Genomic DNA, 113,406 nt, shown 5'->3' with positions numbered 1-113,406 from the left:
GGCCACGAAGAACACCGGCAGGACGGCCGTGCGCAGGGCGATGCTCACGAGCCGGTTGTCGCGGTACCAGGCCCGGATCCGGCGGGCGGCGACCGCCGACGTCGGCGAGCTCCCGAGCAGCCGCGGCAGCAGCCGGCCGGGGCCGATGCGGTGGCCTCCGCTGCTCGTCATCGGGGAGACCAGCACCCGCTCCAGCTGCCGGACCCACACCCGCCACAGCACGACGAGGAGCGCGAGCGCGAGCCCGAGGTGGGCGAGGGCCGCGGGCCACCGCCCGGTCGCGACGTCGAAGGGCAGGCCCCACGCCCAGCCGACCGGCGTCCACGACGCGACGACCGCCGCGCCCCGCGCGTCGAGGTCGCGCAGGTCCGGGCCCGACCCGCCCGCCGTGACGAGCACGTTGAGGACGAGCGGGAGGAGGGTGACGAGCGCGACGACCCCGGCCCCGAGGAGGCGCCCGGTCCGGCTCGTCATGACCCCGGCGAGCGTGCTCGTCACCGCGCGCGAGAGCAGGACCGCGGTGAGCGTCCCGAGCACCGCCGCGAGCAGGGCGGCCGGGAGGGCCGCGGGGTGCGCCGACCAGGCGATCACCTGCGCGAGCGCGAGGAGCGAGAGCAGGACCGCCGGGATGCCGGTGAAGGTCGCCGCCAGCACCCCCCGGGCGAGCTCGGGCGCCCGCACCGGCAGGACCGTGAAGCGCGCCGGGTCGAGGACGTTGTCGACACCGGTCGCGACGAGGCTGAGGACGAGCCAGGACAGCGTGGCCCCGGCGAAGAGCGGGACGGTGACCGCCGTGAGGGCGAGCGGGCGCGCGGCGAGCAGGGCGATCGACGGCCCGAGGACGCCGACCACGCCGAGCGCCACGAGGGCGCCGATGATCGACGAGACGAGGTGGATCGAGCTGCGGGACATGGCCGTCCACCACATCCGCAGCCGGAGCCGGACGACGAGGAGCGTCATCGGCCGGTCATCCGCCGAGCCAGGTCAGGCCGTCCTCCGAGACGTCACCGGCCCCGACGAGCTCGAGGAAGCGCTGGTGCAGCGAACCGGTGGTGGTGAGCGCGGCGACGGTGTCCTCGGCGAGCACCCGGCCGCCCGCGACGACCGCCACCCGGTCGCAGAGGCCCTCGACGAGCTCCATGACGTGGCTCGACATGACGACCGTGCCGCCGGTCGCGACGTAGCGCCGCAGGATGGTCCGGATGGCCTGCCCCGAGACGGGGTCGACGGCCTCGAACGGCTCGTCGAGCACGAGCAGCCGCGGCGCGTGGATGAGCGCCGCCGCGAGGCTGATCTTCTTGACCATGCCGGCGCTGTAGTCGGCGACGACCGTGTCGGCGTCGTCGGCGAGGTCGAGGACGGTGAGCAGCTCCTGGGCGCGGGGCCGGCTCACCTCCTGCGGCATCCGGCGCAGGTCGGCGACGTAGTGCAGGAGCTCACGGCCGCCGAGCTGCTCGAACAGCCGCAGCCCGTCGGGCGCGACCCCCATGACCGCCTTGGCGGCCGGCGGGTCGGCCCAGACGTCGTGGCCGAGGACCCGGGCGGTGCCGGCGGTCGGCCGCAGGAGACCGGTCGCCATCGACAGCGTCGTCGTCTTGCCGGCGCCGTTGGGCCCGACGAGCCCGTAGAGGCAGCCGCGGGGCACCGCGAGCGAGAGCCCGTGGACCACCCGTCGCCCCCGGAACTCCTTGACGAGGCCGACGAGCTCGAGCGCCGGCCCCTCCCCCGGGGCGTCAGTCACACACCGCCCCCGTGCTGGCGCTCTGCACCAGCCGGCGGTACTTGGCGAGCACCCCGCGGGTGTACTTCGGCTCCGGGTGGGTCACGCCCTCGGCGCGACGACGCTCCATCTCGGCGTCGTCGACGAGGAGGTCGAGCGTCGCGTGGGCGACGTCGAGGCGGATGCGGTCGCCGTCGCGCACGAACGCGACCGGGCCCTCGTCGACGGCCTCGGGCGCGACGTGGCCGACGCACAGGCCGGTCGTGCCGCCGCTGAAGCGGCCGTCGGTGAGCAGGAGCACGTCCTTGCCGAGCCCGGCGCCCTTGATCGCCCCGGTGACGGCGAGCATCTCGCGCATCCCCGGGCCGCCCTTGGGCCCCTCGTAGCGGATGACGACGACGTCGCCGGCGGTGAGCGCGCCCTGCTCGACGGCGTCCATCGCGGCGCGCTCGCCGTCGAAGACGCGGGCGGTGCCCTCGAAGACGTCGGAGTCGAAGCCGGCCGACTTGACGACCGCGCCCTCGGGGGCGAGCGAGCCCTTGAGGATGGTGAGGCCGCCGGTGCGGTGGATCGGCTCGCTCATCGCGCGCACGACGTGCCCGTCGGGGTCCGGCGGGCGGATGTCGGCGAGGTTCTCGGCGACGGTGCGTCCGGTGACGGTGAGGCAGTCGCCGTGCAGCAGACCGGCGTCCAGCAGCGCGCGCATGACGACGGGGACGCCGCCGACGCGGTCGATGTCGGTCATGACGAAGCGGCCGAAGGGCTTGACGTCGGCGAGGTGCGGCACCCGGGCGCCGATGCGCTGGAAGTCGTCGATCGTCAGGTCGACCTCGGCCTCGTGCGCGATGGCCAGCAGGTGCAGGACCGCGTTGGTCGAGCCGCCGAAGGCCATGACGACGGCGATGGCGTTCTCGAACGCCTCCTTGGTCATGATGTCGCGCGCGGTGATGCCGCGGCGCAGCAGCTCGACGACCGCCTCGCCGGACTTGCGGGCGAAGCCGTCGCGGCGGCGGTCGGTGGCCGGCGGGGCGGCCGAGCCGGGCAGCGACATCCCCATCGCCTCGGCGACGGAGGCCATCGTGTTGGCGGTGTACATGCCGCCGCAGGCACCCTCACCGGGGCAGATGGCGCGCTCGATGGCGTCGACGTCCTCGCGGCTCATCTTGCCCGCGAGGCACGCGCCGACCGCCTCGAAGGCGTCGATGATCGTCACGGTCTTCTCGGTGCCGTCGGACAGCTTGGCGATGCCGGGGAGGATCGAGCCCGCGTAGAGGAAGACCGAGGCGAGGTCGAGGCGCGCGGCGGCCATGAGCATCCCGGGCAGGGACTTGTCGCAGCCGGCGAGCAGGACCGAGCCGTCGAGGCGCTCGGCGCTCATGACGGTCTCGACCGAGTCGGCGATGATCTCGCGGCTGACGAGCGAGAAGTGCATCCCCTCGTGGCCCATCGAGATGCCGTCGGAGACCGAGATGGTGCCGAACTCGAGCGGGTAGCCCTGACCCGCGTGCACGCCGTCCTTGACCGCCTTGGCCAGCCGGTCGAGCGAGAGGTTGCACGGGGTGATCTCGTTCCACGAGCTCGCGACGCCGATCTGGGGCTTCGCGAAGTCGTCGTCGCCCATGCCGACGGCGCGCAGCATCCCTCGCGCGGCGGTCTTCTCGAGACCGTCCGTGACGTCGCGGCTGCGGGGCTTGATGTCGGGCGTCGTCGTCATGCCGGTCATCCTAGGTTCGCCGGCGGGGCCGCGCCCGGATGTCCCGCCGATCGACCCGGGGCGGTGCCCGTCGTGGGTTCGTCTAAAGTTTGTCGAAGGAAGTGCATCCACGGGCGGGGTCCCGGCGGAAGAGGGGGTGTCAGGTCACACACCCCTTCCGGAAGGACCCCGTCATGCGACGCACCCTCGCCGCCACCGCCGCCCTCTCCCTCGCGCTCGTCGTCAGCGCCTGTGGGTCGGACTCCGACACCGACGCGGGGGCGAGCGCCCCGGCCACCTCCTCGGCCGCGCCCACCTCCGCCTCGCCCAGCGCCTCGGAGTCGGCCGCCGCCTCCGCCGACATCGTCGACACCGCCGTCGCCGCGGGCGGCTTCACCACCCTCGCCACCGCGCTCGAGGCCGCCGGCCTCGTCGAGACCCTCAAGGGCGAGGGGCCGTACACGGTCTTCGCGCCGACCGACGAGGCGTTCACCGCGCTGCCCGCCGGCACCCTCGACGACCTGCTCGCCGACCCGAAGGGCGCCCTGACCGACGTCCTCACCTACCACGTCGTGCCGGGCAAGGTCATGGCCGCGGACGTCGCGACGATGGACGGCCAGGAGGTCGAGACCGTCAACGGCGAGAAGCTGACCGTCGGCGTCGACGGCGACACGGTCACGCTCACCGACACCTCCGGCGGCGAGGTCACCGTGACGCAGACCGACATCGAGGCCACGAACGGCGTCATCCACGTCATCGACGGCGTGCTCGTGCCCCAGGGCTGAGCCACCGGCACGGACGGGCCCCGGGTGCACCTGCACCCGGGGCCCGTCCGTGCGTACGGCGTCTGCTCGTCACAGGGCGAGCGTGCCGCGGGCGATGCTGTCGCCGGAGTGCTCGGGCTTGTCGTCGTAGCCCTCGCGGGAGATGTCGACGATGACGTAGCCCTGGTCGATGAGCGACTGGTCGATGGCGAAGCGCTGGTTGCCGTCGCCCGGCCGCAGGACGCCGACGGACACCATCCGCCGCAGGTCCTTGTTGATGAGCCAGACCTCGAGGTAGCCCGGGCCCGGGTCGAGCGCCGGCGTGTCGACGTCGAGGTCGAGGTGGCCGTCGACGCGGACGGCGCTCGCCGCCCCGAGGACCTGCTGGGTGTCGAGGGTGTCGAGCTTGGTCTGGCCCAGGACGACCGTCGAGGGCGTCGGCTGCGGCGCGGGGCTCTCGAGGGCGCGGACGCCGACCCCGCCGACGACGATGCCGGCGGCCGCGGCGGCGACGAGCCAGGCCCCGCCGAAGCGGCGGCGCCGCGTCGGGCCCGTGGGCGCCGGGGACCGGTCGACCGCGGCGGCGGAGGCGGGGGCGTCGTCCGGGACCTCGCCGTCGACGACGGTCAGCAGGGGCCGGCCGTCCTCGTCGCGGTCGATCTCGGCGGAGACCTTGTCCCAGAGGCCGACGGGGGCGTCGACGAGGTGGACCGGGTCGCGCAGCAGCTCGGACACGGCACGCAGGGCCGCGAGCTCGTGGGCGCAGCGGGGGCAGGAGTCGAGGTGGACCGAGACCTCGGCGGGCACGGGGTGACCGGTCGCGAGCAGCACGAGGTCGTCGTCCGGGTGGACGGCGTGGTCAGGCGTGGTCATCGGTCACCTCCTCCAGGTGGCGTCGCAGGGTCGTGAGTCCTCGGCGGATGTGGCTCTTGACGGTGCCGAGCGGGAGGCCGAGCCGTTGCGCGACCTCCTCATGGGTGAGTTCGTCGACGAGGGCCAGACGGATGGCACTGGCGCGAGGTTCACCGAGCCGGTCGAGCGCGTCGGCGAGCAGGAGGCGGGCGGCCAGGCGGTCCTCGGGCGGCGCCGCGTGCGCCTCCGGCAGGACCTCCCGCGCCGCGGCCTCCGCGTCGCGGGCCTGCCGGGCCCGCTGCGCGTGCACGTCGGCGACCTTGTGGCGGGTGATGCCGACGAGCCACCCCGGGACCGACCCGCGGGCCGGGTCGAGCGTGTGGCGGCCGCGCCACGCCGCGACGAACACCTGCTGGGTCACGTCCTCGGCGTCGTGGTGGTTGCCGAGCGAGCGGACGGCGAGGGTGTGCACGAGACCCGACCAGCGGGCCCAGGCCTCCTCGAGCGCCTCGCGCGACCCGGCCACGAGCCGGGCGGCGACGTCGTCGACCTGCGCCTCGGCCCCGGTCTCCGCGTCCACGCTCACCCCACCCACCCTAGGGCGTGCGACCCGGAGCGGAACCGACGGCGGCGCCGCGCCGGTCGTGGTGTCCTGTCCCACCACCACCGGCGCGACGCCCGTCGCGAGGGACACCTCAGAGGTCGAGGGGCCGCAGGACGAAGACGATCCCGTGGGCGATCTGCTTGTTGCCCTTGTTCACGTCGAAGGCACGGGGGTTGATGAACGGGTTGACGTCGTTGCGGTCCTGGTCCTTGAGCTCGATGAGCGGGATCCACTTGTTGCGGACGGCGACGGTGATCTTGCCGCCCTGCGCGGTGGTCAGCATCGCGCCGTTGGCCTTGACGGCGTCGCGCTTGGTGATCGTCGCGCCCGGCACCACGTGGTAGAGCAGGACCTGCTCGATGGCGTCGACGCCGACGGCCGCGACGAGCGCGTCGAAGGTCTTCTTCTCGGTCGAGGGCCAGCGCTTGGTCAGGTCGTAGGCGAGGACCTGGAAGGAGCGGTCGTCGGGGATGAAGGCGGTGACCGGGGTCGTGCCGTCGGTCAGCACCTTGACCGGGCTGTTCGGCTTCGCGGCGAGGACGGCGAGGACTGCCTCGGTGACGATGTCGTAGTCGTACCAGTTGCGGTCGAAGGTGTTGCCGTCGCTCGTGAGCACCGCCGCGAGGCTGCGGGTGCCCGTGGGCGTGGACGAGCCGGACGACGCGTTCGCGGGGGCGGCGGCGAAGGTGGTGGCACCGAGCGTGACGGCCACGGCGGCGGTGACGAGGCGACGGGTTCGCATGGAGGACCTCCTGGTCGAGGGTGGGCCGCCCCGGTGGCGACCCACCCCTGATTCCGCCGCTCCCCCGGGGACGGATGCACCGGGCGGCAGGATTTTTCTCCCGCCCGCCCGGTGCGTCCCTCAGGCGCTCGGGGCGCCGGCGGCGAGGGACTCCTCGTCGCGCGTCGCACCCTTCGCGTCGTCGTGCACCTGCAGCCGGCGCGGCCACCAGAACCGCTCGCCGAGGAGCACCGCGGCGGCCGGGACGAGGAGCGTGCGGACGACCAGCGTGTCGAGCAGGACGCCGACGCAGATGATGACGCCGAGCTGCGCGAGGACGACGAGCGGCAGCACGCCGAGCACCGCGAACACCGCCGCGAGCAGGATGCCCGCGCTCGTGATGACGCCACCGGTGGCGGCGAGGGCGCGGAGCATCCCCTCGCGCGGGCCGTGCCGCCGCGCCTCCTCGGAGGCGCGGGTCACGAGGAAGATGTTGTAGTCGACGCCGAGCGCGACGAGGAAGACGAAGGCCAGCAGCGGCACCCCCTCGTCCAGCCGCTCGAACCCGAGCACCTGCGTGAAGAGCACCCAGCTGATGCCGAGGCTCGCGAGGTAGGTGCCGACGACCGTCGCGACGAGCACGACGGGGGCGACGACGCTGCGCAGCAGCCCGCCGAGCGCGAGCAGCACGAGCCCGAGGATGAGCGGCAGGATGAGCGCGCGGTCGCGGGAGGAGGCGTCGGCCGTGTCGACGGCCTCGGCCTCGGTCCCGCCGACGTAGGTGTCCGGCTGGTCGGCGAGCGCCTCGCGCAGGGCGCGGACGTTGTCGCGGACCTCGTCGGAGCCGGGGTCGCCGGTGAGGACGGCGTCGACCTCGGCGATGCCGCCACCGCTGGCCGCGACCCGCGCGGACTCGACCCCGGGCACCTGCCCGACCCGCTGCGCGAGCGCCTCGCCGTCGCCGCGCGTCATGACGACGACGGGGTCGACGGAGCCGGCCGGGAAGGACTCGCCGTAGCGCTGCGAGGCGGTGATGGACTCGGGGGTGTCGAGGAACTGGTCGGCGCTCGAGAGGCCGGCCCTGACCTGGCTGATGCCGCCGGCGGCGACGGCGAGGCCGACGACGACGACCGCGACGACCGCGACCGGACGGCGGGCGACGGCGTCACCGACGCGGCGCCACGCCGAGTGCCCGTCGGCGAGACCGGTCTGGCCGACCTTGGGGACCTTCGGCCAGAAGATCCAGCGCCCGAAGACGACGAGCGCGGCGGGCAGGACGACGAGGACGAAGAACGCGGCGACGACGACACCGACCGCACAGGCGAGCCCGAGGCCACGCGTGGCGGGGAAGGCCGAGAGCAGGAGGGTGAGGAGGCCGAGGACGACCGTCGAGGCGCTCGAGAGCACGGCCTCGGTGGTGCGGCGCAGGGCGTGCGCCATCGCGGCACGACGGTCCTCGGTCGTGCGCAGCTCGTCGCGGTAGCGCGAGATGAGCAGCAGGGCGTAGTCGGTGCCGGCACCGAAGACGAGCACCGAGAGGATGCCGACGGTCGACTCGTCCCACGCGACGTCGAACAGCGCGAGGGTGTGCGTGGCGGCGACGGCCGCGAGCTGGTCGGCGACGCCGACGACGGTCAGCGGCACGAGCCAGAGGACCGGGCTGCGGTAGGTGAGGACGAGCAGCAGCGCGACGACGCTCGCGGTGGCGAGCAGCAGCCGGGTGTTGGCGCCGTCGAAGACGCCGGCGAGGTCGGCCTGGATGGCGGCGGGGCCGGTGACCTGGGCGGTCAGGCCGTCGGGCAGGTCGGCCTTCGCGGCCTCCCGGATCTGCGCGACGGTGTCGGCCGTCCGGGTGGCGTCACCCTCCTGCACCGGCACGACGACGACGGCGGCGGTGCCGTCCTCGCTGCGCTGGGCCGGGATGCCGGCGGCGCCGGGCAGGTCGCGGGCCTTGGCCTCGATCGCCTGCGTGTCGGCGTCGGTGAGCTTCCCGTCCCGGGCGAAGAGGACGACCGCGGCCGACCCCTGCTCCTCGGGCAGCTGCTGGCGCAGCGCGGCCGCCTCGCGGCTGTCGGAGTCGAGCGGCAGGGCGGTCAGCGTGCCGTCGGGCTTCTCGGCCTGGCCGACGGCGCCGACGACCGCGCCGGCGGCGAGGAGCGCGACGAGTGCCAGCAGGCCGGCGACCCACCGGCGGGTGACGAGGTCGGCGATGCGTCCCACGGGTCTTCCTCCAGTGCTCGGTGTCAGGGATTGCTACGATCGGAGCAACAGGTGATTCACCTAATTGCTAAGTTGGTGAGTGATATTACGGACCACGACCCCCAGGACGCAACTCGCGCCGTCACCGACCTCGTGCCGGCCTGGACCGGCTCGAGCACGCTCGACACGCTCCAGGAGCTGACCGACGTCGCGGCCCAGGTGCCCCACGAGGTCGCCCGCCGCGCGGGCTTCTCGACCTCCGAGCTGCACTCCCTGCGCCACCTCGCGATGGGCTCGATGGGCCCGGTCGACCTCGCCCGCGCCCTCGGCGTCACCTCCGCCGCCTCCTCGCAGGTCATCGACCGCCTCGTGGCCCGCGGGCACGCCGAGCGCCGCCGCCACCCCGACGACGGCCGCCGCACCGAGGTCGTCATCACCGAGTCCGGGCGCCGCGAGGCCGTCCGCCACCTCGCCCCGATGTTCGAGGGCCTCGCGCGCACCGACGCCGCGCTCAGCCCCGCCGAGCGCGAGGTCGTCGAGCGCTACCTGCGCGGCGCCATCGCCGCGATGCGCTCGCTCACCTGAGCCGGTCGGCGCGCGGCGCCGCTCCCCCGGCGCCACCCGTCGCTACGGTGGGCCGGTGCGGACGTCGGGGACCGTGGCCGAGGCCACCCGGAGGGACGCCGACGCGACCGCACGCCCGGGCCTGCGCCGCGACGTCGAGGGCCTGCGCACCGTCGCCGTCGGCCTCGTCCTCGCCTACCACCTCCTCGGCGGGCCCTCCGGGGGCTTCGTCGGGGTCGACGTCTTCTTCGTCGTCAGCGGCTTCGTCATCACCACGGGCCTGGTCCGCGAGGTCGAGGCCACCGGCCGCCTGTCGCTGCGCCGGTTCTACGCGCGCCGGGCCCGCCGCCTGCTGCCCGCCGCCGGCATCGTCCTCGGGCTGACGACGCTCGCCGCCTGGTTCCTCGCCCCGCGCACCGAGCGGATGGTCGTCGGCTCCGACGTGGCGGGGGCGGCGGGCTACGTCGTCAACTGGGTGTTCTCGGCCCGCTCGGTCGACTACCTCGCCGAGGACCTCGGCCCCTCCCCCGTCCTGCACTTCTGGTCGCTCTCGGTCGAGGAGCAGTTCTACCTCGTCTGGCCCCTGCTGCTCGTCGCGCTGCTGTGGGTCGGCACCCGCCGCGGGGTCCGGCCGGGCCGGCGGCACCTCGCGCTGGGCCTCGGCGGGCTCGTCGTCCTCCCGAGCCTCGCCCTGTCGCTCTGGTACACCGCCCGCGCCCCCGAGGAGGCCTTCTTCGTCACGCCGACCCGCCTGTGGGAGATGGGGGTCGGCGCCCTCGTCGCGCTCGGCGCGGGCCGCTGGTCGCGCCTGCGCCCGGCGGTGGCGGCCGTCGTGGGCTGGGCCGGTCTCGCGGTGCTCGGCGCCACCGCGGTCCTCGTCGGTGCAGGGACGGCCTGGCCCGGCTCCGCGGCCCTGGCGCCCGTGCTCGCCACGGCGGCCGTCGTCGTCGCGGGCTTCGCGGCCGGCCGGCGCGGCCCCGAGCGCCTCCTCGGCCTCGGGCCCGCCGTCCGCGTCGGGGCCCTCTCGTACTCGCTCTACCTCTGGCACTGGCCCCTGCTCGTGGTCTCCGGCTGGGTGGGGCTCGGCGACGGCCTCGGGGTGCGCGTCGGCGTCCTGGCCGCCACGGTGCTGCTCGCCCTCGCGTCCTTCCACCTCGTCGAGGACCCGGTCCGTCGCGGGGTGCTGGCCGGGCGCACGGGCGTGGCCCTCGCGACCGGCGCAACCATCACCGTGGTCGGGGTGGTCCTCGGTCTCGCCCTCGCGGCGGACGCCCACGCCGAGGCCTCGCGCCGGGGCGAGCGCACCGCCGCGCCGTTCCCCCCGGCCGTCCTCACCGTCCCGGCGGAGCTGACCGGCGCCGCGCCGCCCGCGCTCTACGACGCCCTCACGCCGTCCCCGGCCGGGGCGCCGCTCGACCTCGGCCCGCTCGAGGACCGCGGCTGCGACACCGTCCTCGCCTCGGCCGAGGTCTCCGAGTGCGTCGTCGGCGACCCCGACGGCGGGGTGGAGGTCGCGGTCGTCGGCGACTCCAAGGTGCTCCAGTGGGCCGCCGTCGTCGCCACCGTCGGCGAGCGCCGCGGGTGGCGGGTGCGGGTCCTCACGAAGAGCGCCTGTCCCCTGCTGGACCCGCGGGCCGAGGTGCCCCTCACCCACCGCACCTGCCGGCCGTGGCGGGCTGCCGTGCTCGACCGCCTGCGCCGCTCCACCCCGGACGTCGTCGTCACGACGACCCTCCTCGACCGCGTCGTCGTCGACGGGCGCCGCAGCCGGGCGGCCTACCGAGAGGCGCTCGCCGGGACCTGGCGCGACCTCGTCGCCCGCGGCGCGGTCGTCGTCGCGCTCTCGGACACCCCGCACCCCCCGGACGGGATGGACCCCGCCTACGAGTGCGTCGCCGACCACGAGGACGACCCGTCGGCCTGCACCTGGCCGCTGCGCCGCACCCCCTCCTCGAGCGCCCTGGAGCGCACCGCGCGCGAGATCGACGGTGCGGTGTTCGCCGACCTCGACCCGTGGGTGTGCCCCGGCGACCTCTGCCGGGCCACCTACCGCGGGGTCCTCACCTGGCGCCAGGGGTCGCACGTCACCGCCACCTACGCCGAGACGCTCACCGGCCCGGTCGAGGCGACGCTCGTCGACGCCCTGGCGCGCGCCCGGGCCGAGCTGCCCCGGTAGCGTCCGGGGCATGCGCGAGAACGCCCCCGGCCTCCCCCGGGCCGCCGCCCGGCTGCTCGACACCGCCCTCGACCGCACCGTCGCCCCCGGCTTCACGGCCCTCGGGCTCGCGGTGCGCCGGCGGCTGCCCGGCTGGCCCGCGGACCCCGCCGTGGGCGGCCTCGCCGGCCGGCACGTCGCCGTCACCGGCGCCACCTCCGGCCTCGGCCGGCGCACGGCCCTCGACCTCGCGGCCCTCGGGGCCACGGTCCACCTCGTCGTCCGCGACACCGAGCGGGGCGAGCGCGTGGCCGCGCAGGTCGCCGCGGCGGTCGGGCGGCCGGACGCCGCCCGCGTCTGGCGGTGCGACGTCTCCGACCTCGACTCCGTGCGCACCTTCGCGGGCCGCTTCGCCGCCGCCGACCTGCCGCTGCGCGGCCTCGTGCACAACGCCGGGGCCCTCCCGGCGGAGCGGACCGAGTCGCCGCAGGGCCACGAGCTGACCCTCGCCCTCCACGTCCTCGGCCCGGTCCTCATGACCGAGCTGCTCCTGCCGGTGCTCGAGCAGGACGCCGGCCGCGTCGTCCTCGTCACCTCCGGCGGGATGTACACGCAGCCGCTGCCCGTCGACGACCCCGAGTACACGACGGGGACCTACAGCGGCTCGGTGGCCTACGCCCGCAGCAAGCGCGGCCAGGTCGAGCTGCTGCCGGTGCTCACCGAGCGCTGGGCCCCGCGGGGTGTCACGGTCCACGCGACGCACCCGGGCTGGGCGCGCACGCCGGGGCTCGACGCCTCCCTGCCGACCTTCTCGAAGGCGCTGCGCCCCGTCCTGCGCTCGGACGCCGCGGGCAGCGACACGACCGTCTGGACGGTCGCGACCGAGCCGGCGCCGGAGCCGGGCCGGCTCTGGCACGACCGCCGCCCGCGCCCGACGAGCGTCCTGCCGTCGACGCGCACGACCCGCTCCGACCGCGTCCGCTACTGGACCGGCGTCGCCGGGGCGCTCGACCTGCGCCCCTGAGCGGGCGCGCGGCGCTCAGCCGCGGGCGACGTGGAAGCGCTCGAGCACGGCGTCGCCGAAGGCGAGGTCGGACCAGCGCCCGGCGTAGTGCAGCACCGCCAGCGCGCAGGTCGGGAAGCCCTCGGCCATCGCCCGGTGCCCCTCGGCGCTGCCCTCGCCGTCGGCGAGCAGCTCGGCCAGGGCCGGGATGCCGGGGGCGTGCCCGACGACCATGACGACGTCGGCGTCGTCGTCGGCCTCGTGGACGACGTCGAGCAGGGCCTCGGGCGACGCGTCGTAGATGCGCCGGTCGTGGTGCACGTCGGCCTCGGGGCAGCCCGCCTCCCAGACCAGCTCGCACGTCTGCCGGGTGCGCTCGGAGGTCGAGCACAGCACCTCGTCGATGCCGATGGCGTGCTCGTGCAGCCACCGGCCGGCGGCGCTCGCGTCGCGGCGGCCGCGGCCGGTCAGCTCCCGCTCGTGGTCGCCACCCGGGTTGCTCTCCTCCGTCTTGGCGTGCCGGAGCAGGACGAGGACGCGGTCTCGGGCGGCGCTGGTCATGCCCCGATCATGCACCCGACGGCCGCGCTGGTCATCCCCACCGGCCGCCGTGTGGGGTGGGCGACGGCGGGCGGCCTCAGGCCTGGCCGAGCCGCTCGAGGATGATCGCCCGGGCCGCGCCGGCGTCGGCCTGGCCCTTCATCTCGCGCATGACCTGCCCGATGAGCGCGCCGACCGCCTGGACCTTGCCGTCGCGGATCTTCGCGGCGACGTCGGGGTTGGCGGCGATGACCGCGTCGACGGCCGCCTCGAGCGCCCCGGTGTCCTGGACGAGCTCGAGCCCGCGGGCGTCGGCGACGGCCGTCGGGGTGCCCTCGCCGTCGAGGACGCCCTCCCACGCCTGGCGGGCCATCGAGTCGTTGAGGCGGCCGCTGGTGACCAGCCCCTCGAGCTCGACGACGTGCGCCGGGGTGACGCCGAGGCGGGCGGCGTAGGCCGGCACGTCCTCGCCCTCGGTGTTGGCGCGGCGCGCGATCTCGCCGGACCACCACTTGCGCGCGGCGGCCGGCGAGGCCCCCGCGGCGACGGTCTCCTCGACGAGCCCGACGAGCCCGGCGTTGAGGACGTCACGCATCTCGAGGTCGCTGTAGCCCCACGCGGTCTGCAGACGGCGACGGCGCTCGGCCGGCGGCTCGGGCAGCGTGGCCCGCAGCGCCTCGACGGTCTCGCGCGAGGGCGCGACCGGCACGAGGTCGGGCTCGGGGAAGTAGCGGTAGTCCTCGGCGTCGGACTTGATGCGGCCCGAGGTCGTGATGCCGGTGTCCTCGTGCCAGTGCCGCGTCTCCTGCGTGATGGAGCCGCCGTCGGTGAGCACGGCTGCGTGGCGCCCGATCTCGTAGCGCACGGCCCGCTCGACCGAGCGCAGCGAGTTGACGTTCTTGGTCTCGGTGCGCGTGCCGAAGGTGTCGCCGTCACGCGGCATGAGCGAGAGGTTGACGTCGCAGCGCATCGAGCCCTGCTCCATCTTCACGTCGGAGACGTCCATCGCCTTGAGCAGGTCGCGAAGCGTCGCGACGTACGCCTTGGCGACCTCGGGGGCCTTCTCGCGGGTGGCGACGATCGGCTTGGTGACGATCTCGATGAGGGGGATGCCCGCGCGGTTGTAGTCGACGAGGCTGTGCGTCGCGCCGTGGATGCGCCCGGTCGCGCCACCGACGTGGAGGGACTTGCCGGTGTCCTCCTCCATGTGCGCGCGCTCGATCTCGACGCGGAAGGTCGACCCGTCCTCGAGCTCGACGTCGAGGTGGCCGTCGAAGGCGATGGGCTCGTCGTACTGCGAGGTCTGGAAGTTCTTCGGCATGTCCGGGTAGAAGTAGTTCTTCCGGGCGAACCGGCACCACTCCGCGATGGAACAGTTGAGCGCCAGCCCGATCCGGATGGCCGACTCGACCGCGACCGCGTTGACGACAGGCAGGGCCCCCGGCAGGCCGAGGCACACCGGGCAGACCTGCGTGTTCGGCTCGGCGCCGAACTCGGTCGGGCAGCCGCAGAACATCTTCGTGTTCGTGCCGAGCTCGACGTGCACCTCGAGCCCCATGACGGGGTCGAAGGTCGCCAGCGCCTCGTCGAACGAGAGCGTGCGCTCACCGGTGGTCGTGCTCATCGGGACACCTCCGTCAGGTCGGGCGCGCGGTCCAGCAGGGGGCCGCCCCAGGCGGCGGCCAGGCGTGCCTCGAGGGCGGCGCCGACCGAGTACAGGCGGTCGTCGACCATCGCCGGCGCGAGCACCTGGAAACCGGCGGGGAGGCCGTCCTCGTCGGCGAGGCCGCTCGGCAGCGAGAGGCCCGGGATGCCGGCGAGGTTGGCCGGGATCGTCGCGATGTCGTTGAGGTACATGGACATCGGGTCGTCGAGCTTGTCGCCGAGGCGGAACGCGGTGGTCGGCGCGGTCGGCGTCACGAGGACGTCGGCGGTCTCGAAGGCGGCCGCGAAGTCGTTCGCGATGAGGCGGCGTACCTTCTGCGCGGAGCCGTAGTAGGCGTCGTAGTAGCCGCTCGAGAGCGCGTAGGTGCCGAGGATGATGCGGCGCTTGACCTCGTCGCCGAAGCCGGCGTCGCGGGTGGCGGCCATGACCTGCTCGGCGCTCGGGGCGTCGACGCCGTCCGGGGTGACGCGCATCCCGTAGCGCATCGCGTCGAACTTGGCGAGGTTGCTGCTCGCCTCGCTCGGGAGGATGAGGTAGTACGCGGCGAGCGCGTAGGTGAAGGACGGGCACGAGACCTCGACGACCTCGGCCCCGGCGTCGACGAGGTGCTGGACGGCCTCGTCGAAGCGGGCCTGCACGCCGGGCTGGAAGCCCTCGCCGGTCAGCTCGCGGACGATGCCGATGCGCATCCCGCTCACGTCGGCGCGGCGGGCGGCCTCGACGACGGCGGGCACCGGGGCGTCGACGGAGGTCGAGTCCATCGGGTCGTGACCGGCGATGACCTCGTGCAGGAGAGCCGAGTCCAGCACGGTGCGGCTGCACGGGCCGGCCTGGTCGAGCGAGGAGGCCAGGGCCACGAGGCCGTAGCGCGAGACGCCGCCGTACGTCGGCTTGGTGCCGACCGTGCCGGTGACGGCGGCCGGCTGGCGGATGGAGCCTCCGGTGTCGGTGCCGATGGCCAGCGGCGCCTGGAAGGAGGCGACGACCGAGGACGAGCCACCGCCGGAGCCGCCGGGGATGCGGTCGAGGTCCCACGGGTTGTGGCTCGGGCCGAAGGCGCTGTGCTCGGTCGAGGAGCCCATCGCGAACTCGTCCATGTTCGTCTTGCCGAGGATCGGCATGCCGGCCTCGCGCAGGCGGCGCACGACGGTCGCGTCGTACGGCGGCACCCAGCCCTCGAGGATGCGGCTGCCGCAGGTCGTCGGCAGGCCGCGCGTGGCCATGACGTCCTTGACGGCGATCGGCACGCCGGCGAGGGCGTGCAGGCCCTCCCCCGCGGCGCGGCGGCGGTCGACGTCGTCGGCGGCGGCGAGCGCGCCGTCCTCGTCGACGTGGAGGTAGGAGCGCACGACGCCGTCGACGGCGGTCGTGCGGTCGAGCAGGGCGCGGGTCACCTCGCGGGAGGAGACGGAGCCGGCGCCGAGGAGGTCGGCGAGCTCGGCGGCGGTCGCGCGGGTCAGGTCCGTGGTCACGCGGTCACTCACTCCTCGTCCAGGATGCGGGGCACGCTGAAGCGCTGCTGCTCGCTCTCGGGGGCGCCCGAGAGCGCCTCCTGCGGCGTCAGCGACGGCCGGACGACGTCCGGCCGGGTGACGTTGACGAGCGGCAGCGGGTGGCTCATCGGCTCGACGTCGGCGATCGGGGCCTGCTGCACCGTCGCGACGGACTCGAGGATGACGCCGAGCTCCCCGACCATCCGGTCGAGCTCGGCGTCCGAGAGGTCGATGCGGGCGAGCCCGGCGAGGTGGGCGACGTCGTCGCGGGTCAGGTCGGCCATGGCGGTCAGTCTATGGGTGGGGGCACTGCGACAATCTGCGGGTGCTCACCGACACGGCGTCGCTCCAGACGGTCCTCGACGTCGTCGGGGTCCTCGTCTTCGCGCTGTCCGGGGCCATCGTCGCCGTGCGCCGGGGGCTGGACCTCTTCGGCATCCTCGTGCTCGGCTGGGTCGCCGGCCTCGGCGGCGGGATCATCCGCGACCTCTTCCTCGGGATCACCCCACCGGTGGCGGTGAGCGACTGGCGGCTCCTCGCGGCGGCGGTGACGGCCGGGCTCGGGGTGTTCCTCCTGCACGGCACCTGGGAGCAGGCCTCCGCCGCGCGCCCGCACGCGCGCTGGCGGGTCTCGTACGCCGTCCGGATGCTCGACGCCGCCGGTCTGGCCGTCTTCGCGGTGAGCGGCGCCCTCGTCGCGCTCGACCGCTCGGCCGGGCCCTTCGCGGCCATCCTCATCGGCGGGATCACCGCCGTCGGGGGCGGCGTGCTGCGGGACGTCCTCGCCCGCCAGGTGCCCGAGGTGCTCCAGCGCGAGCTCTACGCGGTGCCGGCCCTCGTCGGGGCCGCGCTCGTCGTGCTGCTGCACCACGTCGGGGCGCTCTCGCCCCTCACCGCGTGGCTCTGCGTCGGACTGGTCTTCGCCATCCGCGTCGTGGCGGTCGCGCTCGACCTCAACGCGCCACGGGCGCTGCGCAGCACCCCGGTCGACTGACGCCGACGCTCAGGCGCGGGGGCCGGCGTCGACCGCCCCGAGCAGCGCCGCGGTGTCCTCGTCCGTCACGAGGTCGGGACGGCGCTCCACCCAGCCGCGCACCACCGCGAGCGCCTCGGGGAAGCCGGTCTCGGTGGGCCGCAGCGCCGCCACCGTCCGTCCGTCCTTGTCGACGAGGACCAGGGCCGCCGGACGGGGCCCGGTCGGACCGTGCGCGGACGGCCCGCGCAGCACGACCCGGCGCAGGTCCTGCAGCCCCGTCTCGCGCCGGCCGAACGCCGTCCGCCGGCTGACGGCCCACGGACCCACGCGGACCTCGGTGCGCCACAGCACGAGGAGCGACCCGGCCATGACGAGCAGGAGGACGAGGGAGACGGCCCAGCCCAGCGCGACGTAGCCCGACCAGCCCGAGCGGCCCAGCGGGACACCGGGGTCGCCCGCCCGGGCGGCGTCGAGCACGGCGACGAGGATGCCCGCGCAGAGCGGACCCATGAGCACCGTCCCCAGCAGGCGCAGCCCTCGCTGCACCCGCACCACCACCTCGCGCCCGCTGTCGTCCACCCCGGCACGGTAGCCCTCCCGACCCCGCGCCGGCCGCCCTCCGGTCGTCTAGGGTGACGCCCATGGTGGGGTCATCGGCCGGGAACGGCTACGGAGACGTCGACGCCCAGATCGAGGCCGCGCACGAGCGCGCGCAGCGGGCCGGCGTCTGGGCGCGCGAGATGGAGCAGCTGACCGGCCGGGGCACGGCCCTGCGCGGCGGCGTGAGCGTCGAGGTCGACCTCGGCGGCACCGTCGTCGGGCTCGGCATCAGCGACACCGCCGCCGGGCACGGCGGGCAGGCCGTCGCCCACGCCGTGCTCGAGGCGCACGCGCAGGCCCAGAGCGACCTGCGCCGGCGCACCGAGGAGTCCACCGCGGCCACCTGGGGCGCCGGGACGGCCACGACCGCGGCGGTGACGGACGAGGTGGAGCGGCTCACCCCGCGGGCCGAGCGCGACGATCCGGACCCCGGCCGCCGGCCGCAGGGAGGTGCCTGGTGAGCGGGTTCGACGACCTCAGCCGCATCGACGGCCTCGGCCAGTCGGAGCTCGACCGGCTCGCGGCCCGCGCGCGGACCGCCCTCGAGTGGCGCCGCACCGCCGAGCAGCAGCGTGCCGCCGGGGAACACGAGGGCGTGCGGGCCACGGTGAGCGGCACCGGCGCCCTCGTCGACCTGCGGATCGCGACCAGCGCCTGCGCCGACGGTGGCGACGCGCTGGCCGCCCGTGTGGGGGAAGCCATCTCGCGCGCCCGCGCCGAGGTCGCCCGGCACGTCGTGCGTTCCGCGGAGGACGCCTTCGGCGAGGACGCCTCCGAGGTCCGGACCGTCCGTGAGCAGTGGGAGGCCGGCGCCCTCCACCGGCCGGCCGTGCTGCACAACGGGACCGACGAGGGCGACCGCGCGCCACGCCGTCCGCCGACCCCGCCGCCGTCCGGCGGGGGGATGTGGTGAGCCGCTAGCCGACCGCGGTCCACCCGCGCGCGATCAGGCGCAGGACGTTGACCACGATGCTGCCGGCGGCGACGACGAGCAGCACGCTCATGAGCGACCAGAAGCCCCACCGCACCGCGAGGCCACCGGAGGAGCCGGGCGTCTCGGCCCGCATGGCGGACCACCAGTGGTTCTCCGCCAGCGGCCCGTAGCCGCCGGTCCCGTTCGGCAGGAACGGGACCCACCAGTTGCCGGCCTCCCGTGCGCGGAGCGCCTCGGTCACGACGGGCCGGACGATGAGCCACAGGGCGAGCGCCGCGATGCCGACCACCCCGATCCCCGCCAGCACGAGCAGAAGCCGCAGCCCCCAGGCCATCGGTCGTCCCTTCGGTCGAGTTTCCCGCTCCGACACCCGGTGGGGAGCGCTCCCCATCGTCTTCCGGGAGCGGTCCGCATATCGTACGGGCGGAGGGGTCGAGGGACCTCGGGAGGGACGGAACCACCGTGCAGTACGACGTGAACCCCACGGGCATCCAGCAGCACGCCGTGAGCCTGGCCGGGATCGAGGCCGACGTGCGCTCGTGCTCGACCGCCGCGGAGACCATGCTCGACGGGTCGGCGTTCGGGGTCATCAACCAGTTCCTCGCCTCGACGGTCGGGCTGTTCGCGGGAGCCGTCAACTCCGGCATCTCCGACGCCGCCGCCGACCTCGGCGAGACGGTGAGCATCCTGCGCACGCAGGTGACCAACTACCAGGACGACGACGCGAGCGCCGCCGGCAACGTGGCGGGGGCCGGCCGATGAGCGACCTCGTCGTCGCCCCGGGCGAGCGGTCCGCGACCTCCGGCGCCGGGCTCATCGACTCCGGCGTCTCGCTCTGCCAGGCCATCGGCGACCGCAGCTGGGTGGACGCCGCCCTCTCGGGCGTGGCGGTCGGGTTCGACGTCGTCGCGACGGTCAGCGACCCGCTCGGCAGCCTCTTCGCCGCGGGGATCGGGTGGATCATCGACCACCTCGACCCGATCAAGGGCTGGTTCGACGACCTCGCCGGCAACCCCGAGGAGGTCGGCGCCTTCGCCGGCACCTGGCTCAACGTCGCCAACAGCATCTCGGCGAGCAACACGACCTTCGTCATGGGCGCGAACCAGAAGCTCGAGGGCATGTCGGGCCCCAACATGGAGCGCTACCGGCAGCACGTCGACGAGATGTCGGACCGTCTCTCCTTCTACTCCGGTGCGGCGCGGGCGATGTCGATCGGCACCGAGGTCGCCGCGGTCATCGTCGGGTTCGTCCACGGCGTGCTGCGCGACGCGCTCTCGCAGATCGTCGGCGCGATCTGCAGCTACGTCACCGAGCTCGTCATCACCCTCGGCGCCGCGACCCCGCTGATCATCCACCAGGCGACGACCCGCGTCTCGGCGCTGGTCGCCGAGATCGGCCCGAAGATCACCGGGCTCAAGAACTCGGTCACCGACCTCGACAGCCTGATGCACGAGCTGCGGGACATCCTCAACGACATCCCCCGCTTCCTGGGCAACCGCTACTCCGTGCCGAACCACCCGAACCTGCGCTGGAGCAACGTCGTCAACGACCCGGCGCACCTGCTCAACGGGATGTCGGTGCGCGACGCGATGAACCTCGTCAACGTCAAGCCGCAGTACCGGCACCTGTTCGCCAACGACCCCGCCCTCTGGGAGAAGGTCGTGCGCGAGGCGTTCCGGAACGGGGTCCCGGGCAACGCGTCCGACGCGGGCAAGAACATCAACGAGGCCATCCAGAACCAGGTCGAGGGCCACCACTGACGGCCCCCGGCCCGGCGGCTCAGTCGGGCGAGCCGGTCTCGAGCAGGCGGGTGAACTGCCCCTCGTCGAGGATGGTGAGCCCGAGCTCGCGCGCCTTGTCCTCCTTGGTGCCGGCGTTGGCGCCGACGACGACGTAGTCGGTCTTCTTCGACACCGACCCGGACGCCTTGCCGCCCCGGCCGAGGATCGCCTCCTTGGCCTCGTCGCGCGAGTAGCCCTCGAGCGAGCCGGTGACGACGACGGTGAGGCCGGCGAGGGTCTGCTCGACCGACTCGTCACGCTCGTCCTCCATCCGCACGCCGTCGGCCGCCCACTGCTCGACGATGCGCCGGTGCCAGTCGGAGCCCTCGCCGTCGAACCACTCGCGGACCGCCTGCGCGATGACCGGGCCGACGCCCTCGACGCCGGCCAGCTCCTCGAGGCTCGCCTCGCGCACGCGCTCCATCGAGCCGAGGTGCTGGGCGAGCGCCCGGGCGGCCGTGGGCCCGACGTGACGGATCGAGAGGGCGACGAGGACGCGCCACAGCGGCTGGTCCTTGGCGGAGCCGAGGTTGTCGACGAGCCGCTGCCCGTTGGCCGACAGGACGCGCCCGTCGACGACCGCGTCCTCGGAGTCGGTCTTCTTCGCCGCGCGGGTGTAGAGCGGCACGCGGGCGACGTCGGCTGCGGTGAGGGAGAACACCATCGCCTCGCTGGGTCCGCCGAGATCGGGGTCGTCCAGGACTCCGGACTCCAGCAGGGCCACGGACCCCTCCCAGCCCAGGGCCTCGATGTCGAAGGCGCCCCGGCCGGCCAGCCCGGCCAGCCGCTCCCTCAGCTGCGAGGGGCAGCTCCGGGCGTTGGGACAGCGGATGTCCTTGTCGCCCTCCTTCTCCGGCGCCAGGGGCGTTCCGCAGGAAGGACACTCGGTCGGCATGACGAACTCGCGCTCGGTGCCGTCGCGCAGGTCGACGACCGGGCCGAGGATCTCGGGGATGACGTCGCCGGCCTTGCGCAGCACGACGGTGTCGCCGATGAGGACGCCCTTGCGCTGCACCTCCGTCGCGTTGTGCAGGGTCGCGCGCTCCACCGTGGACCCGGCGACGACGACCGGTTCCATGACGCCGAAGGGGGTGACGCGACCGGTCCGCCCGACGTTGACCTGGATGTCGAGGAGCCTCGTGTTCACCTCCTCGGGCGGGTACTTGAAGGCGATGGCCCAGCGCGGGGCGCGCGAGGTGGATCCGAGTCGGCGCTGCACCGAGATCTCGTCGATCTTCACGACGACCCCGTCGATCTCGTGCTCGACGTCGTGGCGGTGCTCGCCCGTGTGCGCGATGAAGGCGTTCACCTCCTCGATCGAGTCGACGACGCGGAAGTGGGTGGAGATCGGCAGGCCCCACGCCCCGAGCGCGGCGTAGGCCTCGCTCTGCCTCGTCAGGTCGAATCCCTCCCGCTTGCCGATGCCGTGGACGAGCATCCGGAGCTCACGGCTCGCCGTGACCCGGGGGTCCTTCTGCCGCAGGGACCCCGCCGCCGTGTTGCGCGGGTTGGCGTAGGGCGGCTTCCCCGCCTCGACGAGCTGGGCGTTGAGGTCACCGAAGGCCTCGAGGGGGAAGTAGACCTCGCCGCGCACCTCGACGAGGTCGGGCACCGGGTGCTCGGGGGTCGCCTCGAGCTCGGTCGGGATGCCCCGGACGGTGCGCACGTTGAGGGTGACGTCCTCGCCGGTGCGGCCGTCGCCGCGGGTCAGGGCACGGGTGAGGCGCCCCTTCTCGTAGAGCAGGTTGACCGCGAGCCCGTCGATCTTCAGCTCGCAGAGGTAGTGCAGCTCGGCCCCGCCCGCGTCACGCGCGACCCGCGCGCTCCACTCGAGCATCTCCTCGGTCGAGAACGCGTTGTCGAGGCTGAGCATCCGCTCGAGGTGGTCGACGGCCTGGAACTCCGTGGAGAAGACGGCGCCACCGACCTGCTGGGTGGGGCTCTCGGGCGTGCGCAGGGCGGGGTGCCCGTCCTCGATCTCGTTCAGCCGGCGCATGAGGGCGTCGTACTCGCCGTCGCTCACCGTCGGCGCGTCCTTGACGTGGTAGGCGAACTGGTGGCCGCGGGCCTCCTCGGCCAGGGACTCCCACTCGTGCCGCACGTCGTCGGGGACGGGGGCGGCGGGCTCCTGGGCGGCGGGGTCGGTCGGGGTCTCGCTCACCCCGCCATCCTGCCGCAGGGCACCGACGGTCGGCGGCGTGGTGGCGCGTTCGCCAGGGCGGAACGGCCCGGTCGTAGGACCTTCGGCCACTGTCGGATGGACGCGGGCCCCTCCTACGGTCCGTGCACCACTCCCCGAGTTGTCGAGGTGCCCATGCCGATCCGTCCGACCCGCACCGCCCTCGCCGTCGTGGCCCTCGCCCTCCTGGCGTCGGGCGCCTCGGTGTCCCCCGCCGCCGCCGCGACCCTCCCGCCGACCGCCCCCTCGGGCCTCGTGGCGACGACGGACCCGTCGATCGCGTGGTGGATCCACCTCACCTGGACGGACAACACCCCGGCGAGCAGCCCCGACAACGAGACGCGCTTCGAGATCGAGCGCTGCCTCGGGGCGACGTGCACCGACTTCGCGAACATCATGAGCTACGCGACACCCGGCTTCGACGTGGGCCGCTTCGACGACACCGCGGACAAGCCGGACGGCACGACCTGGTCCTACCGCGTCCGGGGGGTCAACGACGCGGGCGCCAGCGCCTGGACGCCGGTCGCCACCGGCACCACGGCGTGGCGCGCCCCGGCCGCCCCCACCACCCTCGCCGCCGCCTACGTCGGCGCCGACCGACGGGGCCTGAACGGCTCGAGCGTCGTCACGTGGTCGGACGCCGCCACCACCGAGGCCGGGTACGTCGTCGGCCGCTGCGACGCCGCCGACTGCGCCGCGACCACGGTGCGGGTGCCGCTGCCCGCCGACCGCACGTCGTACCGGGACGACACCGTCGTCGACGGCCGCGAGTACCTCTACGCCGTCACGGCGCTCGGTCGCAGCGGCCACGACAGCACGACGGGACCGCTGTCGCACACCGCCGGTCGCGGCCTCGCGGCCGCGACGTCGCTCGCGGCCCGGCGCGTGACGGCCGGTGTGCGGCTGACCTGGCGCAACCAGGCGCGCGGCCCGGTGCGCATCTGGCGCTGCGACACCGCCCTCTGCGTGGACGGCCTGACCGGCGCCTACCGCCCGGACGGACCGTGGACGCTGCGCACGACCGTGCCCGCCGGCGCCACCGCGTGGACCGACGTGTTCGTCCCCGCCGCGGCGACGCGCTACTCGTACCGCGTGCAGGTCGTCACGCCGAGCGCCGTCTCGGCGCCGGTCCACACGAGCCTCACGACGGGCTGACCGGGGCGGGTGGCGGCGCCACGGCCGGCTCGTCGTCGCGCCGGTCGGCGAGCACCGCCGCCACCCCGAGCGCCCCGGCGGCCAGCGACACCATCCCGAGACCGGTCTGGACGAGTGCCACGACCGGGTAGGGGCCCATCGCCCACATCCCGGAGAACCAGTAGCTCCCCGTGAGCGCCGCCTGGCACAGCCCGGAGAACAGGCCGAGGCCGAAGGCCAGCAGCGCCCAGGTCCGCCAGCGCCGCGCGGTCCGCAGCCGGAGCGTCAGCAGGAGGCCGACGCCCGGCGGGACGAGGTGGAGCAGGAGGAAGAGCCACGACAGCACGCTCCAGAACGAGAACCCCACACGTGCCCCTCCCGGACGGACCCCCCGTCCTCCTGCGACGGACCCTAGCGCGCGGCCTCGTCCCGTCGGGCGCGCTCGAGGAGCACGTCGCGCGTGACCTCGAGCTGCCCCAGGTGCTGCGCGAGCTCCTCGTGGACGTGGAGCAGGACCGCACCCTGGGTCGGGTAGGCGTGCGGGTCGTCGGCGGGCGGGGCGGCCGGCGGTGCGTCGAGCGTGGCGGCCCGCACGTCCTCGACGAGCTCGCGGCGGGCGCGCCCGAGCAGCGCCAGCGCCTCCTCCACCGTCCCCGTCGCCCGGAACTCGGCGTCCCGGTCGCGGGGCACGGGCCGGCCGCGGTTGACCGTCCTCCCCCACCGGGCCATGACGCCGGCCACGTGGGCGACGAGGGCGAAGGCGCTGTTGGAGCCGGGCAGCTCCTCCGGCCGGGCGCTGACGAGGTCGTCCCCGAGGTCCCGGCACAGCGCCTCGTACTGGTCGAGCAGGCCCGTGCAGGAGGCCAGCAGCTCGTCGGCGGCGGTCATCCGGCGAGGCTAGCCCGCCACCCCGCGGGGTCGTGGGAGGGCGGCGGTCGAGAACCGGTGCGCTCGCTCGTCATCCCGGTGACAGCCCCCCACGAGAGGATGCACCGTGCCCGAGTTCATCGTGATGTTCCCCGCCGACGACGAGGCCGCCTGGCTGGCCGCCACCCCGGAGCAGCGTCAGGCCACCTACGACACCGACGTCGAGTTCGTCGGACGGCTGCGGGCCGCCGGCGGCTCCGTGACCGGCGGCGCCGCCCTCGGCCCGAGCGCCGGGGTGGCGACGCTGCGCCGCGGCCCCGGGGAGGAGGCGCTCCTCACCGACGGGCCGTTCGCCGAGACGGTCGAGCAGCTGTCCGGCGTCTACGTCGTGCAGGCGCCGGACCGCGAGGCGGTCGTCGAGGCGGCCCGCGTGCTGCTGCGGGCCCACCCCGTCGTCGAGGTGCGCCCGGTCGACGAGGACTGACCCCGGCCTCCACCTCGACACGGTGGCACCCCGAGCGGCCGACCTCTGGCGCGGGCGCACCCCGCCGTATGAGGATGGGGGTCCGTCACCGACGCCGGACCCCCAGGAGCACCGATGACCAACCTCGCCACCAACCTCACGACGACCGCGTCCGAGCACCCCGACCAGGACGCGCTCCGGGTCAACGGGCAGGGCATCACGTACGGCCAGCTGCACGGCATGGCCGCCAAGGTCGCCGGGACGTTGCGCGAGAACGGCATCCAGCCCGGCGACCGGGTCGCCGTCATCCTGCCGAACGTGCCGGCCTTCCCCGTCGTCTACTGGGGCATCCTCCTCGCGGGCGGCATCGTCGTCCCGATGAACCCGCTCCTCAAGGCGGGCGAGATCGACTTCTTCTTCACGAACTCCGGGGCGAAGATCGCCTTCGTCTGGCCGGACTTCGTCGACGAGGCCACGAAGGGCGCGGCGAACAGCGGCACCCGGGTCGTCACGACCGGCCCGATGGGCCCGCAGGACTTCGAGGGCGGGGATCCGATCCCCGAGCCGACGCCCCGCGAGGACGTCGACACGGCGATCATCCTCTACACCTCGGGCACGACCGGCCGCCCCAAGGGCGCCGAGCTCATGCACAGCAACATCCACCTCAACGCGACCCGGTCGGCGCAGGTCATCCAGGAGATGACCTCCGACGACGTCGTCATGGGGTGCCTGCCGCTCTTCCACGTCTTCGGGCTCGTCGTCGGCCTCAACGCCGCGACGATCGCCGGCGCCTCCCTCGCCCTCATCCCCCGCTTCGACCCGCAGGCCGCGGTCGAGGTCATCGAGAAGGAGCGGGTGACGATCATGCAGGGCGTGCCGACGATGTACGCCGCGATCCTCAACCACCCGAGCTCGGACGGGATGGACGCCAGCAGCCTGCGCACCTGTGCCAGTGGCGGGTCCGCGATGCCGCTCGAGGTGATGAAGGCCTTCGAGGAGAAGTTCGGCTGCGTCATCCTCGAGGGCTACGGCCTGTCCGAGACCTCGCCGGTCGCCTCGTTCAACCTCATCGGCCGCGAGCGCAAGCCCGGGACCATCGGGGTCGCCATCCCCGGCTGCGAGATGCGCTGCGTCGACCTCGACGGCCACGAGGTCCCCGTCGGCGAGGTCGGCGAGATCGCGATCCGCGGCGACAACGTCATGAAGGGCTACTGGCAGAACCCGGACGCCACCGCCGAGGCCATCCCCGACGGGTGGTTCCGCACCGGCGACCTCGCGACGATGGACGACGAGGGCTACTTCACGATCGTCGACCGCAAGAAGGACATGATCCTGCGCGGCGGGATGAACGTGTACCCGCGCGAGGTCGAGGAGGTCGTCTACCAGCACCCGGACGTCCTCGAGGTCGCGGTCGTCGGGATGCCGGACGAGCTCCTCGGCGAGCAGGTCGGGGCGGCCGTCGCGCTGCGCGAGGGCTCGACCGCCACGCCGGAGGACATCATCGCCTTCACCAAGGAGCGGATCGCCGCCTACAAGTACCCCCGCAAGGTGTGGGTCGTCGACGCGCTGCCCAAGGGCCCGACCGGCAAGATCCTGCGCCGCGAGGTGCACGCGCCCGCCGGCTGAGCCGTGGCTCGACACCCCGAGGAGCCGCTCGCGGTCGTCCGGCACGAGGTCCGCACCGCCGACCTGTGGCGGGCGACCGGGGTCGGGCTCTGCCTCGTCTGGGGCGTCGTCCTGTGCCTGCTCGTCGGGTGGGTGGTGCGGCTGACGCTGCACCCCGCGGCGGGTGACCCGCCACCGGCCGTGCGCCTTCTGCTCGTCCCGGTCGCGCTCGTGTGCGCCGGGTCCGTTGTATGGGTCGCGGTGGCGGCGTGGCGGATCCACCACCGCCGCACGGCCGCGTGGGACGGGGTCGTCGTCGTCGGCGCCCTCGGGCTGGTCAGCGGCGTCGTCACGTCGACCCCCTGGGGCACCGTGGACGGCCCGGCGACGGGGCGAGGCAGCGAGTCGCTCGGGCTGGCCGTCCTCGGTCTGCTGTCGGTCGCGACCGGACTGCTCGCGCAGCGGTCCTGGCGGCGCGCGGCCGGCCGGCTCGAGGAGCTCCGCGGTGAGGGCTCAGACCCGGGCTGACCGCTCGCGCGCGCGGGTGACGACGGCCTCGGGCGAGCGAGGGTTGCGGTTGACGACCCACGCCGCGGCGAGGACGACGGTGAACCCGACGACCTGCCAGACCCCGAGCCGCTCGTGGAGGACGAGGACGCCGAGCAGGACCGAGACCACCGGGATGAGGTAGGTGATCGTCGAGCCGACGACCGGCCCGGCGCCGCGCACGACGTCGAACTGCAGCACGTAGGCGAAGCCGGTCCCGACGACGCCGAGCACGAGCACGCACGCGAGCGGCAGCCATCCCGGCACGTCACGCGCCGTGCCGTGCGCCCACAGCGCACCGAGCCCCTCGGGCCGGGTGAGCGCCCAGCCGAGCGCCGTCGGCGCCATGAGCGCGAGGCCGGTGAGCAGCGTGGCCGCGGGCATCGCGAGGCCGCCGAGGTCGGCGCCGGCGAGGAAGCGGCGGTTGTAGGTCCAGCCGACGCCGTAGCTGGCGCCGCCGGCGAGGGCCATCGCGAAGCCGACGAGGTCCGGCCCCTGCGTCGTCGTCCACGGCTGCATGATCGTCACGACGCCGACGAAGCCCACCCCGACGGCGACCAGCCGGCGGCCGGTGACGCGGGCCCCCGGCAGGATGGCCAGGGTCGCGAGCACGGTGGCGATCGGCGTCGCGGCGTTGCCGATGCCGGCGAGCGCCGACGAGATCCGCGTCTCGGACAGCGCGAACAGCGTGAACGGCAGGGTGGCGAGCAGGAACCCGCAGACGACCAGGTGCCCCCACACCCGCGCACCGCGGGGCAGCCGGCCGCCCCCGAGCGCCAGCAGCGCGGTGACGACCGCGGCGCCCGTGACGATCCGCAGCGCGGAGATCTGCACCGGCTCCAGCGTCTCGAGGCCGACCTTCATGAGGAGGAAGCTCGAGCCCCAGATGAGGACGAGGGCGACGAACTTGACCGGCCAGGCGACCCGGGGCTCGGCCATCACGACCCCGCCCCGTCGACGAGCCGGCGCGCGGTGTCGAGCGCCGCGCGCAGGACGTCGCGGGCGACGGCCGGGGTGCGGCCCCCGAGCCCGCACGCGGACGTCACCGTCAGGCCCTCGACCCCGGACGCGTCGAGGCCCGCACGCTCGAGGCCCTCGACGAGGGTGCGGTGCGCGGTCGTGTCCGGCGTCGAGCCGTCGGTGGCGAGCACGCCGGCGTACACGCCGACGCCGGCCTCGAGGGTCGCGGCGACGCTCTCCCAGCGGGCCGGCGAGGCCGCCGTGAGGTCGAGCGCGAGGGCGCCCGCCCCGGTCGAGCGCAGGAGCGGCAGGGGCGCGGCCGGGTGGCAGGAGTGGACGACGGTCGGGCCATCGTGGACGGCGAGGAGCTCGCGCAGGCCCGCGGCCACGGTCTGCGGGTCGACCGCGCGCACCCGGCCGTAGCCCGACGCCGTCGGGAGGGACCCCTCGAGGACGGCGGTCAGGGCCGGCTCGTCGACCTGGAGGACGACCTCGGCGCCGGGCACGAGGCGGCGGACGTCGGCGACGTGGCGGAGCATCCCCTCGGCGAGGGAGGCGCGCAGGTCGGCCGCGGCCCCGGGGTCGGTGACGACCCGCTCGCCGCGGTTCAGCTCGAGGGTGGCGGCGAGCGTCCACGGCCCGCAGACCTGGACCTTGAGCGGGCCGACCCAGCCGTCGTAGGCCTCGGCGAGCTCGTCGAGGTCCTCGCGCAGGAGCGAGGCCGTGCGGCCGGCGTCGCGGCCCGGGCGGTCGACGAGGCGCCAGCCGCTCGGCTGGAGGTCGACCGGCAGGTCGACGAGCATCCCGGCGGCGCGGCCGACCATGTCCGACCCCGGGCCGCGCGCGGGCGTCTCGGGCAGGTAGGGCAGCCCGATGCCGTCGCCGTCGACGAGGAGGTCGCGCACGGTACGGACCGCCTCGCGCGACGAGGCGCCCGGCCACGAGCCGATCCCGGTGGCGCGCACCGGCGCTGCGGTCATCACGACCACCGCCCGACGAGCGTCGCGACCGACACCGGCACCGGGGCGTCGCCGGTCCACGGCGCGGGCTCGGGGGCGCCGGCCACGGTCCGCAGCGGCACGACGCCGCACCAGGCGCCGCCGGTCTCCTCCTCCGGGGCGCTCGGCGCGCCGGAGCGCGCCTTGAGCAGCCAGCGCCCGTCGGTGATCGGCAGGGCCATCGCCAGGGTGGCGGCCTCCTCGCGCCGGGTCATCGGGCGGACCTCACCGGTGCGGCCGGGCAGCAGCCGGTCCGAGAGCGTGTCGAGGGCCCGCGAGCGCTCGGCGTCGGAGAGGGTGACGAGCTCGCCGTGCACGACGGCCGAGCGGTAGTTGGCCGAGGACTCGAAGGTCGTGTGGGCGACGACGAGCCCGTCGACCGACACGACGGTCAGGGCGGCCGGGGCCCCCGCGGCGACCCGGCGCAGCGCCCCCGCACCGGTCGAGCCGTGCAGGAGGATGCGGTCGCCGTCGCGCGCGAAGAGCATCGGGACGACCCACGGCCGCCCGTCGACGACCGTCGACAGGGTCCCGGCGAGCACCTCGTCGAGGAGCGCGTCGAGCGCCGCCCGCTCGGTGCTGCCACGCTCGGCGTGGCGCGCGAGCCGCTCGGGCGTGCGGTCGGCGGGCACGAGACCGGCATAGCCGGCGCCGGGGCACTCCCCCGCGGAGACGACCCGCACGGTCGACGCCGGGTGGCGGCGCAGGGCGTCGTCGACCCGCGTCGGGCGGGGCATGAACCCACCGCCGCAGTTCGGGCACACGCGGTCGAGGTGCTCGGCGCAGCCGGCGCAGAACGTGCACTCGAACGAGCAGACGACCGCCCCCACGGCGTCGGCGGGCAGGTCGGTGTCGCAGCACTCGCACGACGGGCGCATCTCCAGGGTCACGGGACCATCCTGCCAACACCACTGGACCACCCGGAAGGACCACGACCGGCCAGATCGGCAGGACCGGTATGGTGCGGCGCGTGGCCCGCTCCCCCCGCGCCGTCGACGTGCCCCTGGCCCTCGACGACTCCCCCGCCCCGCTGCGCCACCGGGTGGCCGACGCCGTCGTCGGGGCGCTGCGCACCGGCCGGCTGCGCCCGGGCGACACCCTGCCCTCCACCCGCACCCTCGCGGCCTCGCTCGGGGTCTCGCGCGGTCCGGTCGTCGCGGCGTACGACGAGCTGGCGGCCGCCGGCTTCCTCGTCTCACGGGCGGGGTCCGGGGCGGTCGTCGCCGACGGGGCCGACGCGGCGGCGCGCGCCGGGGCCGCCACGCACGTCCCCGAGCCGGGCCGGGGTCGCCCGAGCCTCCCGGCCCCGCCCGCCGCGGGCCCGCGCTTCGACCTGCGCCCCGGGCGGCCCGACACCTCGCTGCTCGACCGGTCCGCGTGGCGGCGGGCCTGGCGGGCCGTCGGTGACGCCCTGCCGGGCGACGACGCGGGCGAGGTCCCGCGCCACACCCGCCTGCGCGGCGTCCTCGCCGACCACCTGCGCCGCAGCCGGGGCGTCGTCGTCGACCCCGACGACCTCTTCGTCGTGCCCGGCGTCGGTGGGTCGCTCCGGGCCCTGCCCGAGGCCTTCGGGCTCGTCGGCCGCACGGTGGCCCTCGAGGACCCCGGCTACGTCGAGGCGTGGACGGCGTTCGGCGCCGAGGGCGTGCGCACCCACCCCGTCCCGGTCGACGCCGACGGCCTCGACCCGGCCCTGGTGCCCTCGGACGCGCGCGCGGTCTACGTCACGCCGTCGCACCAGTACCCGCTGGGGGCGCGGATGCCGGTGGCCCGCCGGGCGGCCCTGCTCGACTGGGCCCGCACGACCGGCGGCCTCGTCGTCGAGGACGACTACGACGGCGAGTTCCGCTACGACGTCTCGCCGCTGCCGGCGCTGCGCTCGCTCCCCGGCGCCGAGGACCACGTCGCCTACGTCGGCACCGCCTCCAAGCTCCTCGCCCCCTCGCTGCGCGTCGCGTGGGTCGCGGTCCCCCGGCACCTGCGTGACCCGTTCCGCGTCGCGGTCGAGTCGCGCGGTCTCGTCGTCAACGAGGCGACCGGTCTCGCCCTCGCCGAGCTCGTCACCTCGGGCGCGCTCGCGGCGCACCACGCGCGGGCCAGCCGGACGTACGCGGCCCGGCGGGGCGCGCTCGTGGCGGCCGTCGCCGAGCGGATGCCCGGAGCCGTCCTCGAGGGCGTCGACGCGGGGCTGCACGTCGTCCTGCGGCTCCCGGACGGCACCGACGACCACGAGGTCGCCCGGCGGTGCGCGGACCTCGGGGTCGAGGTGAGCCCGCTGTCGGCGTACGCCGTCGAGTCCGACGTGCGCGGGCTCGTCGTCTGCTACGCCGGGCTCCCGGAGACCGCGGCCGCCGCCGCCGTCGCGCTGCTGGCCGAGGGCGTCGTCGGCTGACGGGTTCGCCTGCGGCCGAACCCGTCCCACCGGTAGCGTGACCGGGTCCGTACCAGGAGGGGAAGGCACCACCATGTCCCGCACGTCCAGCGCAGCAGCCGTCGTCGCGGCGGTCGCCGTCGCGCTCACCATCGGCCCGGCCGCGCCCGCGGGTGCCGTCACCGGCACGTGGAAGAACTGCACGAGCGTCAACAAGAAGTACCCGCACGGCGTCGGCAAGGCGAAGGCGAGGGACCGCACCTCCGGGAAGCCGGTCACGACCTTCCGCAAGAGCGACTCGCTCTACGCCCAGGCCATGCGCGCCAACAAGGGTCTCGACCGCGACAAGGACGGCATCGCCTGCGAGAAGCGCTGAGCGACACCGCCCCACGACGACGCCCCCGCCACCTCACGGTGACGGGGGCGTCGGTGCGCCGGCGGGTCAGAGCACGTCGTGGCCCGGGTGCGGCTCGCTCGGGATGGTCCCGAGGCGGCCGGCCTGGAAGTCCTCGAACGCCTGGATCAGCTCGTCGCGGGTGTTCATGACGAACGGTCCGTACGCCGCGACGGGCTCGCGGATCGGGCGCCCGCCGAGGATGTAGAGGTCGAGGCTCGGGCTGCGGCTCTCCTGGCTCTCGTCCGCGCCGACCTCGACGACGTCGCCGCCGCCGAGCACCGCGAGCTGGCCCATCCGCAGCGGCCGGCGGTCGGGGCCGACCGAACCCTTGCCGTTCAGCGCGTAGACCAGGGCGTTGTAGCCCGGGTTCCACGGCAGCCGCACCCGCGCACCCGGCGCCACCGTGACGTGCAGCGCGACGATCGGCGTGTGGGTGATGCCCGGCCCCTGGTGCCCGTCGAGCTCGCCGGCGATGACGCGCACGAGCGCCCCACCGTCCGGGCTCGAGAGCAGCGACACCTCGCCACCGCGGATGTCCTGGTAGCGCGGCGCCGACATCTTCTGGCTCGCGGGCAGGTTGACCCACAGCTGGAGGCCGTGGAACAGGCCGCCGCTCATGACGAGCTCCTCGGGCGGGACCTCGATGTGGAGCAGGCCGGAGCCGGCGGTCATCCACTGGGTGTCCCCGTTGGTGATGACGCCGCCGCCGCCCTGGCTGTCACGGTGCACGAACGAGCCGTCGATGATGTAGGTGACGGTCTCGAAGCCGCGGTGCGGGTGCCACGCGGTGCCCTTGGGCTCGCCCGGCGCGTACTCGACCTCACCCATCTGGTCCATGTGGATGAAGGGGTCGAGGGCGGCGAGGTCGACGCCGGCGAACGCGCGGCGGACCGGGAAGCCCTCGCCCTCGAAGCCCTGCGGGGCGGTCGTCACCGAGCGCACCGGGCGGGAGACCGCCGTCGGCAGCGGCTCGGAGACCCGGGGCAGGGTCAGGATGTTCTCGACGGTCACGGCCGGCATGTCACTCACGCTCCTCGTGGTCATCCTCCGGGGTGGAGGGTCACCGCGTCCAACAGTAGTTGACAGTTCAACTATTCCGCGACCCGGGGACGGGTGAGGACCGGGGCCCACGGGCTAGCCTGCAGGGCATGAGCCGCTCGGTGTCCGTCGTCCTCGGTGTCGTCCTCGTCCTCGTGGGGGTCCTCTGGATGCTCCAGGGGCTCGGCTACGTCAGCGGCAGCCCGATGACCGGGGTCACGCTCTGGGCGGTCGTCGGCCCGCTCGTCGCGTTCGCCGGTCTCGCGCTGGCCTTCCTCGGCGGGCGCCGGCGCGGCGACGGCTGACGCTCAGCCCGCGTGCCGCACGCAGGTGCGCGCCGTGGGCCGGGCCTCGAGGCGGCCGGCCGGGACCGGCTCGCCGCACACCTCGCAGACGCCGTAGGTGCCCGCGGCCACCCGCGCCAGCGCGGCGTCGAGCTCGGCGAGGTGCGTGCGCTGACCGTCGGTCAGGGCGCCCAGCTGTGAGCGCTCGTACGCGATGGTCTGGCCCTCGGGGTCGTGCTCGTCGTCGGCGTTGGAGTCCTGCGAGGCCGCGACGAGGCGTTCCATGTCGGCCTCCATCCCCGCGAGGCGCTCGAGGACGGCGGCCCGCTCGGCCGCCAGCCGCTGCCCGGGACCGGGCTCAGGCGGCACGCGAGGTCCCGGTGATCGTCGCGGACCCGACGACCCGGGGCCCGTCGTAGAGGACGACCGACTGCCCGGGCGCGACCCCGCGCAGCCGCCGGTCCAGCCGCACGCGCACGCCACCGTCCTCGACCCGCGCGGTCGCCGGCACCTCCTCGCCGTGCGCCCGCACCTGGGCGCCGACCGCGACCTCACCCTCGGGGGCCGGGCCGCACCAGCGCAGGTGCGCCCCGTCGACGACGTCGACGCCGAGCAGGTCGGCCGTGCCGACGAGCACCCGGTTGCGCGGCGCGTCGACCTCGACGACGTAGCGCGGGTCGCCGTCGAGGCGGGAGCGGTCGATGCCGAGCCCGCGCCGCTGGCCGACGGTGAAGCCGTGGGCGCCGGCGTGCTCGCCGACGACCTCGCCGCTCACGGCGTCGACGAGCTCACCGGGTCGCTCCCCCAGCCGGCGGCTCAGGAAGCCGCGGGTGTCGCCGTCCGGGATGAAGCAGATGTCGTGGCTGTCGGGCTTGCGCGCCACCGAGAAGCCGCGCTCGGCGGCCTCCTCGCGCACCTGCGGCTTGGTGAGGTCGCCGAGCGGGAAGAAGGCTCGCGCGAGCTGGTCGGCGTCGAGCACGCCGAGGACGTACGACTGGTCCTTGGCGGTGTCGACCGCCCGGTGCAGCTCGCGGCCGGTCGGACCCTCGACGACGCGCGCGTAGTGACCGGTCGCGACGGCGTCGAAGCCGAGGGCCAGCGCCTTGTCGAGCAGCCCGGCGAACTTGATCTTCTCGTTGCAGCGCAGGCACGGGTTGGGGGTGCGTCCGGCCGCGTACTCGGCGACGAAGTCCTCCACGACGTCGCGCTCGAAGCGGGCGGCGAGGTCCCAGACGTAGAAGGGGATGCCGAGCCGGTCCGCGACGCGGCGGGCGTCGCCCGCGTCCTCGATCGTGCAGCAGCCACGGGCGGACTCCCGCAGGGTCGCGGCCGAGCGCGAGAGGGCGAGGTGGACGCCGACGACCTCGTGGCCGGCGTCGAGCATCCGGGCGGCGGCGACCGCGGAGTCGACCCCGCCGGACATCGCGGCGACGACCCGCATCAGAGCAGGCCCCCGGCCCGCCGCGCGCGCTCGACGACGCCGGGCAGCGCGGCGAGGACGGCGTCGACGTCGGCGTCGGTCGAGGTGTGCCCGAGGGTCAGCCGCAGCGCGCCGCGGGCCTCGGTCTCGCCGTAACCCATCGCGAGCAGGACGTGGCTGGGCTGCGGCACGCCGGCCTGGCAGGCGGAGCCGGTGCTGCACTCGACTCCTGCGGCATCGAGGAGGTAGAGGAGCGAGTCGCCCTCGCAGCCGGGGACGAGGAGGTGCGCGTTGCCGGGCAGGCGTCCGTCGGCGTCGCCGGGGCGCCAGCAGCCGCTCACCGTGATGCCGAGGTCGAGCGCGAGGGCGCCCTCGACGAGCCGGTCGCGCAACGCCATGACCCGCTTGGCCTCGACGTCGCGGGTGGCGACGGCGTGGTCGAGCGCGACGGCGAAGGCGTGGACGGCCGGGGCGTCGAGCGTGCCGCTGCGCACCTGGCGCTCCTGGCCGCCGCCGTGCAGCTGCGGGACGAGGACGGCGTCGCGGCGCGCGAGCAGCGCCCCGACGCCGAGCGGCCCGCCGAGCTTGTGCGCGGTGACGGTCATGAGGTCCGCGCCGGAGTCGTCGAAGCGCACCGGCAGGTGGCCGACCGCCTGGACGGCGTCGGTGTGGAACGGGACGCCGTGGGCCCGGGCGGCCGCCGCGAGCGCCGCGACGGGCTGGACGGTGCCGACCTCGTTGTTCGCCCACATGGCCGACACCAGGGCGGTGTCGTCGGCGTGCTCGGCGAGGACCGCGGCGAGGTCGTCGGCGGAGAGGTGGCCGCACCGGTCGGGCTCGAGCCACGAGACCGTGGCGCCGCGCTGCTCGACGAGGTGCTCGACGGGGTCGAGGACGGCGTGGTGCTCGATGCCGCTCGCGACGATGCGCACCCGGCGCGGGTCGGCGTCGCGGCGCGCGGCCCAGGCGCCCTTGACGGCGAGGTTGTCGGCCTCGGTGCCCCCGGAGGTGAAGACGACCTCGGAGGGCCGGGCGCCGAGCGCGGCGGCGATCCGCTCGCGCGACTCCTCGACCGTCTTGCGGGCGGCGCGGCCCGAGGTGTGCAGCGACGACGCGTTGCCGACCCGGCTCGCCGACTCGACGAACGCCTCGACCGCGGCGGGCAGCATCGGCGTGGTCGCCGCGTGGTCGAGGTAGTGCGTCACGAGGGTCGAGTCTACGTTTCGGCCCCGTCCCGACCGGCCGCCGGGGACGGCAGAGGGGCGAGCGGATCGCTCGCCCCTCACCGGCCGCGCTCGCGCGCGACGAGACCGCCTCGTGAGCGGTGGTCCGGTCAGCCCTTGCGCTTCCTGACCTCGGTCGTGGCCTGCGGGAGGACCGCGAAGAGGTCGCCGACGACGCCGAAGTCGACGAGCTCGAAGATCGGCGCCTCCTCGTCCTTGTTGACGGCGACGATGGTCTTGGAGGTCTGCATGCCGGCGCGGTGCTGGATCGCACCCGAGATGCCCGCCGCGACGTACAGCTGCGGCGAGACCTGCTTGCCGGTCTGGCCGACCTGGTTGCTGTGCGGGTACCAGCCGGCGTCGACGGCCGCACGGCTCGCACCGACCGCGGCGCCGAGGCTGTCGGCGAACTCCTCGACCGGGTTGAAGTCGCCGCCGGTGCCACGGCCGCCGGAGACGACGATGGCCGCCTCGGTCAGCTCCGGGCGCCCGGTGGCCTTCTTCGGCTGCGAGTCGGTGATGCGGGCCGCCTTCGCGGCGTCGCTCACGGTGACGTCGACGGCCTCGATCGTGCCGGCCTCCGGGGCCGCCTCGATCGACGCCGAGTTCGGCTTGACGCAGATGATCGGGGTGCCGGTCGTGACCTTCGCGGTCACCGTGTACGAGCCGGCGAAGACCGACTGCGTCGTCTCCGGCGTGCCGTCCTCGCCCGCGCGCACGTCGACGGCGTCGGTGATCATCCCGGAGCCGGCCTTGATGGCCAGGCGAGCGGCGATCTCCTTGCCGGCGGCGTTGCTCGGGATGAGCACCGCTGCGGGAGAGGTCTTCTCGATGAGCTGCGCGAGGACCTCGGCCTGCGGGGCCACGAGGTAGGACGCGGCGTCGGCGTCGTCGACGACGTACACCTTGTGCGCGCCGTACTTCGCGTAGGTCTTCTGCGCGGCCTCGGCGCCGGGGCCGACGTGCACCGCGGAGGGCTCGCCGAGGCGGCGGGCGAGGGTCAGCAGCTCGGCGGTCGCCTTGCGCAGGCGCCCTCCGGCGTAGTCGGCGAGGACGAGTACTTCAGCCATGGGTCTGTGCTCCTGGTCTCGGGCGGCCGCGGTCAGAGGAACTTCTGGGCGCTGAGGAACTCGGCCAGCTTCGCGCCGCCCTCGCCCTCGTCGGTGACGATCTGCCCCTGCTCGCGCGGCGGGCGCTTGGCGAACGCGACGACCGAGGTCCACGCGGCACCGAGGCCCACGTCATCGGCGTCGACGCCGAGGTCGGCCAGCGACCACGTCTCGACCGGCTTCTTCTTGGCGGCCATGATCCCCTTGAAGGAGGGGTATCGCGGCTCGTTGATCTGGTCGGTGACCGAGACGAGCGCCGGCAGCGCGGCCTCGATGGTCTCGGAGGCGACGTCGCCGTCGCGGCGGATGGTGACGCGGCCCTCGCCGACGGTCAGCTCCGAGGCGTAGGTGACCTGCGGCAGGCCGAGGCGCTCGGCGAGCATCGCGGGGACGACGCCCATGACGCCGTCGGTCGAGGACATCCCGGTGAGGACGAGCTCGGGGCTGCCGTCGGTCGCCTTCTCGACGGCCTTCGCGAGCACGAGCGAGGTGCCGACGGCGTCGGAGCCGTGGATCGCGTCGTCCTGCACGTGGACGGCCTTGTGGGCACCCATCTGGAGGGCCTTCTTCAGCGCGTCGGCGGCGGCCGCGGGGCCGACCGTCACGACGGTGACCTCACCCTCGCCGGCGGCCTCGACGATCTTGAGGGCCTCCTCGACGGCGTACTCGTCGAGCTCGGAGAGCAGGCCGTCGACCGCGCGGTCGACGGTGTTGTCGGACTCCTGGAACGTCCGGTCGGACTGAGCGTCCGGGACGTGCTTGACGCAGACGACGATGTTCATCCGTCCCTCGTCCCTTCCTGTCGTGGGGGTCTCGCGCCCGGGGGTCCCCGGCGCGACAACGCCTCCCATCCTCTCAGCCGGTGAGCGCTCGTTCACCACCCGGTCGGCGTGACGGTCACCACCCCGTCGAGGGTCCGGCCGGCCGCCGCGCCAGGCCTTGCCGGCCATCCGGCGGCCGCGCCCGCGCCGAACCGGCCGCGAGAAACCTGCGACGGCGTTCAACGCGCGCCCCCCGGGCCCCGTATCCACCGGTACCAGCCCACGGACCGAAGGAGCTCCCCGTGCACCGCACCCGACTCGCCGCCGCCGGCGTCCTCACCGCCGCCCTCGCCCTGCCGATGGCCCCCGCCGCCACCGCGACCCTCCTGCACTCCCCCGACGCCGTCGGCCTCGCCGGCACGAAGACCCTCGTCTCGGTCGACCTCGACCGCCCGGGCTCGGCCCGCTCGCTCGGCGCCGTGACCGGACTGACGCAGGACACCCGCCTCGTCGGCCTCGACCACCGTCCGGCCGACGGCCGGCTCTACGCCGTCGGCGACCGCGGCGGCGTCTACACCGTCGCCGTCCCCGAGCGCCGCCTGCTCTTCACGAAGGCTCCCCGGGCGACGCTCGTCAACCGGCTGACGGTCGCCCTGGACGGCAAGCACTTCGGCGTCGACTTCAACCCGGCCGCCGACCGGCTGCGCGTCATCAGCGACACCGGCCAGAACCTGCGCCACGACGTCAACCCCGGCGGCACGACGATCGCCGACACCCCGCTCAACGTCACCGGGGCCACCACCGCCTCGACGGGGGTCACCGCCGCCGCGTACACCAACCCCGACACCGACGCCGCGACCGCGACGACGCTCTTCGACATCGACACCAAGGCCGACCAGGTGGTCGTCCAGTCGCCGGCCAACGCCGGCTCGCTGGCCCCGACCGGCTCGCTCGGCGTCGACGCGACGCGGGGCGGCATGGACATCGACCGGAGGAACCGCGCGTACGCCGCCCTCGAGGTCGACGGCAGGGCGGGCCTGTACCGCGTCGACCTGCTCACCGGGAAGGCCACCCGCGAGGGCTGGTTCCCGCGCGGCACGCAGGTGCTCGACCTCGCGGTCCCGACGGGTCGCTGACCGAGGCCCCTGATGCTCGTGCGCCGTCCCCGGACGCCCTCCTCGCTCACCGAGGAGGGCGTCCGGGAGGCGTACGCGGCGCACGGGGCCGAGCTGTACCGGTTCGCCCTGCGCGGCCTCGGCGACGGCGGCCTGGCGCAGGACGCCGTCCAGGAGACCTTCCTGCGCGCCTGGCGCGCCCGCGAGCGCTACGACCCGTCGGTCGCCGCGCTGCGCACCTGGCTCTTCGGCATCGCCCGGAACGTCGTCATCGACCTGCACCGGGTCCGCGAGGCCCGGCCGTGGCTGCGCGACCTGTCCGACCACGAGGGCCTCGAGCGCCACGCCCCCGCGACAGACGGCTGGGACGCGCTCCTGCACGGCTGGCTCGTCGAGGAGGCGCTCGGGCGCCTCGGCGAGGCGCACCGGCAGGCGCTGACCGAGACCCACCTCGCCGGCCGGCCGTACGGCGAGGTCGCGGCCGAGCTCGGCATCCCCGAGAGCACCCTGCGCAGCCGGGTCTTCTACGGTCTCAAGGCCCTGCGGGTCGCGATGGAGGAGATGGGAGTGGAGCGATGAGCACGCCGACCGACCACGAGGCGCTGCGGACCGCGCTCGGCCCGTACGTGCTGGGCGACCTCCCCGCCGACGAGGTCCCCGCGCTCGAGGCGCACCTCGACGGGTGCGCGGCGTGCACCGCCGAGCTCGCCGCGCTGACGCCCGTCGCGGCCGCGCTCGGCGGGCTGCGCGGGACCCGTCCGGCGCTCCCGCAGCCGCCTCCCGACCTCGCCGACCGGGTGGGCGCGGCGGTCGCCGCCGACGCCCGGCGCGGGGCCCCCGGGTCCGGGCTCGCCCGCCGGGCGGGCACGCTGCTCGTGGCGGCGGCGGTCGGGGCGGCGCTCACGCTCGGCGTGACGCGGCTGGTCACCGATCCCGCGGCGCCGGTCGTGCCGGTCGAGGCCGTCCCCGTCGCCGTCGGCGCCCCGGGGCTGGTCGCGAGCGCCGGGCTGGTCCCCCACACGTGGGGGGTCGAGGTCAAGCTGACCGCGAGCGGCTTCACGGCCGGCGACCGCTACCGGGTCGTCGTGCTCGGGCCGGACGGCGCCGCCTTCCCCGCCGGCGAGTTCGTCGGCACCGGCGAGCGGACGATGCGCTGCAACCTCAACTCGTCGGTGCTGCGGGAGCGCGCGAGCGGCTTCGAGGTCCTCGGCGACGACGGGCGCGTCCTGGTCCGCTCGGCCTTCCCCCGGGCCTGAGCACCGGAGCCAGGGCCCCGGACGACGACGCGGCCGCCCTGCGGTGCAGGGCGGCCGCGCACGTCACGGGGTCAGGCGCCCTCGAACGGGGCCGGGCCCTTGCCCTTCTCGACGAAGTGGCGCATCCCGATGGACTGGTCCTTCGTGGCGAACAGGCCGGCGAAGAGCACCCGCTCGATCTCGAGGCCGGTCTCGAGATCGACCTCGAGGCCACGGTCGATGGCCTCCTTCGCGGCGCGGATCGCGTAGGCCGGCCCGCCGACGTAGCGGGCGACGAGCGAGCGTGACGCCTCGTAGACCTCGGAGGCCGGGACGACCCGGTCGACGAGGCCGATGGCCAGCGCCTCCTGCGCGTCGACGAAGCGGCCGGAGAAGACGAGGTCCTTGGCCTTCGCCGGGCCGACGAGCCGGGCGAGGCGCTGCGTGCCGCCGGCGCCGGGGATGATGCCGAGGTTGATCTCGGGCTGGCCGAGCTTCGCGTCGTCGGCGGCCACGCGCCAGTCGCAGGCGAGCGCGACCTCGCAGCCGCCCCCGAGCGCGTAGCCGGTGATGGCGGCGACGGTCGGCTTCGGCAGGCCGGCGAGCGCCTTCGTGAAGTCCTGGAGCAGCGCGGAGTGGTCGACCATGTCGGTGTACGACATCGTCTCCATCTCCTTGATGTCGGCGCCCGCGGCGAAGACCTTCTCGCCGCCCCAGACGACGACCGCCGCGACGTCGCGCCGCTCGGCGGCCTCGCGGCACGCGGCGACGAGGCCGTGCTGGATCTCGGCGTTGAGCGCGTTCATCGGCGGCCGCTCGAGCCGGATGGTCCCGATGCCGTCCGCGACCTCGAGGCGGACGAGGTCGGTCACTGCCCGTCCTCGGTCGGCTGGCCGGTCTCGGGGTCGATGCCGAGGATGCGCTGGTGCCAGAGGTGGACCGCGGAGAGCACGACCTGGATGGAGACCTGGGTGAGCGTCGAGAGGTCGGCGCCCGGCGTGACGACGTGCTCGCCGGTGACGACGAGGGTCGTGCCCGCGATGCCGGTCTTCACGTGGTTCATGTGCAGGTTGAGCTCGTTGCACGTCTCGTGGAGCTTGAGGCGGTCGGCCGTCAGCTCGTCCTGGATCTGCCACTGGCCGAAGAGGCGCATGATCTCGACGTCGCCCTCGGTGCAGCGGACGAACAGCTGCTGGTCGTTGACCGTGAAGGCCACGTCCCCGTCGCCGTCGAGGTTCGGGGCGAGCCCGAGGTCGACGAGGACGTCGAGGACCCGGCCGCGCAGCGGGTGCTCGTTCGCGGGCGGCGGGAAGTTGGGCAGCGAGGTGGGGTCGGTCATGACCCCACCGTATCGACCGCTCCCCCACCGGCGACCGGCCCGGGTCCGGGGGCGGGCCACGGCGCCGAACCTCCCGGGACTCGCCCCGACCCCGGATCCGGTAGTACATTCGCCCCCAGACATATGTGATGGGTGGCCCCGAAGCCCCCTCGCCACGGATTCCACCACCCAGGAGCAGCGACGATGTCCGCGACCGACACCCCGGCCCGCCCGTACCCCGCCCACGACCCGGCCACCTACCGCCGCCTCCCGGCGAGCAGCCGCCCGGTCGACCCCGCCCGCGTGGAGTCCCTCCTCGCCGCCGAGTGGGAGCGGTTCGCGGCGAGCACCCCGGCGTCCGGCGAGCACAACACCCGCGCGGCCCGCACGCTGCCGCTCGGCGTCACCTCCTCCTTCCAGCACTGGGACCCCTACCCCGTCTCGGTGGCCTCCGCGCGCGGCGCGTGGCTGACCGACGTCGACGGCCGCCGGATGCTCGACCTGTCGATGGGCTTCGGCGCGATGCTCGTCGGCCACCTCAACCCGACCGTCGTCGAGCACGTCCAGCGCGCGCTGACCGACACCGGCACCCTCTTCGTCACCCCCTCCCCGCAGGCGACCGAGATGAGCGAGCGGTTCTGCGAGCGCTTCGGCCTCGACATGGTCCGCTTCACCAACTCCGGCACCGAGTCGCTGATGTACGCCATCCGCGCCGCGCGCGCCTTCACCGGGCGCAAGGCCGTCGTGAAGATCGAGGGCGGCTACCACGGCGGCTACGACGCCCTCCAGGTGTCGGTCAAGCCGGCGCTCGAGGACATCGGCCCGGCCGAGGCCCCCGTGCCCGAGGTGCCCTTCGACGTGGAGGCCGGCACCGTCCACGTCGTCCCCTACAACGACCTCGACCGCCTGCGCGCGATCCTCGCCGAGCACGGCCGCGAGATCGCCGTCATGGTCGTCGAGCCGGTCGTCGAGAACCTCTCGATCGTCGTGCCGGACGCCGGCTACCTCGCGGGCGTGCGCGAGCTGTGCGACGAGCACGGCGTCGTCCTGCTCTTCGACGAGGTGAAGACCGGCCTCACCGCGGGCTACGCGGGCGCCGCGCAGCGCCTCGGCGTCAAGCCCGACCTCATCACCCTCGCCAAGTCGATCGGCGGCGGCCTGCCGCTCGCCGCCTTCGGGGGTCGCCGCGACGTCATGGAGGTCGTCGTCGACGGCCGGATGGCCCACTTCGGCACCTACAACGGCAACCCGCTCGTCATGGCCGCCGCGAAGGCCGTCGACGAGATCTGCACCCCCGAGGCGCTGGCCGCCACCGAGGCGATCAACGTGCGGGCCCTGTCGCGCATCGACGACGTCATCGACACCTTCGAGCTGCCGGCCCACACCGTCGGCCTCGGGGTCAAGGGCTGCGTCACGTGGTCGACCGCGCCGGTGCGCACCTACCGCGACTACAAGGCGACGGACTTCGCGATGGCCGAGCTGTCGTGGCTGTGGGGCGTCAACCGCAACATCCTCACGCCCCCCGGTCTCGACGAGCAGTGGCTGGTGTCCCTCGCGCACACCGACGAGGACATGGACCTCCTCGTCGAGCACGTGCGGGAGCTCGCCGAGGCCCTGCGCGCCTGAGCCCGGACCCCGCCACCCCCGCGCGCCCGCCCGGCTAGGGTCCTGACGTGCCCACCCGCCCCGCCCCGCCCGGGCCCACGACCCGTGACCTGCCGCCGCCCCCCGGGGTGACGCTCGTCCCGGGCGGCGCCGACGTCGCCGTCTACGCGGGCCACGCCGAGGCCGTCGACGTGTGCCTCTTCGAGGCCGGCGACACCGCCGGCACGAGCGAGCGGCGGGTGGCGCTGCGCGAGCGGGCGCACGGGTGGTGGTTCGGCTTCGTGCCCGGCATGGGTCCCGGCACGCGGTACGGCTTGCGTGTCGACGGGCCGTGGGAGCCCGACCACGGGCTGCACCACAACCCGACCAAGCTCCTCCTCGACCCGTACGCCGGCGCCGTCGAGGGCGCGGTCGCGTGGGGCCCGGAGGTCTACGCCCACCGCGTCGACGAGCAGTGGCGCGGCGACCTCGAGCAGCGCTCGTCGCTCGACAGCCGCGGGCACGTGCCGCGCGGGGTCGTCGTCGACCACGCCTTCGACTGGGCGGGCGACGCCCCGCCGCTGCGCTCGCGCAGCGAGACGGTCGTCTACGAGGCGCACGTCCGCAACCAGACGATGCTCCTGCCGGGCGTGCCCGAGCACCTGCGGGGCACGTACGCCGGTCTCGCGCACCCGGCCTCGGTCGAGCACCTGCTCTCGCTCGGCGTGACGACCATCGAGCTGCTGCCCGTCCACGCCTTCACGCACGAGCCGCACCTCGTGCAGCGCGGGATGACCAACCACTGGGGCTACAACACCCTCGGCTTCATGGCGCCGCACGCGCGCTACGCCGCCGCGTCCGACCCGCAGGGCGTCGTCGACGAGGTCAAGGGCATGGTCAAGCTGCTCCACGCGGCGGGCCTCGAGGTCGTCCTCGACGTCGTCTACAACCACACCGCCGAGCAGAGCCGCTCCGGCGCGATGCTCTCGTGGCGCGGCCTGGACCAGCGCGCCTACTACCGGCTCGACGAGCGCGGGCGCGACATCGACGTCACCGGCTGCGGCAACACCCTCGACCTGCGCCACCCGGTCGTCTGCCGGATGGTCCTCGACAGCCTGCGGCACTGGGTGCAGACCTACCACGTCGACGGCTTCCGCTTCGACCTCGCCGTCGCCCTCGGCCGCGGGCGCGGCGACGACTACGACCCCGACCACCCCTTCCTCGTCGCCCTGCGCACCGACCCCGTGCTCTCCCGGGTCGTCCTGGTCGCCGAGCCGTGGGACCTCGGCATCCACGGCTGGCGCACCGGCCAGTTCCCGCCCCCGTTCCTCGAGTGGAACGACCGCTTCCGCGACGCCACCCGGCGCTTCTGGGTCGGCGACGTGCGCGCCCAGTCGCTCGGCGAGCGCGGCCACGACGCCCGCGAGCTCGCGACCCGGCTCTCCGGCTCGCGCGACCTGTTCGGGGCCCGCGACCGCGGCCCGACCGCGTCGGTCAACTTCGTCACCGCCCACGACGGGATGACCCTCGCCGACCTCGTCGCCTACGACCGCAAGCACAACGACGCCAACGGCGAGGACAACCGCGACGGCACCGACGGCAACGGCTCGTGGAACCACGGGGTCGAGGGCCCGACCGACGACGCCGCCGTCCTCGCCGCCCGCACCCGCGCTCTGCGCAACCTCCTCGCGACCCTCCTGCTCTCGCAGGGCGTCCCGATGATCACCGCCGGCGACGAGCTCGGCCGCAGCCAGGGCGGCAACAACAACCCGTACTGCCAGGACAACGAGGTCTCGTGGGTCGACTGGGAGCTCGCGCCGTGGCAGGCCGACCTCCTCGAGACCACCCGGCACCTGCTGGCCCTGCGCCGGCGGCTGCCGGTGCTGCGCCAGCGCACCTGGCTGACCGGCCGCGAGGTCGACGACGAGGGCACGCTCGACGTCGCCTGGTACGCCGCCGACGGCCGGCCGATGGGCGACCGCTGGCACGGCGAGGGCACCCGCGTCCTCCAGATGGCCCTCGCGCCGCCGGTCGACGGCAGCACCGCCGCGCTGCTCGTCGTCCACGGCGGGGGCGGGAGCGTCGAGGTCACGCTGCCGCCCGGCGCGCACCGGGTGCTCTTCGACAGCGAGTGGGAGCGGCCGCGCGGCGAGGAGGCGCCCCACGAGGGGACCGTCACCGTCACCGGGCCGTCGGTGCGCCTCTACGTCCCCGCCTGAGGACGCCGACACCTCACAGGCGCCGCTCAGCGTCGCCTCCCGGCGTGTCGCGGTGGCCGTCCTAGACTGGCGGGCAGTCCGCGAGTCACCGATCCGAGGAGACACCGAGCATGACCGCGACCGCACCCGCGCCGACCGGTTTCGAGCCGCTCGACCCGGCCATCCGCGAGCAGTACGACCGTGACGGCTTCGTCGTCATCAAGGGGGCCCTCCCGGAGGAGGACCGGGCGTACTTCGAGAACGCCGTCGACCGCATCTACGCGGAGGAGGAGGCCGCGGGCGAGCTGCGCCCGGACCGCTCCATCCACGTCATGGGCTGGCTGCACAAGGACCCGCGCTTCGCCGAGCTGCTGTCCTGGCCGACGACGTTCCCCTACATCTGGGGGACGATGGGCTGGAACATCTACACGCACCACAACCACATCGACGTCAACCCGCCGAAGGACGAGCCGCCCTTCTGGAACTGGCACCAGGACGGCTACCGCCAGAACTCGGACATCGACATGGACGTGCGTCCGATGTTCATGACGAAGATCTGCTACGCCCTGACCGACCTCTCCGAGCCGGGCTACGGCAACACGAAGGTCATCCCGGGCAGCCACAAGAGCAACACGCTCGAGGGCCGACCCGAGAAGCCGGGCGACCCGATCATCGAGCCGGAGGGCGCCGTCGAGGTGCTCCTCGAGCCGGGCGACGCGTTCATCTTCGACCGCCGCCTGTGGCACAGCCGCTCGATGAACAAGAGCGAGCGCATCCGCAAGCTGATGTTCATCGGCTACACCTACCGCTGGATCCGCCCGCTCGACGAGGCCGTCGCCGACCAGTCCTCCGAGTGGTTCCAGGGCCTCTCGCCGCTGCACCAGCAGCTGCTCGGCTACGGCCCCGACCACGCGTCGTTCTGGGGCATCAAGCAGAGCGGCTGGATCGACGACGAGATCCCGCTGCGCGCGGAGCTCAAGGAGCGCGGCCTGCTCGACCGGGCCATCCCGTTCCTGCGCTGACCGCGCCCCACGCGACGAGGCCCCCGGACCGAGCGGTCCGGGGGCCTCGTCGCGTGGGGCGTGCGTGCGGCGCGGCGGGTCAGGCCGTGGCGATCCACCCGGCACGCGCCACGCGCTGCACGAGGATGACGGTGAGCACCCCGACGACCACGCTCGCGAGGAAGACGAGCGGGTAGAGGCGCAGCCCACCGGCGGTGAGCACGAGGGCGATGATCATGAGGACGCCGACGACGAGCGCGGCGACCCGGAGGATGCGGGCCCAGCGGGTGGAGTCGGGGTCGCTGGCCGGGGCGGTGGCGAGGATGCCGGTGCAGACCTGGTGGACGAGCAGGGTGACGACGACGATCTCGACGGTCAGCGCCGTCAGCAGCAGCGTGCCGTAGCGCGGGGAGGCGAACAGCGGGGTGCCGAGGACCGCCCAGACGGGGATGCCGACCACGGCTGCCGCACGGGCGCGGACGAAGGCGGGGTGCACGCTCGCGGAGCCCGCGAGGCCGATGATCACCCACGCGTATCCGACGAGGTCGGGCAGGACGTCCCAGCCGGCGAGCGGCAGGTCGACGACGACGACGAGGAGACCCCAGGCGACCCACACGAAACGCTGCACGAGAGGAACCCTAGGGCGTGCCGGCCCGGGCAGCCCCGGGCGCCTCGCCCAGCGGCACCCCGGACCCGCCGACCGGTCGGTCCCGAGCGCCCGCGCCGGACATGTCCCCTCCCCGGCTTCCACGCACCCCGGGAGGTTTCCCTCCCACCCGGCACGCATGTCTCCCCAGGTCGAGACGATTCCCTCCACCCTGCGAGGTTTCCCTCCCACCCGACACGCATCTCCTCCCACGGCGCGGGGAGTCCGGGGCGGCACACCTTGGGCCGCCGTCGAGAGAAGGCAACACGCAGAGGGTGACGCCGTTCCCCCTGCGTGTTGCCTTCTCTCGGCGGACCAGGACGCCTCCTCGATGACAGGTTCGCCTCCTCACGGCGCAGGGGTCGCCTGCCGCGAGGGCATCGGGTAGACAGGCGCGCATGGTCGACGGTGCGGGACGGGCGGGGCAGGCGACGCGGGTGGCCGAGGGGATCGGGCGCGTCGCGCAGGCGGCGATCTACAGGGCGGGCTCGTTCGGGCGCCGCCCGGCGGTCCCGACCGACGGCACCCGCCTCGAGGAGGCCGCCGAGCGGGTGATGTCGCGCCGCGCCTTCGCCTACGTCGCCGGCTCGGCGGGCAGCGAGGCCGGCGCCAAGGCCAACCGCGCGGCCTTCGACCGGTGGCGCGTCGTCCCCCGGCTGCTCGTCGACACCTCCGAGCGCGACCTCTCGGTCGAGATCCTCGGCCGCCGGCACCCCACGCCGCTGCTCGTCTCCCCCGTCGGCGTCCTCTCCTCCGCCCACCCGGACGCCGACCTCGCCGTCGCCCGCGCCGCCCGGAGCGCCTGCGTCACACCGGTGCTCAGCACCCAGGCCTCCGTGCCGATGGAGACCGTGGCGCAGGAGCTCGACGGGAGCCCCTTCTGGTACCAGCTCTACTGGAGCCGCGACGACGACCTCGCCGCCTCCCTCGTCCACCGCGCCGAGGCCGCCGGCGCCGAGGCCCTCGTCGTCACCCTCGACACCGCCTACCTCGGATGGCGCCCACGCGACCTCGACCTCGGCCACCTCCCGTTCGCGCGCGGCGAGGGCATCGCGCAGTACACCTCGGACCCGGTCTTCGCGCGCCTCGTCGCCGAGCGCGTGACCGCCGCCGCCGCCGCAGCCAGCGACACGGACCACCCGGCCGAGCCCGCGCCCCGCCCCACCCCGACCGCCGTCCGCACGCTGCTCGCGATGAGCCGCAACCACCCCGGCGGCACCCGCGAGAACCTCCGCTCCCCCGTGCCGCGCGCCGCCGTCGAGACCTTCCTCGACGTCTTCTCGCGCCCCGCCCTCACCTGGGAGGACCTGCCCCGCCTGCGCGACCTCACGAGCCTGCCGGTGCTCCTCAAGGGCGTCCTGCACCCGGACGACGCCGCCCGCGCCCTCGACCTCGGCGTCGACGGCCTCTGGGTCAGCAACCACGGCGGCCGGCAGGTCGACCGCACGGTCGCAGCCCTCGACGCCCTGCCCGGCGTCGTCGCAGCCGTCCGCGAGCGCTCCCCCGGCACCCCGGTCCTCTTCGACAGCGGAGTGCGCACCGGCGTCGACGCGCTCGTCGCCCTCGCGCTCGGCGCCACCGCCGTCGGCATCGGGCGCCCGCACGTCTACGGCCTGGCCCTGGCCGGCGAGGACGGCGTGGGCGAGGTCCTGCGCAACATCGCCGCCGAGCTCGACCTCACCGCGGCGCTCACCGGGTGCCGCACGCTCGCCGACCTCACGCCCGACCTCCTCGTCCGCGCCCCGGCCGGATGACCGCCATCCGGTCGAGGGGCTGCGCACCACCCCTCGAGTGTGCAAGCGTTTCCGCACGCGGTCGCTACCCTGTGTCAGCGCCTCACCGTCGCCGCGCCCGACCCACCCCATGCCCGAAGGACGAGCACCGATGACCGACACCGTGCCCACGAGCTCCCTCGTCTCCGACGAGTCACCGTCGACCGACGCCCGCCGGATCGGCCCGGGGTTCCGCACGACCCACCCGCTCGCCAACGGTCCGGTCGTCCAGCCGGCGACGACGGTCGACGGCTTCGTCGAGACCTTCCTCGCCGAGCTCAACTACAGCCAGGGCACCCTGCTGTCGCAGTCGACGGTCAACGACCAGTACCTCGCGCTGGCCCGCACCGTGCGCCGCTACCTCATGGCCGACTGGCTCGAGACGGGCGCCCGCCGCCGCCAGGCGCAGCAGAAGACGGTCGGCTACCTCTCGGCCGAGTACCTCCTCGGCCGCCAGCTCGGCAACAACGTCCTCGCGACCAACCTCCAGGACATCGCCGAGGAGGCGATGCGCCGCTGCGGCATCGACATCGCGACGCTGCGCGCGCAGGAGGTCGAGCCCGGCCTCGGCAACGGTGGCCTCGGTCGCCTCGCCGCCTGCTTCGTCGACTCCCTCGCGACGATGGACGTGCCGTGCATCGGCTACGGCATCCGCTACGAGTACGGCATCTTCCGCCAGACCTTCGAGGGCGACCGCCAGGTCGAGCGGCCCGACTCGTGGCTCTCGCTCGGCAGCCCGTGGGAGTTCCCGCACCCCGAGCGCCAGGTGCTCGTGGGCTTCGGCGGCTCGACGGCGAAGACGACGGCCGAGGACGGCACCGAGCGCACGACGTGGACGCCCGACTGGAACGTCCTCGGGATGCCGTACCACTACATGGTCCCCGGCTTCCGCAACGGCGTCGTCAACACCCTGCGCCTGTGGAGCGCCCGCGCCACGCAGGCGTTCGACCTCCAGATCTTCAACTCCGGCGACTACGCCGAGGCCGTGCGCGCCCAGACCTTCGCCGAGAACATCTCGAAGGTCCTCTACCCCGAGGACTCGACGCCCCAGGGCAAGGAGCTGCGGCTGCAGCAGCAGTACTTCTTCGTGGCCTGCTCGCTGCACGACTACATCGACAACACCCTGCCGGCGGACTTCGACCTGCGTCGCCTCCCCGAGCGGATCATGTTCCAGCTCAACGACACCCACCCGGTCATCGCCATCCCCGAGCTGATGCGCATCCTCATCGACCGCAAGGGCTTCGACTGGGACGAGGCGTGGTCGATCACCCAGAAGTGCTTCGCCTACACCTGCCACACGCTGCTGCCCGAGGCCCTCGAGGTCTGGTCGGTCGACCTCCTCGGCCGCCTCCTGCCCCGCCACCTCGAGATCATCTACCGGATCAACGAGGAGTTCCTCGAGGAGGTCCGCGCGGCCTTCCCCGGCGACGAGATGCGGGTGCGCCGGATGTCGGTCATCGCCGAGCACCCCGAGCGCTCGGTCCGGATGGCCTACCTCGCGACGGTCGCGGGCTCGAAGGTCAACGGCGTCGCCGAGCTGCACAGCCAGCTGCTGCGCGACAAGGTGCTCCCCGACTTCAGCGAGCTGTGGCCCGAGAAGTTCACCAACGTCACGAACGGCATCACCCCGCGGCGCTTCGTGCGGCTGGCCAACCGCCGCCTCTCGGAGCTGCTCAACGACACGATCGGCGAGGGCTGGGTCACCGACCTCGACCGCCTCCGCGAGCTCGAGCCCTACGCCGACGACGCGTCCTTCCGCGCCGAGTTCCGCCGGGTCAAGCAGGCCAACAAGGAGCGCCTCTACGACCTGCTCAAGGTCCGCGACGGCCTCGAGCTGCCGCGCGACACGATGCTCGACGTCATGGTCAAGCGCCTGCACGAGTACAAGCGCCAGACCCTCAAGCTGCTCCACATCGTCTCGCTCTACGACGACGTCGTCTCGGGCCGCGTGAGCGCCGACGAGGTCGTCCCGCGCACCTTCGTCTTCGGTGCCAAGGCGGCCCCCGGCTACCACATGGCGAAGGAGATCATCTTCCTCATCAACGCCGTCGCCGACGTCGTCAACACCGACCCGGCGGTCGCCGGCCGGCTCTCGGTCGCCTTCCCCGCGAACTACAACGTCACCCTCGCCGAGAAGCTCATCCCGGCCGCCGACCTCTCCGAGCAGATCTCGCTCGCGGGCAAGGAGGCCTCGGGCACGGGCAACATGAAGTTCGCGCTCAACGGCGCGCTGACCATCGGCACCGACGACGGCGCGAACGTCGAGATCCGTCGGCTCGTCGGCGACGACCACTTCTTCCTCTTCGGGATGACCGAGCCCGAGGTCGAGCGGCTGCGGCCGGGGTACTCCCCCTCGAGCTACTACGAGCAGAACCCGCGACTGCGCAGCACGATCGACCTCCTCGCGAGCGGCCGCTTCACCGGCGGCGACCGCCAGGCCGTCGCCCCGGTCATCGACAACCTGCTCCACCAGGACGCCTTCATGGCCCTCGCGGACTTCCAGCCCTACCTCGACGCCCAGGAGCGGGTCGACGCCGCGTACCGCGACGAGGACGCGTGGTCGCGCTCGGCCATCCTCAACGTCGCCCGCTCGGGGTTCTTCTCCTCCGACCGCTCGATGCGCGACTACCTCGAGCGCATCTGGCGCGCCTGACCAGCACGCGGACGGGCGGGTGGCGCGGCCAGCGTCACCCGCCCCCGTCCGTGTAGGTTCGGTGGGGTGAGTGATGCCCTCCGCACCGCCCCGCCCCAGGACCCGATCGGCCGCATCCCGGTCCAGGACGTCCGACCCGTCGTCGACCACGGCTCGCGCCCCGCGAAGGCCGTCGTCGGTGAGGAGCTCGAGGTCTCCGCGACCGTGTTCCGCGAGGGGCACGACGCGGTCAACGCGACCGTCGTGCTCACCGACCCCGACGGTGTCGAGCGCCTCCTGCCGATGACGTGCACGAACGAGGGGCTCAACACGTGGGTCGCCCGCGTGACCCCCGACCGCACCGGCTGGTGGTCCTACCGCGTCGAGGGGTGGTCCGACCCCTACGGCACGTGGGAGCACGACGCGACGATCAAGGTCGCGGCCGACGTCGACACCGAGCTGATGCTCGAGGAGGGCGCTCTCGTCCTCGAGCGGGCCCTCGACGAGGTCGAGCGCACCGCCGAGCAGGAGAAGGTCCTCGTCGACGCCATCCGGACGCTGCGCGACGCCGCGCGCCCGGACCTCGTGCGCCTCAAGGCCGGCACCGACGCCGCCGTCGAGCGCGAGCTGGCCGACCGCCCGCTGCGCGACATGGTCTCGCCCTCGGCCGAGCACGCCCTGCTCGTCGAGCGCGAGCGCGCCCTCTACGGCGCCTGGTACGAGCTCTTCCCCCGCAGCGAGGGCGCCCGCTACGACGCGGCGGACCACCGCTGGGTCACCGGCACCCTGCGCACCGCCGCCGAGCGGCTGCCGGCCATCGCCGCGATGAAGTTCGACGTCGTCTACCTCACCCCGATCCACCCGATCGGCCAGGCCGCGAAGAAGGGCCCGAACAACACCCTCGACGCGCGCCCCGAGGACCCGGGCAGCCCCTACGCGATCGGCTCCCCCGACGGCGGCCACGACGCCATCCACCCCGACCTCGGGACCTTCGCCGACTTCGACGCGTTCGTCGCCGAGGCCGAGCGGCTCGGGATGGAGGTCGCGATGGACCTCGCCCTCCAGTGCTCCCCCGACCACCCGTGGGTCGAGGCGCACCCGGAGTGGTTCACGACGCGGGCCGACGGCACGATCGCCTACGCCGAGAACCCGCCGAAGAAGTACCAGGACATCTACCCGCTGAACTTCGACAACGACCCGGCGGGCATCTACGCCGAGGTGCGTCGCGTCGTCCAGGTCTGGATCGACCACGGCGTCAAGATCTTCCGCGTCGACAACCCGCACACCAAGCCGGTCGAGTTCTGGCAGTGGATCATCGCCGACGTCGCACAGGACCACCCCGAGGTCATCTGGCTCGCCGAGGCCTTCACGAAGCCCGCGATGATGCACACGCTCGCCAAGGTCGGCTTCCAGCAGAGCTACACGTACTACACGTGGCGCAGCACCGCGCCCGAGCTGCGCGAGTACCTCCAGGAGCTCGCCGGGGAGTCGGCCGACTACATGAGGCCCTCGTTCTGGCCGACGACCCACGACATCCTCACGCCGTACATGCAGTTCGGCGGCCCCGCGGCCTGGAAGGTGCGCAGCGCCCTCGCCGCGACCCTCGTGCCGACCTACGGCATCTACGCCGGCTACGAGCTGATGGAGCACGTGGCCCGCCCGGGCGCCGAGGAGCAGATCGACAACGAGAAGTACGAGTTCAAGGACCGCGGCTGGGCCGACTACGAGCCCGGCGGCCCGAAGGAGGGCCGCTCGCTCGCCGGCTGGCTGACGATGCTCAACGAGGTGCGCCGGGCCCACCCCGCGCTGCACCGGCTGCGCAACATCGAGTTCCACCACGTCGACGACGAGAACTTCCTCGCCTTCTCCAAGCGCCGCGTCCTCGACGACGGCACCGAGGACGTCGTCCTCGTCGTCGCCAACCTCGACCCGCACTCGACGCGGGCGAGCACCCTGCGCCTCGACATGCCGGCGCTCGGCCTCCAGGCGGGCGACTCCTTCGAGGCCCACGACATCGTGACCGGCGAGACCTGGACGTGGCAGCGTGATGTCTACGTGCGTCTCGGCCCGGAGGTCGAACCCTGTCACGTGATCGAGCTGAGGAGGCCCTGGTGAGCGCGATCCCCGGCATGGGGCACAGCACCCCCGGCCTCGGCATGAACCAGCCGGGCCTGCGGCACGACCCCGAGTGGTTCCGGACGGCCGTCTTCTACGAGGTCCTCGTGCGCGCCTTCGGCGACTCGACGGGCTCCGGCGAGGGCGACTTCAAGGGCATCATCAACCGGCTGGACTACCTCCAGTGGCTCGGCATCGACTGCCTCTGGCTGCCGCCGTTCTACGCCAGCCCGCTGCGCGACGGCGGGTACGACATCTCCGACTACACGCAGGTGCTGCCCGAGTTCGGCACGCTCCCGGAGTTCCGCGAGCTCATCACGCAGGCGCACGCCCGCGGCATCCGCATCGTCACCGACCTCGTGATGAACCACACGAGCGACCAGCACCCCTGGTTCCAGGCCTCGCGCAGCGACCCGGACGGCCCCTACGGCGACTTCTACGTCTGGTCCGACACCGACGACCGCTACACCGACGCGCGGATCATCTTCATCGACACCGAGACGTCCAACTGGACCTTCGACCCGATCCGCCGGCAGTTCTTCTGGCACCGGTTCTTCAGCCACCAGCCGGACCTCAACTTCGAGAACCCGGCGGTCCACGAGGCGATCTTCGACGCGGTCCGGTTCTGGATGGACATGGGCATCGACGGCTTCCGCCTCGACGCCGTCCCGTACCTCTACGAGGAGGAGGGGCACAACGGCGAGAACCACCCGAAGACGCACGACTTCCTCGCCTCGCTGCGCCGGATGGTCGACACCGAGTACCCGGGCCGCATCCTCCTCGCCGAGGCCAACCAGTCGCCGAGCGACGTCGTCGACTACTTCGGCACCGAGGACTCCCCCGAGTGCCAGATGTGCTTCCACTTCCCCGTCATGCCGATGCTCTACTACGCGCTGCGCGAGGAGAAGGCGGCGCCGATCATCGACGTCCTCGCCGACACGCCCGCCATCCCGGCCGGCACCCAGTGGGGCACGTTCCTGCGCAACCACGACGAGCTGACCCTCGAGATGGTGACGCCGGAGCAGCGCGCCGCGATGTACGGCTGGTACGCCCCGGACCCCCGGATGCGCGCCAACGTCGGCATCCGGCGCCGGCTCTCGCCGCTGCTCGACAACAGCCGCCCGGAGATCGAGCTGATCCACGCGCTGCTGCTCTCGCTGCCCGGCTCGCCGTGCCTCTACTACGGCGACGAGATCGGGATGGGCGACAACATCTGGCTCGACGACCGCGACGCCGTGCGCACCCCGATGCAGTGGACCCCCGACCGCAACGCCGGCTTCTCGACCGCCGACCCGGGCAAGCTCTACCTGCCCGTCGTGCAGTCGCTCGTGCACCACTACAACCACGTCAACGTCGAGGCGCAGATGGCCTCGGGCTCCTCGCTCCTGCACTGGGTGCGCGGGATGCTCTCGGTCCGTCGCGAGCACCCGGTCTTCGGGCTCGGCGACTTCACGGTGTGCGACTCCTCGCACGACCGCGTCCTCGCCTACACCCGCGTCGACCGGCGGGACCGCGACGTCGAGGACCGCTCGGCCAAGGCCGTGCTCTGCATCAACAACCTGTCCTCGCGCCCGCAGGCCGCGACGGTGACGCTCCCCGAGGAGCTCGCCGGCTGGGAGACGCGGGACCTGTTCGGCGGCACCGGTTTCCCCGACGTCTCCGCCGACGGCACGCTCACCGTCACGCTCGGCTCGCGCGACTTCTTCTGGCTGGCGCTCGAACCGCCGCACGGGAGCGACCGTGGCTGAGATCCACACCGGCGCGAGCCTCACCCCCTCGAAGCAGGAGCTCGTCGAGGAGTGGATGGGCTCGCAGCGCTGGTACGCCGCGAAGGGCCGGCGCCCGCGCGTGCGCCGGCTCGCGGCGTGGCGGCTCGACGACCCGGCCGGCGAGGTGGGCATCGAGACGATGCTCGTCGTCGACGAGGCCGGCGACGAGCCGGTGGTCTACCAGGTCCCGCTCACCTACCGCGGCGAGCCGCTGGCGTCCGCGGACCACGCGCTCGTCGGCACCCTCGAGCACTCGGTGCTCGGCCGCCGCTGGGTCTACGACGCTCCGCACGACCCGGCGTACGCCACGCAGCTCCTCGAGCTCGTGCAGGGTCGGGTCCCGGCCGCCTCGTCCTCGGCGTCCGACGCCGTCGACGACTCGGTCTCCGGTGTGCCGCAGCCCAGCTGGACCTCGTCCGTCCGCGTGCGCTCCTCCCGCGTGCTGACCGGGGAGCAGTCGAACACCTCGGTCATCCTCGACACCGAGGACGAGGACGGCACCCACGTGCCGCTCATCGTCAAGGTCTTCCGGATGCTCTCCCCCGGCGACAACCCGGACGTCGTCCTCCAGGGCGCGCTCGTCGACGCCGGCTCTCGCCGCGTACCCGCCGTCGTCGGCTCGGTCACCGGTGCGTGGCCGCACCCCGGCCCCGAGGGCGACCGGCCCGCGCGGGGCCACCTCGCCTTCGCGCAGGAGTTCCTGCCCGGCGTCGAGGACGCCTGGCGCGTCGCGCTGCGCGCCGCCGAGGACGGCACCGACTTCACCGGGCCGGCCCGCGAGCTCGGCGAGGCCACGGCCGAGGTCCACCGCACCCTCGCCGGGGTGCTCGGCACCGAGCCGACCACCCCCGCGCAGGTCGACGCCATCCTCGCGAGCATGCGCTCGCGCTTCGACGCCGCCGTCGCGGCCGTGCCCGACCTCGCCGCCGAGGGGCCGGCCGTCGAGGCCGTCCTCGCCGCCGCCAAGTCCGCGGACTGGCCTGCGCTGCAGCGCATCCACGGCGACTACCACCTCGGCCAGGTCCTGCGCTCCCCCGAGCGCGGCTGGGTGCTCCTCGACTTCGAGGGCGAGCCCCTGCGACCGCTCGACGAGCGCGTGCTGCCCGACCAGTGGGTCCGCGACGTCGCCGGGATGCTCCGCAGCTTCGACTACGTCGGCGGCACCCTCGAGCGCATCGTCGGCCGCTCCGCCCGCACGTGGGTCACCGACGCCCAGGACGCCTTCCTCGACGGGTACGCCGCCGAGGCCGGCGAGGACCCCCGCCACCGGGCCGCGGTGCTCGCCGCCTTCGAGCTCGACAAGGCGCTCTACGAGGTGGTCTACGAGGCCCGCAACCGCCCCGAGTGGCTCGCGGTCCCCCGCGACGCCGTCACCCGGCTGACCGCCCGCTTCTCCCCCGCCAGCCCGCCGCAAGGAGATCTCTCGTGACCCCCATGCCCAGCCCCGAGGTCGGGGGCGCCATCACCGCCCTCGTCCAGGGCCGCCACCAGCAGCCGCACGACCTGCTCGGCCAGCACCTCGAGCCGACGGGCCTGCGCATCCGCGTGCTGCGACCCATGGCGCGGTCGGTGCGCGTGCGCTTCGAGGACGGCCAGGAGCTCGCGCTCAAGCACGAGGCAGAGGGCGTCTGGACGGCCGTGCGCGAGGGCGCGACGCGGACGATGGACTACCGCCTGCTCGTCGCGTGGGACGACGGCATCGAGCACGAGCAGGACGACCCCTACCGCTTCGCGCCGACGCTCGGCGAGGTCGACCTGCACCTCGTCGGCGAGGGCCGGCACGAGCAGCTGTGGACCGTCCTCGGCGCCCGGGTGCACTCCTACCCCGGCCCGATGGGCGACGTGCGCGGCACGTCGTTCGCGGTGTGGGCCCCCCGGGCCAAGGCCGTCCGCGTCGTCGGGGACTTCAACGGCTGGGACGGGCGGGTGCACCCGATGCGCCAGCTCGGCGGCAGCGGCGTCTGGGAGCTCTTCGTCCCCGGCGTCGGCGCGGGAGCCGTCTACAAGTACGAGATCCGGGGCGCCGACGACGTCGTGCGCGCCAAGGCCGACCCGATGGCCCGCCGCACCGAGTGCCCGCCGCGCACCGGCTCCGTCGTCGACGAGAGCAGCCACGCGTGGCAGGACGACGCGTGGATGGAGCAGCGCGCGGCCCGCAACCCGCACACCGGCCCGATGAGCGTCTACGAGGTCCACCTCGGCTCGTGGCGCCAGGGCCTGACCTACCGCGAGCTCGCCGAGCACCTCGTCAACTACGTCACCGACCTCGGCTTCACCCACGTCGAGCTGCTCCCCGTCATGGAGCACCCCTACGGCCCCTCGTGGGGCTACCAGGTGACCGGCTACTACGCGCCGACCGCGCGCTTCGGCGACCCCGACGACTTCAAGTACCTCGTCGACGCGCTGCACCGCGCCGGTGTCGGCGTCATCCTCGACTGGGTGCCCGGCCACTTCCCGCGCGACGAGTGGGCCCTGGCCCGCTTCGACGGCCTCCCCCTCTACGAGCACCCGGACCCCCGCCGCGGCGACCAGCCCGACTGGGGCACGCACGTGTTCGACTTCGGCCGGCTCGAGGTGCGCAACTTCCTCGTCGCCAACGCGGTCTACTGGCTCGAGGAGTTCCACGTCGACGGGCTGCGCGTCGACGCCGTCGCCTCGATGCTCTACCTCGACTACTCGCGCAAGGACGGCGAGTGGATCCCCAACGTCCATGGCGGCCGCGAGCACCTCGAGGCCATCGGGCTGCTCCAGGAGGCCAACGCCACCGCCTACAAGCGGGTACCGGGCATCGTCACCATCGCCGAGGAGTCGACGTCGTGGCCGGGCGTCACCCGCCCGACCTCGCAGGGCGGCCTGGGCTTCGGGCTCAAGTGGAACATGGGCTGGATGAACGACACCCTGCGCTACCTGCAGGAGCAGCCGGTCCACCGCCAGTACCACCACAACCTGCTGACCTTCTCGCTCATGTACGCCTTCAGCGAGAGCTTCGTCCTGCCGATCAGCCACGACGAGGTCGTCCACGGCAAGGGCTCGCTGCTGACGAAGATCCCCGGCGAGCGCCCCGAGCAGCTCGCGACGCTGCGCGCCTTCCTCGGCTACATGTGGAGCCACCCCGGCAAGCAGCTGCTCTTCATGGGCTCGGAGTTCGCGCAGCCGCAGGAGTGGGCCGACGGCCGCTCGCTCGAGTGGTGGCTGCTCGACCACGCCGCGCACCACCGCGTCCACGCGCTCGTCAAGCACCTCAACACCGTCTACCGCGAGCACCCGGCCCTCTGGGCGCTCGACGAGCAGTCGGCCGGCTTCCGCTGGCTCGACGCCGACGACAACACCGGCAACCTCCTCTCCTACCTGCGCCACGAGCGGGCCGACGGCACCGGCGACGTCGTCGTCACGGCCGTCAACTACAGCGGCGAGGACAAGGAGTGGGTGCGCCTGGGCGTGCCCCGCTCGGGCGACTGGGAGGTGGTCCTCGACACGAGCGGCTTCGACGAGGCCGGCTCCCCGAGCCAGGGCGGCGTGGTCCTGAGCGCCGAGCCGACCCCCTGGAACGACCAGCCCTGGTCGGTCACCGTGCGGGTCGCCCGCCTCTCGACCGTCTACCTCGCGCCGGTGCCCGGCACCGAGCGTCCGGCCGCCGTCCTCGACATCTGACGCGGCGAACGGCCCGGCGGGGGACAGGGTCCCGCCGGGCCGCCGCCGCAGCCCAACCGCTCAGATGAACAGCAGCTGCGCCCCCTCGGTCAGCTCGATGAAGTCGCTCGCCGAGATGACGCCCTCGACGCCCTCGTAGAGGTCGTCCTCGGTCACGTGGTTCATGTCGGCCGACATCCGGCAGGCCCACAGGTGCACCCCGGACGCCGTGAGCAGCTCGAGGAACTCCGGGACGTCCGGCACGTCGAGGTCGGCGATCTGCTTCTTCATCATCCTCGTCGCCGCGGCGGTGGCCCCGGGCAGGGCGCCGAGCATGTGGTGGATGCCGATCTCGCTGTGCCCGGGCGGGTGCATCGCGGTGTTGCCGACGAAGCTCAGCTTGAGGTGGGCCATCGTCGCCCGCGTGATGATGTCGAAGCCCCAGAACGTGAAGAACAGGTGCGTCTCGACGCCCTCGCCGACGGCGGCGTTGGCGAGGATGAGGCCCGGGTACGCCATGTCGAGGTTGCCCTTGGAGCAGATGATCGCGAGCCTGCGCCCGCTGCCGGAGTCGTCGTCGAACGAGGGGACGAGCGGCGTCGTGTCGGTGGCGGTCATGTCAGACACATCCCTTCGGCTTGGGCAGGCCCGAGACGTAGGCCATCTTCTTGGCGGGCTTGCCGGGGAAGAGGGCGAAGAGCTGCTTGACGGGCGTGCCGGTCTGCGTCGAGACCCGGCGCAGCGTGGCGGTCTCGCCCTGGACGGCGTAGTCCTCGCGCAGGAAGCGGATCAGCCTCCAGTGCTCGTCGTCGAGCCGCAGGCCGATGAGGGCGGCCAGCTCGGGGGCGAGGTCCTCGCTCCAGTCGTCGGGGCGGGCGAGGAAGCCCTCGTCGGTGACCTCGACCTCGTGGCCGGCGATCGTCGTGGTGGTCATCGTGGTGTGTCCTTTCCGGTCGGTGCGTCAGGGGGCGTCGGGGGCGTCAGGCGGGGTTCTTGCCGGCCATCGACATCTCGGCGGGCAGGCCGAGCGGGCGACCGGGCAGGAGGGCGTTCCAGTAGACGTGCCGGAACGCGAGCTTGCCGAGGTGGTTGGCGCGCGACTCCCCGAGCAGGCGGAGGGGGCCGACCCGCGGGAGGGGGAAGGTGCCGGTGAGGGGCTCGGTGTCGTAGTTGAAGTCCAGGAGCAGCGCCTTGCCGTGGCCGGACTCGACGAAGCAGTTCGCGTGGCCGTCGAAGGAGTGCGTCATCGGGCGGCCGGCGACGTGCTCGAGGAAGTTCTCGACGAAGACCTCGACCGAGAAGTGTGCGACCGAGCCGGCCTTGCTCGTCGGGATGTTGCTCGCGTCGCCGAGGGCGAAGACGTCGTCGTGCCCCGTGGCGAGGAAGGTGTGCTTGTCGACCGGCACGTAGCCCAGCTCGTCGCCCAGGCCCGACGCGGCGACGAAGTCCGCCCCCTTGTTGAGCGGCACGGTCACGAGCTGGTCGTAGGCGACCTCGCGCTCGTCGTAGGAGACGAGGACCTTGCGCTCCTGGTCGATCCGCTCGACGAGGAAGTCCGGCTCGACGGTGATGCCCTTCTCCTCGAGCAGGCTCCCGAGGGTGCGGCTCGCGACCGGCTTGGTGAACGCGCCGTCGAGCGGGGTGACGAAGACGAGCTCGGTGCGCTCCCGCAGGCCGCGCCGGCGCAGCCAGTCGTCGGCGAGGAAGGTGAACTCCAGCGGCGCGACGGGGCACTTGATCGGCAGCTCGGTGATGTGCACGACGAGCCGTCCGCCGGCGAAGGTGTCGAGCTGGTCGTGCAGCGCGATCGCGCCCTCGTAGGTGTAGAACTCGCCGACCTCCCGGTGCCACTGGGGGCCGAGGGTGCCCTCGGTCTCCTCGGGGCGGGGCGAGGTCCCGGTGGCGATGACGAGCTGGTCCCAGGGCAGGACGCGGCCGTCCTCGAGGTGGACCTCGTGGGCCTCGGTGTCGACCCGCTCGACCGCGCCCAGGACGACGTCGACGCCGTCGTGGATGAGGGGCCGCCTGGTCCGGCGGACCTGCTCGGGGGTGGTGAGGCCGAAGGGGATGAACAGGTAGCCCGGCTGGTAGTCGTGGACGTCGTCGCGGTCGACGACGGTGATGCCCCAGCCGTCGGCCGGGAGCCGCTTGCGCAGCTTGTTGACGACCATCGTCCCGGCCGTCCCGGCCCCGAGGACCAGCAGGTGCTTCCGTGTTCCGCTCATGACTCAGTACTACTCGTGGTAGTAGTCGGATGTCTACCCCGTGGGGTATGTCCGGGTGTGATCTCGCGGACACCGTCACCTGTCGGCGGCGGACCCGTTCTGCGAGGATCGTCGCCATGACCTCCTCGCGCGCCGGACAGCCCGCCCAGCCCTCCGACCTCGTCGACGTCGCGGCGCTCGTCACGGCCTACTACACGCGCGAGCCCGACCCCGAGGACGTCGACCAGCAGGTCGCCTTCGGCACCTCCGGCCACCGCGGCTCGAGCCTGCGCACCTCGTTCAACGAGGCGCACATCCTCGCCACGACGCAGGCCATCTGCGACTACCGGCGCGAGCAGGGCTACGACGGACCGCTGTTCATGGGCCGCGACACGCACGGGCTGTCGGAGCCCGCGTGGTCGAGCGCGCTCGAGGTGCTCGCCGCCAACGACGTCACCGTGCTCGTCGACTCCGCCGACCGCTACACCCCGACCCCCGCGGTCTCGCACGCCATCCTCGTGGCCAACCGCGGCAAGGTCTCCGGTGTCGACGACATGCCTGCGGGCCGCGGCCTCGCCGACGGCATCGTCGTCACCCCGTCGCACAACCCGCCGAGCGACGGCGGCTTCAAGTACAACCCCCCGCACGGCGGCCCCGCCGACTCGGACGCGACCAAGGTCATCGCCGCGGCGGCCAACGCCTACCTGCGCGCCGGCCTCGAGGGGGTGCGGCGCATCCCCTTCGCGCGTGCCCGGGCGGCCGCGCGGTCACACGACTTCATGGGGCACTACGTCGACGACCTGCCGAACGTCCTCGACCTCGACGCCGTCCGCGAGGCCGGGGTGCGCATCGGCGCCGACCCGCTCGGTGGCGCGGCGGTCGACTACTGGGGCGCCATCGCCGAGCGCCACCGCCTCGACCTCACCGTCGTCAACCCGCTCGTCGACCCGACCTGGCGGTTCATGACGCTCGACTGGGACGGCAAGATCCGGATGGACTGCTCCTCCCCCTCGGCGATGGCCTCGCTCATCGAGCGGCGCGACGAGTACGACGTCGCGACGGGCAACGACGCCGACAGCGACCGGCACGGCATCGTCACCCCGGACGCCGGCCTCATGAACCCCAACCACTACCTCGCCGTCGCGATCCGCTACCTCTACGGCGGCGCGCGGCCGCAGTGGCGCGAGGACGGCTTCATCGGCAAGACCCTCGTGTCGAGCTCGATGATCGACCGGGTCGCGGTTGACCTCGGCCGGCGGCTCGTCGAGGTGCCGGTCGGCTTCAAGTGGTTCGTGCCCGGCCTGCTCGACGGCTCCGGCCCGTTCGGCGGCGAGGAGTCGGCGGGCGCCTCGTTCCTGCGCCACGACGGCTCGGTGTGGACGACCGACAAGGACGGCATCCTCCTCGCGCTGCTCGCCTCCGAGATCATCGCCCGCACCGGGCGGACCCCGAGCGAGCACTACGGCGACCTCGTCGCGCGCCACGGCGAGCCGGCCTACGCGCGCATCGACGCCCCCGCCGACCGGGCGCAGAAGGCCAAGCTCGCGGCCCTCTCCCCCGCCGACGTCGCCGCCGAGACCCTCGCCGGCGAGCCGATCACCGCCAAGCTGACCGAGGCCCCCGGCAACGGTGCGGCCATCGGCGGCCTCAAGGTCGTCACCGAGTCGGCGTGGTTCGCGGCCCGGCCGAGCGGCACCGAGGACGTCTACAAGATCTACGCCGAGTCCTTCCGCGGCCCCGACCACCTCGCCCAGGTCCAGGCCGAGGCCAAGGACGTTGTCTCCGCCGCCCTCGGCGGCTGATCCGCAGCCCCTCCAGCCCCACCACCCCGCACACCTCACCCGCCTCCACATGTCGGGGTGACTCTGGTGTGCCGGGGCGACCTCGCTGTGCCGGGGCGTCAGGGCACACCGGCAGGGCGGGATGACCCCGGCAGCGCAGGATCGGGGCGACCTCGCCGTGCCGAGGTGACTTCGCCGTGCCGGTGCGATCTCGCCGTGCCGCGATGGCCTCGCCGTGTCGGGGACACCTCGCCGGGCCGGGGCGTCAGGGCACACCGGCTGGGCGGGATGCGGACGGCGAGCTGAGGTCGGGGCGGCACGGTGGCCGACGAGCGCCGCAGGGACTAGCGGGCGTCGATCTTCGCCACGAGCTTGGTCAGCATCGTGACGTTGCGGCTCGTGCTGCTCGCCGGGCCGAGGATGCGCTCCCAGTCCCGCGTCACGAGACGGGAGTCCGTCGACCGCCCGTGCATCCGCCAGTGGACCTCGCTCCCCCGGACCACCAGCGTGTCGACCTCGTTCGACAGCCCCTCGAGCGCCGCCAGGTCACCGTCGGACGGCGCCGAGCGCAGGAACGTCACGAAGTGCGTGTCGCCCTCGCCGACCCCGAACGGCCGGTCCGCCAGCACCGCGCGCAGCTGCGCCGGCGTCCGCACGAACGTCGAGCACTCGAAGCCGTACTCGTCCTCGAGCGCGCCCTCCACCGCCCGCTCGACCGCCGCCCGCGACCCCGTCGCGTCGAGCACGACGTTGCCGCTGTTGACGTACGTCCACACGTCGTCGTACCCGAGGCCCTCGCACAGCGCGACGACCCGGCTCATCGCGACGCGGCGCCGCCCGACGTTGACGGCGCGCAGGAACCCGACCCGGGTGCTCACGACGCGAGCCGCACCTGCTCGTCGGAGAGCCAGAGCGCGATCAGCCCGGAGAAGTGCGCCTCGAAGCGCTCCCACTCCTGCGGCGGGTAGGTCTGCTGGACGGTGGAGGTGAGCATCCGCCGGAAGTCCTCGGAGCCGACCCACTCGAGCACCATCTCGGGGACGTGCCTGAGCGTGGTGTCGCAGAAGGCCCGGTAGCGCTCGGCCTCGAAGTGGTCGTCGGCGAGCGTCTGGTACGCCGCGAGCCGGCCCTGGTGGTCGAGCACCTCGTCGTCGGCGACGGCGAACCACGGCGCGGTGTCGATGTGCGGCCGCGGCGAGCGCCCCGTCACCGTGCAGAACGTCGTCCAGCGCAGCAGCGCCGTCATCGCCCACGGGAAGTAGTAGTGCAGCGAGGCCACCGCGACGTCCGGGCAGGCGTTCGCGTAGTCGATGGGGTGGACGACGCCGTCCTTGACGAGCATCTCGCAGGAGTTGAACTCCCACCGGAAGAACGCGTTGACGGTCTGGCTCACCGTGAGCACCTCGCGGCCGACCTCGTCGGAGAGGAAGTCGTGGACGACGGCGTAGCGCTCGTGCATCGGCTCCTCGGGACGGAACTTCATCGCCATCGTCTCGGGGCCGATGGTCAGCGTCCGGACGAAGTGCTCGTAGTCGGGCACCGACGCCTGCAGGTGCATGAGCATCTCGCCGGAGTCGTCGTACGCCCGGTGCAGGTCCTCGCGGTCGCGCACCTGCGACACCCCGCGCCAGCCGCCGCCGTCGAAGGGCTTCATGTAGAGCGGGTAGCCGAGCGAGTCGGCGATCTCGTCGAGGTCGAACGAGCGGTTGTACTTCGCCGAGGTGAAGGCCCACCGCGCGTTGTCGACGGGGTTCTTGTACGGGACGAGGACGGTCTCGGGCACGTTCATCCCGAGCCGCATGAGCGCGCAGTACGCCGAGTGCTTCTCCATCGACTGGAACGTGAACGGGCTGTTGAGCAGGTACACGTCGTCCATGAGCGCGGCCTTCTTCAGCCACTCGCGCGGGTGGTAGTACCAGTGCGCGAGCCGGTCGATGACGAGCTCGTGGCGCACCCGGTCGCGCAGGTTGAACGGCTCGATGGTCATCCGCTCGGTCGAGAGGGTGTGCTGCGTGCCGTCGGGCGCGGTGAGCACGCCCAGCCGGGCGGCGAGCGCCTCGAACGCGGTCGGCCAGTCCTGCTCGGCCCCGAGGAGGAGGCCGACGGGGTGGTCCATCGGGTCGGTCACGGGTGGTCCCTTCGTCAGGTGAAGCGGGGCAGGTGGTGGGCGAGCTGGCGGGACCACCACGGCCAGTCGTGGGCGCTGTCGTGGCCCCAGACGTCGAGCTCGTGGCGGATCCCCTTGCCGGACAGCACGTTCGCGAACTCCTGGGTGGCGGGCAGCGACCGGGTCGGCGAGACCTCGAAGGGCCCCTGCCCGACGACGAGGAGGATGGACACCCGCGAGCGCAGCCAGTCGAGGTGGTCGCCGCCGGCGTGCGCGAGGTACGCCGACGGGTTCGCGAAGTACGTCGCGTCGCCGACCTCGCCCCAGCCGTTCCACGTCGTCGGGTCGTAGTTGCCGGACAGGCCGATGGCGAGCGGCACGACGTCGGCGCGGGTGAGCGCCAGGTGCACCGCGTGGTAGGCGCCCATCGACGGCCCGACCGCCACGACCTCCTGCGAGCCACCGGTCTCGGACTGCACCCACGGCAGCACGGCCTCGCTCAGCCACGTCGTGTAGGCCCCCGCGCGCCGGGCCCGCTCCTCGGTCGGCAGCGAGGTGTCGGACCACGACCAGCCGTCGAGCGAGTCGACGCAGAAGAGGCTGACCCGGCCGGCGTCGACGAGCGGACGGACGGCGTCGAGCATCCCGTCGCCCTCGGCGTCGCGCGCCGCGCCGGCCTCCGAGGGGAAGAGGAGCACCGGACGCCCCCAGTGCCCGTACCGCACGACCTCGAGGTCGGCGTCGTGGCCGGGGACCCCGAGCCGGACGCTGCGCTGCTCCATGCGTCCCGACCCTAGCCGGGCCTCAGGCCGGCTCGCGCTCCGAGCACCAGAGCGTCCGCAGGACCTCGGTGAGCGTGGGGTCGAGGGCGTCGCGCCACGCGGTGTAGGAGTGCAGGTCGTCGACCTCGCGGTGGCGCACGTCGTGGCCCGCCCGGCGCAGGGCGGCAGCCATGTCGCGGTTGTTGGCGGCGTTCTCCTCGAGCGCGCCGCAGGTCATCCCGACGACGAGCGGGTGGTCGGTGTGCCGGGTGTCGAGGACGGCCTGGACGGCCCGCGAGATGCGTCCGAAGTACCGGAAGCCGCTCTCGGAGTCGTCGTGGCGGACCTGGAAGAAGGAGCCGGACTGCGCCACGACCCCGCCCACCCGGGGCGCCGCGGCCAGCGCGAGCAGGAGCGCGGTCAGGCCGCCGAGGCTGGCGCCGACGACGACGACGGGCGCCGACACGGGGTGCGTCGCGGCGATCCGGTCCAGCCCCGCCTCGGCGACGGTGCGCAGGTAGCCGGGCGAGCCGGAGTACCAGGCGTCCCGCAGGACCGGATGGGTCAGCGCGACCCGGTGCGGCGGCAGGACGCCGGCCGCGACGAGCGCCCCGGAGTAGCGCGTCATGCCGGCGAGCAGGTCGTACTCGGGTCCGTCGTGGACGAGGAGCAGCGGCGCCGGCTCGTCGTCGGCGAGCTGCTCGGGGGTCCACACGGTGACCGGCACGTCGTCGGCGGTCTCGCCCGCGACGGCCATCGGCGTGAGGCGTCCCGCGGCCACCGGGGCGTCGAGCCACCACGGCGGGGCGTACCCGGGCAGCTCCAGCACCGAGCGGTCCCCGAAGGCCGTCTGGACGCGCAGCGGGTTGCCGGGGTCGCAGACGACCTCGGTGGCCTCGCCGCGGTGCAGCGCCAGCCGGTACTCGATGCGCCCGAGCGCCGGCCGCGGCAGCACCAGCCGCCACCCGCCCGGCACCGCCGCGAACTCCCGGGGGCCGGGCACGGCGGGGTCGCAGTCGAGCGAGACCCCGGTCAGGGTGGCGTCGTCGGTGTCGAGGACGAGCTCGAGGGTCTCGTCGGTGACGACGTCGGACACCGTCAGAAGAGGGCGCTCATGAGCGCGGTGCGCCCCTTGCGGACCCGCTCGTCGTGCGCGCCGACGACGTCGAAGAGCCCGAGCAGGTGGGTGCGGGCGCGGTCGCGCTCGTCACCGGCGCTCGTGCGGACGAGGTCGACGAGGCGCGTGAAGGCGTCCTCGACGTGACCACCGAGGACGTCGAGGTCGGCGACGACGCAGGCGGCCTCGACGTCGGCCGGGTCCGCGGCGGCGGCGGCCCGCGCGGCGTTGAGGTCGACGCCCTGGGTGCGCTCCATGAGGCGCACCTGGGCGAGCCCGAGCCGCGCGTCCTCGTCGGAGGCGTCCGCGGCGATGGCCTGCTCGTACGCCTGCGCGGCGGCGGTGAGGTCGCCCCGCTCGATGGCCTCGTAGGCCGCCTCGTGCAGCGGCGAGACCGCCTCCTCCTCGTCGGCGTCGCCGCCGGGCACCGGGCCGAGGTCGACGCGGCCGGTGATGCCGTTCTGCACCGCCGCCTGGAGGAGCTGCTCGACGGCCTGGCCGACCTGCTGCTCGTCGGCGATGCCCGGGAACAGCGGCACGGGCTGGCCCTGGAGCAGCCCGAAGGTCGCCGGCACCGTCGGCTGGCCGAAGGCCTGCACGAGGAGCGGCTGGAAGGCCTGGAGCAGCTCGGGGTGCCCGCTGAGGTCGGCCGTGAGGACGAGGACGCGCCCCTCCTGCCGGGCGGCCACGGCCGCGACGGTGTCGATGAGCTGGCGCGTCTGCGGGTGGCTCGAGGACCAGAGGACGAGCAGCCCGGCGACGTTGACCGTGCGGGTCAGGGCCTGCTGGAGGGTCGCGGGGGTCACCTCGACGACGAGGCCGTCCGGGACGGCCCGCTGGGCGGGGGCGGCGGGCGCGGGCTGCCCGGGCACCGGCCCGGCGGACGCGCCGTCGCCGGCGGTCGCGGCGCCCGGCGTCGTCATCGCCGCCACGGCGGAGAGGTCGACGGCGCCCCGGGCGCCGGCGGGGTCGGGAGTCTGCGTCATGGTCGGATTCTCGCGCACCGCGGGCCGTCCTGCGGGACCGGGGTCAGCTGCCCTTCCCGGAGGAGAGGAGCTCGGTGGCGCCGATGGCGGACACCTCGCCCTCGGACGGGACGACGAGGACGAGCGGCTCGAGGCTCGTGAGGCGCACCGACCGGGTCACCTTCTTCTTCCCGACGAGGGAGGAGTAGCGCGAGGGCAGGACGAGCTCCTTGGCGCCCGAGCCGACGGTGATGGTGTCGGTGCGGCGCATCAGGCCGAAGGCGACGGCGCTGCCGTCGGCCAGCCGGAAGGCCACGGCGTCGTCGAGGTCGGGCTCGTGCTCCTGCTCGAGGCGGGCGAGCTTGCCGAGGGCCTTGGCCTGGACGGCCGCCGAGGCCTCGAGGGCCTGGCCGAAGGGGTCGTCGGTCGTCACGTCGGCGGGCGCCTTCTCGGGGGCCGGCCGGGCGAGGGCCGCGGCGTAGGCGTCGAAGGCCTTGGCGGGCGACATGACGAGCCCCTCGCCGTCCTCGGCGTCGACGAACGGCGCGCCGCCGCCCTCCGAGCCCAGGCTCGGCAGGCGCGAGCCCGCGAGCATCGGCACGGAGGACTCGATGCGGTAGGGCTCGGTCGGCTTGCGCGACACCATGACGTGGAGGGACTGGGTCGAGGTCGTCTCGTCGAGGGTCGTCGCGAGGATGGCCCGCGGCCACTCGCGACCCCGGGACTGCGCGAGCACGGTCGGCGCCGGCTGCTTGGCGAGGTCGGCCTCGGCGCTCGGCGCCGCGCCGCGGGCCGCGGTGGTGTCGGCGACCGTCAGGGCGTCGCCGGCGAGGACCTTCGCCCGGGCGTCGTGGCCCTTCTCGCCCTTGGTCGCGGCGTCGGCGGCCGCGGCGGCGAGGAGGCGGGTGGCGATGGCGGTGGCGCCGTCCTCGTCGAGCGGCGCCGTGGCGGCCTGCTCCGCGGGGGCGGGGTGCACGCCGACGAGCGCGTCGGTGGCACCGCAGCCGCTGCTCGCGAGGGCGAGGCCGACCGCGGCCGCCGCGAGGGCGGTCCGGCGGCGGGGCCGCAGCGTGGTCGGGATCCGGGTGGGGGTCATCGGGCGTCCTCCGGGGCGTCGGGGGCGTCGGCGGGGCGGGCGGCGGCCGGTTCGGGCGCCGGCGCGTCGGCCGACGGCGGGGCGGGCACGTCCGGGGCGGCGGCCGCCGGACGGCTCCGGCGCGGCCAGAGCGCGACGGCGCCGGCGGCGAGGAGGAAGAGGCCGACGAGCGCGGCGACGACGGACTCGACGAACCAGCGCTTGTCGACGACGGTGAGGGTGACCTGCTCGACCGAGCCGCCGGTGGCCGCGATGACGACGCTCTCGGGGGCGTCGGCCTGCTCGACGGTCAGCGAGACGGGCCCCTCGGCGTCGTCCTGCTGGCGCCAGAGGTCCGCGGTCCCGGTCTCGGCCGGCTCGCCGGTCCCCCGGCCGGCCGTCGTGAGGGCCCAGTCGCGGACCGAGACGCCGGTCACCTCGACGCGTCGGCCGTCACCGAGGACGGCGGAGGCGTCGGAGGGGTTGGCGCGGGCCATCCAGAGGGAGGCGCCGCGCGACGGGGTGGCGCTGACGCTGACGTCGGCGTCGACCCGGTTGAGGACGTCGGGGGTGATGACGACCGGGGCGCCCGGGCTGGGCTTCGTGGTGAACTCGGCGGTGCCACTGCCACCGAGGGCGGCGGCGAACCACACGCCGGTCGCCGTGAGGGCGAGCCCGACGAGGGCGGCGAGGGCGCCGGCCACCCGCGTGAGTGTCCTGAGCATCGAGAGGGTTCCTTCGGGTCCGGGGACGCCCCGCGCCGGGTCGGTCGGGCGTTGGGCGATCCCTCCACGATGACAAACGCCCGGGGGTCCCGACAAATCCCGTGCTCTCAGGGAAGGAAGTCGCGCGACCCCACCCGTACCTCCCGCAACAGGGAGAACAGGAGGTCGTGCTGCTCCTGCGAGAGGGTCCCGAGCCCGAAGTCGGCGGCCTCGAGGTCGCGCGTGACGGCCTCCATCGCCTCCCGCCCGGGGTCGGTGATGACGGCGAAGGCGCCGCGCCGGTCGGTCGGGTTCGGGACGCGCTCGACGAAGCCCTGCGCGACGAGCCGCTGGACGATGTTCGTCGCGCTCGTCGGGTGGACCATGAGCCGCTCGCCGACCTTGGACATCGAGAGCCGACCCTCGCGGCTGAAGGCCAGCAGGACGAGCGCCTCGTAGCGGGCGAAGGTCAGCCCGTGCCGCCCGGCGATGGCGTCGAAGCGCCCGAGGAGGAGCTGCTGGACGCGCATGACCGAGGTGGCGGTGGCCATCGACGTCGCCCGCGACCCCTCGCCCCACCGCGCCACCCACAGCTCCCGCGCCCGCTCGATCGGGTCGAACGGGAGGCGGACCGGCTCGCTCACCCCTCAACGCTAGCGAACGCGACACGCACGGGGTTCGCGCGTCCGGCCCCCGGGTCCCTACCGTGGTGGCCGTGACTGGCTCGAGAAGCGTGGCCTGGGACGCGTACGCCGCCGTCCTCTTCGACCTCGACGGCGTGCTGACGCCCACCGCCGAGGTGCACATGGCGGCCTGGGCGGAGATGTTCGGCGCCTTCCTCGGCGGGCTCGACACCTCGCGCCCGGGGTTCGAGGACGCCGACACCTCGCCGTACACCGACGCCGACTACTTCGCGCACGTCGACGGCAAGCCCCGCTACGAGGGCGTCGCCGACCTCCTCGCGGCGCGGGGCATCACCCTGCCGCAGGGCTCGCCCGAGGACCCCGCGTCCGCCGAGACCGTCTGCGGGCTGGGCAACCGCAAGAACGGCGCCTTCCGGACCGTCCTCGAGCGCGACGGCGTGCGCCCCTACCCCGGCTCCGTCGCCCTCCTGGACCACCTGCGCGACCTCGGCACGCCGCTGGCCGTCGTCTCGTCCTCGGCCAACGCCCCGGCCGTGCTCGCCGCCGCGGGCCTGACCGACCGCTTCGTCACCGTCGTCGACGGGCAGGTCGCGCGCGAGCTGGGCCTCGCGGGCAAGCCCGCGCCCGACACCTTCCTGCACGCCGCGCAGGTGTGCGGCGCCGAGCCGTCCACCGCCGTCGTCGTCGAGGACGCCGTCTCCGGCGTGCGGGCGGGCGCCGCGGGCCACGTCGGCCTCGTCGTCGGCGTCGACCGGGGCGCCGGGGCCGAGGCCCTCACCGCCGCCGGCGCCGACCTCGTCGTGCCCGACCTCGGCGAGCTCGCGTGAGGACCACCGCCACCGGCCCGGACCCCGTCGACCGGCTCCGGTTCCCCGCCGACCCCTGGCAGCTCGTCGAGTGCGCCCCCGACATGGACGACCTCGGCCTGACCGAGACCCTCTTCACCGTCGCCAACGGCTACCTCGGGATGCGCGGCAACCCCGAGGAGGGCCGCGAGGCGCACGAGCACGGCACGTTCGTCAACGGCTTCCACGAGACCTGGCCGATCCGGCACGCCGAGTCCGCGTACGGCTTCGCGCGGACCGGCCAGACGATCGTCAACGTCCCGGACGCCAAGCTCATGAAGCTCTACGTCGACGACGAGCCGCTCGTCGTCGGGGTGGCCGACCTCGAGCACTACGAGCGCGTGCTCGACTTCCGCGCGGGCCTGCTGCGCCGCTCGCTCGTCTGGCGCACGCCGTCGGGCAAGCGGGTGCGCGTCGACTCCACGCGCATGGTCTCGATGACCGAGCGCCACCTCGCGGTGCTCACCCTCGAGGTGACGATGCTCGAGGGCGACGCCCCGGTCGTCGTCTCGTCGCAGCTGCTCAACCGCCAGGACGGCGAGGACGAGTACCACGCACCGGCCCGCAGCCGCCTCACGACGAGCGACCCCCGCAAGGCCTCCGCCTTCGAGGGCCGCGTCCTCCTCCCTCGCCTCCACACGGCCACGGAAGACCGGCAGGTGCTCGGCCACCGCTGCGCGAGCTCGGGGATGACGGTGGCGGTCGCCGCCGACCACCGCGTCTCCATCGACGACCCCTACGAGGTCGTCGTGCGCGACGGCGACGACCTCACGAAGGCGGTCTACCGCGTCGAGGCGCGCGAGGGGCACACCATCCGCGTCGAGAAGCTCGTGGCGTACCACACCTCGAGCAGCCTGCCCGTGCCCGAGCTGCGCGACCGCTGCGAGCGCACCCTCGACCGCGCGGTGCGCCGCACGGTGCAGGACCACCACGCCGTGCAGCGCACGTGGTTCGACACCTTCTGGGCCGCGAGCGACGTCGAGGTCGACACCGCCGACGAGCACGCCGACGCCGTGCAGCAGGCGGTGCGCTTCAACCTCTTCTCCCTCGCGCAGGCCAGCGCCCGGGCCGACCGGATGGGCGTGCCCGCCAAGGGCGTGACCGGCTCGGGCTACGAGGGTCACTACTTCTGGGACAGCGAGATCTACGTCGCCCCCTTCCTCACCTACACCCAGCCGCAGACCGCCCGGAACCTCCTGCGCTTCCGCAGCCTCATGCTCCCGGCGGCGCGCGACCGGGCCCGCGAGATGTCGCAGCGCGGCGCGCTCTTCCCGTGGCGCACGATCAACGGCGAGGAGGCCTCGGCCTACTACGCGGCCGGCACCGCGCAGGTCCACATCGACGCCGACGTCGTCCACGCCCTGACGCAGTACCTCGCGGCCACGGACGACGTCGACTTCCTCGTCCGGCACGGCCTGCCGATCCTCGTCGAGACCGCCCGCCTCTACGCGGACCTCGGCTTCTGGCGCAGCAACGGCACCGACAGCTTCCACATCCACGGGGTGACCGGGCCGGACGAGTACACGACGGTCGTCAACAACAACCTCTTCACGAACGTCATGGCCCGCTCGACCCTCGAGCAGGCCGCGTCCGCGGCCGACCGCCTGCGCACCGAGCGACCCGAGGACTGGGCCCGGCTGGCCCACCGCCTGCGCGTGACCCCGGACGAGGTCGCCGAGTGGCGCCGCTGCGCCGCGGGGATGCACATCCCCTTCGACGAGGGCCTCGGGATCCACCCGCAGGACGACTTCTTCCTCGACCGCGAGGTCTGGGACCTCAGCCGTACGCCGGCGTCGCTGCGGCCGCTCCTCATGCACTACCACCCCCTCGTCATCTACCGCTTCCAGGTGCTCAAGCAGGCCGACGTCGTGCTGGCCCTCTACCTCCAGGGCGACCGCTTCACCCCCGAGCAGAAGCGCGCCGACTTCGAGTATTACGACCCCATCACCACCGGCGACTCCACGCTCTCGGCGGTCGTCCAGTCCGTCGTGGCGGCCGAGGTCGGCTACCACCAGGCGGCGCTGGAGTACTTCCACGACGCCCTCTACGTCGACCTCGCGAACCTCCACGACAACACCGTCGACGGCCTCCACATCGCCTCGGCCGGGGGCGTGTGGGCGACCCTCGTCGGCGGCTTCGGCGGGATGCGCGACCACGGTGGGCGCCTCTCGCTCGACCCGCGGCTGCCCGCGGCGTGGGGCTCGGTCGTCTTCCGGCTCACCTGGCGCGGCACACGGGTCGCGGTGCGGCTCACCGCGTCCGAGCTCGTGATGGAGGTCGAGGACGGCGCCGGCGAGGTGCCCGTGACCGTGCGCGGCGTCGACCACGTCGTGTCGGCGGGGGCGCCGACCGTGGTCGCCCTCGCCCACCAGGGTCCCCGGGTCGACGGCCTGCTGCCCAAGCGCCCGCAGACCGGCGGCACGCGCGCCGACGGCAGCCGGATCACCGCCGGCGTCCCCGACCCGATGCCCTTCGAGGTCGCCGAGGCGCCGGACGCCTGGACCGGCTGACGGCCGGGCGCAGGCCCTCAGGCGTCCCGGGTCGCCGCGACGAGCCGGTCGGCCGCCGCCCACGCGTCGGTCCGGCCGTCGACGACCTCGGCGGCGAGCGCGTCGAGGCGGTCCGCCCCGGCGACCCCGCCGACACGGGCCCGCAGCGCCTCGAGCGCGAGACCCTCGACCTCGCGCGCGGCCCGGGCGAGCCGGCGGTCGCGCAGCCCCGCCTCCCCGAGGTGTCGTCGGTGGTCCTCCACGGCCTCCACGAGGTCCCCGACGCCCTCCCCGGAGGTCGCGACCATCCTCACCACCGGTGGGCGCCACCCCGTCTCGCCCCGGTCGGCCATCTCGACCATGTGCCGCAGGTCGCGGGTGGTGCGCGACGCCCCCTCGCGGTCGGCCTTGTTGACCACGAGGACGTCACCCACCTCGAGGATGCCTGCCTTGGCCGCCTGGATGCCGTCGCCCATGCCCGGGGCCAGCAGCACGACCGTCGTGTCGGCCGTGCCCGCGACCTCGACCTCGCTCTGCCCCACCCCGACCGTCTCGAGGAGGACGACGTCGCAGCCGGCGGCGTCGAGGACGCGCAGGGCCTGCGGCGCCGCCCAGGACAGCCCGCCGAGGTGGCCGCGCGAGGCCATCGAGCGGATGAAGACCTCCGGGTCGGCGGCGTGCTCCGACATCCGGATGCGGTCGCCGAGCAGGGCACCCCCGGAGAACGGCGACGACGGGTCGACGGCGAGCACGCCGACGCGCCGTCCGCGGGCCCGGTGGGCGGCGACGAGCGCGTTCGTCGTCGTCGACTTGCCGACCCCGGGGGCGCCGGTCAGGCCGACGACGTGCGCGCGCCCCGCGTCGGGGGCGAGGGAGGCCATCACCTCGCGCAGGGCCGGGTGGGCGTCCTCGACGAGCGAGATGAGCCGGGCGACGGCGCGCGGGCTCCCCTCCCTCGCCGCGGAGACGAGGGAGGGGACGTCGACGTCGCGCGCCGCGGCCAGCGGGGTCAGCCCCGGGCCGGGACCTTGACGACGAGGGCGTCGCCCTGGCCGCCGCCACCGCAGAGGGCGGCCGCACCGACGCCGCCGCCGCGGCGCTTGAGCTCGAGCGCGAGGTGCAGCGTGATGCGCGCCCCGGACATCCCGATCGGGTGGCCGAGCGCGATGGCGCCGCCGTTGACGTTGACCTTGTCGGCGTCGAGGCCGAGCTCCTTGGTCGACGCGAGGCCGACGGCCGCGAAGGCCTCGTTGATCTCGACGAGGTCGAGGTCGGTGGGCGAGATGCCCTCTCGCGCACAGGCCTTCGCGATGGCGCGGGCCGGCTGGCTCTGGAGGCTCGAGTCCGGCCCGGCGACGACGCCGTGGGCGCCGATCTCGGCGAGCCACTCGAGACCGAGCTCTTCGGCCTTGGAGCGCTTCATGACGACGACGGCCGCGGCGCCGTCACTGATCTGCGACGCGGAGCCGGCGGTGATGGTGCCCTCCTTGCTGAAGGCGGGACGCAGGCCGCCGAGCGACTCGGTCGTCGTGTCGGGGCGGATGCCCTCGTCGCTCTTGAACTCGACCGGCTCGCCGCGGCGCTGCGGGATGCTCACGGTGACGACCTCGTCGTCGAAGAGGCCGTCCTTCCAGGCGCGGGCGGCGAGCTGGTGGCTGCGGGCGGAGAACTCGTCCTGCTGCTCGCGGGTGAAGGCGACGTCGCCGGTGTTCGCGGTCTCGGTGAGCAGGCCCATCGCCTGGTCGGTGAAGGCGTCCCAGAGGCCGTCCTGCGCCATGTGGTCGTGCAGGGTGACGTCGCCGTACTTGAAGCCGTCGCGGCTCTTCTCGAGCAGGTGCGGGGCGTTGGTCATCGACTCCTGGCCGCCGGCGACGACGACGTCGAACTCGCCCGCGCGGATCAGCTGGTCGGCCAGGGCGATGGCGTCGATGCCCGAGAGGCAGACCTTGTTGATGGTCAGCGCCGGGACGGTCATCGGGATGCCGGCCTTGCTCGCGGCCTGGCGGGCGGGGATCTGGCCCTCGCCGGCGGTGAGGACCTGGCCCATGATCACGTAGTCGACCCGGTCGGGCGCGACCCCGGCCTTCTCGAGGGCGCCCTTGATGGCGAAGCCGCCGAGGTCGGACCCGCTGAAGCCCTTGAGGGAGCCGCTCATCCGCCCCATCGGGGTGCGGGCGCCGGCGACGATGACGGTCGGGTCGGTGGACATGCGGGGGCCTCCGTGGTCGGGTCCGAGGGGATCCTCCCGATGCTAGTCGGCGCCTCGTGACGCTGCCGACCCCGTGGCACGGTGACGCTCACCACCGTGTCCCCGCGGCCCGCGCGGCCCCGACCTAGGCTGGTCGCATGACCGCCACCGAGCTCTTCACCGCCATCGACCACGTGGGTGTCGCCGTCCGGGACCTCGACGAGGCGGTCGCCTTCTACGAGCGCGCCTACGGGATGACGAAGCTGCACGAGGAGACCAACGAGGAGCAGGGCGTGCGCGAGGCGATGATGGGCGTCGGCGACTCCGGCTCCTGCATCCAGCTGCTCGCGCCGCTGTCGGAGGAGTCGACGATCGCGAAGTTCCTCGACCGCAGCGGCCCCGGCATCCAGCAGATGGCCTACCGCGTCGAGGACATCGACGCCGTGTGCGCGACCCTGCGCGAGCGAGGGCTGCGGCTGCTCTACGACACCCCCAAGCGCGGCACGAGCAACAGCCGCGTCAACTTCGTCCACCCCAAGGACGCGGGCGGCATCCTCGTCGAGCTCGTCGAGCCGGCGGCCGACGCCGCGCACTGACCGCTCAGGCGTCGGGGGCGCGCCCGGCGGCCGCGAGCACCGGCAGCAGCGGCAGGAGGACGAAGGCCGGGACGACGAGCCCGGAGTCGTTGACCGCGAACCCGACGACCCCGAGGACGACGGCGGCCCGCAGCAGCACGCCGCCGGGGGCGGGGACGCGCCACCCGGTGCGCCACGCGACGACGAGCAGGACGGTCGCCGCGGCCGCGATGGCGAGCAGCGGCGGCGACCCGAGGTTCGTGAGGTTCTGCGCGAGCTTGCGCCCGACGACGTCGTCCGCGCCGCCGTCGAGCACCGTCTGGACGAACTCGCCCAGGTGCGTGCGGGCCGCGGCGGGCCGCAGCCAGTCGAGCACCGCGAGCGCGAGCGTGAGGACGACGACCGCCGCCCCCGCGACGAGGACGCGGACGACGGTGAGCCGCAGGCCGGCCGCGACCGCGAGGACGAGCAGCCCGCCGAGGACGAGACCGGGTGGCCCGCCGAAGTCGGCGCCGTAGGAGGGGTGCCCCTCGAGCGCGGTCGCGAGGAGGAGCAGGAGCGCGGCGAGCCCCACGGCGACCCGCCGGCGCGGGTGCGCCCAGGCGCCGACGACGGCCATCACGGTGAGGACGGCGACGCCGTAGAGCGCGAAGCTCGTGTTGCCGAACCCGTAGAACCGCCCGCCGACGGTCGGGTTCTGCCCGAAGACCGACGACAGCTGCAGGCGCGACCCGGCGAGCACGTCACCCCCGAGGACGACCAGGGTCACCACCCCGACGACGAGCGCGACACCGAACCGGTGCCGTCGCCCGGCCGCGAGCGCGGCCCGGGTGACGAGCACGACGGCGGCGACGAGGGCCCCGGCGAAGGCCAGGCGCGGGCGGCCGGTCGACCACCACGGCACGACGTTGACGACGAAGGTCGCGACGGGGACCGACGCGACCGCCGTGCCGGCGGCCACGAGCCACTGCGGCGCCCGGTCGGTGCGCCCACCCGTGCGGCGACGGCGCAGCAGCACGCCGACGGCGGCCGCGCACCACACCACGAAGGCCGTGGCGAGCCAGCCCGTGACCTGCGGGCTCACCTCGCGGAGCGTCGCGGCCCGGACCTCGAACCCGTCGCGGGCGGCGACGCGCTCCGGCCCGGGCACGTCGTCGGCCTCGGCCGTGACGACCCGCCCGGTCAGCCCCGTGGCGTCGGCGCCGGACCACTGGAGGACCGACGCGGTGAGGTCCTGGAGCTGCACGAGGCCGGGCTGGCGCGTCGAGGGCGAGGTGAGGACGCCCGCGGGCGGCCCGGAGACGACGACCGCGCGGGGCCGGACCGGCGAGTCGCCGTCACCGACCCCCGCGACGACGAGGCGGGTCTGCGGGCTCTTCGAGCGCAGGACCCCCTCGACGAGCGCGTCGAGGCGGCGCAGGGCGGCCGTCCGGGCGTCGGGGTCGGCCGGCAGCGTCCCGGCGTCGACGAGGAGGACCGGGCACGACGGGGTGGCGGGGACGTCGCTGGCGTACGCGCCGACCCGGCCGTCCTCGCCGGCGGCCGCGAGCGCGGCGCCCGGGCCGACGGCCTCGACGCACCGGCCGGCGTCGGCCAGCCGCTGCGCGAGCGTGCCGGGGACCGCGCCGTACGAGGCGTCGCGGGCCGCGGTGACGTAGGCACCCCAGCCCGGCACCGCTCCGTCGACCGGAGCGGCCGGGGCCTCACAGGTGGCCGTCGGACCACCGGCCCGCCGCCCGGCCGAGAGCGTCAGCCACCCGTCGACCGCGCAGGCGCGCGAGTGCGGCCCGCGCACCGTCAGCGACGCGACGGCCCCCTCGGCCGCGACCCGCGAGAGCCACGGCGTGCGGGCCCCGTCGATGTCCGACCACGCGAGCCCGGGCGCCCCGACCACCACGACCGGGACGGGGTCGGCCGTCGTCGCGGCCAGGGCCGGATGCGCCGACCCGAGGACCACGCCGAGCACCGCGCACGCCGTCGCGACGAGCGCACCTACCACGGCGCGCAGGGGTCGACGGATGGGCGCGGGACACACACCGGAACGGTATCCCGCGCGGCCGCCCACCCGCTGCCGGCGCCGTGACCGGCGTCACGGGTGACTGCCGTCTCAGGCGGTACCGGCCCCGGTGACCGGCCAGTAGGTTCACCGGCAACCGCTGCCCAGCACCGAAGGAGCACGACCCCATGGACCAGATCCGCGAGGCCATCCTCTCCGGTGACCGCACCCCCGAGACCTACTCGGGGATCGCCGTCCCCAGCTCGTACCGCGCCGCCACCGTGCACAAGGACGAGGTCGACATGTTCGAGGGGCTCCCGACGAAGGAGAAGGACCCGCGCCGGTCCCTCCACGTCGAGGAGGTCCCCACCCCCGAGCTCGCGCCCGGCGAGGCGCTCGTCGCGGTGATGGCCAGCGCCATCAACTACAACACCGTCTGGACCTCGATCTTCGAGCCCGTCTCCACGTTCGGCTTCCTCGAGCGCTACGGCCGCACCTCGGAGTTCGCCAAGCGGCACGACCTGCCCTACCACGTCGTCGGCTCCGACCTCGCGGGCGTCGTCCTGCGCACCGGCCCCGGCGTCACCAAGTGGAAGCCGGGCACCGAGGTCGTCGCGCACTGCCTCTCGGTCGAGCTCGAGGACGCCGAGGGCCACGACGACACGATGATGGACCCGCAGCAGCGGATCTGGGGCTTCGAGACCAACTTCGGCGGTCTCGCCGAGCTCGCGATCGTCAAGGCCAACCAGCTGATGCCCAAGCCGGCACACCTGTCGTGGGAGGAGGCGGCCTCCCCCGGCCTCGTCAACTCGACGGCCTACCGCCAGCTCATCAGCAAGAACGGCGCCCACATGAAGCTCGGCGACCGCGTGCTCGTCTGGGGCGCGAGCGGCGGCCTCGGCTCGTACGCCACCCAGATGGCCCTCGCGGGCGGCGCCACCCCCATCTGCGTCGTCTCCTCCCCCGAGAAGGCCGACATCTGCCGGGCGATGGGCGCCGAGCTCATCATCGACCGCTCGGCCGAGGGCTACCGGTTCTGGAACGACGAGGGCACCGCGCAGGACCCCAAGGAGTGGCAGCGCCTGGGCAAGAAGATCCGTGAGCTGACCGGCGGGCACGACGTCGACATCGTCTTCGAGCACCCCGGCCGCGAGACCTTCGGCGCGAGCGTCTACGTCGCGCGCAAGGGCGGCACGATCATCACCTGCGCGTCGACGTCGGGCTACCTCCACGAGTACGACAACCGCTACCTGTGGATGAACCTCAAGAAGATCCTCTCCTCGCACTTCGCGAACTACCGCGAGGCCTGGGAGGCCAACGACCTCGTCGACCGCGGCATCGTCCACCCGACGCTCTCCAAGACCTACCGGCTCGAGGACGTCGGCCAGGCCGCGCTCGACGTCCACCGCAACGCCCACCAGGGCAAGGTCGGGGTGCTGACCCTCTCGCCCGAGGCCGGTCTCGGTGTCACCGACCCCGCGAAGCGCGCGCTCTTCGAGACCGAGATCAACCGGTTCCGGGACGCCTGAGCGACATCCCCCGGACCCTCCGCCCCCGGCCCGCACCCCGCACTAGGGTGTGGGCCGGAGGTGTCCGGTGAGGATGACGACGGTGTGGGGCCCGGTGTCCCGGTGGGGTGACTACCGGCGACGCCAGCGGCAGGTGCTCGAGCGGAGCAACCACATCGACCCCGAGGCGATCCCCGTCGACGGCGACCTCGCCTCGCTCCCGCCGGGGGCGCTCGACCCCGGCACCGCCGCGCTGCTGCGCTACGGGTCGGCCGGCCAGCCGCTCAACCGGCACTCGCCCTTCTACATCGGCTTCTTCGGTGCCACGGGGGCGCTGCTCGCCGTCGGGCTGTGGACCGGCCTCGGCCGCCTCGCGACGACGATCACCATCCTCCTCGTCGCGTTCTTCCTCGCCCTCGCGCTCGACCCCCTCGTCGGGCGGCTGTCGGAGCGGTGGCTGCCGCGGCCGCTCGCCGTCACGGCCGTCTTCGGCGGGCTGCTGCTCGTCATCGCCGCCATCGCCTCGCTCGTCCTGCCGACGGTCGTCGTCCAGGGATCGGCCCTGGCCGCGCGCACGCCCGAGTACGTCGGCGACCTCCTCGACGCCCGGTGGGCGCGCGACCTCGACCGGCACTACGACGTCATCGACCGCCTCCAGGGCGAGCTCGTCACCAAGCTGACCGACCAGTCCTTCGTCGAGGGCCTGCTCGGCGGCCTCCTCGGCGCCGGGCGGGCCGTCCTCAGCGGCACCTTCCAGGTGCTCACCGTCCTCGTGCTGACCCTCTACCTGCTCGTCTCGATGCCCCGCGTCAAGACCGCGGCCTACGCGCTCGTCCCGATGAGCCGGCGGCCGCGGGTCGTCGCGCTCTCGGAGGAGATCATGCGGCGGGTGGGGGCCTACGCCGGCGGGCAGGTGCTCATCGCGAGCCTCAACGCGCTCCTGTCGTACGTGATGCTGCGCATCGTCGGCGTGCCGTACCCCGCGGTGCTCGCGGTGACCGTCGGCCTGCTCGGGCTCATCCCGATGGTCGGCGCGACCCTCGGCGCCGCCATCGTCACCCTCGTCGCGTTCTTCGACGAGCCGCAGAAGGCGTTGGTCGTCGTCGTCTACTACGTCGTCTACCAGCAGGTCGAGAACTACGTCATCGCCCCGCGGGTCATGCAGCAGACGGTCTCGGTGCCCGGCACCGTCACCGTCGTCGCGGCCCTCGCCGGCGGGGCGCTGCTCGGCGTCCTCGGGGCGCTGCTCGCCATCCCCGTCGCCGCCGGCCTGCTGCTGCTCTACGAAGAGGTCCTCGTCCCGCGCCAGCGCGAGGCCTGAGGTCGGCTCAGGGCTGCGCGGCGTGCCGCGAGGCCCAGCAGCGGGTGTGCCAGTGCCGCCGCTCCTCGACGCCCCCGACGCCGGTCGCGGGCCACGCGACGACGTGCGCGGTGCCGACGGGGATGCCCTGGTGGCAGCCCGGGCAGCGGTACTCGCGGCTCGACGTCGCGCCGGTCAGCCGGCGGACGTGCCACGGCCGCCCGCGCCACTGCTCGGTCGCGACCTCGGTCGAGCCACCGAGCGGGCGGGACTCGAGGTCGCGGCGGCGACGGTTGGAGCGGGGCACGTCGACCAGTCTGCCGCTCAGGCGCGCACGCGGGCGGACGTGGGGTCGTACGGCGGGCGCAGCGAGACCTCGGCCGGGTACCGCGTCCCGGCGACGTCGACCTCCCAGGGGCCCTCGCGCAGCCACTGCGCCGTGACGCCGTTCTCGTGCTCGACGCCGGCGAGGCCGACGGCGCCGCCCACGGTCCAGCCGTAGGAGCCGCTGCGGACGTCGCCGACCGGGACGCCGTCGCGCAGGACGACCTCGCCGTGGAAGAGCAGCGGCTCCGGGTCGCGCACGACGAGCGAGACGACGCGGTGGCGGGGCGGGCCCGCCTGCGCACCGGCGAGCACGGCGTCGCGGCCGCGGAAGCCCCCCGGCTTGTCGGTCGCCACGGCGAAGGCCAGGCCCGCCGTGCGCACGTCGTCGGTGCCGTCGACGTCGTGGCCGTAGTCGCGGTAGCCCTTCTCGAGGCGAAGGCTGCCGAGCGCGGCGAGGCCGGTGGGCCGCAGCCCGTGGGGCGCGCCCGCGTCGAGGAGCCGGTCCCAGACGGCCGTGGCGGCCGCGGCCGGGACGTAGAGCTCCCAGCCGAGCTCGCCGACGTACGTGACGCGCACGGCGAGCACCTCCGTCCCGTCGACGTCGACGGTCCGGGCGGCGCGGAAGGGGAAGGCGTCGTCGCTCCAGTCGGTCCGGGGCGCCACCGCGTCGAGCACCGCTCGCGAGGCCGGCCCCTGGAGGCTCAGCATCGCGGCGTCCTGCGTGACGTCGGTGACCGTGGCGTCGGCGTCGCCGAGCGCGCGGCGCAGCATCCCGAGGACCTGGGCGTGCTGCGTGTCGGAGGCGACGACGAACAGGTCGTCCTCGGCCAGGCGCGTGACCGTGAGGTCCGCGAGCAGGCCGCCGTCGTCGGCCAGCCACTGGGTGTAGGTGATCCGGCCGTCGAGCGAGAGGTCGCCGGCGCTCAGGTGGTCGAGCACCGCGAGCGCGTCGGGGCCGCGCACGGCGAAGCGGCCCATGAACGACATGTCGAACAGGCCCGCGGCCTCGCGGACGGCCCGGTGCTCCGCCTCCCACCGCTCGAACCAGGGCGCACGGCCCCACGTCGGCTCGGCCCGCGGGGTCTCCCCCGGCCCGGCGTACCAGGCGGCCGACTCCCAGCCCGAGACGTCGCGCAGGTACCCGCCGGCCGCGATGACGCGGTCGTGGACGGGCGAGCGGAAGACGCCCCGGGAGGTCGTCAGCTGCACGCCCGGCGTGTGCGCCGCGTAGACCGTGCCGAGGACCTCGGCGGTGCGCGCGCGGCGGTGCTCCGGCAGCAGCTGGTGGTCGCGGAAGCGGGCGACGTCGATGCCGGTGACGTCGACGTCCGGCCGGCCCGTGAGCACCCAGTGGGCGAGGATGCGCCCGAGCCCGCCGGCCGAGAGGATGCCGACCGAGTTGAGCCCGGCGCACACGAAGTAGCCGTGGATGCCGGGGGCCTCGCCGACGCCCGGCGCGAGGTCGGGCATGAACGACTCGGGGCCGCAGAAGAAGGTGCGGATGCCGGCGGTCTCGACGACGGGCACGCGGGCCATCGCCTTCTCGAGGAAGGGGCCGACGCGGTCGGTGTCGGGCGGGAGCGTGCCGAAGGAGAAGTCGCGCGGGATGCCCTCGACCTTCCACGCGGCGGCGACCGGCTCGAAGAGGCCGACCATCATGCCGCCGCCCTCCTCGCGGTAGTAGCCGTAGGACGCGGGGTCCTCGAACACCGGTGCGTCGGCGCTCATCCCGTCGATCGGCTCGGTCACGAGGTAGTAGTGCTCGGCGGCCTGGTTGGGCACGACGACGCCGTTCTGCGCGGCCAGCTCGCGGGCCCACATCCCGGCGGCGTTGACGACGACGTCGCACTCGACGGTGCCGCGGTCGGTGACGACGCCGGCCACCTCCTCGACGACGCCGCGCCGACGGGTGAGGACCTGCTCGACGCGCACGCCCTCGGCGACGCGCACGCCGCGGGCCCGCGCGCCCTTCGCGAGCGCCATCGTCAGGTCGACGGGGTTGACCCGGCCGTCGCCCGGCACGTGGAAGCCGCCGGCGAGGTCGTCGGTGCGGGCCAGCGGGAAGAGGTCGGCCATCTGCGCCGGCGAGACCTCCTCGACGTCGAGGCCGAGGCGCCGCTGGAAGGTCGCGACGCGGCGGTACTCCTCGAGGCGGTCGCGGTCGGCCGCGGCCTCGACGAGCCCGACCGGCTTGAAGCCCGTCGACTGCCCGGTCTCGGCCTCGAGCCGCCCGTAGAGGTCGCGGGAGTACAGCCGCAGCCGGGTGCTCGTCTCGCTGAGGGAGCCGAAGCAGGTCATGAGGCCCGCGGCGTGCCACGTCGTGCCGGAGGTCAACCGGTCGCGCTCGAGGAGGAGGACGTCGCTCTCCCCCGCCTGCGCGAGGTGGTAGGCGACCGAGGTGCCGATGACACCCCCGCCGACGACGACGACACGGGCGCGGGACGGCAACGCTGCGGCACTCACGCGCCGAGCCTAGGGGGTCGCCCGCCCCGCCCGGTCACGCCCCTCGCGCCGCTCGAGAGGAGGCAACACGCAGGCGTTCGCGCCCGCACGTCGGCGTGTTCCCTCCCCCTCGCGCGGGCCTGTGGATGACGACCTCGGCGCACCCGCTGCGCCGACGATGCTCGACCCATGTCCCCGCGCCGCCTGCCACCGCTCCCGGGTGGTCCGCTGTCGCTGGCGGACGCCCGCGCCCGGGGGCTGGCGGACCACGACTGGCGCGACGAGCGCCTGCACCGGGTGACCCAGGGGGTCCGGGCCCTCGCCGTCCCCGAGGACCTGCGCGCGCGGGCCCGCGCGTTCGCCCTGGCCCTGCCCACGGACTCCGCCTTCTCGCACGTCACGGCGGCCCGGCTGCACGGTCTGCCGCTGCCGCCGGTGCCCGAGCGAGACCCGCTGCTCGACGTGATGCGGCCGACCGGCCGTGGGCGGGTCGAGCGGGCGGGGTGCCGTCCGCACCGGGGGCTGGAGCGGCGGGAGGTCGTCGTGCTCGACGGTGTGCGGGTCACCGGCCTCGCCGACACGTGGGTCGACCTCGCGTCCGTCGGCCGGCCGGGGCTCGACCTCGACGACCTCGTCGTCGTCGGGGACGCGGTGGCCTCCCGGTGGGCCGGGCCGGGGGTCCTGCGCTCGCCCACGGAGGTCGGGTCGGCCGTCGCGCCGCTCCGGGGCGCCCTCGACGCGCGCGACGCACCCCGCGGAAGACGGCTGCTCGCTGCGGCGCTGCCGCTCGTGCGACCCGGGGTGCGCTCCCCGATGGAGACCCGCAGCCGGCTGATGTTCGTCCGGGCCGGGTTCCCCGAGCCGGCGATGTGCGCCCCCGTCCACGCCGTCGGCGGTGGATGGCTCGCCGAGGGCGACCTCGTCTGGACGCCGCAGCGGGTCGTCGGCGAGTACCAGGGCGAGGTGCACGGGGGCATCGCCGCGCGCAGCGCCGACGCGCGGCGCACCGGCCTGCTCCTCGACGAGGGGTGGACCGTGCTCGAGATCTACGCGCAGGACCACCGCGATCCCGCTCGCCGTCGCGACCTGCTCCGGCGCTTCGCCCGCGCGCTCGGCCTCGACCCGAGCGCGCTCCGGCTGGGGTGACGCCTCGAGAGGAGGCAACACGCAGACGTCCCGGACGAGAACCCTGCGTGTTGCCTGCCCTCGAGGCGGGTCAGGCGTAGGTGCGGAAGCCGCGGCCGGTCTTGCGGCCGAGGTAGCCGGCCGTCACGAGGTGCTCCAGCAGCGGCGCAGGCGCGTAGCCGCGCTCGCGGAACTCGAGGTAGAGCTCGCGCTCGATGGCGAGCGAGACGTCGAGCCCGACGACGTCGAGCAGCTCGAAGGGCCCCATCGGCAGGCCGCAGCCGGTCTTCATCGCGGTGTCGATGTCGTCGGCGCTGGCGTAGTTGGCCTCGAGCATCTTCACCGCGTCGTTGAGGTACGGGAAGAGCAGCGCGTTGACGATGAAGCCGCTGCGGTCGCCACAGGTGACGGCGACCTTGCCGGTGCGCGCGCAGAGGTCCTGGACGGTCGCGACGACGTCGGGCGCGGTCGAGATCGTGTGGACGACCTCGACGAGCTTCATGACCTGCGCCGGGTTGAAGAAGTGCATCCCGACGACGTCCTGCGGCCGCGAGGTGACCTTGGCGCAGTCGATGATCGGCAGCGAGGACGTCGTCGTCGCGAGGATCGCGCCCGGCTTGCAGACCCGGTCGAGGTCGCGGAAGAGGTCCTGCTTGACCGCGAGGTCCTCGGCGACGGCCTCGACGACGAGGTCGACGTCGGCGAGCGCCTCGCGCCCGGTGGCGCCGGCGACCCGGCCGAGCAGCGCGTCGGCGTCGGCCTGCTCCATCCGGCCCTTCTCGACCGCGCGGGCGCAGCTGCGGCCGAGCGCGGTGACGACGTCGGCGACCTTCGCGTCGGAGCGGGCGACGAAGGTCACCGCGTAGCCGGCCTTGGCGAAGACCTCGATGATCCCGGTGGCCATCGTGCCGCTGCCGACGACGCCGACCGAGCGCACCTCGCGCAGGTCGACGCCCGCGGGCACGCCGCCGGCAGGGGTCTGGGCGTCGGGGACGACCTCGGGCGAGCCGGGGGCGGCGTAGGTGTAGAAGCCGCGGCCCGACTTCCGGCCGAGCAGCCCGGCGCTCACCATCTGCTTGATGATCGGGCTCGGCGCGTGGAGGCGGTCGCGGCCCTGCTTGTACATCGTGTCGAGGATCTCGTACGCGGTGTCGAGGCCGATGAGGTCGAGCAGCTGCAGCGGGCCCATCGGGTAGCCGCAGCCGAAGCGCATCGCGGCGTCGAGGTCCTCGCGGGTCGCGTACCGGCTCTCGAACATCGCGACGGCGTGGTTGAGGTAGCCGAAGAGGAGCGCGTTGGCGATGAACCCCGCCTTGTCGCCGACGATGACCGGCTTCTTGCCGATGCGCTCCGCGAGCGCCTTGACGTCCTCGAAGACGTCGTCGGCCGTGATGACCGTGCGGATGACCTCGACGAACTGCTGCACCGGCGCCGGGTTGAAGAAGTGCATCCCGACGACGCGCTTGGGGTTGCTCGTGGCGACCGCGATCTCCGTGACCGGGAGCGAGGAGGTGTTCGTCGCGAGCACCGCGTCGGCCGAGACGATGCCGTCCAGCCGGCCGAGGATCTGCTTCTTCAGCTCGAGCTGCTCCGGCACGGCCTCGACGACGAGCTGGCACCCGGCGAGGTCGGCGAAGTCGCTCGTGAAGCGCACCCGCGCGTGGAGGGCGTCGTGCTGCTCCTGGGTGATCTTCTCGCGGCGCAGGGCACGGCCCGTGCTGCCGGCGAGGATCTCGCGGCCGTGGGCGAGCCCGGCCTCGTCGGCGTCGACCGCCACGACGTCGATGCCGTTGCGCGCGAACACCTCCACGATCCCTGCGCCCATGGTCCCGAGGCCGATCACACCCACGCTGGTGAAGTCACGCGTCATGGCGGCGATCCTTCCAGAGGGCCTCCCGGGCCACGAGGGCGGCGGGGCGTGACGCTGCTTACCCCGTCACCAGTCGACCCCCGCGGCGACGAGCTCGACCTCCAGCCCGAGCCGGTCGCGCGGGTCAAGGGGCAGCAGCCCGCTCGGCGTCGGCACGTCGGCCTGCCCGCAGAGCTGGACGAGCACGTGGTCGTAGGCGGCGCGCGCGGCGGCCAGGCGCGCGGCGGGGTGCGGCTGGTCGTCGCCCTCGATGCGCACGACCTCGGCGGCGAGGCGGCGCAGCTCGAGGACGAGGAGCACGGGCGGGACCGGCTCCGGGCGGGTGCGGCGCACGAGGCCGACGCGCTCCATCCCCTCCCCCACGCCGGCGAGCCGGCCGGCGCACCAGCGGGTCGGGCGGGCCAGCGAGAGCAGGGCCCGGGGTGCGGGCTCACCGGTGAACCACCGCAGCAGCGCGAGGCCGACGACGAAGAGGGCGCCGGGCAGCATCACGAGCACCAGCGGCACCAGTGCTGCCCTCATCGGCCTCACCTCGGGCTCCAGTGTGCGCGCCGCTGCCGAGGCGGGGCAAGCACCCTCGACGGTCGATGGGTAGGGTTCACGCTCGTGCGGATGGTCATCGCGACGTGCTCGGTCGACTACGAGGGGCGCCTGAGCGCCCACCTGCCCCTCGCCACCCGGCTGCTGCTGGTCAAGGCCGACGGGTCGGTGCTCGTGCACTCCGACGGCGGCTCGTACAAGCCGCTCAACTGGATGTCCCCACCGTGCGCGATGGCCGAGGTCGAGCCGGACGAGGGCGAGGCCGCCGACGGCGTCAGCGCGGTCTGGGTCGTCCAGCACGCGAAGTCCGAGGACCGGCTGCGGGTGCGCCTGCACGAGGTCCACCACGACAGCGCGCACGAGCTCGGCGTCGACCCCGGTCTGGTCAAGGACGGCGTCGAGGCGCACCTCCAGCGGCTGCTCGCCGAGCACATCACGACCCTCGGTGACGGCTGGACCCTCACCCGCCGCGAGTACATGACGCCGATCGGGCCGGTCGACATCCTCTGCAAGGACGGCACCGGCGCGACCGTGGCCGTCGAGATCAAGCGGCGGGGCGACATCGACGGCGTCGAGCAGCTGACCCGCTACCTCGAGCTGATGAACCGCGACCCGCACCTCGCCCCCGTCCAGGGGGTGTTCGCGGCCCAGCAGATCAAGCCGCAGGCGCGCACCCTCGCCGAGGACCGCGGCATCCGCTGCGTCGTGCTCGACTACGACGCGCTCAAGGGCGTCGACAACAGCGAGCACCGCCTCTTCTGAGCCGCGCCGCGGCTCAGAAGCCCGGCCAGGGCCCGGACGCGCCGGCAGGCCTGAGCTTCCACGTCATCACAGTGACGGCGCGGAAGCTCGTCGGCGTCGCGGATGCATCCCCGTCCTGATCCACCGCCCGCGTCACCACAGGGACGACGCGGTTCCTCCGGACGCCCGCCGACGAGGCGTGCCCGGGCCCTCCCCGCCGTTTCGTGCCGCCGTCCCGCGGGTAGCGGAGGAGCATGACCGACACCGAGACCACCACCCCCCGCAAGGTCGCCTTCCTCGTCGCCACCGAGGGCATCGAGCAGGTCGAGCTGACCGAGCCCTGGAAGGCCGTCGAGCAGGCCGGCCACACCCCCGTCCTCGTCTCCACCGAGTCCGGCGAGGTCCAGGCCTTCAACCACCTCGACAAGGCCGACACCTTCGACGTCGACGTCGTCGTCGCGGACGCCGAGGTCGGCGACTACGCCGCCCTCGTCCTGCCCGGCGGCGTGGCCAACCCCGACGCGCTGCGCACCGACGAGGACGCCGTCGCGTTCGTGCGCACCTTCGTGGAGTCCGGCAAGCCGGTCGCCGCGATCTGCCACGCCCCGTGGACGCTCGTCGAGGCCGACGTCCTGCGCGGCCGCACGCTCACCTCGTGGCCGAGCCTGCAGACCGACCTGCGCAACGCCGGCGCGACGTGGGAGGACCGCGAGGTCGTCGTCGACGACAACCTCATCACGAGCCGCAACCCCGACGACATCCCCGCGTTCAGCAAGGCCCTGACCGACGCCCTCGGCGCCTGAGCGACCGCCCCGACGCGCCCGTCCCGGCTCAGGCCGGGGCGGGCGCGTCGCTGTCGGCGGACAGGGGGGCCAGGCCCCGGGCCTCGCGGATGACGTCGACGAAGCGCGCCATGATGTCGTTGAGCCCGAAGTCCTTCGGGGTGAACACCTCGGCCACGCCGAGCGCCTTGAGCCGGGCCGCGTCGGCGTCCGGGATGATCCCGCCGACGATGACCGGGACGTCGCCGGCGCCGGCGGCCCGCATCCGATCGAGCACGTCCGGGACGAGCTCCATGTGCGAGCCCGACAGGATCGAGAGCCCGACGAGGTGCACGTCCTCGGCGACCGCCGCGCCGACGATCTGCTCGGGGGTCAGCCGGATGCCTTGGTAGACGACCTCGAAGCCGGCGTCGCGGGCGCGGACGGCCACCTGCTCGGCGCCGTTGGAGTGCCCGTCGAGGCCGGGCTTGCCGACGAGGACGCGCAGCCGCTCGCCGAGCTCCTCGCCGGTGGAGCGCACGAGGTCGCGCACCCGCACCAGCTCGGCGCTGCCGGCGGCGGTGCCGACCGACCCGCTGACCCCGGTCGGCGCCCGGAACTCGCCGAAGACCTCGCGCAGGGCGCCGGCCCACTCCCCCGTCGTCAGCCCCGCCCGCGCGCACTCGAGCGTGGCGGCGACGAGGTTGGTCGACCCGGCCGCGTCCTCGCGCAGCCGGGCCAGCGCCTGCTCGGCCCGCTCGCGCCGCGCGGGGTCGGCGTCGCGCTTCTCGCGCCAGCGCCGGACCGCGTCGACCGCCGCGGCCTCGACCCCGGCGTCGACGGTCTGGATCGCCGTGTCGAGGTCGGCGGTCAGGGGGTTGGGCTCGGTCGACTCGAACCGGTTGACGCCGATGACGACCTCGTCCCCCGCCTCGATCCGCGCGCGGCGGCGGGCGTGCGACGCGACGAGCTCGGACTTCATGTAGCCGCCCTCGACGGCCGCGACGGCGCCGCCCAGGTCGGCCACGCGGGCCATCTCCTCGCGGGCCCCGGCGAACAGCTCCTCGACCTTGGCCTCGACGACGACCGAGCCCTCGAAGAGGTCGGCGTACTCGAGGAGGTCGGACTCGTAGGCGAGCACCTGCTGGATGCGCAGCGACCACTGCTGGTCCCAGGGCCGGGGCAGCCCGAGCGCCTCGTTCCACGCCGGCAGCTGCACCGCCCGCGCCCGCGCGTCCTTGCTCAGCGTCACGGCGAGCATCTCGAGGACGATGCGCTGGACGTTGTTCTCCGGCTGGGCCTCGGTCAGCCCGAGCGAGTTGACCTGCACGCCGTAGCGGAAGCGCCGCTGGCGGGCGTCCTGCACGCCGTAGCGCTCGCGCGTCACCTCGTCCCAGAGCCGCACGAAGGCGCGCATCTTGCACATCTCCTCGACGAAGCGCACCCCGGCGTTGACGAAGAACGAGATGCGGGCCACGACCTCGCCGAAGCGCTCCGGGGGCACCTGGCCGGAGTCGCGCACCGCGTCGAGGACCGCGATCGCGGTCGACATCGCGTAGGCGACCTCCTGCACGGGCGTCGCCCCGGCCTCCTGGAGGTGGTAGCTGCAGATGTTGATCGGGTTCCACGTCGGGATCTCGGCGACGGTGTGCGCGACGAGGTCGGTGATCAGGCGCATCGAGGGCCCCGGCGGGAAGGCGTAGGTCCCCCGCGACAGGTACTCCTTGATGATGTCGTTCTGCGTCGTGCCGGCCAGGGCCCGGACGGCCTCGCGCGGGTCCTGCCCGGCCGCCTCCGCCTGCTCCTCGGCGACCACCTGGTAGAGGGCGAGCATCCACATCGCCGTCGCGTTGATGGTCATCGACGTGTTCATCTCCGCGAGCGGGATGCCGTCGAAGAGCGCCCGCATGTCACCGACGTGCGAGACCGGGACACCGACCTTGCCGACCTCGCCGCGGGCCAGCGGGTGGTCGGGGTCGTAGCCGGTCTGGGTCGGCAGGTCGAAGGCGACCGAGAGGCCGGTCTGCCCCTTCTCGAGGTTGCGCCGGTAGAGCGCGTTGCTCGCCGCCGCGCTCGAGTGGCCGGCGTAGGTGCGCATGACCCACGGGCGGTCGCGCTCGGGGCGCGGGGCGTCGCTGCTCTCGGACATGGCCGGAACGCTAGCCGCGGGCCCCGGGGATGGGGAGGGCGTCCGGCGGTGAGAGTGCCCACACGTGAGGCACGCCACCCGGCGCCCGCACGGGTCGGACGAGGGGCAGCGGGCGCGTCAGCGCGCGGCGACCGGGAGGGCCAGCAGGCCGGGCAGGCGCAGCCGCAGCAGCAGGCGCCGGGTGCGGTCGTCGGCGGCGACGACCGCGAGGTGGCGGCCGGCCCGGTGGGCGCGCCGGTGGACCTCGAGGAGCAGGCCGAGGGCGCACGCGTCCCCGATGTGCGCCTCCGTGAGGTCGAGGTGGATGGGGTCCGCGCCCTGCGCGATGACCCGGTGCAGCACCCCCCGCAGGTCGGCCGCGCTGCGGGCGTCCAGGCGACCGGTCACGGTGACGAGCACCCCGTCCCCCCGGGCCTGCTCGACGATGCTCGCGGCCGGTGCTCCCCGCTCGTCCACGTGCTCCCCCTCTCCACGACGTCGTGTGCCCCTATCGACCCACGAACACCCCGTCGTGACCCAGCGCACACGGTCACGATTCGGCAACGACGCGGCGCATGTCACCTAGCGGCCAGCGCCGTGGCCGTCCCGGACGCCTGCGAGACTGGGCCCATGGTCAACCTCACCCGGATCTGGACGCGGACCGGCGACGACGGCACGACGGCGCTCGGCGACCTCAGCCGCACCCGCAAGACCGACGTCCGCCTCGCCGCCTACGCCGACGTCAACGAGGCCAACGCCGCGCTCGGGGTCGCCCTCGCCTGCGGCGGGCTGCCCGTCGAGGTCCGCACCGTCCTGCTGCGCGTGCAGAACGACCTCTTCGACGTCGGCGCCGACCTCTGCACCCCGCTCCAGGAGAGCTACGAGTACCCGCCGCTGCGGGTCAAGGACGAGTGGGTCGAGGAGCTCGAGGCCGACTGCGACACCTGGCTGGCCCCGCTCGAGAAGCTGCGCTCGTTCATCCTCCCCGGCGGCACCCCCGGCTCGGCGTACCTCCACCAGGCGCTGACCGTCGTCCGCCGGGCCGAGCGCTCGACGTGGGCGGCCATCGAGGCCTACGGCACGGAGCCGGGCACCGAGCGCGGCCACGGCGGGGTCAACCCGACGACGGCGCAGTACCTCAACCGGCTCTCGGACCTGCTCTTCGTCCTCGCCCGCACGGCCAACGTCGACGCCGGTGGGGACGTCCTGTGGGCCCCGGGCGGCGGTCGCGAGGCGGACCCCAACGCCCGCTGAGCCTCAGGCCACGTTGACGTTGAGCCCGGGCGGGCTGGACTCCAGCCACGCCCGCACCGCCGTGTAGGCGGCGGGGACGAACGCGAACTCGCACGAGCGCCCCGCCGCGCGCCCGGTCACCGAGACCGGGTCGGCGAGACCGGGGATGACGTCGTCGGTCGGGTGCGGCGAGTCGAGCTCGACCTCGCCGCGCAGCCACGACACCTCGGGCCGCAGCGAGGGCCCGACGATGCTGAACCACTCGAAGTTCTCGGCCCCGAGCCGGGCCAGCCCGAGGCGCCAGCGCGACTCGGCGTCGTCGCGGCGGGCGCAGAGCATGACGGGGCGCCCGTCCCCGGAGATGAACCGACGGCGCGCCCACACGAAGGTGAGCGCGCCGAGGAGCGTGAGGACGACGAGGGCGAGGGCGAGCTCGGAGACGACCAGTGCATCCATCCGCAGCCCGCCCCCGCCCGAGTCGTCAGGAACCCATGCCGGCGGCGTCCACCGTCTCGGCGACGATCGTCACGCGGTCGTGGTCGACCGACATGAAGCCGCCGTCGACGACCGCGCTCTTCCAGCCACCGGCGTTGATGCGCACCTCACCCTCGGCGAGGACGACGAGCATCGGCTGGTGGCCCGGGAGCACACCGAGCTCGCCCTCGGTCGAGCGGGCGCTGACCTGGCTGGCCTCGCCCTCCCAGACCTTGCGGTCCGCGGCGACGAGCTCGACCTGGAGCGCCATCAGAGGTTCTTCTGGATCTCGGCCCACTGGCGCTCGACGTCGTCGAGGCCACCGCACATGAAGAACGCCTGCTCACCGACGTGGTCGAAGTCGCCGTCACAGATCTTGGTGAAGCCCTCGATCGTGTCGGCGAGCGAGACCGTGGAGCCCTCGATGCCGGTGAACTGCTTCGCGACGTAGGTGTTCTGCGACAGGAAGCGCTGGAGGCGACGGGCCCGGTTGACGAGGACCTTGTCCTCCTCGGAGAGCTCGTCGATGCCGAGGATCGCGATGATGTCCTGCAGCTCCTTGTTGCGCTGGAGGATCCCCTTGACGCGCAGCGCGGTGCTGTAGTGGTCCTCCGCGATGTAGCGGCGGTCGAGGATCCGGCTCGTCGAGGTGAGCGGGTCCACGGCCGGGTAGATGCCGAGCGACGCGATCTCGCGCGAGAGCTCGGTCGTCGCGTCGAGGTGCGCGAACGTCGTGGCCGGCGCCGGGTCGGTGTAGTCGTCGGCGGGGACGTAGATCGCCTGCATCGAGGTGATCGAGTGACCACGCGTCGAGGTGATGCGCTCCTGGAGGGTGCCCATCTCGTCGGCGAGGGTCGGCTGGTAGCCCACCGCGGACGGCATGCGGCCGAGGAGGGTCGAGACCTCCGAGCCGGCCTGCGTGAAGCGGAAGATGTTGTCGATGAAGAGGAGCACGTCCTGCTTCTGGACGTCGCGGAAGTACTCCGCCATCGTCAGCGCGGACAGGGCGACGCGCAGGCGGGTGCCCGGCGGCTCGTCCATCTGGCCGAAGACCAGGGCGGTCTGGCCGAGGACGCCGGCCTCCTCCATCTCGACCATGAGGTCGTTGCCCTCACGGGTGCGCTCGCCGACACCGGCGAACACCGAGACACCACCGTGGTCGCGGGCGACGCGGGCGATCATCTCCTGGATGAGGACGGTCTTGCCGACGCCCGCACCGCCGAAGAGACCGATCTTGCCACCCTGCACGTACGGGGTGAGCAGGTCGATGACCTTGATGCCCGTCTCGAACATCTGGGTCTTGGACTCGAGCTGGTCGAAGGCCGGGGCCTTGCGGTGGATGCCCCAGCGCTCGTTGACCTCGAAGCGCTCGCCCTCGGCGAGGTTCATGACCTCACCGGTGGTGTTGAAGACCTTGCCGAGCGTGACGTCGCCGACCGGCACCGTGATGGGGCCGCCGGTGTCCTGGACGGCCGTGCCGCGCACGAGGCCGTCGGTCGGCTGCAGCGAGATGGCGCGGACCATGTTGTCGCCGATGTGCTGGGCGACCTCGAGGTTGAGCGCCTTCTTCTCGCCGCCGATCTCGACCTGGGTGGTCAGCAGGTTGTACTGGTCCGGCATGCCGTCGGCGGGGAACTCGACGTCGACGACCGGGCCGATGATGCGGGAGATCCGGCCGACACCGCCGGCGGCGGCGGCCTCGGTGTTCTCGGTGACAGTGGCAGTCATGGTCTCTCTCTCACTCACTTGCTCTCGGCCAGCGCGCTGGCGCCACCGACGATTTCGCTGATCTCTTGGGTGATCTCGGCCTGGCGCGCCTGGTTCGCCAGCCGGGTGTACTTCTTGATGAGCTCCTCGGCGTTGTCCGTCGCCGACTTCATCGCCCGCTGGCGGGCGGCGAGCTCGGAGGCGGCGGCCTGGAGCATGCAGTTGAAGAGCCGCGCGTTGACGTACTTCGGCAGCAGCGCGTCGAGGACCTGGGCGGCCCCCGGCTCGAAGTCGTACAGCGGGAGGAGCTCGTCCGCGGACGGCTTCTCCTGGCCCTCGACGACCTCGAGCGGGAGGAGGCGGATGACGTCCGGCTCCTGGCTCACCATCGACACGAACCGGCTGAAGACGACGTGGACCTCGTCGATCCCGCCCTCGTCCGTCGAGGTCGTGAAGTCGGCGACGAGCCGCTCCCCCACCTCGCGGGCGATCTCGAAGGACGGCTTCTCGGAGAAGCCGCTCCACTCCGCCGCGATGTCGCGGTGGCGGAACTTGTAGAAGCCGATCGCCTTGCGGCCGAGGAGGTAGGGGACGACCTCCTTGCCCTCGTCGCGCAGGCGGGCGACGAGGCGCTCGCTCTCCTTGAGGACGGAGGAGGAGTACGCACCCGCGAGGCCGCGGTCGGACGTCATGATGACGACCGCCGCACGCCGCACGTCGGTCTTCTCGGAGGTGAGCGGGTGGTCCTCGGTCGAGAACGTCGCCACCGCCGAGACCGCCCGGGTCAGCGCCCGCGCGTACGGGGAGGACTCCCGGACCGCTTCCTGCGCCTTGACGACGCGGGCCGCGGCCATGAGCTCCATGGCCCGGGTGATCTTCTTCGTCGAGCTGACGGCCCGGATGCGCTGCCGGTACTCCCGGATCTGCGCTCCCATGTCATCCCGCCTTTCGTCGTGTCTCGGTGGAGGGCGTCAGCGCTTCTGGCGGACGATCTGCTCCTGGTCGGAGTCCATCGCCTCGCTGCCGTCCTCGCCCTGGTCGTTGACCGGGACCGACTCGGCGCCGGAGGCGTCGAAGTGCTTGGCCTTGAAGGTCTCGACCTCGCCCTCGAGCGCCTGCTCGGTGCTGTCCTCGAACTTGCCCGTCTCGCGGATGGCCGCGAGGAGGTCGCCCTTGGTGCGGCGCAGGTGGTCGAGGAACTCGCCCTCGAAGCGGCGCACGTCCTCGACGGCGACGCTGTCGAGCTTGCCGGTGGTCCCCATCCAGATGGAGACGACCTGCTCCTCGACCGGGACCGGCGCGGCCTGGCGCTGCTTGAGGAGCTCGACGAGGCGGGCACCCTTCGCGAGCTGGGCGCGGGAGGCCGGGTCGAGGTCGGACGCGAACATCGCGAAGGCCTCGAGGGCGCGGTACTGCGCGAGGTCGAGCTTGAGGCGGCCGGCGACCGACTTCATCGCCTTGATCTGCGCGGCACCACCGACGCGGGAGACGGAGACACCCACGTCGATCGCCGGGCGCACGTTGGCGTTGAACAGGTCGGCCTGGAGGTAGATCTGGCCGTCGGTGATCGAGATGACGTTGGTCGGGATGTACGCCGAGACGTCACCCGCCTTGGTCTCGATGATCGGCAGGCCCGTCATCGAGCCCGCGCCGAGCTCGTCGGAGAGCTTCGCGCAGCGCTCGAGCAGCCGGCTGTGCAGGTAGAAGACGTCGCCCGGGTAGGCCTCGCGGCCCGGCGGACGGCGCAGGAGGAGGGAGACGGCGCGGTAGGCCTCGGCCTGCTTGGACAGGTCGTCGAAGACGATGAGGACGTGCTTGCCCTGGTACATCCAGTGCTGGCCGATGGCCGAGCCGGTGTACGGCGCGAGGTACTTGAAGCCCGCGGAGTCCGAGGCGGGGGCCGCGACGATGGTCGTGTACTCCATCGCGCCGGCGTCCTCGAGGGTGCCGCGCACGGAGGCGATCGTCGAGCCCTTCTGGCCGATCGCGACGTAGATGCAGCGGACCTGCTTCTCCGGGTCGCCGGTCTCCCAGAACTCCTTCTGGTTGATGATCGTGTCGACCGCGACGGTGGTCTTGCCCGTCTGGCGGTCGCCGATGATCAGCTGGCGCTGGCCGCGGCCGATCGGGGTCATCGCGTCGACGGCCTTGAGGCCGGTCTGCAGCGGCTGGTGGACCGACTTGCGCTGGACGACGGTCGGCGCCTGGAGCTCGAGCGCACGGCGCTCGTCCGAGGCGATCTCGCCGAGGCCGTCGATCGGGGTGCCGAGCGGGTCCACGACGCGACCGAGGAAGGCGTCGCCGACGGGGACCGAGAGGACCTCGCCGGTCCGCTTGACCTCCTGGCCCTCCTCGATCTTGGAGAAGTCACCGAGGACGACGACGCCGATCTCGTGGACGTCGAGGTTGAGCGCGAGGCCCAGCGTGCCGTCCTCGAACTGCAGCAGCTCGTTGGTCATCGCCGAGGGCAGGCCCTCGACGTGCGCGATACCGTCGCCGGCGTCCGTGACGCGGCCGACCTCCTCGCGGGAGGCCGCCCCAGGCTCGTAGGAGCGCACGTAGCTGTCCAGCGCGTCCCGGATCTCGTCCGGACGGATCGAGAGCTCCGTCATGTGTGATCTTCTCCTCGGTCACCGGCCCCTGTGGGCCGCAGTTCGTGTGGTCGTGCGTCTGAAGTTGTCGTGCGGTACCGGTCAGCCGCCGGTGACGTGCCGGCGCGCCTCGTCGAGGCGTCGCAGCACGGTCCCGTCGACGACCTCGTCGCCGACCTGGACCCGGATGCCACCCATGACGGCGGGCTCGTGGACCACCTGGAGGGTGACGGGCTTGCCGTAGTGCTTCTCGAGCGCGCTGCGCAGGCGGGCCTGCTGCTGCTCGCTCAGGGCGACGGCGCTCGTCACCAGGGCGGTGAGCTCGTCGCGGCGGCGGGAGGCGAGCTCGAGGTAGGCCTCCATGACCCGGTCGAGCCGGCGGCCGCGCGGGGTGCGCACGGCCTGCTCGATCAGGCGCACCGTCTCCGGGGCGGCCTTGTCGGCGAGGAGCGTGCGGACCAGGCCCGCCTTGCCCTCGGCGTCGGTGTTGCGGCTGGAGAGCGTGTCGCGCAGACCGGTGTCGGCGGCGACGATCCGCTCGAAGCGGAACAGCTCGTCCTCGACCCGGTCGATGCGGCCCGCGGACTCGGCCCCCGCGAGCAGCGCCTGGACGGCGAGGCTCTCGAGGGTGTCACCGAGGTCGCGCTCGGCCGACCACCGCTGGCCCGCCGCCGTGGCGACGAGCTCGGTCGTGGCGGGGCCGACGCGGCTGCCGAAGAGCGAGCGGGCCAGGCCCGCCTTCGCCTCGCCCTCGCGGGAGGGGTCGGCGAGCGCACGCCGCAGCGAGGCGTTGCCCTCGACGACGGCCGTCACCGAGAAGAGCTCGTCGGCGAGGGTGCCGGCGTCGCTGCTGCCCAGGGCGGTGCCGAGGGCCTCCTGGGAGGCCTTCTCGGAACCGCGCGACGACCCACGCATCAGGCGTCCTGCCCGGCCGGGGTGACCTTCTCGGGGCGGACCTCGCCGGCCTCGAGCTCCGCGAGGAAGCGGTCGACGATGCCCTTCTGGCGCACCTCGTCCTCGAGGGACTCGCCGACGATCTTGCTCGCGAGGGTGGTCGACAGGGTGCCGACCTCCTGGCGCAGCTGGACGACGGCCTGCTGGCGCTCGGCCTCGACCTGGCGCTTGGCCGACTCCGTGATGCGGGACGCCTCGGCCTGGGCCTGGGCGCGCATCTCGGCGACGATCTGGGCGCCCTGCTCGCGGGCGGACTCGCGGATCGAGTTGGCCTCGGCGCGGGCCTCGGCGAGCTGCGCGGTGTACTGCTCCAGCGCGGCCCTGGCCTCGGCCTGGGCCTGCTCGGCCTGCTCCATCCCGCCCTCGATCGCGGCGGTGCGCTCCTCGTACAGAGCCTCCATGCGCGGCACGACCTTGGTCGCGAAGAGCCAGTAGAGGATGCCGAAGGCGATGGCGCCGACGATGAGCTCGCCGGGGTGGGGCAGGAGGGGCAGGGCTGCGGGCCAGCCCACTCCCTCGGCGGTCTGCACGGATGCGAGAACCACGTCGCTTACCTATCTGTCGGACGGACGATCTTGGTGCGGACGGTGCGTCGTCAGCCAGAGAAGACGAAGACGAACACGAGACCGAGGATCGCGAGCGCCTCGGTGAGCGCCATGCCGGTGAAGGCGATGGTCTGGAGCATGCCGCGGGCCTCGGGCTGGCGGGCCACACCGTTGATGTACGCGGCGAAGATCAGACCGACACCGATACCGGGGCCGATGGCGGCGAGGCCGTAGCCGAGGTAGGTGATGTCACCAGTGAGCATTGCGTTTCCTTTCGGACGGCGCCGGGCCTGTCCCGGCGTCGGTGATCTGTTCGGGTGGTCGTGCTACCGGACGGGTCCGGGGATCAGTGGTGCTCGCTCACCGCGTCGCTGATGTACAGCGCCGCGAGGAGGGTGAAGATGAACGCCTGGAGGAACTGCACCAGGAGCTCGAAGAAGGTCATGACGACACCGAAGCCCATGCCGAGCACGCCCGACGCCTGGATGCCGATGTTGCTGCCGTGCAGCAGCAGGTACTCGCCCCCGAGGATGAACACGAGGAGCATCAGGTGGCCGGCGAGCATGTTGCCGAACAGTCGCAGGGCGAGCGTCAGCGGCCGGATGATGAAGTACGTGAGGAACTCGAGGACGAACATGATCGGGCGCAGCCACAGGGGCAGCCCCGGGGGCACGAGCGACTTGAGGTAGCCCAGCACGCCGTGCTTCCGGCGGATCGCGACGGTGTGGTAGACGACGTACACGACGAGGGTCAGCACGATCGGGAACGCGATGCGGCTGAACGAGGGGAACTGCACGAACGGGAAGATCCCCATGACGTTGTTGAACAGGATCATCGTGAACAGCGTCAGCAGCAGCGGGATGAAGGGCCGGAAGTCTTTCGCGCCGATGATGTCGCGGCCGATGCTGTTGCGCACGAAGCCGTAGACGGTCTCGGCGTAGAACTGCCGCTTGCCGGGGACGACCGACAGCTTGCCGGCGACCGTCAGGAAGAAGGCGCCGATGAGGACGACCGAGACGATGACGACGAAGGCCGGGCGGGTCAGCGCGAAGTTGTTGGTGTCGCCACCGATGAGGGGCCACCAGAAGCTCTCCGGGCCCGGGGCGACGAAGCCCTCACCGTCGGCGGCGGCGACGCCGGTCTGAAGCCAGTGTGCGGGAACCACGCTGGGGCTCACAGCCTCTCCTCGGGGAATTCACAGGCGCGCTCGACGGGCGCCCGATGGAACGGGACGTACGCTACCCGACCCTCGCGGGTGGTCGCGACGGCGGGTCGGACGGGCTGGTGGGCGCTCACGGGCGTCCCTCCGGGCCGTCCGGGAGGTCGTAGACGGGCACGCGCGCGCGGCGCAGGGCCCGCATCGCGAAGACCTGCCACACGATCGTGACGACGAAGGCGACGATCCCGAGGGCGGGGCCGTCGACCCACGACGCGTCCTTGAAGACGATGATCACGAGCAGGAGCAGGAAGACCTGCCCCAGGTAGACGGCCATCGCGACGGCGAAGAACGCCGTGGGGTTGGCGTCGCGCACGAGCCGGCTGAGCAGGAACATCCCGGAGGCGAAGAAGCCCAGCGAGACCACGAGCCCGAGGGCTCCCCCGGCGATGGCGTCCGGCCCCCGCACGAGGGCGAGGACGAGGACGGCCAGCAGTCCGGCGAGCGCCGACGGCACCAGCGCGCCCCGGAGCATCGCTCCGAAGGGGGCACCGGCGTGCGGTGCGGCGCTGGGCTGCGGGTCGGTCATCCGTGATCGGCCTTGTCGTCGATGGGGTGGAGATGGCTCTCCCGGGACGGCTTGTGAAAGTTATCACAAGCGCCCGGTGAGGACAAAAGCGCAGGTCAGACCCGTCGCGCGAGGACCACCCAGATGGTCCGCGCGATGATCTCGAGGTCGAGGACGGGCGACCAGTTGACGAGGTACTGCAGGTCGTAGCCGAGCTTGTACTCGGCGTCGGTGTGGTAGCGGCCGTGGATCTGCGCGAGCCCGGTCAGGCCCGGCGGCACCTCGTGCCGACGGGTGTACCCCGCGATCTCCTGCTCGAACCCCGCGGTCAGCTCGGGGCGCTCCGGGCGCGGGCCGACGACCGACATCCGGCCGGTGAGGATGTGGAGGATCTGCGGCAGCTCGTCGGCCCGGGTGGCCCGCAGCCACCGGCAGGCCGGGATGACCCGGGGGTCCCCCGAGCCGGTGGACAGCTGCGCGCCCTCGACCTCGGCGTCGGTCCGCATCGTGCGGAACTTCACCATCTCGAAGGTCTCTCCCCCGGCGCCGACGCGCGTCTGCCGGTAGAGCAGCGGCCGGCCCGCGACGGCGAGCTGGTGCAGCGCCACGCCCCCGAGGAGCAGGAGCCAGACGGGCGCCGTGACGACGACGAGCACGAGGTCGAGCAGGCGCTTGAAGTGCCGCTGCGAGGCGGCCATCGTCTGCGGCATGAGGAGGACGAACGGCAGCCCGGCGACCTCCCGCAGGCGGTCCAGGCCGAAGAGCGTCTCGCGGCCGCCCACCCGCAGCAGGACCGTGACGTCCTGCTGGTCGAGCCGGCCGATGGTGCGCGGGTACCAGAGGTCGAGCCAGCCGGCACTCAGCAGCAGCACGTCGGTGGCACCCGTGGCCGCCACCGTCTCGACGACGGCGTGCGGGTCGTCGACCTCGGCGACGACCTCGAGCGGCGAGTGGTTGGCCACGACGTGCTGGCGGGCGAGCTCGATGTCGGTCGCGAGGCCGGCGAGCACGACGCGCGGCGGCCCCTCGCGCCGCGTGCGCATCCAGTGGACGACGGCCCGGTTGACCGCGACGGCGATGCCCGCCAGGGCCATGACCGCGACGAGGTTGGTGATGGGGAACGGCAGCGGCCGGTCGACGATCGAGCCGCGCTGGCGCAGCAGCGCCGACAGCACGAGGTTGAGCAGCGCCACGAAGCTGCCGGCCGCGAGCGAGAGGCGGGCCGCCCGGGGCAGCACCGCCGCTCCCCCGAGCCGCGGCTCGCGCTCGTACAGCCCGCCGAAGTAGAACGCGACGAGGAAGATCCCGGCGGAGACCGCGAAGGAGAGGGCGTAGAGCGCCAGCGGGTACGTCGGCCACGGCGGCAGGCCGTAGCGCCAGACCATCGTCAGCACCGACAGCAGGAAGACGGCCCCGGCGTCGAGCACCATGACGAGCCGGAAGCCCCGGCGGTTGAGCCGGGTCAGCAGGCGCGGTTCGGGGGCCGGGGTCGGGTCGGTCACGGGCGGCGGCTCCGGCGCCCTCAGGCCGGCCGGGGGTACGCCGGGAAGGCCTGCACGAGCTCGGTGACCTCGGCGCGGACCTCGCGCGAGACCGCGTGCTGCGGGTCGGCGTCGCCCTCGGTCACGGCCCGGGCGATGAGCCGCGCGATGGTGCGCATCTCGTCCTCGCCCATCCCCTGCGTCGTGACGCACGGGGTGCCGACGCGGATGCCCGAGGCGATGTTCGGCTTCTGCGGGTCGAAGGGGATCGCGTTCTTGTTGAGGGTGATCCCCGCGGCGTCGCTGCGCGCCTCGGCGTCGACGCCGGTGACGTGCACGCCCTGGAGGTCGTGCAGGCTCAGGTGCGTGTCGGTGCCGCCGGTCGTCGGGCGGATGCCGTGCTCGCCGAGCGCCTGCGCGAGGACCTTCGCGTTGGCGATGACCCGGCGCGTGTAGTCGGCGTACTCGGGGGTCGCGCACTCCTTGAAGTTCACGGCCTTCGCGGCGATCGTGTGCATCTGCGGGCCGCCCTGCATCATCGGGAAGACGGCCTTGTCGATGGCGGCCGCGTGCTCCGCCCGGCAGACGATGGCGCCCGAGCGCGGACCGCGCAGGACCTTGTGCGTCGTGAACGACACGACGTCGGCGTGCGGGACCGGGCTCTCGATGGCCTGCCCGGCGACGAGGCCGATGAAGTGCGCGGCGTCGACCCAGAAGATCGCGCCGACCTCGTCGGCGATGGCCCGGAAGCGCGCGAAGTCGATCGTGCGCGGGATGGCGGAGCCACCGGCGAGGAGGACCTTGGGGCGGTGCTCCTTGGCGAGGCGCTCGACCTCGTCGTAGTCGATGTCCTCGGTGTCCTTGTCGACGCCGTAGTGGACGGCGTCGAACCACTTGCCGGAGAAGGAGACCTTCGTGCCGTGGGTCAGGTGGCCACCGTGCGGGAGGCTCATCGCGAGGATGGTCTCGCCGGGCTTGAGGAACGCGCCGTAGACGGCCTGGTTCGCGCTGGCCCCCGAGTGCGGCTGGACGTTGGCGTGGTCGGCGCCGAAGAGGGACTTGGCCCGCTCGATGGCGAGCGACTCGGCCTTGTCGACCTCGGAGCAGCCGCCGTAGTAGCGCCGGCCCGGGTAGCCCTCGGCGTACTTGTTCGACAGCGTCGAGCCGAGGGCGGTGAGGACCTCGGGGCTGGAGAGGTTCTCGCTGGCGATGAGCTGCAGGCCGCCACGGAGCCGGTCGAGCTCACCGGTGAGGACGGAGGCGATCTCGGGGTCGAACGCCGAGAGGGCGTCGAAGTCGGATCCGTAGAACGTGTCACTCATCGTCGGTGCTCTCCCGCGGCTCGTCCTGGCTGCTCGCGCCGGGCTCGGCGCCCGACAACTCTAGGGCGTCGGCGCGCGAGCGCTCGACGACGGCCATGACGGCCTCCTCCGACAGCGCGCCGAGCCGCAGGATGGCCGGCTCGTCGCGGGTGCAGTCGACGATCGTCGACGCCAGGCCGCCGGTGCTGGGGCCCCCGTCGAGGTAGAACTCGACGCTGGCGCCGAGCTGCGTGGCGGCCTCGACCACCGTGCGGCTCGAGGGGTAGCCGTGTCGGTTGGCGCTGCTGACCGCCATCGGCCCGACCTCGCGCAGCAGCGCGAGGGCGACCTCGTCGTCGGGCATCCGCAGCGCGACGGTGCCGCCGGTCTCGCCGAGGTCCCAGGCGAGGGAGGGCTGGGCGCGCAGCACGACGGTCAGCGGGCCGGGCCAGAACTCGGCGACGAGCGCGCGGGCGTACTCGGGCACCTCGGTGGCCAGGCCCTCGAGGGTGCGCGGCTCGGGGACGAGCACCGGCGGGGGCATGTCGGTGCCGCGCCCCTTGGCGTCGAGGAGGTCGCGGACGGCCTCCGGCGAGAACGCGTCGGCGCCGATGCCGTAGACGGTGTCGGTGGGCAGGACGACGAGGCGGCCGTTGCGGACGCCCTCGGCGACCTTGGGGAGGGCGTCGGCGCGCCCCGCCTCGGTGGTGCAGTCGAAGACCGGGCTCATGGGCCCCAGCCTAGGGCGCCGCTCCCCCGCGGACGCGGAGGGCTCAGGCGCGCCCGGCGCGCACGGCCACCGTGGTGCGCGGCCGCCCGGCGAGGTCGCGGTGGTCGACGACGTCGCGCCACTCCCCCGTCGCGCGCAGCGCCGTCGGCAGGCTCTCGCCCTGCTCGTCGGCGTGCTCCATGACGAGCACCCCGCCCTCGCGCAGGAGCGCCGCGGCCCGGCGGGCGACGGCCAGCGGCACGGCGAGCCCGTCGGCCGAGCGGCCGTAGAGGGCGAGCGCCGGGTCGTGGTCGCGCACCTCGGGGTCGACCGGCACGGCGCCGTCGGGGATGTACGGCGGGTTGCTCACGACGACGTCGACCGCGGCCTCGAGGTCCTCGAAGGCGGTCGTGGCGTCCCCGAGCCGCAGGTCGACGGGCAGGCCGAGGCGCTCGACGTTCTGCGCCGCCCAGGCGTGGGCCGGCGGCCCGAGCTCGACGGCGTGGACGCGGGCGCCGGGCACCTCGTCGGCGACGGCGAGGGCGATGGCGCCCGACCCCGTGCACAGGTCGACGACCACGGGCGCCTCGCCCGCGGCCCGCGCGGCCTCGATCGCGTGGCCCGCGGTCAGCTCGGTCTCGGGGCGCGGCACGAAGACCCCGGACCCGACGGCGAGGGTCAGGTGCCGGAAGTACGCGCGGCCCGTGAGGTGCTGCAGCGGGACCCGCGCGCACCGGTCCTCGACGAGGTCGTCGAACCGCGCCGCGTCCCGCTCGACGACCGGGGTGCGCAGGATGCCCCGCATCCGCACCTCGCCGTGGTCGACGCCGAGGACGTGCGAGAGGAGCTCGACGGCGTCGGCGTCCGGCGAGCCGACCCCCGCCCCGGAGAGCGCGGTCCGCCCCCGCGCCAGGAGGGCGTCGGTCGTCGTCATCGGTCCGAGATGGCCGCGAGCTTCGCGGCCTCGTCGGCGTCGACCGCGGACTGCACGACGGGGTCGAGGTCGCCGTCGAGCACCGCGTCGAGGTGGTAGGCCTTGTAGCCGGTGCGGTGGTCGCTGATCCGGTTCTCGGGGTAGTTGTAGGTGCGGATCCGCTCGCTGCGGTCGACCGTGCGGACCTGGCTCGCGCGGGCGTCGGACTCGGCCGCGTGGCGCTCGTCCATCGCCAGCTGGTGCAGGCGGGCGCGCAGGACGCGCAGCGCGGCCTCGCGGTTCTGCAGCTGGCTCTTCTCGTTCTGGCACGACACGACGAGCCCGGTCGGCAGGTGCGTGATCCGGACGGCGGAGTCGGTCGTGTTGACGCTCTGCCCGCCCGGGCCGCTGCTGCGGAAGACGTCGATGCGCAGGTCGCTGGCGTCGATGGTCACCTCGACCTCCTCGACCTCCGGCATGACCCAGACGCCGGCCGCGGAGGTGTGGATGCGGCCCTGGCTCTCGGTGACCGGCACGCGCTGCACCCGGTGCACCCCGCCCTCGTACTTGAGCCGGGCCCAGGGGGCCTCGCCGGGCACCGCGGCGCCACGTGACTTCACCGAGACGCGCACGTCCTTGTAGCCGCCGAGGTCGGACTCGGTGGCGTCGAGGACCTCGGTGCGCCAGCCGCGGCGCTCCGCGTGGCGCAGGTACATCCGCAGCAGGTCGCCGGCGAACAGGGCCGACTCCTCGCCGCCCTCCCCCGCCTTGACCTCGAGGATGACGTCACGGTCGTCCTCCGGGTCGCGCGGGACGAGCAGGCGGCGCAGGCGGTCCTCCGCGGCGTCGAGGGCCTCCTGCAGCGCGGGCAGCTCCTCGGCGAAGGCCGGGTCCTCGCCCGCGAGCTCGCGGGCCGCCCCGAGGTCGTCGTGGGCGGCGCGCCAGGCCCGGTGCGCGGCGACGACCGGCCCGAGCGCGGCGTAGCGCTGGTTGGCCTCGCGCAGGCGGTCGGGGTCGGAGGCGACGGCGGGGTCGCCCATCGCGCGCTCGAGCTCGGCGTGCTCGGCGACGAGCACCTCGGCGGACTCGAGCACGGTGGACCTCCTGGGGCGACGACGGGGGGTAACACGGACGCGCCGGCCCACCCCGAGGGGTGGGCCGGCGCGTCGTGGGTGCTACTTGGCGGTCTTCTTGCCGTAGCGGGCCTCGAAGCGGGCCACGCGGCCGCCGGTGTCGAGGATCTTCTGCTTGCCCGTGTAGAACGGGTGGCAGGCGCTGCAGACGTCGGCGTGGATGGCGCCGCTCGTCGCGGTGCTGTGGGTGGTGAACGTGTTGCCACACGTGCAGGTGACGGTGGTCTCCACGTACGTGGGGTGGATGTCCTTCTTCACGATGTCTCCTCGGATGTCTCCGGGTCGGCGGGCCCAGCACTCTGCTGGTCACCCCTGGGCGCCCCGACTGCGGCCCTCGTGAGAGGCCGCTCAGGAAACGCGTCTGTGCCGTGAACCGGTCCAGCGGTCAAGTGTGCCAGAGCAGGTCACCGTCTCCCAACCGGCGGCCCTCCACGCTCGACCACCCTCCTCAACGGTGCGGGCGGCGGGGGCATTCCCGGCCGTCGGTCGGGCGCCGGGTGCGCGTCAGACGGCGGTGAGGTGCCGTCCGCGGGCGCCCCCGGACCAGGTCAGCCCGACGACGTTGCCGACGCCCGCGACGGCCGTCACCTCGAGGCCGCCGCCGAGCGCCTCGACGGCCTCACGGGTGATGCCCCCGTCGGACGCCGCCGGGGCGACACCGGGGCCGGTGTCGCTCAGCCGCAGGGTGAGCAGCCCCGCCCGCCGGGTCAGGGACAGCGCCACCTCGGTGCCGGGCGGGAGCGTGGCGACGGCGCGGGCGAGGACCGACACGACAAGGTCGTGCCACGCGGCCGAGGGCAGCGCGAGGTCGAGGGGCTCGTCGTCGAGGTCGACGGTGAACAGGAGGGAGCGACGGCACGCGGCGGCCGCGACGACCGTCACGGCGTCGACGAGCAGCGCGCCGAGGTCGGGGGCCTCGGTCAGGGTCGGGGTGCTGGGCTGGGCGGACATCGGGTGCTCCTTCGTCTCCCTCGGGGGATGCCGCCACGCTAGGGACCCGCCCCCGGGGTCGGTCCAGCCCTCGGCGCCAGGTCGGGCCGTTCACCCGATGACCCCCTCGACCGGTCATCGTCGGCGGGCGACCGTCGGGCCCCGCCGCTACCGTCGGGCGGATGAGGTACGGAGCCGTCGTCCCGTGGGCCACCGAGCGCGAGTTCGCCGACCTCGCCCGCGTCGCGGAGGACGCCGGGTGGGACCAGGTCTTCACGTGGGAGGCGGTGTGGGGCCAGGACGCCTGGGCGACCCTGGCCGCCGCGGCGATGGTCACCGAGCGCATCCGCCTCGGCACCGTCGTCACGCCCGCCTCGCGCTACCGGCCCTGGGACCTCGCCTCGCGGGTGGCGTCCGTCGACCGGCTCTCCGCGGGGCGCGTGACGCTCGGGGTGGGGCTCGGGGCGCTGCACGGCAACTGGCTCGCCTTCGAGCCCGACGAGGGGCGGGCCACCCGCGCCGCGAAGCTCGACGAGGGGCTGGCGGTCTTCGCCGGCCTCCTGGGCGGGCAGCCCTTCGAGCACCGGGGCGTGCACTGGTCGGCTGCGCCCGTCACCGAGCTCGTCCCTCCCCCACCGGTGCAGCGTCCCCACCCGCCGGTCTGGTGCGTCGGCGCCTACCGGCCCGGGCGCGAACGCCAGCGCTCGCTCGAGCGGGCCGCGCGGTGGCAGGGCATCCTGCCCGCGGTGGCCGGCGGCAGCCTCGAGGACCCCGGCTCGCGCCTGACCCACGACGCGCTGCGCGAGGTCGTGGCCCGGGTCAGCGACCTGCGCGCCGCCGACGGCCTGTCGATGGAGGGCTACGACGTCGTCGTCGAGGGCGACTCCCACGGGTCGTTCGGCGACGCCCGGCCCCCGGTGCAGGCCTGGGCCGAGGCCGGCGCGACGTGGTGGGTCGAGTCGTGGTGGGACCTGCCGGACGACGCCGCCGGGCGGGCCGAGCTGCGCCGCCGGCTCGCGCTCGGGCCGGTGCGCTGAGCGATCCCGGCCGACGACGACGCCCCGGCCACGCGGGGGCGTGACCGGGGCGGTCGGACGAGGGGTCGGCGCCTCAGGCGTCCTCGTCCTCGGGCTTCATCGAGCTCGTCTGCTGGACCGAGACGAGGAACTCGTAGTTCGTCTTGGTCTTCTTCAGCCGGTCCAGGAGCAGCTCGATGCCCTGCTGGCTGTCGAGCGCGGCGAGGACCCGGCGCAGCTTCCACATGATCTTCAGCTCGTCGGGGGCGAGGAGGATCTCCTCGCGACGCGTGCCCGAGTTGTTGACGTCGACCGCGGGGAAGATGCGGCGGTTGGCGAGCTGGCGGTCGAGCTTGAGCTCCATGTTGCCGGTGCCCTTGAACTCCTCGAAGATCACCTCGTCCATCCGCGAGCCGGTCTCGACGAGCGCCGTCGCGAGGATGGTCAGCGAGCCGCCGTCCTCGATGTTGCGCGCGGCGCCGAAGAACTTCTTCGGCGGGTAGAGCGCCGCCGAGTCGACACCGCCGGAGAGGATCCGGCCGCTCGCCGGGGCGGCGAGGTTGTAGGCGCGCCCGAGCTTGGTGATCGAGTCGAGGAGCACGACGACGTCGTGACCCATCTCGACGAGGCGCTTGGCCCGCTCGATGGCGAGCTCGGCGACCGTCGTGTGGTCGTCGGCGGGCCGGTCGAAGGTCGAGGCGATGACCTCACCCTTGACGGCGCGCTGCATGTCGGTGACCTCCTCGGGGCGCTCGTCGACGAGGACGACCATGAGGTGGCACTCGGGGTTGTTCGTCGTGATCGCGTTGGCGAGGGCCTGCATGACCATCGTCTTGCCGGCCTTGGCCGGGGCGACGATGAGCCCCCGCTGGCCCTTGCCGATCGGGGCGACGAGGTCGATGATCCGCGTCGTCAGCTGGTGCTGCTCGGTCTCCAGGCGCAGGCGGTCCTGCGGGTAGAGCGGCGTCAGCTTGCCGAACTCGGGGCGCCGGCGGGCGTCCTCGGGCGTCATCGCGTTGACGGTGTCGAGGCGCGCGAGCGGCGTGTACTTCTGCCGGTTGTTGCGCGAGCCGACGGTGTGCTGCTGCGCCTCCTCGCCCTCGCGGACGGCCCTGATCGAGCCGGTCACGGCGTCGCCCTTGCGCAGGCCATAGCGCTTGACCATCTGCATCGGGACGTAGACGTCGCTGCTGCCCGGCAGGTAGCCCGTCGTGCGGACGAAGGCGTAGCTGTCGAGGATGTCGAGGATGCCCGCGACCGGCACGAGGACGTCGTCGTCGTGGATCTGGGGCTCGCTGCCGCCCTCGGAGCGGGGCTCGGGGGCGTCACCGGGCTGGCGGGTGCGCTTGTCGCGGTTGCGGCCCCGGTTGCGACGGCGGCGGCCACGACCGTCGAGGTCGTCGTCGTCGCGGTGCTGCTGCTCGCCCGCGCCACGGTCGCCGCGGGGCTGCTCGCGCTCGTCGCGCTGCTGGTCGCGGTCGCGCCCCTGCTGCTCGCGCTCGCCGCGGTCACGCTGCTGCTCGCCGCGCTCACGGCCCTGCTGCTCGCGGTCGCCGCGCTCGCGCTGCTGCTCGCCGCGCTCGGGGCGCTCCCGTCGGGTCTGCTCGCGCTCGCCCCGCTCACGGGTCTGCTCGCGGTCGCCGCGCTCGCGCACCTGCTCGCGCTCGGCCCGCTCGAGGGCCGGAGCCTGCTCGGGCGCACGCTCGGCGGCCGGCGGCGTGGTGGCCGGGGCCTCCGCGCGGCCGACGGGCGCCTCGGCGCGCCGGGAGCGGCGCACGGCCGGAGCCTCGGTGGTGGTGGCCGCCGCTGCGGCGCTGGGCGCGGTGGAGGCGGGCGCGGTGGCGGCGGGTCCGCTCTCGCCGTTCTGGCGGGCACGGATGGCGGTGACGAGGTCACCCTTGCGCATCTTGGCGGTGCCGCCGATGCCCATGCTCGAGGCGAGTCCCTGCAGCTCGGCGAGCCGCATGGCCGACAGGGCGCCGGACCGGCGCTGACCGCCGGCGGACGCCGACGCCTCGAGGGTGGTGGTGTCTGACACGAAGGATCCTTTCCCTCGCTCGTGGACCGGCACGATGAGCCGGTCTGGGTGGAAGGGGCCACGCCCGAGCGGGCAGCCGGACAGGCTGCGTTCTCTGTGCCCCGGGGGCGTGGGAGGGCGGTCGGCTGCAGGCATCGGGTGTCAGGACCCGGCATCGGCGGCGATCGCTGCGCCCACAGTACCACCGTGCCCCGAGGGCGGCGGCCGCATCCACCGGGCCCGGCCCGAACGGTGTCGTCGCAGGTCAGGCGCCGCCGACGACCTCGACGGCGGCCCCCTCGGCGGGGATGCCGGGGGTCAGCACGCGCCATCCGGCGGGGCCGAAGCCCCGGACCCGCTCGAGCCGCTCGCGCCGGGCCAGGACGAGCACCGACGGCCCGGCGCCGGAGATCGCGGCGGCGTGGCCGTCGGCGCGCAGGGCGTCGACGAGTGCCATCGACGCGGCGTAGGACGGCCGCCTCGCCTCCTGGTGCAGCCAGTCGCGGGTGGCCTCCACGAGGAGGTCCGGCGCGTCGCGCAGGGCGTGGACGAGGAGGGCGGCGCGCGCGGAGTTGGCGGCGGCGTCGGCCAGGCGCACCTGCTGCGGCAGCACCGAGCGGGCGCGGGCGGTCGAGAGCTGGGTGTCCGGGGCGAAGAGCACCGGGGCGACGTCGGGGTGCACGGGCAGGCGCACCGTCGTCGTCCCCTCCGGCTCGGTGAACGACAGCGTCGCCCCGCCGTAGACGCTGGCGGAGGCGTTGTCGGGGTGGCCCTCGAGGCGGGCGGCCAGCGAGTTGGCCGCCGCCAGGTCGACCGCTCCCCCGTCGCCGCGCGAGACCGAGGCCAGGGCGAGCGCGGCGACGATCCCGGTGACGATGGCCGTCGCGGACGAGCCCATCCCGCGGCCGTGCGGGACGGCGTTGACGCACTCCAGCCGCAGGCCGGCCGGCGCCTCGACGCCCGCCTCGGCCCACGCCGTGCGCATCGCGCGGTGGACGAGGTGGGTCTCGTCGAGCGGGACGGCGCCCGAGCCCTCCCCCTCGACGACGACGACGAGGCCGGGCGCGTCCGTCACGGTCGCGCGGCAGCGGTCCCAGACGCCGAGGGCGCAGCCCACGGAGTCGAAGCCGGGGCCGAGGTTGGCGCTGCTCGCCGGGACGCGGACGTCGACGGCCGCACCGGGTCGCAGCGCGCTCACGTCACCCCTCGAGGCCGAGCGCGGCCGCGACCGAGTAGGCGTCGACGGGCACGCGGACCGGCTCGACGTCGCCGCCGTCGGCCGAGCGCAGGGCCCACTGGGGGTCCTTGAGGCCGTGCCCGGTGACGGTGCACACGACGGTGGCGTCGGCCGGGACGCGGCCCGCGCGGTGCATCTTGAGCAGGCCGGCGATGCTCGCCGCCGAGCCCGGCTCGACGAACACGCCCTCGGTGGAGGACAGCACGCGGTGCGCCTCGAGGATCTCGTCGTCGGTCACCGAGTCGATGAGCCCGCCGGACTCGTCGCGCGCGGCCTCGGCCTGGCGCCACGACGCGGGGTTGCCGATGCGGATCGCGGTGGCGACGGTCTCGGGGTGGTCGACCGGGTGGCCGAGGACGATCGGCGCCGCGCCGGCGGCCTGGAAGCCCCACATCTGCGGGCGGCGGGTGGCGACCGGCGGGAGGACCACGCCGCCGACTCCCGGTGTCTCCGAGGCGTACTCGGTGTAGCCACGCCAGTACGCCGTGATGTTGCCGGCGTTGCCGACCGGCAGCACGTGGATGTCCGGGGCGTCACCCAGCGCGTCGACGACCTCGAAGGCGGCCGTCTTCTGGCCCTCGATGCGCGCCGGGTTGACCGAGTTGACGAGCTCGACGGGGTAGGACTCGGCGAGCTTGCGGGCGACGGTGAGGCAGTCGTCGAAGTTGCCCTCGACCTGGATCAGGGTGGCGCCGTGGGCGATCGCCTGCGACAGCTTGCCCATCGCGATCTTTCCGTCGGGCACGAGGACGGCGCACGTCATCCCCGCCTTGACGGCGTAGGCGGCGGCGCTGGCGCTCGTGTTGCCGGTGCTCGCGCAGATGACCGCCTTCGCACCGTTGAGCTTGGCCGCCGAGATCGCCGCCGTCATCCCGCGGTCCTTGAAGGACGCGGTCGGGTTGAGGCCCTCGTACTTGACGAGCACGTTCGCGCCGGTCAGCTCGGACAGGCTCTCGCAGGGGATGAGCGGGGTCCCGCCCTCGAGGAGGGTGACGACCGGGGCGGCGGCCAGGCTCGGCAGCCGCTCGGCGTACTCGCGGATGACGCCGCGCCACTGGTGGGCCACGTCAGGCTCCTTCCACACGCATGACGGACGCGACGTCGTCGACCGCCTCGAGGGCGGCGAGGGCGTCGACGGTGGCGGACAGCGCGGCGTCGCTCGCGCGGTGGGTGACGACGATGAGCCGGGCGCGGCCGGCCTCGTCGGGGACGACCTGCTGGCGGACGGTCTCGATCGAGACGCCCTGCTCGGCGAAGACGGCGGCGACCTGGGCGAGCACGCCCGGGCGGTCGGCCACGTCGAGGCTGATGTGGTACCTCGTGACGGCGCGCCCGAGGTCGACGACCGGCAGGTCGGCGTAGGCCGACTCCCCCGGTCCGCGGCCGCCGGCGACCCGCTGGCGCGCGACGGCGACGACGTCGCCGAGGACGGCCGAGGCGGTGGGGTCGCCCCCGGCGCCGCGGCCGTAGAACATCAGCTCGCCGGCGGCCTCCGCCTCGACGAACACGGCGTTGAAGGCGTCGCGGACGCTGGCCAGCGGGTGCGAGCGCGGGACCATCGCGGGGTGCACGCGCACGCTCACGGCGTCGTGGCCGTCGGCCTGCACCCGCTCGCAGATGGCGAGCAGCTTGACGACGCAGTCGTTCTCGCGCGCGGCCCGGATGTCGGCGGCCGTGACCTCGGTGATGCCCTCGCGGTGCACGTCGGCCGACGACACGCGCGTGTGGAAGGCGAGGCTGGCGAGGATCGCGGCCTTCGCGGCGGCGTCGAAGCCCTCGACGTCGGCGGTCGGGTCGGCCTCGGCGTACCCGAGCGCCTGCGCCTCGGCGACGGTCTCGGCGAAGCCGGCCCCCGAGACGTCCATCTTGTCGAGGACGAAGTTCGTCGTGCCGTTGACGATGCCCATGACCTTGCGCACGTGGTCGCCGGCGAGGGACTCGCGCACCGGTCGCAGGATCGGGATGGCCCCGGCGACGGCGGCCTCGTAGTACAGGTCGACCCCGGCCCGGGCCGCGGCCTCGAACAGGGTCGGACCGTCCTCGGCGACGAGCGCCTTGTTCGCGGAGACGACGGCGGCGCCGTGCTCCATCGCGCGCAGGATGAGCCCGCGCGCCGGGTCGATGCCGCCGACGACCTCGATGACGACGTCGGCCCGGGTCACGAGCTCCTCGGCGTCGGCGGTGAAGAGCGCGGGGTCGACCGGGACGTCGGGGCGCGGGCGCTGCGGGCGGCGCACGGCGATGCCGACGAGCTCGAGCGGGGCGCCGACACGGGCGGCGAGGTCGTCGGCCTGCTCGACGAGCATCCGGGCCACGGACGAGCCCACGACGCCGCACCCGAGCAGGGCGACGCGCAGGGGTGCGCCGGGTTCGTGGGCCATGGCGGGATCGGTCTCCTCGGTCGTCGGGCTCAGTCGTCCGCCACGTCGAGCGCGAGCAGGTCCTCGATCGTCTCACGACGCACGAGGACCCTGCTCTCGCCTCCGCGGACGGCGACGACGGGGGGTCGGGGGGTGTGGTTGTACTGGCTGGAGAGGCTGCGGCAGTAGGCGCCGGTGCCGGGGACGGCGACGAGGTCGCCGGGCCGGACGTCGGCCGGCAGGTACTCGTCGA

Annotated in this window: 109 protein-coding genes (2 of these 109 only partly in view); 39 read left to right on the top strand and 70 right to left on the bottom strand. The window is 74.0% G+C overall.

Annotation, left to right across the window (positions count from 1 at the left end):
• The 3 genes in view from HL663_RS09640 to ilvD are tightly spaced (at most 7 nt apart) and all read right to left on the bottom strand, a layout consistent with a single transcriptional unit that may run on beyond the window.
• On the bottom strand, window positions 1–960 hold the 5' portion of the coding sequence (locus HL663_RS09640; protein WP_173028185.1) for a hypothetical protein. 612 nt of this gene lie to the left of the window's left edge; the window shows 960 of its 1,572 coding nt (coding positions 1–960); its start codon is at window positions 958–960; the stop codon falls past the left edge of the window.
• Window positions 961–967: 7 nt separating this feature from the next.
• On the bottom strand, window positions 968–1,741 hold the full coding sequence (locus tag HL663_RS09635) for an ABC transporter ATP-binding protein (RefSeq protein ID WP_173028184.1): 774 nt from the start codon (window positions 1,739–1,741) through the stop codon (window positions 968–970).
• Complete coding sequence (gene ilvD, locus HL663_RS09630; RefSeq protein WP_286176032.1) at window positions 1,734–3,434, bottom strand: dihydroxy-acid dehydratase; 1,701 nt, start codon at window positions 3,432–3,434, stop codon at window positions 1,734–1,736. The genes HL663_RS09635 and ilvD overlap by 8 nt, the downstream gene beginning before the upstream one ends.
• Before the next feature lie 173 nt (window positions 3,435–3,607).
• Between ilvD and HL663_RS09625 the strand changes: the two genes are divergently transcribed.
• Window positions 3,608–4,198: a fasciclin domain-containing protein gene (locus HL663_RS09625; protein ID WP_173028182.1), complete on the top strand. Its 591-nt coding sequence runs from the start codon at window positions 3,608–3,610 to the stop codon at window positions 4,196–4,198.
• A gap of 69 nt (window positions 4,199–4,267) precedes the next feature.
• On the opposite strand, the gene HL663_RS09620 is transcribed toward HL663_RS09625, so the two are convergent.
• From HL663_RS09620 to HL663_RS09605, 4 genes are all read right to left on the bottom strand, one after another.
• Window positions 4,268–5,050: an anti-sigma factor domain-containing protein gene (locus HL663_RS09620; protein ID WP_173028181.1), complete on the bottom strand. Its 783-nt coding sequence runs from the start codon at window positions 5,048–5,050 to the stop codon at window positions 4,268–4,270.
• Complete coding sequence (locus tag HL663_RS09615) at window positions 5,037–5,615, bottom strand: RNA polymerase sigma factor (protein WP_286176031.1); 579 nt, start codon at window positions 5,613–5,615, stop codon at window positions 5,037–5,039. Before HL663_RS09615 ends, HL663_RS09620 begins: the two co-directional genes overlap by 14 nt.
• Window positions 5,616–5,724: 109 nt before the next feature.
• Window positions 5,725–6,375, bottom strand: coding sequence for a fasciclin domain-containing protein (locus HL663_RS09610; protein WP_173028180.1), 651 nt, complete (start codon window positions 6,373–6,375; stop codon window positions 5,725–5,727).
• A gap of 120 nt (window positions 6,376–6,495) precedes the next feature.
• Window positions 6,496–8,574, bottom strand: a complete 2,079-nt coding sequence (locus HL663_RS09605; RefSeq protein ID WP_173028179.1) for an MMPL family transporter — start codon at window positions 8,572–8,574, stop codon at window positions 6,496–6,498.
• 75 nt (window positions 8,575–8,649) lie between these two features.
• Between HL663_RS09605 and HL663_RS09600 the strand changes: the two genes are divergently transcribed.
• From HL663_RS09600 to HL663_RS09590, 3 genes are read left to right on the top strand one after another with little or no spacing between them, the layout of a single operon-like run.
• On the top strand, window positions 8,650–9,138 hold the full coding sequence (locus HL663_RS09600; protein WP_286176030.1) for a MarR family winged helix-turn-helix transcriptional regulator: 489 nt from the start codon (window positions 8,650–8,652) through the stop codon (window positions 9,136–9,138).
• Between the two features lie 55 nt (window positions 9,139–9,193).
• On the top strand, window positions 9,194–11,293 hold the full coding sequence (locus tag HL663_RS09595; protein ID WP_173028178.1) for an acyltransferase family protein: 2,100 nt from the start codon (window positions 9,194–9,196) through the stop codon (window positions 11,291–11,293).
• A gap of 10 nt (window positions 11,294–11,303) precedes the next feature.
• A complete protein-coding gene (locus HL663_RS09590; protein ID WP_173028177.1) occupies window positions 11,304–12,296 on the top strand; it encodes an SDR family NAD(P)-dependent oxidoreductase in 993 nt (330 codons plus the stop codon).
• Window positions 12,297–12,311: 15 nt separating this feature from the next.
• Here the strand turns inward: HL663_RS09590 and HL663_RS09585 are convergent, their stop codons facing one another.
• The 4 genes from HL663_RS09585 to gatC all read right to left on the bottom strand — a co-directional run bounded on the left by HL663_RS09585 (window position 12,312) and on the right by gatC (window position 16,258).
• Window positions 12,312–12,836 carry a SixA phosphatase family protein gene (locus HL663_RS09585; protein ID WP_173028176.1) on the bottom strand — a complete coding sequence of 175 codons (525 nt, stop codon included), beginning with the start codon at window positions 12,834–12,836 and terminating at the stop codon, window positions 12,312–12,314.
• Between the two features lie 76 nt (window positions 12,837–12,912).
• Window positions 12,913–14,439: an Asp-tRNA(Asn)/Glu-tRNA(Gln) amidotransferase subunit GatB gene (gene gatB / locus HL663_RS09580; protein WP_173028175.1), complete on the bottom strand. Its 1,527-nt coding sequence runs from the start codon at window positions 14,437–14,439 to the stop codon at window positions 12,913–12,915.
• The gene (gatA, locus tag HL663_RS09575) at window positions 14,436–15,953 is read right to left on the bottom strand and encodes an Asp-tRNA(Asn)/Glu-tRNA(Gln) amidotransferase subunit GatA (protein ID WP_173028174.1); all 1,518 of its coding nucleotides are present in this window, start codon (window positions 15,951–15,953) and stop codon (window positions 14,436–14,438) included. Before gatA ends, gatB begins: the two co-directional genes overlap by 4 nt.
• An 8-nt stretch (window positions 15,954–15,961) precedes the next feature.
• Window positions 15,962–16,258, bottom strand: a complete 297-nt coding sequence (gene gatC / locus HL663_RS09570) for an Asp-tRNA(Asn)/Glu-tRNA(Gln) amidotransferase subunit GatC (RefSeq protein ID WP_173028173.1) — start codon at window positions 16,256–16,258, stop codon at window positions 15,962–15,964.
• Window positions 16,259–16,299: 41 nt separating this feature from the next.
• On the opposite strand from gatC, the gene HL663_RS09565 reads away from it, so the two are divergent.
• Complete coding sequence (locus tag HL663_RS09565) at window positions 16,300–16,968, top strand: trimeric intracellular cation channel family protein (protein WP_173028172.1); 669 nt, start codon at window positions 16,300–16,302, stop codon at window positions 16,966–16,968.
• 9 nt (window positions 16,969–16,977) lie between these two features.
• Here HL663_RS09565 and HL663_RS09560 read toward each other — a convergent pair whose 3' ends face one another.
• Window positions 16,978–17,529 (bottom strand): hypothetical protein, encoded by a 552-nt coding sequence (locus HL663_RS09560; RefSeq protein ID WP_173028171.1) that lies wholly within the window; start codon window positions 17,527–17,529, stop codon window positions 16,978–16,980.
• Between the two features lie 62 nt (window positions 17,530–17,591).
• On the opposite strand from HL663_RS09560, the gene HL663_RS09555 reads away from it, so the two are divergent.
• Both HL663_RS09555 and HL663_RS09550 read left to right on the top strand, forming a co-directional pair.
• Window positions 17,592–18,011 carry a YbaB/EbfC family nucleoid-associated protein gene (locus tag HL663_RS09555; RefSeq protein ID WP_173028170.1) on the top strand — a complete coding sequence of 140 codons (420 nt, stop codon included), beginning with the start codon at window positions 17,592–17,594 and terminating at the stop codon, window positions 18,009–18,011.
• Window positions 18,008–18,463, top strand: a complete 456-nt coding sequence (locus HL663_RS09550; protein ID WP_173028169.1) for a hypothetical protein — start codon at window positions 18,008–18,010, stop codon at window positions 18,461–18,463. The genes HL663_RS09555 and HL663_RS09550 overlap by 4 nt, the downstream gene beginning before the upstream one ends.
• Before the next feature lie 4 nt (window positions 18,464–18,467).
• Here HL663_RS09550 and HL663_RS09545 read toward each other — a convergent pair whose 3' ends face one another.
• Entirely contained in the window at window positions 18,468–18,818 is a 351-nt protein-coding gene (locus HL663_RS09545; RefSeq protein WP_173028168.1) for a hypothetical protein, read from the bottom strand.
• Between the two features lie 128 nt (window positions 18,819–18,946).
• Between HL663_RS09545 and HL663_RS09540 the strand changes: the two genes are divergently transcribed.
• Both HL663_RS09540 and HL663_RS09535 read left to right on the top strand, forming a co-directional pair.
• Window positions 18,947–19,246 carry a hypothetical protein gene (locus tag HL663_RS09540; RefSeq protein ID WP_173028167.1) on the top strand — a complete coding sequence of 100 codons (300 nt, stop codon included), beginning with the start codon at window positions 18,947–18,949 and terminating at the stop codon, window positions 19,244–19,246.
• On the top strand, window positions 19,243–20,244 hold the full coding sequence (locus tag HL663_RS09535) for a hypothetical protein (protein WP_173028166.1): 1,002 nt from the start codon (window positions 19,243–19,245) through the stop codon (window positions 20,242–20,244). The genes HL663_RS09540 and HL663_RS09535 overlap by 4 nt, the downstream gene beginning before the upstream one ends.
• A gap of 19 nt (window positions 20,245–20,263) precedes the next feature.
• On the opposite strand, the gene ligA is transcribed toward HL663_RS09535, so the two are convergent.
• Window positions 20,264–22,426 (bottom strand): NAD-dependent DNA ligase LigA, encoded by a 2,163-nt coding sequence (gene ligA / locus HL663_RS09530; RefSeq protein WP_216842713.1) that lies wholly within the window; start codon window positions 22,424–22,426, stop codon window positions 20,264–20,266.
• Between the two features lie 153 nt (window positions 22,427–22,579).
• Between ligA and HL663_RS09525 the strand changes: the two genes are divergently transcribed.
• Window positions 22,580–23,599, top strand: coding sequence for a hypothetical protein (locus HL663_RS09525; RefSeq protein WP_173028165.1), 1,020 nt, complete (start codon window positions 22,580–22,582; stop codon window positions 23,597–23,599).
• On the opposite strand, the gene HL663_RS09520 is transcribed toward HL663_RS09525, so the two are convergent.
• Both HL663_RS09520 and HL663_RS09515 read right to left on the bottom strand, forming a co-directional pair.
• The gene (locus HL663_RS09520; protein ID WP_173028164.1) at window positions 23,586–23,945 is read right to left on the bottom strand and encodes a hypothetical protein; all 360 of its coding nucleotides are present in this window, start codon (window positions 23,943–23,945) and stop codon (window positions 23,586–23,588) included. The two genes, HL663_RS09525 and HL663_RS09520, sit on opposite strands and share 14 nt — an antisense overlap.
• Before the next feature lie 44 nt (window positions 23,946–23,989).
• On the bottom strand, window positions 23,990–24,466 hold the full coding sequence (locus HL663_RS09515; protein WP_173028163.1) for a mycothiol transferase: 477 nt from the start codon (window positions 24,464–24,466) through the stop codon (window positions 23,990–23,992).
• Between the two features lie 106 nt (window positions 24,467–24,572).
• On the opposite strand from HL663_RS09515, the gene HL663_RS09510 reads away from it, so the two are divergent.
• The 3 genes from HL663_RS09510 (at window position 24,573) to HL663_RS09500 (ending at window position 27,041) form a co-directional block, all read left to right on the top strand.
• Entirely contained in the window at window positions 24,573–24,929 is a 357-nt protein-coding gene (locus HL663_RS09510; RefSeq protein WP_173028162.1) for a YciI family protein, read from the top strand.
• Window positions 24,930–25,043: 114 nt separating this feature from the next.
• A complete protein-coding gene (locus HL663_RS09505; RefSeq protein ID WP_173028161.1) occupies window positions 25,044–26,534 on the top strand; it encodes a long-chain-fatty-acid--CoA ligase in 1,491 nt (496 codons plus the stop codon).
• Between the two features lie 3 nt (window positions 26,535–26,537).
• On the top strand, window positions 26,538–27,041 hold the full coding sequence (locus HL663_RS09500; protein ID WP_173028160.1) for an LPXTG cell wall anchor domain-containing protein: 504 nt from the start codon (window positions 26,538–26,540) through the stop codon (window positions 27,039–27,041).
• Here the strand turns inward: HL663_RS09500 and HL663_RS09495 are convergent.
• Genes HL663_RS09495 through HL663_RS09485 form a run of 3 tightly spaced genes read right to left on the bottom strand, consistent with a single transcriptional unit; the run spans window position 27,027 to window position 29,907 of the window.
• Complete coding sequence (locus HL663_RS09495) at window positions 27,027–27,998, bottom strand: DMT family transporter (protein WP_286176029.1); 972 nt, start codon at window positions 27,996–27,998, stop codon at window positions 27,027–27,029. The two genes, HL663_RS09500 and HL663_RS09495, sit on opposite strands and share 15 nt — an antisense overlap.
• Entirely contained in the window at window positions 27,998–28,999 is a 1,002-nt protein-coding gene (locus HL663_RS09490; protein WP_173028158.1) for a uroporphyrinogen decarboxylase/cobalamine-independent methonine synthase family protein, read from the bottom strand. Before HL663_RS09490 ends, HL663_RS09495 begins: the two co-directional genes overlap by 1 nt.
• A complete protein-coding gene (locus HL663_RS09485) occupies window positions 28,999–29,907 on the bottom strand; it encodes a DUF1272 domain-containing protein (protein WP_286176028.1) in 909 nt (302 codons plus the stop codon). The genes HL663_RS09490 and HL663_RS09485 overlap by 1 nt, the downstream gene beginning before the upstream one ends.
• Window positions 29,908–29,987: 80 nt before the next feature.
• On the opposite strand from HL663_RS09485, the gene pdxR reads away from it, so the two are divergent.
• Window positions 29,988–31,409 (top strand): MocR-like pyridoxine biosynthesis transcription factor PdxR, encoded by a 1,422-nt coding sequence (pdxR, locus tag HL663_RS09480; protein ID WP_216842712.1) that lies wholly within the window; start codon window positions 29,988–29,990, stop codon window positions 31,407–31,409.
• A gap of 73 nt (window positions 31,410–31,482) precedes the next feature.
• Window positions 31,483–31,764: an excalibur calcium-binding domain-containing protein gene (locus HL663_RS09475; RefSeq protein WP_173028156.1), complete on the top strand. Its 282-nt coding sequence runs from the start codon at window positions 31,483–31,485 to the stop codon at window positions 31,762–31,764.
• A gap of 66 nt (window positions 31,765–31,830) precedes the next feature.
• Here HL663_RS09475 and HL663_RS09470 read toward each other — a convergent pair whose 3' ends face one another.
• Window positions 31,831–32,805 (bottom strand): pirin family protein, encoded by a 975-nt coding sequence (locus HL663_RS09470; RefSeq protein WP_173030096.1) that lies wholly within the window; start codon window positions 32,803–32,805, stop codon window positions 31,831–31,833.
• A gap of 128 nt (window positions 32,806–32,933) precedes the next feature.
• Here HL663_RS09470 and HL663_RS09465 point away from each other — a divergent pair, with 128 nt between their 5' ends.
• Window positions 32,934–33,128, top strand: a complete 195-nt coding sequence (locus tag HL663_RS09465) for a hypothetical protein (protein ID WP_173028155.1) — start codon at window positions 32,934–32,936, stop codon at window positions 33,126–33,128.
• Window positions 33,129–33,131: 3 nt separating this feature from the next.
• Here HL663_RS09465 and HL663_RS09460 read toward each other — a convergent pair whose 3' ends face one another.
• From HL663_RS09460 to HL663_RS09440, 5 genes are all read right to left on the bottom strand, one after another.
• On the bottom strand, window positions 33,132–33,476 hold the full coding sequence (locus HL663_RS09460) for a TraR/DksA family transcriptional regulator (protein ID WP_286176027.1): 345 nt from the start codon (window positions 33,474–33,476) through the stop codon (window positions 33,132–33,134).
• On the bottom strand, window positions 33,466–34,548 hold the full coding sequence (mnmA, locus tag HL663_RS09455; RefSeq protein ID WP_173028154.1) for a tRNA 2-thiouridine(34) synthase MnmA: 1,083 nt from the start codon (window positions 34,546–34,548) through the stop codon (window positions 33,466–33,468). Before mnmA ends, HL663_RS09460 begins: the two co-directional genes overlap by 11 nt.
• Complete coding sequence (locus HL663_RS09450) at window positions 34,548–35,732, bottom strand: cysteine desulfurase family protein (protein ID WP_173028153.1); 1,185 nt, start codon at window positions 35,730–35,732, stop codon at window positions 34,548–34,550. Before HL663_RS09450 ends, mnmA begins: the two co-directional genes overlap by 1 nt.
• 128 nt (window positions 35,733–35,860) lie before the next feature.
• Window positions 35,861–36,820: an electron transfer flavoprotein subunit alpha/FixB family protein gene (locus tag HL663_RS09445; RefSeq protein WP_173028152.1), complete on the bottom strand. Its 960-nt coding sequence runs from the start codon at window positions 36,818–36,820 to the stop codon at window positions 35,861–35,863.
• 32 nt (window positions 36,821–36,852) lie between these two features.
• Window positions 36,853–37,641 (bottom strand): electron transfer flavoprotein subunit beta/FixA family protein, encoded by a 789-nt coding sequence (locus HL663_RS09440; RefSeq protein WP_173028151.1) that lies wholly within the window; start codon window positions 37,639–37,641, stop codon window positions 36,853–36,855.
• 281 nt (window positions 37,642–37,922) lie between these two features.
• On the opposite strand from HL663_RS09440, the gene HL663_RS09435 reads away from it, so the two are divergent.
• The 3 genes from HL663_RS09435 to HL663_RS09425 are packed head-to-tail and all read left to right on the top strand — an operon-like array spanning window position 37,923 to window position 39,991.
• Window positions 37,923–38,756, top strand: coding sequence for a DUF4394 domain-containing protein (locus tag HL663_RS09435; protein WP_216842711.1), 834 nt, complete (start codon window positions 37,923–37,925; stop codon window positions 38,754–38,756).
• An 18-nt stretch (window positions 38,757–38,774) separates the two neighbouring features.
• Entirely contained in the window at window positions 38,775–39,314 is a 540-nt protein-coding gene (locus HL663_RS09430; RefSeq protein ID WP_216842710.1) for a sigma-70 family RNA polymerase sigma factor, read from the top strand.
• Entirely contained in the window at window positions 39,311–39,991 is a 681-nt protein-coding gene (locus tag HL663_RS09425) for an anti-sigma factor family protein (RefSeq protein WP_173028149.1), read from the top strand. Before HL663_RS09430 ends, HL663_RS09425 begins: the two co-directional genes overlap by 4 nt.
• Before the next feature lie 71 nt (window positions 39,992–40,062).
• Here HL663_RS09425 and HL663_RS19130 read toward each other — a convergent pair whose 3' ends face one another.
• Both HL663_RS19130 and HL663_RS19125 read right to left on the bottom strand, forming a co-directional pair.
• Complete coding sequence (locus tag HL663_RS19130; RefSeq protein WP_216842709.1) at window positions 40,063–40,842, bottom strand: enoyl-CoA hydratase/isomerase family protein; 780 nt, start codon at window positions 40,840–40,842, stop codon at window positions 40,063–40,065.
• On the bottom strand, window positions 40,839–41,309 hold the full coding sequence (locus tag HL663_RS19125) for a T3SS (YopN, CesT) and YbjN peptide-binding chaperone 1 (protein ID WP_216842708.1): 471 nt from the start codon (window positions 41,307–41,309) through the stop codon (window positions 40,839–40,841). Before HL663_RS19125 ends, HL663_RS19130 begins: the two co-directional genes overlap by 4 nt.
• A gap of 183 nt (window positions 41,310–41,492) precedes the next feature.
• Between HL663_RS19125 and HL663_RS09415 the strand changes: the two genes are divergently transcribed.
• The 3 genes from HL663_RS09415 to HL663_RS09405 all read left to right on the top strand — a co-directional run bounded on the left by HL663_RS09415 (window position 41,493) and on the right by HL663_RS09405 (window position 46,092).
• A complete protein-coding gene (locus tag HL663_RS09415; RefSeq protein WP_173028147.1) occupies window positions 41,493–42,914 on the top strand; it encodes an aspartate aminotransferase family protein in 1,422 nt (473 codons plus the stop codon).
• A gap of 47 nt (window positions 42,915–42,961) precedes the next feature.
• The gene (gene glgX, locus HL663_RS09410; protein WP_173028146.1) at window positions 42,962–45,091 is read left to right on the top strand and encodes a glycogen debranching protein GlgX; all 2,130 of its coding nucleotides are present in this window, start codon (window positions 42,962–42,964) and stop codon (window positions 45,089–45,091) included.
• A 110-nt stretch (window positions 45,092–45,201) separates the two neighbouring features.
• Window positions 45,202–46,092 (top strand): phytanoyl-CoA dioxygenase family protein, encoded by an 891-nt coding sequence (locus tag HL663_RS09405; RefSeq protein WP_173028145.1) that lies wholly within the window; start codon window positions 45,202–45,204, stop codon window positions 46,090–46,092.
• 79 nt (window positions 46,093–46,171) lie between these two features.
• On the opposite strand, the gene HL663_RS09400 is transcribed toward HL663_RS09405, so the two are convergent.
• Window positions 46,172–46,699: a hypothetical protein gene (locus HL663_RS09400; protein ID WP_173028144.1), complete on the bottom strand. Its 528-nt coding sequence runs from the start codon at window positions 46,697–46,699 to the stop codon at window positions 46,172–46,174.
• Between the two features lie 416 nt (window positions 46,700–47,115).
• Here HL663_RS09400 and HL663_RS09395 point away from each other — a divergent pair, with 416 nt between their 5' ends.
• The 6 genes from HL663_RS09395 to glgB all read left to right on the top strand — a co-directional run bounded on the left by HL663_RS09395 (window position 47,116) and on the right by glgB (window position 58,656).
• A complete protein-coding gene (locus HL663_RS09395) occupies window positions 47,116–48,471 on the top strand; it encodes an alpha-hydroxy-acid oxidizing protein (protein ID WP_173028143.1) in 1,356 nt (451 codons plus the stop codon).
• 130 nt (window positions 48,472–48,601) lie between these two features.
• A complete protein-coding gene (locus tag HL663_RS09390; protein WP_173028142.1) occupies window positions 48,602–51,142 on the top strand; it encodes a glycogen/starch/alpha-glucan phosphorylase in 2,541 nt (846 codons plus the stop codon).
• A gap of 66 nt (window positions 51,143–51,208) precedes the next feature.
• Complete coding sequence (locus HL663_RS09385; RefSeq protein WP_173028141.1) at window positions 51,209–53,236, top strand: alpha-1,4-glucan--maltose-1-phosphate maltosyltransferase; 2,028 nt, start codon at window positions 51,209–51,211, stop codon at window positions 53,234–53,236.
• Window positions 53,237–53,250: 14 nt separating this feature from the next.
• A complete protein-coding gene (treS, locus tag HL663_RS09380) occupies window positions 53,251–54,984 on the top strand; it encodes a maltose alpha-D-glucosyltransferase (RefSeq protein WP_173030093.1) in 1,734 nt (577 codons plus the stop codon).
• A complete protein-coding gene (locus HL663_RS09375; protein ID WP_173028140.1) occupies window positions 54,977–56,434 on the top strand; it encodes a maltokinase N-terminal cap-like domain-containing protein in 1,458 nt (485 codons plus the stop codon). Before treS ends, HL663_RS09375 begins: the two co-directional genes overlap by 8 nt.
• Entirely contained in the window at window positions 56,431–58,656 is a 2,226-nt protein-coding gene (glgB, locus tag HL663_RS09370; RefSeq protein ID WP_502709044.1) for a 1,4-alpha-glucan branching protein GlgB, read from the top strand. The genes HL663_RS09375 and glgB overlap by 4 nt, the downstream gene beginning before the upstream one ends.
• Window positions 58,657–58,716: 60 nt before the next feature.
• Here the strand turns inward: glgB and HL663_RS09365 are convergent, their stop codons facing one another.
• The 3 genes from HL663_RS09365 to sqr are packed head-to-tail and all read right to left on the bottom strand — an operon-like array spanning window position 58,717 to window position 60,860.
• A complete protein-coding gene (locus tag HL663_RS09365; protein ID WP_173028139.1) occupies window positions 58,717–59,253 on the bottom strand; it encodes a DsrE/DsrF/DrsH-like family protein in 537 nt (178 codons plus the stop codon).
• 1 nt (window position 59,254) lies between these two features.
• A complete protein-coding gene (locus tag HL663_RS09360; RefSeq protein ID WP_173028138.1) occupies window positions 59,255–59,569 on the bottom strand; it encodes a TusE/DsrC/DsvC family sulfur relay protein in 315 nt (104 codons plus the stop codon).
• A 46-nt stretch (window positions 59,570–59,615) separates the two neighbouring features.
• The gene (sqr, locus tag HL663_RS09355) at window positions 59,616–60,860 is read right to left on the bottom strand and encodes a type III sulfide quinone reductase, selenoprotein subtype (RefSeq protein ID WP_173028137.1); all 1,245 of its coding nucleotides are present in this window, start codon (window positions 60,858–60,860) and stop codon (window positions 59,616–59,618) included.
• Between the two features lie 116 nt (window positions 60,861–60,976).
• Between sqr and pgm the strand changes: the two genes are divergently transcribed.
• Entirely contained in the window at window positions 60,977–62,641 is a 1,665-nt protein-coding gene (gene pgm, locus HL663_RS09350; RefSeq protein WP_173028136.1) for a phosphoglucomutase (alpha-D-glucose-1,6-bisphosphate-dependent), read from the top strand.
• Between the two features lie 323 nt (window positions 62,642–62,964).
• On the opposite strand, the gene HL663_RS09345 is transcribed toward pgm, so the two are convergent.
• From HL663_RS09345 to HL663_RS09310, 8 genes are all read right to left on the bottom strand, one after another.
• Window positions 62,965–63,498, bottom strand: a complete 534-nt coding sequence (locus tag HL663_RS09345; RefSeq protein ID WP_173028135.1) for a DUF1697 domain-containing protein — start codon at window positions 63,496–63,498, stop codon at window positions 62,965–62,967.
• Complete coding sequence (locus tag HL663_RS09340) at window positions 63,495–64,748, bottom strand: ATP-grasp domain-containing protein (protein WP_286176026.1); 1,254 nt, start codon at window positions 64,746–64,748, stop codon at window positions 63,495–63,497. The genes HL663_RS09345 and HL663_RS09340 overlap by 4 nt, the downstream gene beginning before the upstream one ends.
• Before the next feature lie 14 nt (window positions 64,749–64,762).
• Window positions 64,763–65,509 carry an esterase family protein gene (locus HL663_RS09335; protein WP_173028134.1) on the bottom strand — a complete coding sequence of 249 codons (747 nt, stop codon included), beginning with the start codon at window positions 65,507–65,509 and terminating at the stop codon, window positions 64,763–64,765.
• Window positions 65,510–65,531: 22 nt separating this feature from the next.
• Window positions 65,532–66,584, bottom strand: a complete 1,053-nt coding sequence (locus HL663_RS09330; protein WP_173028133.1) for an alpha/beta hydrolase-fold protein — start codon at window positions 66,582–66,584, stop codon at window positions 65,532–65,534.
• Window positions 66,585–66,586: 2 nt separating this feature from the next.
• A complete protein-coding gene (locus HL663_RS09325; RefSeq protein ID WP_173028132.1) occupies window positions 66,587–67,591 on the bottom strand; it encodes a tetratricopeptide repeat protein in 1,005 nt (334 codons plus the stop codon).
• 43 nt (window positions 67,592–67,634) lie between these two features.
• Window positions 67,635–68,666, bottom strand: a complete 1,032-nt coding sequence (locus HL663_RS09320) for a DUF8094 domain-containing protein (protein ID WP_173028131.1) — start codon at window positions 68,664–68,666, stop codon at window positions 67,635–67,637.
• Window positions 68,663–69,370: a hypothetical protein gene (locus HL663_RS09315; protein ID WP_173028130.1), complete on the bottom strand. Its 708-nt coding sequence runs from the start codon at window positions 69,368–69,370 to the stop codon at window positions 68,663–68,665. The genes HL663_RS09320 and HL663_RS09315 overlap by 4 nt, the downstream gene beginning before the upstream one ends.
• Before the next feature lie 107 nt (window positions 69,371–69,477).
• Window positions 69,478–69,993 carry a MarR family winged helix-turn-helix transcriptional regulator gene (locus HL663_RS09310; protein WP_173028129.1) on the bottom strand — a complete coding sequence of 172 codons (516 nt, stop codon included), beginning with the start codon at window positions 69,991–69,993 and terminating at the stop codon, window positions 69,478–69,480.
• Between the two features lie 89 nt (window positions 69,994–70,082).
• Here HL663_RS09310 and HL663_RS09305 point away from each other — a divergent pair, with 89 nt between their 5' ends.
• Together HL663_RS09305 and HL663_RS09300 are read left to right on the top strand one after the other, a co-directional pair.
• Window positions 70,083–70,820, top strand: coding sequence for an HAD family hydrolase (locus HL663_RS09305; protein ID WP_173030090.1), 738 nt, complete (start codon window positions 70,083–70,085; stop codon window positions 70,818–70,820).
• Window positions 70,817–73,348, top strand: coding sequence for a glycoside hydrolase family 65 protein (locus tag HL663_RS09300; RefSeq protein ID WP_286176025.1), 2,532 nt, complete (start codon window positions 70,817–70,819; stop codon window positions 73,346–73,348). The genes HL663_RS09305 and HL663_RS09300 overlap by 4 nt, the downstream gene beginning before the upstream one ends.
• A gap of 17 nt (window positions 73,349–73,365) precedes the next feature.
• On the opposite strand, the gene meaB is transcribed toward HL663_RS09300, so the two are convergent.
• The gene (gene meaB / locus HL663_RS09295) at window positions 73,366–74,331 is read right to left on the bottom strand and encodes a methylmalonyl Co-A mutase-associated GTPase MeaB (RefSeq protein ID WP_173030088.1); all 966 of its coding nucleotides are present in this window, start codon (window positions 74,329–74,331) and stop codon (window positions 73,366–73,368) included.
• 5 nt (window positions 74,332–74,336) lie between these two features.
• Window positions 74,337–75,536, bottom strand: coding sequence for an acetyl-CoA C-acetyltransferase (locus HL663_RS09290; protein WP_173028128.1), 1,200 nt, complete (start codon window positions 75,534–75,536; stop codon window positions 74,337–74,339).
• Between the two features lie 137 nt (window positions 75,537–75,673).
• Here HL663_RS09290 and mce point away from each other — a divergent pair, with 137 nt between their 5' ends.
• Window positions 75,674–76,111 (top strand): methylmalonyl-CoA epimerase, encoded by a 438-nt coding sequence (mce, locus tag HL663_RS09285; RefSeq protein WP_173028127.1) that lies wholly within the window; start codon window positions 75,674–75,676, stop codon window positions 76,109–76,111.
• 4 nt (window positions 76,112–76,115) lie between these two features.
• Here mce and HL663_RS09280 read toward each other — a convergent pair whose 3' ends face one another.
• Window positions 76,116–78,089, bottom strand: a complete 1,974-nt coding sequence (locus HL663_RS09280; RefSeq protein ID WP_173028126.1) for a hypothetical protein — start codon at window positions 78,087–78,089, stop codon at window positions 76,116–76,118.
• A gap of 185 nt (window positions 78,090–78,274) precedes the next feature.
• Here HL663_RS09280 and ccrA point away from each other — a divergent pair, with 185 nt between their 5' ends.
• The gene (gene ccrA, locus HL663_RS09275; RefSeq protein ID WP_173028125.1) at window positions 78,275–79,615 is read left to right on the top strand and encodes a crotonyl-CoA carboxylase/reductase; all 1,341 of its coding nucleotides are present in this window, start codon (window positions 78,275–78,277) and stop codon (window positions 79,613–79,615) included.
• Window positions 79,616–79,688: 73 nt separating this feature from the next.
• A complete protein-coding gene (locus tag HL663_RS09270; RefSeq protein ID WP_173028124.1) occupies window positions 79,689–80,915 on the top strand; it encodes an AI-2E family transporter in 1,227 nt (408 codons plus the stop codon).
• A 7-nt stretch (window positions 80,916–80,922) separates the two neighbouring features.
• Here the strand turns inward: HL663_RS09270 and HL663_RS09265 are convergent, their stop codons facing one another.
• Together HL663_RS09265 and HL663_RS09260 are read right to left on the bottom strand one after the other, a co-directional pair.
• Entirely contained in the window at window positions 80,923–81,201 is a 279-nt protein-coding gene (locus HL663_RS09265; RefSeq protein WP_173028123.1) for an Rv1322 family protein, read from the bottom strand.
• A 17-nt stretch (window positions 81,202–81,218) separates the two neighbouring features.
• Window positions 81,219–83,684, bottom strand: coding sequence for a GcvT family protein (locus tag HL663_RS09260; RefSeq protein ID WP_173028122.1), 2,466 nt, complete (start codon window positions 83,682–83,684; stop codon window positions 81,219–81,221).
• Between the two features lie 168 nt (window positions 83,685–83,852).
• On the opposite strand from HL663_RS09260, the gene HL663_RS09255 reads away from it, so the two are divergent.
• Window positions 83,853–84,809: a hypothetical protein gene (locus HL663_RS09255; RefSeq protein ID WP_173028121.1), complete on the top strand. Its 957-nt coding sequence runs from the start codon at window positions 83,853–83,855 to the stop codon at window positions 84,807–84,809.
• A gap of 70 nt (window positions 84,810–84,879) precedes the next feature.
• Here the strand turns inward: HL663_RS09255 and HL663_RS09250 are convergent, their stop codons facing one another.
• Window positions 84,880–86,658 (bottom strand): 3-hydroxyacyl-CoA dehydrogenase family protein, encoded by a 1,779-nt coding sequence (locus tag HL663_RS09250; protein WP_173028120.1) that lies wholly within the window; start codon window positions 86,656–86,658, stop codon window positions 84,880–84,882.
• Window positions 86,659–86,724: 66 nt separating this feature from the next.
• Window positions 86,725–87,180, bottom strand: a complete 456-nt coding sequence (locus HL663_RS09245) for a hypothetical protein (protein WP_173028119.1) — start codon at window positions 87,178–87,180, stop codon at window positions 86,725–86,727.
• 84 nt (window positions 87,181–87,264) lie between these two features.
• Between HL663_RS09245 and nucS the strand changes: the two genes are divergently transcribed.
• Both nucS and HL663_RS09235 read left to right on the top strand, forming a co-directional pair.
• Entirely contained in the window at window positions 87,265–87,960 is a 696-nt protein-coding gene (nucS, locus tag HL663_RS09240) for an endonuclease NucS (protein ID WP_173028118.1), read from the top strand.
• 233 nt (window positions 87,961–88,193) lie between these two features.
• Window positions 88,194–88,742: a type 1 glutamine amidotransferase domain-containing protein gene (locus HL663_RS09235; protein WP_173028117.1), complete on the top strand. Its 549-nt coding sequence runs from the start codon at window positions 88,194–88,196 to the stop codon at window positions 88,740–88,742.
• Between the two features lie 28 nt (window positions 88,743–88,770).
• Here HL663_RS09235 and HL663_RS09230 read toward each other — a convergent pair whose 3' ends face one another.
• Window positions 88,771–90,849: an ethylmalonyl-CoA mutase gene (locus HL663_RS09230; protein ID WP_173028116.1), complete on the bottom strand. Its 2,079-nt coding sequence runs from the start codon at window positions 90,847–90,849 to the stop codon at window positions 88,771–88,773.
• 117 nt (window positions 90,850–90,966) lie between these two features.
• Entirely contained in the window at window positions 90,967–91,305 is a 339-nt protein-coding gene (locus HL663_RS09225; RefSeq protein WP_173028115.1) for an STAS domain-containing protein, read from the bottom strand.
• A 153-nt stretch (window positions 91,306–91,458) separates the two neighbouring features.
• Here HL663_RS09225 and HL663_RS09220 point away from each other — a divergent pair, with 153 nt between their 5' ends.
• Window positions 91,459–92,082 (top strand): cob(I)yrinic acid a,c-diamide adenosyltransferase, encoded by a 624-nt coding sequence (locus HL663_RS09220; RefSeq protein ID WP_173028114.1) that lies wholly within the window; start codon window positions 91,459–91,461, stop codon window positions 92,080–92,082.
• Window positions 92,083–92,085: 3 nt separating this feature from the next.
• On the opposite strand, the gene HL663_RS09215 is transcribed toward HL663_RS09220, so the two are convergent.
• The 17 genes from HL663_RS09215 to HL663_RS09135 form a co-directional block, all read right to left on the bottom strand.
• Entirely contained in the window at window positions 92,086–92,517 is a 432-nt protein-coding gene (locus tag HL663_RS09215) for a DUF2550 family protein (protein ID WP_173028113.1), read from the bottom strand.
• Between the two features lie 25 nt (window positions 92,518–92,542).
• Window positions 92,543–92,809 (bottom strand): F0F1 ATP synthase subunit epsilon, encoded by a 267-nt coding sequence (locus tag HL663_RS09210; protein WP_173030087.1) that lies wholly within the window; start codon window positions 92,807–92,809, stop codon window positions 92,543–92,545.
• Complete coding sequence (gene atpD, locus HL663_RS09205) at window positions 92,806–94,263, bottom strand: F0F1 ATP synthase subunit beta (protein ID WP_173028112.1); 1,458 nt, start codon at window positions 94,261–94,263, stop codon at window positions 92,806–92,808. Before atpD ends, HL663_RS09210 begins: the two co-directional genes overlap by 4 nt.
• A gap of 14 nt (window positions 94,264–94,277) precedes the next feature.
• Window positions 94,278–95,177, bottom strand: a complete 900-nt coding sequence (locus tag HL663_RS09200) for a F0F1 ATP synthase subunit gamma (protein WP_173028111.1) — start codon at window positions 95,175–95,177, stop codon at window positions 94,278–94,280.
• A 36-nt stretch (window positions 95,178–95,213) separates the two neighbouring features.
• On the bottom strand, window positions 95,214–96,854 hold the full coding sequence (gene atpA, locus HL663_RS09195; protein WP_173028110.1) for a F0F1 ATP synthase subunit alpha: 1,641 nt from the start codon (window positions 96,852–96,854) through the stop codon (window positions 95,214–95,216).
• 81 nt (window positions 96,855–96,935) lie between these two features.
• Entirely contained in the window at window positions 96,936–97,748 is an 813-nt protein-coding gene (locus HL663_RS09190; RefSeq protein ID WP_173028109.1) for a F0F1 ATP synthase subunit delta, read from the bottom strand.
• Complete coding sequence (locus tag HL663_RS09185; RefSeq protein WP_173028108.1) at window positions 97,748–98,332, bottom strand: F0F1 ATP synthase subunit B; 585 nt, start codon at window positions 98,330–98,332, stop codon at window positions 97,748–97,750. The genes HL663_RS09190 and HL663_RS09185 overlap by 1 nt, the downstream gene beginning before the upstream one ends.
• A gap of 50 nt (window positions 98,333–98,382) precedes the next feature.
• Window positions 98,383–98,595: an ATP synthase F0 subunit C gene (gene atpE / locus HL663_RS09180; RefSeq protein WP_173028107.1), complete on the bottom strand. Its 213-nt coding sequence runs from the start codon at window positions 98,593–98,595 to the stop codon at window positions 98,383–98,385.
• Between the two features lie 83 nt (window positions 98,596–98,678).
• Complete coding sequence (atpB, locus tag HL663_RS09175) at window positions 98,679–99,509, bottom strand: F0F1 ATP synthase subunit A (RefSeq protein ID WP_173028106.1); 831 nt, start codon at window positions 99,507–99,509, stop codon at window positions 98,679–98,681.
• Window positions 99,510–99,624: 115 nt separating this feature from the next.
• Entirely contained in the window at window positions 99,625–100,077 is a 453-nt protein-coding gene (locus HL663_RS09170; protein ID WP_173028105.1) for a Cg1360 family ATP-synthase-associated protein, read from the bottom strand.
• Window positions 100,078–100,172: 95 nt separating this feature from the next.
• A complete protein-coding gene (locus tag HL663_RS09165) occupies window positions 100,173–101,558 on the bottom strand; it encodes a sugar transferase (RefSeq protein WP_173028104.1) in 1,386 nt (461 codons plus the stop codon).
• A 20-nt stretch (window positions 101,559–101,578) separates the two neighbouring features.
• On the bottom strand, window positions 101,579–102,859 hold the full coding sequence (glyA, locus tag HL663_RS09160) for a serine hydroxymethyltransferase (RefSeq protein ID WP_173028103.1): 1,281 nt from the start codon (window positions 102,857–102,859) through the stop codon (window positions 101,579–101,581).
• On the bottom strand, window positions 102,852–103,568 hold the full coding sequence (locus tag HL663_RS09155; protein ID WP_173028102.1) for an L-threonylcarbamoyladenylate synthase: 717 nt from the start codon (window positions 103,566–103,568) through the stop codon (window positions 102,852–102,854). The genes glyA and HL663_RS09155 overlap by 8 nt, the downstream gene beginning before the upstream one ends.
• 43 nt (window positions 103,569–103,611) lie before the next feature.
• Window positions 103,612–104,481 (bottom strand): peptide chain release factor N(5)-glutamine methyltransferase, encoded by an 870-nt coding sequence (gene prmC, locus HL663_RS09150; protein WP_173028101.1) that lies wholly within the window; start codon window positions 104,479–104,481, stop codon window positions 103,612–103,614.
• Window positions 104,478–105,554 carry a peptide chain release factor 1 gene (gene prfA / locus HL663_RS09145; RefSeq protein ID WP_173028100.1) on the bottom strand — a complete coding sequence of 359 codons (1,077 nt, stop codon included), beginning with the start codon at window positions 105,552–105,554 and terminating at the stop codon, window positions 104,478–104,480. Before prfA ends, prmC begins: the two co-directional genes overlap by 4 nt.
• 81 nt (window positions 105,555–105,635) lie before the next feature.
• Complete coding sequence (gene rpmE / locus HL663_RS09140; protein WP_173028099.1) at window positions 105,636–105,851, bottom strand: 50S ribosomal protein L31; 216 nt, start codon at window positions 105,849–105,851, stop codon at window positions 105,636–105,638.
• A 246-nt stretch (window positions 105,852–106,097) separates the two neighbouring features.
• Window positions 106,098–106,544: an ATP-binding protein gene (locus tag HL663_RS09135; protein WP_173028098.1), complete on the bottom strand. Its 447-nt coding sequence runs from the start codon at window positions 106,542–106,544 to the stop codon at window positions 106,098–106,100.
• Between the two features lie 161 nt (window positions 106,545–106,705).
• Between HL663_RS09135 and HL663_RS09130 the strand changes: the two genes are divergently transcribed.
• On the top strand, window positions 106,706–107,560 hold the full coding sequence (locus HL663_RS09130; protein WP_173028097.1) for an LLM class flavin-dependent oxidoreductase: 855 nt from the start codon (window positions 106,706–106,708) through the stop codon (window positions 107,558–107,560).
• A 73-nt stretch (window positions 107,561–107,633) separates the two neighbouring features.
• Here HL663_RS09130 and rho read toward each other — a convergent pair whose 3' ends face one another.
• From rho to lysA, 5 genes are all read right to left on the bottom strand, one after another.
• Complete coding sequence (gene rho / locus HL663_RS09125; RefSeq protein WP_502709043.1) at window positions 107,634–109,577, bottom strand: transcription termination factor Rho; 1,944 nt, start codon at window positions 109,575–109,577, stop codon at window positions 107,634–107,636.
• A gap of 244 nt (window positions 109,578–109,821) precedes the next feature.
• On the bottom strand, window positions 109,822–110,754 hold the full coding sequence (thrB, locus tag HL663_RS09120) for a homoserine kinase (protein ID WP_173028096.1): 933 nt from the start codon (window positions 110,752–110,754) through the stop codon (window positions 109,822–109,824).
• Window position 110,755: 1 nt separating this feature from the next.
• Complete coding sequence (thrC, locus tag HL663_RS09115) at window positions 110,756–111,859, bottom strand: threonine synthase (RefSeq protein WP_173028095.1); 1,104 nt, start codon at window positions 111,857–111,859, stop codon at window positions 110,756–110,758.
• A 1-nt stretch (window position 111,860) separates the two neighbouring features.
• A complete protein-coding gene (locus tag HL663_RS09110) occupies window positions 111,861–113,174 on the bottom strand; it encodes a homoserine dehydrogenase (protein ID WP_173028094.1) in 1,314 nt (437 codons plus the stop codon).
• A 29-nt stretch (window positions 113,175–113,203) separates the two neighbouring features.
• Window positions 113,204–113,406: the 3' portion of a diaminopimelate decarboxylase gene (gene lysA, locus HL663_RS09105; RefSeq protein WP_173028093.1), read on the bottom strand. 1,216 nt of this gene lie beyond the right edge of the window; 203 of the gene's 1,419 nt are visible here — the last part of the coding sequence; its start codon lies off the right edge, out of view; it ends in the stop codon at window positions 113,204–113,206.

The sequence above is a fragment of the Arthrobacter sp. NEB 688 genome (assembly GCF_013201035.1).
Taxonomy (GTDB): Bacteria; Actinomycetota; Actinomycetes; order Actinomycetales; family Dermatophilaceae; genus Phycicoccus.
Note: the sequence above shows the minus strand (reverse complement) of the source record. Positions and strands in the feature narration are given on the sequence as shown.

Coding starts and splice junctions, on each gene's coding strand:
- HL663_RS09170 (WP_173028105.1), bottom strand. CDS start 100,077: ATGACCGACCCGCAGCCCAGCGCCGCACCGCACGCCGGTGCCCCCTTC.
- HL663_RS09130 (WP_173028097.1), top strand. CDS start 106,706: ATGAGGTACGGAGCCGTCGTCCCGTGGGCCACCGAGCGCGAGTTCGCC.
- HL663_RS09190 (WP_173028109.1), bottom strand. CDS start 97,748: ATGCGTGGGTCGTCGCGCGGTTCCGAGAAGGCCTCCCAGGAGGCCCTC.
- HL663_RS09535 (WP_173028166.1), top strand. CDS start 19,243: ATGAGCGACCTCGTCGTCGCCCCGGGCGAGCGGTCCGCGACCTCCGGC.
- HL663_RS09585 (WP_173028176.1), bottom strand. CDS start 12,836: ATGACCAGCGCCGCCCGAGACCGCGTCCTCGTCCTGCTCCGGCACGCC.
- HL663_RS19125 (WP_216842708.1), bottom strand. CDS start 41,309: ATGACCGACCCCACCTCGCTGCCCAACTTCCCGCCGCCCGCGAACGAG.
- HL663_RS09110 (WP_173028094.1), bottom strand. CDS start 113,174: ATGGCCCACGAACCCGGCGCACCCCTGCGCGTCGCCCTGCTCGGGTGC.
- HL663_RS09135 (WP_173028098.1), bottom strand. CDS start 106,544: ATGTCCGCCCAGCCCAGCACCCCGACCCTGACCGAGGCCCCCGACCTC.
- HL663_RS09440 (WP_173028151.1), bottom strand. CDS start 37,641: ATGAACATCGTCGTCTGCGTCAAGCACGTCCCGGACGCTCAGTCCGAC.
- HL663_RS09390 (WP_173028142.1), top strand. CDS start 48,602: ATGACCGACACCGTGCCCACGAGCTCCCTCGTCTCCGACGAGTCACCG.
- HL663_RS09250 (WP_173028120.1), bottom strand. CDS start 86,658: ATGACGCGTGACTTCACCAGCGTGGGTGTGATCGGCCTCGGGACCATG.
- HL663_RS09405 (WP_173028145.1), top strand. CDS start 45,202: ATGACCGCGACCGCACCCGCGCCGACCGGTTTCGAGCCGCTCGACCCG.
- HL663_RS09360 (WP_173028138.1), bottom strand. CDS start 59,569: ATGACCACCACGACGATCGCCGGCCACGAGGTCGAGGTCACCGACGAG.
- gatB (WP_173028175.1), bottom strand. CDS start 14,439: ATGAGCACGACCACCGGTGAGCGCACGCTCTCGTTCGACGAGGCGCTG.
- HL663_RS09215 (WP_173028113.1), bottom strand. CDS start 92,517: ATGGATGCACTGGTCGTCTCCGAGCTCGCCCTCGCCCTCGTCGTCCTC.
- HL663_RS09365 (WP_173028139.1), bottom strand. CDS start 59,253: ATGACCGCCACCGACACGACGCCGCTCGTCCCCTCGTTCGACGACGAC.
- ilvD (WP_286176032.1), bottom strand. CDS start 3,434: ATGACGACGACGCCCGACATCAAGCCCCGCAGCCGCGACGTCACGGAC.
- mce (WP_173028127.1), top strand. CDS start 75,674: ATGACCGCCACCGAGCTCTTCACCGCCATCGACCACGTGGGTGTCGCC.
- HL663_RS09475 (WP_173028156.1), top strand. CDS start 31,483: ATGTCCCGCACGTCCAGCGCAGCAGCCGTCGTCGCGGCGGTCGCCGTC.
- HL663_RS09490 (WP_173028158.1), bottom strand. CDS start 28,999: ATGACCGCAGCGCCGGTGCGCGCCACCGGGATCGGCTCGTGGCCGGGC.
- HL663_RS09545 (WP_173028168.1), bottom strand. CDS start 18,818: ATGGCCTGGGGGCTGCGGCTTCTGCTCGTGCTGGCGGGGATCGGGGTG.
- atpE (WP_173028107.1), bottom strand. CDS start 98,595: ATGCTCACTGGTGACATCACCTACCTCGGCTACGGCCTCGCCGCCATC.
- HL663_RS09470 (WP_173030096.1), bottom strand. CDS start 32,805: ATGCCGGCCGTGACCGTCGAGAACATCCTGACCCTGCCCCGGGTCTCC.
- mnmA (WP_173028154.1), bottom strand. CDS start 34,548: ATGCGGGTCGTCGCCGCGATGTCCGGCGGGGTCGACTCCGCGGTCGCC.
- HL663_RS09495 (WP_286176029.1), bottom strand. CDS start 27,998: ATGGCCGAGCCCCGGGTCGCCTGGCCGGTCAAGTTCGTCGCCCTCGTC.
- HL663_RS09555 (WP_173028170.1), top strand. CDS start 17,592: ATGGTGGGGTCATCGGCCGGGAACGGCTACGGAGACGTCGACGCCCAG.
- HL663_RS09590 (WP_173028177.1), top strand. CDS start 11,304: ATGCGCGAGAACGCCCCCGGCCTCCCCCGGGCCGCCGCCCGGCTGCTC.
- HL663_RS09625 (WP_173028182.1), top strand. CDS start 3,608: ATGCGACGCACCCTCGCCGCCACCGCCGCCCTCTCCCTCGCGCTCGTC.
- HL663_RS09255 (WP_173028121.1), top strand. CDS start 83,853: ATGTCCCCGCGCCGCCTGCCACCGCTCCCGGGTGGTCCGCTGTCGCTG.
- HL663_RS09335 (WP_173028134.1), bottom strand. CDS start 65,509: ATGGAGCAGCGCAGCGTCCGGCTCGGGGTCCCCGGCCACGACGCCGAC.
- HL663_RS09610 (WP_173028180.1), bottom strand. CDS start 6,375: ATGCGAACCCGTCGCCTCGTCACCGCCGCCGTGGCCGTCACGCTCGGT.
- HL663_RS09620 (WP_173028181.1), bottom strand. CDS start 5,050: ATGACCACGCCTGACCACGCCGTCCACCCGGACGACGACCTCGTGCTG.
- HL663_RS09235 (WP_173028117.1), top strand. CDS start 88,194: ATGACCGACACCGAGACCACCACCCCCCGCAAGGTCGCCTTCCTCGTC.
- glyA (WP_173028103.1), bottom strand. CDS start 102,859: ATGAGTGACACGTTCTACGGATCCGACTTCGACGCCCTCTCGGCGTTC.
- treS (WP_173030093.1), top strand. CDS start 53,251: ATGGGGCACAGCACCCCCGGCCTCGGCATGAACCAGCCGGGCCTGCGG.
- HL663_RS09445 (WP_173028152.1), bottom strand. CDS start 36,820: ATGGCTGAAGTACTCGTCCTCGCCGACTACGCCGGAGGGCGCCTGCGC.
- HL663_RS09325 (WP_173028132.1), bottom strand. CDS start 67,591: ATGACGCAGACTCCCGACCCCGCCGGCGCCCGGGGCGCCGTCGACCTC.
- HL663_RS09220 (WP_173028114.1), top strand. CDS start 91,459: ATGGTCAACCTCACCCGGATCTGGACGCGGACCGGCGACGACGGCACG.
- HL663_RS09315 (WP_173028130.1), bottom strand. CDS start 69,370: ATGCTCAGGACACTCACGCGGGTGGCCGGCGCCCTCGCCGCCCTCGTC.
- HL663_RS09270 (WP_173028124.1), top strand. CDS start 79,689: ATGACGACGGTGTGGGGCCCGGTGTCCCGGTGGGGTGACTACCGGCGA.
- HL663_RS09395 (WP_173028143.1), top strand. CDS start 47,116: ATGGTCGACGGTGCGGGACGGGCGGGGCAGGCGACGCGGGTGGCCGAG.
- atpA (WP_173028110.1), bottom strand. CDS start 96,854: ATGACGGAGCTCTCGATCCGTCCGGACGAGATCCGGGACGCGCTGGAC.
- gatC (WP_173028173.1), bottom strand. CDS start 16,258: ATGGCCGACCTGACCCGCGACGACGTCGCCCACCTCGCCGGGCTCGCC.
- HL663_RS09155 (WP_173028102.1), bottom strand. CDS start 103,568: ATGAGCCCGGTCTTCGACTGCACCACCGAGGCGGGGCGCGCCGACGCC.
- HL663_RS09465 (WP_173028155.1), top strand. CDS start 32,934: ATGAGCCGCTCGGTGTCCGTCGTCCTCGGTGTCGTCCTCGTCCTCGTG.
- HL663_RS09505 (WP_173028161.1), top strand. CDS start 25,044: ATGACCAACCTCGCCACCAACCTCACGACGACCGCGTCCGAGCACCCC.
- HL663_RS09290 (WP_173028128.1), bottom strand. CDS start 75,536: ATGTCCACCGACCCGACCGTCATCGTCGCCGGCGCCCGCACCCCGATG.
- ccrA (WP_173028125.1), top strand. CDS start 78,275: ATGGACCAGATCCGCGAGGCCATCCTCTCCGGTGACCGCACCCCCGAG.
- HL663_RS09415 (WP_173028147.1), top strand. CDS start 41,493: ATGTCCGCGACCGACACCCCGGCCCGCCCGTACCCCGCCCACGACCCG.
- atpD (WP_173028112.1), bottom strand. CDS start 94,263: ATGACTGCCACTGTCACCGAGAACACCGAGGCCGCCGCCGCCGGCGGT.
- sqr (WP_173028137.1), bottom strand. CDS start 60,860: ATGAGCGGAACACGGAAGCACCTGCTGGTCCTCGGGGCCGGGACGGCC.
- HL663_RS09200 (WP_173028111.1), bottom strand. CDS start 95,177: ATGGGAGCGCAGATCCGGGAGTACCGGCAGCGCATCCGGGCCGTCAGC.
- pgm (WP_173028136.1), top strand. CDS start 60,977: ATGACCTCCTCGCGCGCCGGACAGCCCGCCCAGCCCTCCGACCTCGTC.
- HL663_RS09230 (WP_173028116.1), bottom strand. CDS start 90,849: ATGTCCGAGAGCAGCGACGCCCCGCGCCCCGAGCGCGACCGCCCGTGG.
- HL663_RS09515 (WP_173028163.1), bottom strand. CDS start 24,466: ATGACCGCCGCCGACGAGCTGCTGGCCTCCTGCACGGGCCTGCTCGAC.
- HL663_RS09320 (WP_173028131.1), bottom strand. CDS start 68,666: ATGACCCCCACCCGGATCCCGACCACGCTGCGGCCCCGCCGCCGGACC.
- HL663_RS09425 (WP_173028149.1), top strand. CDS start 39,311: ATGAGCACGCCGACCGACCACGAGGCGCTGCGGACCGCGCTCGGCCCG.
- HL663_RS09245 (WP_173028119.1), bottom strand. CDS start 87,180: ATGAGGGCAGCACTGGTGCCGCTGGTGCTCGTGATGCTGCCCGGCGCC.
- HL663_RS09525 (WP_173028165.1), top strand. CDS start 22,580: ATGCCGATCCGTCCGACCCGCACCGCCCTCGCCGTCGTGGCCCTCGCC.
- prmC (WP_173028101.1), bottom strand. CDS start 104,481: ATGACGACGACCGACGCCCTCCTGGCGCGGGGGCGGACCGCGCTCTCC.